Source organism: Citrobacter werkmanii (assembly GCF_008693645.1).
GTDB lineage: Bacteria > Pseudomonadota > Gammaproteobacteria > Enterobacterales > Enterobacteriaceae > Citrobacter > Citrobacter werkmanii.
Map to the genome: position 1 here is coordinate 3,447,827 of NZ_CP044101.1, position 115,343 is coordinate 3,563,169.

General features: G+C 52.8%; 104 protein-coding genes, 1 tRNA gene and 1 pseudogene (2 of these 106 running past the window's edge). 31 read left to right on the forward strand and 75 right to left on the reverse strand.

Annotated elements, in window-relative coordinates; all coding sequences use genetic code 11:
- Together glpQ and glpT are read right to left on the reverse strand one after the other, a co-directional pair.
- A protein-coding gene (gene glpQ, locus FOB24_RS17340; protein WP_038642242.1) for a glycerophosphodiester phosphodiesterase crosses the window boundary here: on the reverse strand, positions 1-189 show its start. It extends 879 nt beyond the left edge of the window; 189 of the gene's 1,068 nt are visible here — the first part of the coding sequence; the start codon lies at positions 187-189; the stop codon falls past the left edge of the window.
- Between the two features lie 3 nt (positions 190-192).
- Positions 193-1,551, reverse strand: a complete 1,359-nt coding sequence (gene glpT / locus FOB24_RS17345; RefSeq protein WP_038642244.1) for a glycerol-3-phosphate transporter — start codon at positions 1,549-1,551, stop codon at positions 193-195.
- Between the two features lie 270 nt (positions 1,552-1,821).
- On the opposite strand from glpT, the gene glpA reads away from it, so the two are divergent.
- The 4 genes from glpA to FOB24_RS17365 all read left to right on the forward strand — a co-directional run bounded on the left by glpA (position 1,822) and on the right by FOB24_RS17365 (position 6,481).
- A complete protein-coding gene (gene glpA, locus FOB24_RS17350; protein WP_150345230.1) occupies positions 1,822-3,450 on the forward strand; it encodes an anaerobic glycerol-3-phosphate dehydrogenase subunit A in 1,629 nt (542 codons plus the stop codon).
- A complete protein-coding gene (gene glpB, locus FOB24_RS17355; RefSeq protein WP_150345231.1) occupies positions 3,440-4,699 on the forward strand; it encodes a glycerol-3-phosphate dehydrogenase subunit GlpB in 1,260 nt (419 codons plus the stop codon). Before glpA ends, glpB begins: the two co-directional genes overlap by 11 nt.
- On the forward strand, positions 4,696-5,886 hold the full coding sequence (gene glpC, locus FOB24_RS17360) for an anaerobic glycerol-3-phosphate dehydrogenase subunit GlpC (RefSeq protein ID WP_038642250.1): 1,191 nt from the start codon (positions 4,696-4,698) through the stop codon (positions 5,884-5,886). The genes glpB and glpC overlap by 4 nt, the downstream gene beginning before the upstream one ends.
- Before the next feature lie 187 nt (positions 5,887-6,073).
- Positions 6,074-6,481 (forward strand): hypothetical protein, encoded by a 408-nt coding sequence (locus FOB24_RS17365; protein ID WP_150345232.1) that lies wholly within the window; start codon positions 6,074-6,076, stop codon positions 6,479-6,481.
- A 38-nt stretch (positions 6,482-6,519) separates the two neighbouring features.
- On the opposite strand, the gene FOB24_RS17370 is transcribed toward FOB24_RS17365, so the two are convergent.
- Together FOB24_RS17370 and FOB24_RS17375 are read right to left on the reverse strand one after the other, a co-directional pair.
- Positions 6,520-7,716 carry a nicotinamide mononucleotide deamidase-related protein YfaY gene (locus tag FOB24_RS17370; RefSeq protein ID WP_150345233.1) on the reverse strand — a complete coding sequence of 399 codons (1,197 nt, stop codon included), beginning with the start codon at positions 7,714-7,716 and terminating at the stop codon, positions 6,520-6,522.
- A gap of 79 nt (positions 7,717-7,795) precedes the next feature.
- On the reverse strand, positions 7,796-8,338 hold the full coding sequence (locus FOB24_RS17375) for a YfaZ family outer membrane protein (protein WP_038642254.1): 543 nt from the start codon (positions 8,336-8,338) through the stop codon (positions 7,796-7,798).
- A gap of 316 nt (positions 8,339-8,654) precedes the next feature.
- Here FOB24_RS17375 and nudI point away from each other — a divergent pair, with 316 nt between their 5' ends.
- The 8 genes from nudI (at position 8,655) to arnF (ending at position 16,746) form a co-directional block, all read left to right on the forward strand.
- On the forward strand, positions 8,655-9,080 hold the full coding sequence (gene nudI, locus FOB24_RS17380; protein WP_038642256.1) for a nucleoside triphosphatase NudI: 426 nt from the start codon (positions 8,655-8,657) through the stop codon (positions 9,078-9,080).
- 292 nt (positions 9,081-9,372) lie between these two features.
- Positions 9,373-10,512, forward strand: a complete 1,140-nt coding sequence (arnB, locus tag FOB24_RS17385) for a UDP-4-amino-4-deoxy-L-arabinose aminotransferase (protein WP_087857372.1) — start codon at positions 9,373-9,375, stop codon at positions 10,510-10,512.
- A gap of 2 nt (positions 10,513-10,514) precedes the next feature.
- On the forward strand, positions 10,515-11,498 hold the full coding sequence (gene arnC / locus FOB24_RS17390; protein WP_087857371.1) for an undecaprenyl-phosphate 4-deoxy-4-formamido-L-arabinose transferase: 984 nt from the start codon (positions 10,515-10,517) through the stop codon (positions 11,496-11,498).
- Positions 11,495-13,477, forward strand: a complete 1,983-nt coding sequence (gene arnA / locus FOB24_RS17395; protein WP_150345234.1) for a bifunctional UDP-4-amino-4-deoxy-L-arabinose formyltransferase/UDP-glucuronic acid oxidase ArnA — start codon at positions 11,495-11,497, stop codon at positions 13,475-13,477. Before arnC ends, arnA begins: the two co-directional genes overlap by 4 nt.
- Positions 13,474-14,376, forward strand: coding sequence for a 4-deoxy-4-formamido-L-arabinose-phosphoundecaprenol deformylase (arnD, locus tag FOB24_RS17400; protein WP_150345235.1), 903 nt, complete (start codon positions 13,474-13,476; stop codon positions 14,374-14,376). Before arnA ends, arnD begins: the two co-directional genes overlap by 4 nt.
- Positions 14,373-16,028: a lipid IV(A) 4-amino-4-deoxy-L-arabinosyltransferase gene (gene arnT / locus FOB24_RS17405; RefSeq protein ID WP_150345236.1), complete on the forward strand. Its 1,656-nt coding sequence runs from the start codon at positions 14,373-14,375 to the stop codon at positions 16,026-16,028. The genes arnD and arnT overlap by 4 nt, the downstream gene beginning before the upstream one ends.
- Positions 16,025-16,360 carry a 4-amino-4-deoxy-L-arabinose-phosphoundecaprenol flippase subunit ArnE gene (gene arnE, locus FOB24_RS17410; protein ID WP_042307126.1) on the forward strand — a complete coding sequence of 112 codons (336 nt, stop codon included), beginning with the start codon at positions 16,025-16,027 and terminating at the stop codon, positions 16,358-16,360. Before arnT ends, arnE begins: the two co-directional genes overlap by 4 nt.
- The gene (gene arnF, locus FOB24_RS17415) at positions 16,360-16,746 is read left to right on the forward strand and encodes a 4-amino-4-deoxy-L-arabinose-phosphoundecaprenol flippase subunit ArnF (RefSeq protein ID WP_150345237.1); all 387 of its coding nucleotides are present in this window, start codon (positions 16,360-16,362) and stop codon (positions 16,744-16,746) included. The genes arnE and arnF overlap by 1 nt, the downstream gene beginning before the upstream one ends.
- A 2-nt stretch (positions 16,747-16,748) precedes the next feature.
- Here the strand turns inward: arnF and pmrD are convergent, their stop codons facing one another.
- The 9 genes from pmrD to FOB24_RS17460 form a co-directional block, all read right to left on the reverse strand.
- Complete coding sequence (pmrD, locus tag FOB24_RS17420; RefSeq protein WP_085047822.1) at positions 16,749-17,012, reverse strand: signal transduction protein PmrD; 264 nt, start codon at positions 17,010-17,012, stop codon at positions 16,749-16,751.
- Positions 17,013-17,107: 95 nt separating this feature from the next.
- On the reverse strand, positions 17,108-18,520 hold the full coding sequence (gene menE, locus FOB24_RS17425; RefSeq protein ID WP_150345238.1) for an o-succinylbenzoate--CoA ligase: 1,413 nt from the start codon (positions 18,518-18,520) through the stop codon (positions 17,108-17,110).
- The gene (gene menC / locus FOB24_RS17430; protein WP_150345239.1) at positions 18,517-19,479 is read right to left on the reverse strand and encodes an o-succinylbenzoate synthase; all 963 of its coding nucleotides are present in this window, start codon (positions 19,477-19,479) and stop codon (positions 18,517-18,519) included. Before menC ends, menE begins: the two co-directional genes overlap by 4 nt.
- Positions 19,479-20,336: a 1,4-dihydroxy-2-naphthoyl-CoA synthase gene (menB, locus tag FOB24_RS17435; protein WP_038642278.1), complete on the reverse strand. Its 858-nt coding sequence runs from the start codon at positions 20,334-20,336 to the stop codon at positions 19,479-19,481. Before menB ends, menC begins: the two co-directional genes overlap by 1 nt.
- Positions 20,337-20,350: 14 nt before the next feature.
- Positions 20,351-21,109: a 2-succinyl-6-hydroxy-2,4-cyclohexadiene-1-carboxylate synthase gene (gene menH / locus FOB24_RS17440; protein WP_150345240.1), complete on the reverse strand. Its 759-nt coding sequence runs from the start codon at positions 21,107-21,109 to the stop codon at positions 20,351-20,353.
- Entirely contained in the window at positions 21,106-22,776 is a 1,671-nt protein-coding gene (menD, locus tag FOB24_RS17445) for a 2-succinyl-5-enolpyruvyl-6-hydroxy-3-cyclohexene-1-carboxylic-acid synthase (RefSeq protein WP_150345241.1), read from the reverse strand. The genes menH and menD overlap by 4 nt, the downstream gene beginning before the upstream one ends.
- Before the next feature lie 87 nt (positions 22,777-22,863).
- Positions 22,864-24,162 (reverse strand): isochorismate synthase MenF, encoded by a 1,299-nt coding sequence (gene menF, locus FOB24_RS17450; protein WP_150345242.1) that lies wholly within the window; start codon positions 24,160-24,162, stop codon positions 22,864-22,866.
- A gap of 104 nt (positions 24,163-24,266) precedes the next feature.
- Positions 24,267-24,572, reverse strand: a complete 306-nt coding sequence (gene elaB, locus FOB24_RS17455) for a stress response protein ElaB (RefSeq protein ID WP_006683669.1) — start codon at positions 24,570-24,572, stop codon at positions 24,267-24,269.
- Between the two features lie 63 nt (positions 24,573-24,635).
- Positions 24,636-25,097: a GNAT family N-acetyltransferase gene (locus FOB24_RS17460; RefSeq protein ID WP_038642287.1), complete on the reverse strand. Its 462-nt coding sequence runs from the start codon at positions 25,095-25,097 to the stop codon at positions 24,636-24,638.
- Between the two features lie 67 nt (positions 25,098-25,164).
- Here FOB24_RS17460 and rbn point away from each other — a divergent pair, with 67 nt between their 5' ends.
- The 3 genes from rbn to FOB24_RS17475 all read left to right on the forward strand — a co-directional run bounded on the left by rbn (position 25,165) and on the right by FOB24_RS17475 (position 28,781).
- Positions 25,165-26,082 carry a ribonuclease BN gene (rbn, locus tag FOB24_RS17465; protein WP_150345243.1) on the forward strand — a complete coding sequence of 306 codons (918 nt, stop codon included), beginning with the start codon at positions 25,165-25,167 and terminating at the stop codon, positions 26,080-26,082.
- A 64-nt stretch (positions 26,083-26,146) separates the two neighbouring features.
- Positions 26,147-27,151: a chemotaxis protein gene (locus tag FOB24_RS17470; RefSeq protein ID WP_038642291.1), complete on the forward strand. Its 1,005-nt coding sequence runs from the start codon at positions 26,147-26,149 to the stop codon at positions 27,149-27,151.
- Between the two features lie 193 nt (positions 27,152-27,344).
- Positions 27,345-28,781 (forward strand): hypothetical protein, encoded by a 1,437-nt coding sequence (locus FOB24_RS17475; RefSeq protein ID WP_150345244.1) that lies wholly within the window; start codon positions 27,345-27,347, stop codon positions 28,779-28,781.
- Between the two features lie 56 nt (positions 28,782-28,837).
- Here the strand turns inward: FOB24_RS17475 and nuoN are convergent, their stop codons facing one another.
- From nuoN to lrhA, 14 genes are all read right to left on the reverse strand, one after another.
- Entirely contained in the window at positions 28,838-30,295 is a 1,458-nt protein-coding gene (gene nuoN, locus FOB24_RS17480; RefSeq protein ID WP_038642295.1) for an NADH-quinone oxidoreductase subunit NuoN, read from the reverse strand.
- Between the two features lie 6 nt (positions 30,296-30,301).
- Positions 30,302-31,831 (reverse strand): NADH-quinone oxidoreductase subunit M, encoded by a 1,530-nt coding sequence (gene nuoM, locus FOB24_RS17485; RefSeq protein ID WP_003027692.1) that lies wholly within the window; start codon positions 31,829-31,831, stop codon positions 30,302-30,304.
- Between the two features lie 228 nt (positions 31,832-32,059).
- Positions 32,060-33,901: an NADH-quinone oxidoreductase subunit L gene (gene nuoL, locus FOB24_RS17490; RefSeq protein ID WP_150345245.1), complete on the reverse strand. Its 1,842-nt coding sequence runs from the start codon at positions 33,899-33,901 to the stop codon at positions 32,060-32,062.
- Positions 33,898-34,200 carry an NADH-quinone oxidoreductase subunit NuoK gene (gene nuoK, locus FOB24_RS17495; protein ID WP_006683663.1) on the reverse strand — a complete coding sequence of 101 codons (303 nt, stop codon included), beginning with the start codon at positions 34,198-34,200 and terminating at the stop codon, positions 33,898-33,900. The genes nuoL and nuoK overlap by 4 nt, the downstream gene beginning before the upstream one ends.
- Positions 34,197-34,751, reverse strand: a complete 555-nt coding sequence (gene nuoJ / locus FOB24_RS17500; RefSeq protein WP_003028059.1) for an NADH-quinone oxidoreductase subunit J — start codon at positions 34,749-34,751, stop codon at positions 34,197-34,199. The genes nuoK and nuoJ overlap by 4 nt, the downstream gene beginning before the upstream one ends.
- An 11-nt stretch (positions 34,752-34,762) precedes the next feature.
- Positions 34,763-35,305: an NADH-quinone oxidoreductase subunit NuoI gene (nuoI, locus tag FOB24_RS17505; protein ID WP_003028062.1), complete on the reverse strand. Its 543-nt coding sequence runs from the start codon at positions 35,303-35,305 to the stop codon at positions 34,763-34,765.
- Between the two features lie 14 nt (positions 35,306-35,319).
- Positions 35,320-36,297, reverse strand: coding sequence for an NADH-quinone oxidoreductase subunit NuoH (gene nuoH, locus FOB24_RS17510; protein ID WP_003028063.1), 978 nt, complete (start codon positions 36,295-36,297; stop codon positions 35,320-35,322).
- Complete coding sequence (gene nuoG, locus FOB24_RS17515; RefSeq protein WP_110498804.1) at positions 36,294-39,020, reverse strand: NADH-quinone oxidoreductase subunit NuoG; 2,727 nt, start codon at positions 39,018-39,020, stop codon at positions 36,294-36,296. The genes nuoH and nuoG overlap by 4 nt, the downstream gene beginning before the upstream one ends.
- An 81-nt stretch (positions 39,021-39,101) precedes the next feature.
- The gene (nuoF, locus tag FOB24_RS17520; protein WP_003839356.1) at positions 39,102-40,439 is read right to left on the reverse strand and encodes an NADH-quinone oxidoreductase subunit NuoF; all 1,338 of its coding nucleotides are present in this window, start codon (positions 40,437-40,439) and stop codon (positions 39,102-39,104) included.
- Entirely contained in the window at positions 40,436-40,936 is a 501-nt protein-coding gene (nuoE, locus tag FOB24_RS17525) for an NADH-quinone oxidoreductase subunit NuoE (protein WP_006683660.1), read from the reverse strand. The genes nuoF and nuoE overlap by 4 nt, the downstream gene beginning before the upstream one ends.
- Positions 40,937-40,938: 2 nt before the next feature.
- Positions 40,939-42,741, reverse strand: coding sequence for an NADH-quinone oxidoreductase subunit C/D (gene nuoC / locus FOB24_RS17530; protein WP_006683659.1), 1,803 nt, complete (start codon positions 42,739-42,741; stop codon positions 40,939-40,941).
- A gap of 85 nt (positions 42,742-42,826) precedes the next feature.
- Positions 42,827-43,489: an NADH-quinone oxidoreductase subunit NuoB gene (gene nuoB / locus FOB24_RS17535; RefSeq protein ID WP_003028075.1), complete on the reverse strand. Its 663-nt coding sequence runs from the start codon at positions 43,487-43,489 to the stop codon at positions 42,827-42,829.
- Positions 43,490-43,504: 15 nt separating this feature from the next.
- Positions 43,505-43,948 carry an NADH-quinone oxidoreductase subunit NuoA gene (gene nuoA, locus FOB24_RS17540; RefSeq protein ID WP_003028077.1) on the reverse strand — a complete coding sequence of 148 codons (444 nt, stop codon included), beginning with the start codon at positions 43,946-43,948 and terminating at the stop codon, positions 43,505-43,507.
- 627 nt (positions 43,949-44,575) lie between these two features.
- The gene (gene lrhA, locus FOB24_RS17545; RefSeq protein WP_038642304.1) at positions 44,576-45,514 is read right to left on the reverse strand and encodes a transcriptional regulator LrhA; all 939 of its coding nucleotides are present in this window, start codon (positions 45,512-45,514) and stop codon (positions 44,576-44,578) included.
- A 927-nt stretch (positions 45,515-46,441) separates the two neighbouring features.
- On the opposite strand from lrhA, the gene alaA reads away from it, so the two are divergent.
- Together alaA and yfbR are read left to right on the forward strand one after the other, a co-directional pair.
- Positions 46,442-47,659: an alanine transaminase AlaA gene (alaA, locus tag FOB24_RS17550; protein ID WP_005129483.1), complete on the forward strand. Its 1,218-nt coding sequence runs from the start codon at positions 46,442-46,444 to the stop codon at positions 47,657-47,659.
- 97 nt (positions 47,660-47,756) lie between these two features.
- Positions 47,757-48,356, forward strand: coding sequence for a 5'-deoxynucleotidase (yfbR, locus tag FOB24_RS17555; RefSeq protein WP_042307093.1), 600 nt, complete (start codon positions 47,757-47,759; stop codon positions 48,354-48,356).
- 48 nt (positions 48,357-48,404) lie between these two features.
- Here the strand turns inward: yfbR and FOB24_RS17560 are convergent, their stop codons facing one another.
- From FOB24_RS17560 to yfbV, 4 genes are all read right to left on the reverse strand, one after another.
- Positions 48,405-50,237 (reverse strand): SLC13 family permease, encoded by a 1,833-nt coding sequence (locus FOB24_RS17560; RefSeq protein WP_150345246.1) that lies wholly within the window; start codon positions 50,235-50,237, stop codon positions 48,405-48,407.
- A gap of 77 nt (positions 50,238-50,314) precedes the next feature.
- Complete coding sequence (locus tag FOB24_RS17565) at positions 50,315-50,992, reverse strand: sugar phosphatase (RefSeq protein ID WP_087051296.1); 678 nt, start codon at positions 50,990-50,992, stop codon at positions 50,315-50,317.
- A complete protein-coding gene (locus FOB24_RS17570; RefSeq protein ID WP_038642310.1) occupies positions 50,985-51,479 on the reverse strand; it encodes a YfbU family protein in 495 nt (164 codons plus the stop codon). Before FOB24_RS17570 ends, FOB24_RS17565 begins: the two co-directional genes overlap by 8 nt.
- An 84-nt stretch (positions 51,480-51,563) precedes the next feature.
- Positions 51,564-52,019 carry a terminus macrodomain insulation protein YfbV gene (gene yfbV / locus FOB24_RS17575; protein WP_038642312.1) on the reverse strand — a complete coding sequence of 152 codons (456 nt, stop codon included), beginning with the start codon at positions 52,017-52,019 and terminating at the stop codon, positions 51,564-51,566.
- Between the two features lie 339 nt (positions 52,020-52,358).
- Between yfbV and ackA the strand changes: the two genes are divergently transcribed.
- From ackA to yfcC, 3 genes are all read left to right on the forward strand, one after another.
- Positions 52,359-53,561: an acetate kinase gene (gene ackA / locus FOB24_RS17580; protein ID WP_006683648.1), complete on the forward strand. Its 1,203-nt coding sequence runs from the start codon at positions 52,359-52,361 to the stop codon at positions 53,559-53,561.
- A gap of 76 nt (positions 53,562-53,637) precedes the next feature.
- A complete protein-coding gene (gene pta / locus FOB24_RS17585; protein ID WP_038642314.1) occupies positions 53,638-55,782 on the forward strand; it encodes a phosphate acetyltransferase in 2,145 nt (714 codons plus the stop codon).
- Positions 55,783-55,982: 200 nt separating this feature from the next.
- Positions 55,983-57,503 carry a putative basic amino acid antiporter YfcC gene (gene yfcC / locus FOB24_RS17590; RefSeq protein WP_087857358.1) on the forward strand — a complete coding sequence of 507 codons (1,521 nt, stop codon included), beginning with the start codon at positions 55,983-55,985 and terminating at the stop codon, positions 57,501-57,503.
- 56 nt (positions 57,504-57,559) lie between these two features.
- Here yfcC and yfcD read toward each other — a convergent pair whose 3' ends face one another.
- From yfcD to yfcF, 3 genes are read right to left on the reverse strand one after another with little or no spacing between them, the layout of a single operon-like run.
- The gene (yfcD, locus tag FOB24_RS17595; RefSeq protein WP_006683645.1) at positions 57,560-58,114 is read right to left on the reverse strand and encodes an NUDIX hydrolase YfcD; all 555 of its coding nucleotides are present in this window, start codon (positions 58,112-58,114) and stop codon (positions 57,560-57,562) included.
- A 56-nt stretch (positions 58,115-58,170) separates the two neighbouring features.
- Entirely contained in the window at positions 58,171-58,722 is a 552-nt protein-coding gene (gene yfcE / locus FOB24_RS17600) for a phosphodiesterase (RefSeq protein ID WP_085047812.1), read from the reverse strand.
- Positions 58,723-58,777: 55 nt separating this feature from the next.
- Positions 58,778-59,422, reverse strand: a complete 645-nt coding sequence (gene yfcF / locus FOB24_RS17605) for a glutathione transferase (protein WP_085047811.1) — start codon at positions 59,420-59,422, stop codon at positions 58,778-58,780.
- A 134-nt stretch (positions 59,423-59,556) separates the two neighbouring features.
- Here yfcF and yfcG point away from each other — a divergent pair, with 134 nt between their 5' ends.
- The 4 genes from yfcG to FOB24_RS17625 all read left to right on the forward strand — a co-directional run bounded on the left by yfcG (position 59,557) and on the right by FOB24_RS17625 (position 62,109).
- Entirely contained in the window at positions 59,557-60,192 is a 636-nt protein-coding gene (yfcG, locus tag FOB24_RS17610) for a GSH-dependent disulfide bond oxidoreductase (protein WP_038643278.1), read from the forward strand.
- 54 nt (positions 60,193-60,246) lie between these two features.
- A complete protein-coding gene (folX, locus tag FOB24_RS17615; RefSeq protein WP_038642324.1) occupies positions 60,247-60,609 on the forward strand; it encodes a dihydroneopterin triphosphate 2'-epimerase in 363 nt (120 codons plus the stop codon).
- Positions 60,610-60,628: 19 nt separating this feature from the next.
- A complete protein-coding gene (locus tag FOB24_RS17620; RefSeq protein ID WP_150345247.1) occupies positions 60,629-61,522 on the forward strand; it encodes a TIGR01777 family oxidoreductase in 894 nt (297 codons plus the stop codon).
- Positions 61,523-61,593: 71 nt separating this feature from the next.
- On the forward strand, positions 61,594-62,109 hold the full coding sequence (locus FOB24_RS17625; RefSeq protein ID WP_074458484.1) for a GNAT family N-acetyltransferase: 516 nt from the start codon (positions 61,594-61,596) through the stop codon (positions 62,107-62,109).
- A 33-nt stretch (positions 62,110-62,142) separates the two neighbouring features.
- Here FOB24_RS17625 and hisP read toward each other — a convergent pair whose 3' ends face one another.
- The 15 genes from hisP to pdxB form a co-directional block, all read right to left on the reverse strand.
- Positions 62,143-62,916, reverse strand: coding sequence for a histidine ABC transporter ATP-binding protein HisP (hisP, locus tag FOB24_RS17630; RefSeq protein WP_038642330.1), 774 nt, complete (start codon positions 62,914-62,916; stop codon positions 62,143-62,145).
- A 13-nt stretch (positions 62,917-62,929) separates the two neighbouring features.
- Positions 62,930-63,637, reverse strand: a complete 708-nt coding sequence (gene hisM / locus FOB24_RS17635) for a histidine ABC transporter permease HisM (RefSeq protein WP_038642332.1) — start codon at positions 63,635-63,637, stop codon at positions 62,930-62,932.
- Positions 63,634-64,320, reverse strand: coding sequence for a histidine ABC transporter permease HisQ (locus FOB24_RS17640; protein ID WP_038642334.1), 687 nt, complete (start codon positions 64,318-64,320; stop codon positions 63,634-63,636). Before FOB24_RS17640 ends, hisM begins: the two co-directional genes overlap by 4 nt.
- Positions 64,321-64,506: 186 nt before the next feature.
- On the reverse strand, positions 64,507-65,289 hold the full coding sequence (gene hisJ, locus FOB24_RS17645; RefSeq protein WP_003028120.1) for a histidine ABC transporter substrate-binding protein HisJ: 783 nt from the start codon (positions 65,287-65,289) through the stop codon (positions 64,507-64,509).
- 247 nt (positions 65,290-65,536) lie between these two features.
- Entirely contained in the window at positions 65,537-66,319 is a 783-nt protein-coding gene (gene argT / locus FOB24_RS17650) for a lysine/arginine/ornithine ABC transporter substrate-binding protein ArgT (RefSeq protein ID WP_006683634.1), read from the reverse strand.
- 285 nt (positions 66,320-66,604) lie between these two features.
- Complete coding sequence (locus FOB24_RS17655) at positions 66,605-67,174, reverse strand: UbiX family flavin prenyltransferase (protein WP_038642336.1); 570 nt, start codon at positions 67,172-67,174, stop codon at positions 66,605-66,607.
- Between the two features lie 97 nt (positions 67,175-67,271).
- Positions 67,272-68,789: an amidophosphoribosyltransferase gene (gene purF / locus FOB24_RS17660; protein WP_005129677.1), complete on the reverse strand. Its 1,518-nt coding sequence runs from the start codon at positions 68,787-68,789 to the stop codon at positions 67,272-67,274.
- Positions 68,790-68,822: 33 nt separating this feature from the next.
- Positions 68,823-69,311, reverse strand: a complete 489-nt coding sequence (gene cvpA / locus FOB24_RS17665; RefSeq protein ID WP_005129678.1) for a colicin V production protein — start codon at positions 69,309-69,311, stop codon at positions 68,823-68,825.
- 202 nt (positions 69,312-69,513) lie between these two features.
- Complete coding sequence (gene dedD / locus FOB24_RS17670; RefSeq protein WP_150345248.1) at positions 69,514-70,158, reverse strand: cell division protein DedD; 645 nt, start codon at positions 70,156-70,158, stop codon at positions 69,514-69,516.
- Positions 70,148-71,416 carry a bifunctional tetrahydrofolate synthase/dihydrofolate synthase gene (gene folC, locus FOB24_RS17675; RefSeq protein WP_085047807.1) on the reverse strand — a complete coding sequence of 423 codons (1,269 nt, stop codon included), beginning with the start codon at positions 71,414-71,416 and terminating at the stop codon, positions 70,148-70,150. The genes dedD and folC overlap by 11 nt, the downstream gene beginning before the upstream one ends.
- 268 nt (positions 71,417-71,684) lie before the next feature.
- The gene (gene accD, locus FOB24_RS17680; RefSeq protein ID WP_038642345.1) at positions 71,685-72,599 is read right to left on the reverse strand and encodes an acetyl-CoA carboxylase, carboxyltransferase subunit beta; all 915 of its coding nucleotides are present in this window, start codon (positions 72,597-72,599) and stop codon (positions 71,685-71,687) included.
- A gap of 149 nt (positions 72,600-72,748) precedes the next feature.
- The gene (locus FOB24_RS17685; RefSeq protein ID WP_003028140.1) at positions 72,749-73,408 is read right to left on the reverse strand and encodes a DedA family protein; all 660 of its coding nucleotides are present in this window, start codon (positions 73,406-73,408) and stop codon (positions 72,749-72,751) included.
- A gap of 24 nt (positions 73,409-73,432) precedes the next feature.
- Positions 73,433-74,245: a tRNA pseudouridine(38-40) synthase TruA gene (truA, locus tag FOB24_RS17690; RefSeq protein WP_038642347.1), complete on the reverse strand. Its 813-nt coding sequence runs from the start codon at positions 74,243-74,245 to the stop codon at positions 73,433-73,435.
- Positions 74,245-75,258: an aspartate-semialdehyde dehydrogenase gene (locus FOB24_RS17695; RefSeq protein ID WP_121529323.1), complete on the reverse strand. Its 1,014-nt coding sequence runs from the start codon at positions 75,256-75,258 to the stop codon at positions 74,245-74,247. Before FOB24_RS17695 ends, truA begins: the two co-directional genes overlap by 1 nt.
- Before the next feature lie 67 nt (positions 75,259-75,325).
- Positions 75,326-76,462 (reverse strand): 4-phosphoerythronate dehydrogenase PdxB, encoded by a 1,137-nt coding sequence (gene pdxB / locus FOB24_RS17700; protein WP_150345249.1) that lies wholly within the window; start codon positions 76,460-76,462, stop codon positions 75,326-75,328.
- A gap of 108 nt (positions 76,463-76,570) precedes the next feature.
- Here pdxB and flk point away from each other — a divergent pair, with 108 nt between their 5' ends.
- Positions 76,571-77,578, forward strand: a complete 1,008-nt coding sequence (gene flk / locus FOB24_RS17705; RefSeq protein WP_069323375.1) for a flagella biosynthesis regulator Flk — start codon at positions 76,571-76,573, stop codon at positions 77,576-77,578.
- On the opposite strand, the gene FOB24_RS17710 is transcribed toward flk, so the two are convergent.
- Positions 77,575-78,753 (reverse strand): MFS transporter, encoded by a 1,179-nt coding sequence (locus tag FOB24_RS17710; protein WP_038642354.1) that lies wholly within the window; start codon positions 78,751-78,753, stop codon positions 77,575-77,577. The genes flk and FOB24_RS17710 overlap by 4 nt on opposite strands.
- Positions 78,754-79,046: 293 nt before the next feature.
- Between FOB24_RS17710 and FOB24_RS17715 the strand changes: the two genes are divergently transcribed.
- The gene (locus tag FOB24_RS17715; protein ID WP_150345250.1) at positions 79,047-79,565 is read left to right on the forward strand and encodes a YbjP/YqhG family protein; all 519 of its coding nucleotides are present in this window, start codon (positions 79,047-79,049) and stop codon (positions 79,563-79,565) included.
- Positions 79,566-79,607: 42 nt separating this feature from the next.
- On the opposite strand, the gene fabB is transcribed toward FOB24_RS17715, so the two are convergent.
- Positions 79,608-80,828, reverse strand: a complete 1,221-nt coding sequence (gene fabB / locus FOB24_RS17720; RefSeq protein WP_121529326.1) for a beta-ketoacyl-ACP synthase I — start codon at positions 80,826-80,828, stop codon at positions 79,608-79,610.
- 159 nt (positions 80,829-80,987) lie between these two features.
- On the opposite strand from fabB, the gene mnmC reads away from it, so the two are divergent.
- Positions 80,988-82,988 carry a bifunctional tRNA (5-methylaminomethyl-2-thiouridine)(34)-methyltransferase MnmD/FAD-dependent 5-carboxymethylaminomethyl-2-thiouridine(34) oxidoreductase MnmC gene (mnmC, locus tag FOB24_RS17725; RefSeq protein WP_190971841.1) on the forward strand — a complete coding sequence of 667 codons (2,001 nt, stop codon included), beginning with the start codon at positions 80,988-80,990 and terminating at the stop codon, positions 82,986-82,988.
- Positions 82,989-83,122: 134 nt separating this feature from the next.
- Here the strand turns inward: mnmC and FOB24_RS17730 are convergent, their stop codons facing one another.
- Genes FOB24_RS17730 through prmB form a run of 6 tightly spaced genes read right to left on the reverse strand, consistent with a single transcriptional unit; the run spans position 83,123 to position 87,673 of the window.
- Positions 83,123-83,398 carry a YfcL family protein gene (locus FOB24_RS17730; RefSeq protein ID WP_038642363.1) on the reverse strand — a complete coding sequence of 92 codons (276 nt, stop codon included), beginning with the start codon at positions 83,396-83,398 and terminating at the stop codon, positions 83,123-83,125.
- A gap of 32 nt (positions 83,399-83,430) precedes the next feature.
- Complete coding sequence (locus FOB24_RS17735) at positions 83,431-83,979, reverse strand: elongation factor P hydroxylase (RefSeq protein WP_038642365.1); 549 nt, start codon at positions 83,977-83,979, stop codon at positions 83,431-83,433.
- Entirely contained in the window at positions 83,979-84,788 is an 810-nt protein-coding gene (locus FOB24_RS17740) for a sulfite exporter TauE/SafE family protein (RefSeq protein WP_038642367.1), read from the reverse strand. The genes FOB24_RS17735 and FOB24_RS17740 overlap by 1 nt, the downstream gene beginning before the upstream one ends.
- Positions 84,788-85,612, reverse strand: a complete 825-nt coding sequence (gene mepA, locus FOB24_RS17745; RefSeq protein ID WP_038642368.1) for a penicillin-insensitive murein endopeptidase — start codon at positions 85,610-85,612, stop codon at positions 84,788-84,790. Before mepA ends, FOB24_RS17740 begins: the two co-directional genes overlap by 1 nt.
- A gap of 3 nt (positions 85,613-85,615) precedes the next feature.
- Entirely contained in the window at positions 85,616-86,701 is a 1,086-nt protein-coding gene (gene aroC / locus FOB24_RS17750) for a chorismate synthase (protein WP_038642369.1), read from the reverse strand.
- Positions 86,702-86,740: 39 nt separating this feature from the next.
- Positions 86,741-87,673: a 50S ribosomal protein L3 N(5)-glutamine methyltransferase gene (prmB, locus tag FOB24_RS17755; protein WP_038642381.1), complete on the reverse strand. Its 933-nt coding sequence runs from the start codon at positions 87,671-87,673 to the stop codon at positions 86,741-86,743.
- 166 nt (positions 87,674-87,839) lie between these two features.
- Here prmB and smrB point away from each other — a divergent pair, with 166 nt between their 5' ends.
- The gene (gene smrB, locus FOB24_RS17760) at positions 87,840-88,391 is read left to right on the forward strand and encodes an endonuclease SmrB (RefSeq protein ID WP_006683613.1); all 552 of its coding nucleotides are present in this window, start codon (positions 87,840-87,842) and stop codon (positions 88,389-88,391) included.
- A gap of 74 nt (positions 88,392-88,465) precedes the next feature.
- Here smrB and sixA read toward each other — a convergent pair whose 3' ends face one another.
- The 4 genes from sixA to FOB24_RS17780 all read right to left on the reverse strand — a co-directional run bounded on the left by sixA (position 88,466) and on the right by FOB24_RS17780 (position 93,079).
- On the reverse strand, positions 88,466-88,951 hold the full coding sequence (gene sixA / locus FOB24_RS17765) for a phosphohistidine phosphatase SixA (protein ID WP_038642383.1): 486 nt from the start codon (positions 88,949-88,951) through the stop codon (positions 88,466-88,468).
- Between the two features lie 209 nt (positions 88,952-89,160).
- The gene (fadJ, locus tag FOB24_RS17770) at positions 89,161-91,308 is read right to left on the reverse strand and encodes a fatty acid oxidation complex subunit alpha FadJ (protein ID WP_150345252.1); all 2,148 of its coding nucleotides are present in this window, start codon (positions 91,306-91,308) and stop codon (positions 89,161-89,163) included.
- On the reverse strand, positions 91,308-92,618 hold the full coding sequence (gene fadI / locus FOB24_RS17775; protein ID WP_085047799.1) for an acetyl-CoA C-acyltransferase FadI: 1,311 nt from the start codon (positions 92,616-92,618) through the stop codon (positions 91,308-91,310). Before fadI ends, fadJ begins: the two co-directional genes overlap by 1 nt.
- A 176-nt stretch (positions 92,619-92,794) precedes the next feature.
- Positions 92,795-93,079: a YfcZ/YiiS family protein gene (locus tag FOB24_RS17780; RefSeq protein ID WP_038642389.1), complete on the reverse strand. Its 285-nt coding sequence runs from the start codon at positions 93,077-93,079 to the stop codon at positions 92,795-92,797.
- Positions 93,080-93,450: 371 nt separating this feature from the next.
- On the opposite strand from FOB24_RS17780, the gene fadL reads away from it, so the two are divergent.
- Entirely contained in the window at positions 93,451-94,731 is a 1,281-nt protein-coding gene (gene fadL / locus FOB24_RS17785; RefSeq protein WP_038642391.1) for a long-chain fatty acid transporter FadL, read from the forward strand.
- A 62-nt stretch (positions 94,732-94,793) separates the two neighbouring features.
- Here the strand turns inward: fadL and mlaA are convergent, their stop codons facing one another.
- Positions 94,794-95,549, reverse strand: a complete 756-nt coding sequence (gene mlaA, locus FOB24_RS17790; protein ID WP_038642393.1) for a phospholipid-binding lipoprotein MlaA — start codon at positions 95,547-95,549, stop codon at positions 94,794-94,796.
- 297 nt (positions 95,550-95,846) lie between these two features.
- Between mlaA and FOB24_RS17795 the strand changes: the two genes are divergently transcribed.
- Together FOB24_RS17795 and FOB24_RS17800 are read left to right on the forward strand one after the other, a co-directional pair.
- Positions 95,847-96,779 (forward strand): formate/nitrite transporter family protein, encoded by a 933-nt coding sequence (locus FOB24_RS17795; RefSeq protein ID WP_137350965.1) that lies wholly within the window; start codon positions 95,847-95,849, stop codon positions 96,777-96,779.
- Between the two features lie 75 nt (positions 96,780-96,854).
- Positions 96,855-96,926 (forward strand) — tRNA-Arg (locus tag FOB24_RS17800).
- A gap of 431 nt (positions 96,927-97,357) precedes the next feature.
- Here the strand turns inward: FOB24_RS17800 and FOB24_RS17810 are convergent.
- The 13 genes and pseudogenes from FOB24_RS17810 to FOB24_RS17870 form a co-directional block, all read right to left on the reverse strand.
- Positions 97,358-97,885 (reverse strand): hypothetical protein, encoded by a 528-nt coding sequence (locus FOB24_RS17810; protein WP_150345253.1) that lies wholly within the window; start codon positions 97,883-97,885, stop codon positions 97,358-97,360.
- A 1,691-nt stretch (positions 97,886-99,576) separates the two neighbouring features.
- Positions 99,577-101,796, reverse strand: a pseudogene (locus tag FOB24_RS17815) (type VI secretion system Vgr family protein); the annotation flags it as partial.
- A gap of 4 nt (positions 101,797-101,800) precedes the next feature.
- The gene (tssJ, locus tag FOB24_RS17820) at positions 101,801-102,325 is read right to left on the reverse strand and encodes a type VI secretion system lipoprotein TssJ (protein ID WP_085047796.1); all 525 of its coding nucleotides are present in this window, start codon (positions 102,323-102,325) and stop codon (positions 101,801-101,803) included.
- A gap of 35 nt (positions 102,326-102,360) precedes the next feature.
- Positions 102,361-103,443: a type VI secretion system baseplate subunit TssG gene (gene tssG / locus FOB24_RS17825; RefSeq protein ID WP_150345254.1), complete on the reverse strand. Its 1,083-nt coding sequence runs from the start codon at positions 103,441-103,443 to the stop codon at positions 102,361-102,363.
- Complete coding sequence (gene tssF, locus FOB24_RS17830; protein ID WP_150345255.1) at positions 103,407-105,176, reverse strand: type VI secretion system baseplate subunit TssF; 1,770 nt, start codon at positions 105,174-105,176, stop codon at positions 103,407-103,409. The genes tssG and tssF overlap by 37 nt, the downstream gene beginning before the upstream one ends.
- 290 nt (positions 105,177-105,466) lie before the next feature.
- Entirely contained in the window at positions 105,467-108,838 is a 3,372-nt protein-coding gene (locus FOB24_RS17835; protein WP_150345256.1) for an ImcF-related family protein, read from the reverse strand.
- Complete coding sequence (locus tag FOB24_RS17840) at positions 108,831-110,039, reverse strand: hypothetical protein (RefSeq protein ID WP_150345257.1); 1,209 nt, start codon at positions 110,037-110,039, stop codon at positions 108,831-108,833. The genes FOB24_RS17835 and FOB24_RS17840 overlap by 8 nt, the downstream gene beginning before the upstream one ends.
- Positions 110,040-110,041: 2 nt before the next feature.
- Positions 110,042-110,305, reverse strand: coding sequence for a PAAR domain-containing protein (locus FOB24_RS17845; RefSeq protein WP_150345258.1), 264 nt, complete (start codon positions 110,303-110,305; stop codon positions 110,042-110,044).
- A gap of 481 nt (positions 110,306-110,786) precedes the next feature.
- A complete protein-coding gene (locus tag FOB24_RS17850; RefSeq protein WP_223851216.1) occupies positions 110,787-111,281 on the reverse strand; it encodes a hypothetical protein in 495 nt (164 codons plus the stop codon).
- Positions 111,260-111,826 carry a hypothetical protein gene (locus FOB24_RS17855; RefSeq protein ID WP_223851217.1) on the reverse strand — a complete coding sequence of 189 codons (567 nt, stop codon included), beginning with the start codon at positions 111,824-111,826 and terminating at the stop codon, positions 111,260-111,262. The genes FOB24_RS17850 and FOB24_RS17855 overlap by 22 nt, the downstream gene beginning before the upstream one ends.
- A gap of 212 nt (positions 111,827-112,038) precedes the next feature.
- On the reverse strand, positions 112,039-112,590 hold the full coding sequence (locus FOB24_RS17860; RefSeq protein WP_150345259.1) for a hypothetical protein: 552 nt from the start codon (positions 112,588-112,590) through the stop codon (positions 112,039-112,041).
- The gene (locus FOB24_RS17865; RefSeq protein ID WP_150345260.1) at positions 112,587-115,298 is read right to left on the reverse strand and encodes a glycoside hydrolase family 19 protein; all 2,712 of its coding nucleotides are present in this window, start codon (positions 115,296-115,298) and stop codon (positions 112,587-112,589) included. The genes FOB24_RS17860 and FOB24_RS17865 overlap by 4 nt, the downstream gene beginning before the upstream one ends.
- Positions 115,299-115,313: 15 nt before the next feature.
- A protein-coding gene (locus tag FOB24_RS17870; protein WP_150345261.1) for a type VI secretion system Vgr family protein crosses the window boundary here: on the reverse strand, positions 115,314-115,343 show its final stretch. Its footprint extends 2,328 nt past the window's final position; 30 of the gene's 2,358 nt are visible here — the last part of the coding sequence; the start codon falls outside the window, past its right edge — the gene reads right to left on this strand; it ends in the stop codon at positions 115,314-115,316.

Here is a 115,343-nt window from a genome sequence, read left to right on the forward strand (position 1 = left end):
CAAATCCTGCTCCAGATAATCCGCGCCCTGAGCATAGGCCATCGCTTTCGCGGGCAGCGTATGCTCCGGTAAATAACCGCTTGCCCCACGATGCGCAATCACGATTTTATCGGCGGCGACCGCCGCGCTGCTAACGACCATACCAGCCAGCATCAGCGCCACGCTGAGACTTTTCAATGTGGTTTTCATTAATTAGCCCCCGTTACGTTTCAGCTGTACTTCTTCGTGGTGACGTTTTTCACCAATCATGACGACCACCAGCAGAATGACCGCCAGCACGCTACCGCCAATCATCACCATAAAGCCGCCGTCCCAGCCGAAGAAGTCAACGGTGTAGCCGACAATGGCGCTCGCCGCCACAGAACCGCCGAGATAACCGAACAGTCCGGTAAAGCCTGCCGCCGTGCCCGCCGCTTTTTTCGGCGCCAGTTCCAGCGCGTGCAGACCGATCAACATGACCGGGCCGTAGATCAGGAAGCCGATGATAATCATACAAGCCATATCAACGTTCGGGTTACCTGCCGGGTTCATCCAGTAAACGATGGTCGCGATAGTCACCAGCGTCATAAAGAACACGCCGGTCGCGCCACGGTTGCCACGGAAGACTTTATCCGACATCCAACCACACAGCAGCGTGCCTGGAATACCCGCGTATTCATACAGGAAGTAGGCCCAGGATGATTTATCGAGTGCGAAATGCTTCACTTCTTTCAGGTAGGTTGGTGACCAGTCCAGGATGCCGTAGCGCAGCAGATAAACGAACACGTTGGCGATAGCGATGTACCACAACAGTTTGTTTGGCAGTACGTACTGCATGAAGATCTGCTTGGCGGTCAGCTCTTCTTCGGCTTTCTCGTTGTAATCATCCGGGTAGTCGTTCTTATACTCTTCGATAGGCGGCAGACCGCAAGACTGCGGCGTATCGCGCATCATCGCAAAGGCGAACAGCGCAACCACAATCGCACCGAAAGCAGGCATATACAGCGCCGCTTTCCAGTCATTGAACCAGGCCATACCGAGCAGGAACAGCAGAGGAGGCAGACCGCCGCCCACGTTGTGCGCGCAGTTCCAGACGGAAACAATGCCGCCACGTTCTTTCTGCGACCACCAGTGCACCATGGTACGGCCACACGGCGGCCACCCCATCCCCTGGAACCATCCGCAGAGGAACAGCAGCACAAACATAATCGCAATGCTAGATGTCGCCCACGGCACAAAGCCCATAAACAACATCACTGCGGCAGCCAGAATCAAACCTGCTGGCAAGAAAACGCGCGGATTCGAGCGATCCGAAACGGACCCCATGATGAATTTCGAAAATCCGTAAGCGATGGAGATACCGGACAAGGCAAAACCCAGATCGCCGCGAGAGAAACCCTGCTCAACCAGATATGGCATCGCCAGGGCAAAGTTCTTACGTACCAGATAGTACGCGGCATAACCAAAGAAAATCCCCAGGAAAATCTGCCAACGCAATCGACGATATGTCGGGTCGATCTCCGTAGCAGGCAAACGCGCCTTATGTGGCGCTGGTTTAAAAATACTCAACATAGCGTAGCCTCCGTGGCCGTCTTTCATTCGAAGTAAACACTGCAGTTCGTCATTACTACCCTACCGCTTCCAGTGTGGCCGCGATGTTAAGGAAAGATACCTAACAAAAATGTGAAACGCAGCACAAATTGTTACAGATTTATGACAAATGTTCATAAAGGCGCACGAAATCACGTTTCATTTTCGAATAATGAGCGATTATGCGCGAAATCAAACAATCCATGTTTTTTATGTGGCTAAATGATAAAAAACGAACTGTGAGGAAAAACAATGAAAACTCGCGACTCGCAAACAAGTGACGTGATTATCATTGGCGGAGGAGCAACAGGTGCAGGGATCGCACGCGACTGTGCGCTGCGCGGGTTGCGCGTCATCTTAGTGGAACGCCACGATATCGCCACGGGCGCGACCGGACGTAACCATGGCCTGCTGCACAGCGGTGCGCGCTACGCCGTCACCGACGCTGAATCTGCCCGTGAGTGCATCAGCGAAAACCAGATTCTGAAACGTATCGCCCGTCATTGCGTTGAGCCGACGGACGGTCTGTTTATTACCCTGCCGGAGGATGAGCTCTCCTTCCAGGCTACCTTCATTCGCGCCTGTGAAGAGGCCGGTATTCGCGCAGAAGCGATTGACCCTCAGCAGGCGCGCATTATCGAACCCTCCGTCAACCCACAGTTGATTGGCGCGGTCAAAGTGCCGGACGGTACGGTCGATCCCTTCCGCTTAACCGCCGCCAACATGCTGGATGCGCGTGAGCATGGCGCAGTTATCTTAACGGCCCATGAAGTGACGGGGCTGATTCGCGAAGGGACAACGGTTTGCGGCGTTAACGTGCGCAATCACCTGACGGGTGAGATGCAGTCCCTGCATGCGCCGGTGGTGGTGAATGCCGCCGGGATCTGGGGCCAGCGCATTGCCGAATATGCCGATCTGAGTATCCGGATGTTCCCGGCCAAAGGATCGCTGCTGATTATGGATCATCGCATAAACCAGCATGTCATTAACCGCTGCCGTAAACCCTCTGACGCCGATATTCTGGTGCCTGGCGATACCATTTCGCTCATTGGCACCACCTCGCAGCACATTGATTACGACGATATCGACAGCAACCGCGTCACCGCAGAAGAGGTCGATATTCTGCTGCGCGAAGGTGAGAAACTGGCGCCGATTATGGCGAAAACACGCATTTTACGCGCCTACTCCGGTGTGCGACCGCTGGTCGCCAGCGACGACGATCCAAGCGGTCGTAACGTCAGCCGCGGTATTGTGCTGTTCGATCACGCTGAACGTGACGGACTGGATGGGTTTATCACCATTACTGGCGGCAAACTGATGACCTACCGTCTGATGGCGGAATGGGCCACCGATGCCGTTTGCCGTAAGCTGGGCAATTCTCAACCTTGCACCACAGCAGACGCGGCGCTGCCCGGCTCGCAGGAATCCACCCAGCACACGCTGAAACGCGTAATTTCTTTGCCCGCGCCGTTGCGCGGTTCGGCGGTCTACCGTCACGGCGATCGCACCCCGGCGTGGCTTAGCGAAGGTCGTCAGCACCGTAGCCTGGTCTGTGAATGTGAAGCGGTCACCGCGGGCGAAGTGCAATACGCCGTCGAGAATTTAACCGTCAACAGTCTGCTGGATTTACGTCGCCGTACCCGCGTTGGTATGGGGACCTGCCAGGGCGAATTGTGCGCCTGCCGCGCCGCAGGTTTGCTGCAACGTTTTAATGTCACCACCGCTGCGCAATCTATTACCCAGCTTTCCGATTTCCTCAACGAGCGCTGGAAAGGCGTGCAGCCTATCGCCTGGGGCGACGCGCTGCGCGAAAGCGAATTCACGCGCTGGGTCTATCAGGGATTGTGCGGTCTGGAAAAGGAGCACCAGGATGAAATTTGATACCGTCATTATCGGCGGCGGCCTGGCAGGACTGCTGTGCGGCCTGCAACTGCAAAAAAGCGGGTTGCGCTGTACGATTGTCACGCGCGGCCAAAGCGCCTTGCATTTTTCCTCCGGCTCACTGGATTTGCTCAGCAACTTGCCCGATGGTCAACCGGTGATGGAGATAGAAGCCGGTCTGAATGCGCTGCGTACTCAGGCGCCCACGCATCCGTATAGCATCATCGGAACACAGAACGTCCTGGATCTTGCCCAGCAGGCGCAGGATCTGCTGGAAGAATGCGGAACGCATTTGCAGGGCAAAGTACACCAGTCACATCAACGCGTAACCCCGTTGGGAACCCTGCGCTCAACCTGGTTAAGTTCCCCAGAAGTTCCGGTGTGGCCACTGTCCGCACAGCGTATCTGCGTTGTCGGTATCAGCGGTTTACTGGATTTTCAGGCGCATCTCGCCGCGGCCTCGCTGCGCCAGCGCAATCTCAGCGTCGAGACGGCGGAAATCGATCTGCCTGAACTGGATGTCCTGCGTGATAATCCAACCGAGTTTCGCGCTGTCAATATTGCGCGCCTGCTGGACAACGAAGATAAATGGTCGCTGCTCTATGATGCTTTACTGCCACTGGCAAAAACCTGCGACATGATTATTATGCCAGCCTGTTTCGGCCTGGCGGATGAGCGCCTTTGGCACTGGCTTAACGAGCGCCTTCCCTGTTCGTTGACGCTGTTACCGACTCTACCGCCTTCGGTACTGGGTATGCGTCTGCACAACAAATTACAGCGCCAGTTTGTGCGCCAGGGCGGTGTCTGGATGCCGGGTGATGAAGTGAAGAAAATCACCTGTCAGGATGGCGTCGTCAGTGAAGTCTGGACCCGTAACCATGCCGATATCCCGTTGCGTCCACGCTTCGCCGTGCTCGCCAGCGGCAGCTTTTTCAGCAGCGGTCTGGTCGCCACGCGCGAGGCCATCCACGAACCGATCCTCGGGCTGGATGTACAGCAAACCGCCACCCGCGCCGAGTGGTATCAGCGTGATGTCTTCGATCCGCAACCGTGGCAACAGTTTGGCGTCACAACCGATGCCACTTTGCGCCCGTCGCTGGCGGGGAAAACGGTAGAGAACATGTATGCCATCGGTTCTGTTCTCGGTGGTTTTGACCCTATTGCCGAGGGTTGCGGAGGCGGCGTATGTGCAGTCAGCGCCTTACACGCCGCACATGACATTGCGAAACGTGCAGGAGGACAGCAATGAGCGACACACGTTTTGAAAGTTGTATCAAGTGCACGGTGTGCACCACCGCCTGCCCGGTAAGCCGCGTCAATCCGGGCTACCCTGGCCCAAAACAGGCCGGACCGGACGGAGAGCGTCTGCGTCTGAAAGATGGCGCGTTATACGACGATGCGCTGAAATACTGCATCAACTGTAAGCGCTGCGAAGTGGCGTGTCCGTCAGATGTGAAAATTGGCGATATCATCCAGCGTGCGCGCGCCAAATATGACACTACGCGTCCATCGCTGCGTAATTTTGTTTTAAGCCATACGGATTTAATGGGAAGTGTATCCACACCGTTCGCGCCGATAGTGAATACCGCCACCTCGCTGAAACCGGTACGCCAGTTGCTGGACTACGCGCTGAAAATCGACCATCGCCGTACGCTGCCGAAATACTCCTTTGGTACGTTCCGTCGCTGGTATCGCAGCGTTGCCGCACAGCAGGCGCAGTATCCGGAGCAGGTCGCCTTTTTCCACGGCTGTTTTGTTAATTACAACCATCCGCAACTCGGCAAAGACCTGATCAAGGTCCTGAACGCCATGGGAACCGGCGTACAGCTGCTGAGCAAAGAGAAATGCTGCGGCGTACCGCTGATCGCCAACGGCTTTACCGATAAAGCGCGCAAGCAGGCGGTCAGCAACGTGGCCTCGCTCAGGGAAGCAATTGACGGGAAAGGTATTCCGGTGATCGCCACCTCATCAACCTGTACCTTTGCACTCCGCGATGAGTACCCGGAAGTGCTGGACGTCGACAACACCGGCCTGCGCGAACATATTGAGCTGGCGACCCGCTGGCTGTGGCGCAAGCTGGATGAAGGCAAAACGTTGCCGCTGAAGACGCTACCGCTGAAAGTGGTCTATCACACGCCTTGCCATATGGAGAAAATGGGCTGGACGCTCTACACGCTGGAGCTGCTGCGCCAAATTCCGGGACTGGAGCTGACGGTGTTAGATTCTCAGTGTTGCGGAATCGCCGGAACATACGGCTTTAAAAAGGAAAACTACCCGACGTCACAATCGATTGGCGCACCGTTATTCCGCCAGATAGAAGAAAGCGGTGCCGATATCGTTGTCACCGACTGTGAAACCTGTAAATGGCAGATAGAGATGTCTACAAGCCTTCGCTGTGAACATCCGATCACCCTGCTTGCCAAAGCATTAGGTTAACTCTGTTGCCCGGTGGCGTTTGTTACCGGGCATTTTTGCGTACTCTGTTCCGCCTATCTGAATACGTTGCAATCGGGCGTATTTATCTCTGATTCACTCACGCAAATAGCCAAATCCCCCAATGCAGCTCTGATTAAAAGTGAGTACCGTCATGCCATCTTCTCCTTCAGGTGACGGACTACCATGGATGAATCAACCACCGCTACACCGCATGATGCAGCGTGATTTGATGGGGCTGGTGGACCGTCTGGTCTCGCTTTTAGTTACAAGCACCGCTAATGACAGCCAACTGCAAACGCTATTAAATTACCTGCTACGATACGGCAATGTTTCTCACGTCAGCGCATTTATCCATGAGGTTGCCGAACGTTCCCCCCATCACAAGGAGAGGTTGATGACGATCGCAGAGAGGCTAAGACAAGAAGGCCACCACCATGGCCTACAAGAAGGGATACAGCAAGGATTAGAACAGGGAGTGCAAAAGGGTACGCAAGAAGAAGCCTTACGTATCGCTCGCATGATGCTGGAAAATGGAATTGATCATAATTTGGTTCAGTTAATTACCGGGCTATTGCCTGGCGATGTTACAGAGTGAGTCAGGTTGGGAAGGTTTGTAGCCTTCCCAATCAATGTTTAAATCGTCAGCGATTCAACCACTTCTATCCAGCCGTGTTCGCTGGCGATATCCTGGCCGTTTAGCCAACGACGCAGCATATTCAGCACCATCATCGCGCAAACTTCCTGACGAATCGGCAAACTGTAGCGATTAGCGCTAAGCCTTACGCGCAAGGCATGTGTCCCATCCGGTGTTGCCAGCGCAAAGTTAATATGTTCGCTTTCGAATGCCGATACTGCCAGCGCCAGCCCGGCATAGTGTTTGCCGCGTCGCTCGGTAATCCAGTGCGCCGTTTGCGCCAGCGTTTCTTCCTGAGACGGAACCACTTCACTCGCTAGCAGAGGAGCATTAGCGCGAGAGAGCTGGAGTGCAACTAAGCCACCGGTGAACTGTTCGCTCAGTGTCAGACTGTATTGTCGCTCCTGCAACGTGCGGGCGATTTGCGCCGGCAAACCTTCCGTACCTTCGAATATCATATTCTGCCCGGCAACCCGCTTCACCTCAGGCCACAGCGCCAGCATGGCGTCTCGTTGGGAATCAGGCCCGGTTAGCTTCAGCTCAATAATCGGCATCGACGAGCGGTAACCCATTGTCACTCCCGGCGGCAAAGGCAGCGGATCCAGACTCTGCGCCAGATCGCTTTCGGAACGGCCAAAGGTGGTTAATCGCAGGCAGAGAGGTGGTTGAGGCAGAGAAAAACGCTCACGCAAACGCGGCAGAATCTCATGCTCAACCATGACTTTAAATTCCGATGGCACGCCAGGCGTAAAGAACATCAGGCAGCGGTTTAGCTTCACGGCGAACCCGCACGCGGTGCCGACAGGATTATTGATAAATTCAGCGCTGGCAGGAAGCTCAGCCTGTTTGCGGTTGCTCGGCGCCATCACGCGGCCACGGTCGCGGAAATAACGCTCCATCTCGGCCAGCCAGGCTTCATGCAATACCAGCCCCTCGCCTTTTGCCGTTGCCGCCGCCTGCGCGCTTAAATCATCGCTGGTTGGCCCCAGACCGCCATTAACGATCAACACATCGGCGTGTTCGCTACGCTCACGTAGAATAGCAACCAAATCGTCAAGATTGTCCCCTACCGTATTGCGGCGGGTTAACGGTAATCCCTGATTAAAGAAAAAATCAGCCAGCCAGGCGGCATTGGTGTCGACGATTTGTCCGTGCAACACTTCATCCCCGGTGGATAGCATCTCCACGTTTAACATCGTGTTCTCCTGCTTTTATGATGAAAACACTATAGCGCATGGAGGGGGGAAGGCGCGACTGAACGCCGCGCCAGAAATGTCAGAAGCTGGCGTTAACCCCAACGTACGGACCATCAGCAATCGCGTTATCGCGGTTGCCATCTTTACCCGCCAGGTTCAGGTAGCGATAACCGGCTTCAATGCTCAGCGGGCGCATAATTGTCAGACGCGCACCGGCATTGGCTTCTTCATAGCTGTCGATACCGCTGGAAAGCGAATCAGGAGAGTAATAGTACTCGCCAAACAGGCGGAAACTATCGCCAATCGGCCACTGCAAACCGCCACCAACTGCCGCCGCGTAGCCTTCATCACCATCATTAGGGTTAGTATAAATACCTTTCCCTCCGACGGTTGCCAGCAACGGACCAAGTGGAATATTCAGACCCAGTCCCAGACCGGCTGCATCGCCGTCGTCATCGTTATGCATCCAGTTACCGCTGACCGCCAGTCCGGTAGATTCAGTCCCCATACCAAACCCAAGGTTGGTGTAATCTTCGCCCGCCTGGCCACTAATGCTAATTGCGCTCGCCGACGCGGAAACAAACAGCATTCCGGCAAAACCCAACATTAAACTTTTTTTCATTTTCTATCCTTTCCAGCAAGAATCAAAACATAGCCCCAAAACCGAGGAATTGTACTGCCAGATGACAAGGAATCAATGAGCTAAAAAAGCGATGCAATGGCATATTGTAACCAAATACTACTTACAAGTTTGAGTTAAGGTTAAATTCCAGGGCTATTTGCAGAATTGACATAGCAGGCCCCCGTTTTCAACAAACATCCCCTTCTCCCCTGATAAAGCAGGGTTAAACGTCACGGAAGCGTTTTTTCTGCCGCCAGCAAAAGGTAAGATGGGTACACAATGGAATTCTCAGCATCCCCCTACAAGGACCCAACCTATGCGCCAAAGAACGATTGTTTGTCCATTAATTCAAAATAATGGCTGTTATTTACTGTGCAAAATGGCTGATGACCGTGGCGTTTTCCCCGGCCAGTGGGCGCTTTCTGGCGGCGGTGTTGAAGCGGGCGAACGCATTGAAGAGGCTTTGCGTCGGGAAGTAAGGGAAGAACTGGGCGAACAGCTCGTGTTGTCAGAAATTACCCCCTGGACCTTCAGTGATGATATTCGCACCAAAACCTATGCCGATGGCAGCCAGGAAGAGATTTACATGATTTACCTCATCTTTGATTGTGTCGCGGCGAATCGTGAAGTGAACATTAACGAAGAGTTTCAGGCATTCGCCTGGGTTAAACCGGAAGATCTCGGCACGTACGACTTAAATGTCGCCACGCGTAAAACGTTAACCCTGAAAGGATTACTGTAAATTATCATTCTAATAGCGGCATAAAATACCTTCCTGAATTGCGGCATTGCATTGACCTGGCTACAGCAACCAGCAATGCCGTTTACGCCACGCCATTTCTGTAAAATTCATTTAATTTCAAAATAATAAATTAAAAACACCGTTATTTTCCTTTATATCTCGAACCTTAAACTCTTAAGGATAAATTAACCTTCAGTCATTAACCTTTGAAGCCTGATAAATAATTAACGACGCCCCTGTTTATCGCGAAAAATAAAACGTCGGTGGCGTTAAATGGCTTGAAGGAATAATGATGTCTGACTTTTTGCCTTTCTCTCGCCCGGCGATGGGAGCTGAAGAACTTGCCGCAGTGAAGGCGGTTCTGGACTCGGGATGGATAACCACCGGCCCGCAAAATCAGCAGTTGGAACAAGCCTTCTGCCAGCTCACGGGAAATCAGCATGCTGTCGCCGTCTGCTCCGCCACCGCTGGAATGCACATCACGCTAATGGCGCTGGGCATTGGTGCGGGCGATGAGGTCATCACGCCATCGATGACGTGGGTTTCTACCCTCAATATGATTGTCCTGCTGGGTGCGACGCCGGTCATGGTCGACGTTGATCGTGATACGCTCATGGTCACGCCAGAGCAGATTGAAGCGGCCATCACGCCGCGAACCAAAGCGATTGTTCCGGTACATTACGCAGGCGCCCCGGCCGATCTTGACGCGATTTATGCCATTGGCGAGCGCTATGGCATTCCGATCATCGAAGATGCGGCGCACGCCGTAGGGACGTTATATAAAAATCGTCATGTCGGCGCGCACGGCACCGCTATTTTCTCGTTTCACGCCATCAAAAATATTACCTGTGCGGAAGGTGGGCTGATTGTTACCGACGACGGCCAGCTTGCCCAGCGGCTTCGCAGTCTGAAGTTTCACGGCCTGGGCGTTGATGCTTTTGATCGACAAACCTACGGCCGCGCGCCGCAGGCTGAAGTGTTGGCGCCAGGATACAAATACAACCTCACGGATATCAATGCCGCCATCGCGCTGGTCCAGCTGAAGAAACTGGAGCAACTGAACTCACGCCGCGCACAAATTGCCCGGGAGTATCAACAGGCGCTGGCCGATACGCCATTTCAACCGTTGAGCCTGCCCCAGTGGTCTCACGTTCACGCCTGGCATCTGTTTATCATTCGTGTTGACGAAGCGCGCTGTGGCCTGAACAGAGATGCCTTAATGGAAGCGCTGAAGGCCAGAAATATCGGCACCGGTCTGCATTTTCGTGCGGCCCATACGCAAAAATATTATCGCGAACGCTTCACCACGCTTTCGCTGCCCAATACAGAGTGGAATAGCGCACGCATCTGCTCGCTGCCGTTGTTCCCCGATATGACCGCCACTGACACCCAGCGAGTTATTACGGCACTTCGCGAGATTGCAGGACAATAACCATGTTTGAAGCAACACCGATCAAAAAAGTCTCGGTGGTCATTCCCGTTTTTAATGAACAGGAAAGCCTGCCAGAGCTAATCAGACGTACCAGCGCCGCCTGCGAAAAATTGGGCAAAGAGTATGAAATCTTGCTGATCGATGACGGCAGCAGCGACCATTCCGCGCAACTGATGATGGACGCGTCTCAGGCGCCGAACAGCCATATTGTTTCTATTCTGCTGAACCGCAATTACGGCCAGCACTCGGCGATCATGGCCGGTTTCAGCCATGTCAGCGGTGACTTGATCATCACGCTGGATGCCGATTTACAAAACCCGCCGGAGGAGATCCCACGACTGGTCGCCACCGCAGATGAAGGCTTCGATGTGGTCGGAACGGTACGCCAGAACCGACAGGACAGTGTATTTCGTAAGACCGCTTCGCGCATGATCAACCACCTGATTCAGCGTACTACCGGTAAAGCAATGGGCGACTACGGCTGCATGCTACGCGCCTATCGTCGCCATATTGTCGATGCCATGCTGCATTGTCAGGAGCGCAGCACCTTTATTCCGATTCTGGCCAACATTTTTGCCCGTCGCGCCACGGAGATCCCGGTACACCATGCAGAGCGTGAATTTGGTGATTCTAAATACAGCTTCATGCGTCTTATCAACCTGATGTATGACCTGGTGACCTGTCTGACCACCACACCGTTACGTATGTTGAGCCTGCTCGGCAGCGTGATTGCCGCCACGGGCTTTACGTTGTCCGTTCTGCTTGTTGTGTTGCGCCTGACGCTCGGCCCGCAGTGGGCCGCGGAAGGGGTATTCATGCTGTTTGCCGTCCTGTTTACCTTTATCGGCGCACAGTTCATCGGCATGGGTTTACTCGGCGAATATATCGGTCGCATCTATAACGATGTCCGCGCCCGCCCCCGCTATTTTGTTCAACACGTTATCCGCCCACAAACCACGCAGTCAACCGAGGAAAACCGCGCATGAAAGCCGTCGTATTTGCCTATCACGATATGGGATGTCAGGGTGTCCAGGCCTTGTTGGATGCAGGTTATGAAATCGCCGCAATTTTTACGCACACCGACAACCCGGGTGAAAAAGCGTTTTTTGGCTCTGTTTCCCGCCTCGCCGCCAGCGCCGGTATTCCGGTTTACGCCCCGGACGAGGTTAATCATCCTTTGTGGATCGAGCGCATTAGCCAACTGGCACCCGATGTTATCTTCTCGTTCTACTATCGCCATTTACTGAGTGAGGAGATCCTCAGTCTTGCGCCTAAGGGAGCATTTAATCTGCACGGCTCGCTGCTGCCGAAATACCGCGGCCGCGCGCCGCTGAACTGGGTATTGGTCAATGGCGAAACCGAAACCGGCGTCACGCTTCATCGCATGATCAAACGCGCGGATGCGGGCGCTATTATCGCCCAGCAGTCTGTCGCTATCTCTCCGGATGATGTGGCGTTAACGCTGCACCATAAATTGTGCCAGGCTGCGCGTCACCTGTTGGAACAGGCGCTGCCCGCGATTAAAACGGGGGATTACGCAGAGCACCCTCAACAGGAAGCAGAGGCTACCTGTTTTGGCCGCCGCACGCCGGAAGATAGCTTCCTTGACTGGAACAAACCCGCCGCGGAGCTGCATAACCAGGTCCGCGCTGTCAGCGATCCGTGGCCGGGCGCATTTAGCTATGTCGGCACGCAAAAGTTCACCGTCTGGTCATCGCGTGTTTGCACAAATAACCTTGCAGCCCAACCTGGCACCGTCATCTCCGTGTCGCCTTTGCTGATCGCCTGTGTCGATGGCGCACTGGAGATCATTACCGGGCAAGCTGGCGATGGTATTGCAATGCAGGGCTCACAGCTGGCGCAGGTTCTGGGCCTCGTACCCGGTTCTCGTCTGAACAGCCAGTCAGTTACCACCAGCAAACGTCGTACTCGCGTGCTGATCCTCGGCGTTAATGGCTTCATTGGTAACCATCTGACCGAGCGCCTGCTGCAAGAAGACAATTACGAAGTATATGGACTCGATATTGGCAGCGACGCCATTGGGCGTTTCCTGCAACATCCGCGTTTCCATTTCGTTGAAGGCGACATCAGTATTCACTCCGAATGGATTGAATATCATGTGAAAAAATGCGACGTCGTATTGCCGCTGGTCGCGATCGCCACGCCAATCGAATATACCCGTAACCCACTGCGCGTGTTTGAGCTTGATTTTGAAGAGAACCTGAAAATCATTCGCTACTGCGTGAAGTACCGTAAGCGCATCATTTTCCCGTCAACGTCCGAAGTCTACGGCATGTGTACCGATAAAGTCTTCGATGAGGACAGCTCGAATCTGATCGTCGGTCCGGTGAATAAACCGCGTTGGATCTACTCCGTTTCCAAACAGTTGCTGGACCGCGTGATCTGGGCATACGGCGAAAAAGAGGGATTGCGCTTCACCCTGTTCCGTCCGTTTAACTGGATGGGACCGCGTCTGGACAGTCTGAATGCCGCTCGAATCGGCAGCTCACGCGCCATTACCCAATTGATTCTCAATCTGGTGGAAGGCTCACCGATTAAGCTGATTGAAGGCGGCAAGCAAAAACGCTGCTTTACCGACATTCGCGATGGTATCGAAGCCCTGTACCGCATTATTGAAAATGAAGGCGGACGTTGTGACGGCGAGATTATCAATATCGGTAACCCGGAGAACGAAGCGAGTATTCAGGAACTGGCAGAAATGCTGCTTTCCTGCTTTGAAAAACATCCATTACGTCAGCATTTTCCGCCGTTTGCCGGTTTCCGCGACGTCGAAAGCAGCACCTACTATGGTAAAGGTTATCAGGACGTTGAGCATCGTAAGCCCAATATTCGTAACGCAAAACGTTGCCTGAACTGGGAACCCACCATTGAGATGCAGGAAACCGTAGAAGAGACGCTGGACTTCTTCTTACGCAGTGTGGATATCACGGAACACACATCATGACCAAAGTTGGCTTGCGCATTGATGTCGACACGTTCAGGGGGACGCGCGAAGGCGTGCCCCGCCTGCTGGAGACATTGAACCGACATAACGTTCGGGCAAGTTTTTTCTTTAGCGTGGGACCTGACAACATGGGACGCCATCTCTGGCGTCTTGTGAAGCCACAATTTCTGTGGAAGATGCTGCGCTCAAACGCAGCATCGCTCTACGGATGGGATATTTTGCTGGCGGGTACAGCATGGCCGGGAAAAGAGATCGGCCAGGCCAATGCGGCAATTATTGCGCAAACCGCCCTGCTTCATGAAACCGGTTTGCATGCCTGGGATCACCATGCCTGGCAGGCGCGAAGCGGAAACTGGAATGACAAAGAACTGATTGACGATATTTCACGCGGCATTACCGCCCTTGAAGCTATCATCAATCAGTCCGTTACCTGCTCCGCCGTTGCCGGATGGCGTGCCGACGACCGCGTCGTCCATGCCAAAGAAACATTCCATCTGCGCTATAACAGCGACTGTCGGGGAACGTCGTTATTCCGTCCTGTGCTGGCGTCCGGGAAAGCAGGTACGCCGCAAATTCCTGTCACATTACCCACATGGGATGAAGTGGTGGGTCAGGAGGTTCAGGCGGTGGACTTTAACGCTTATATTCTCTCCCACATCCGGATGAGCAGAGAGACGCCGGTATACACCATTCATGCAGAAGTGGAAGGTATTGCCTTTCAGCAGAATTTTGACGAGCTGCTCACTCGCGCTGCCGACATGGGAATTACGTTTTGCCCGCTCGGGGATCTGCTACCGGACGATATCAGTACGCTGCCAACAGGGCGGATCGTGCGTGGGAAAATTCCCGGCAGAGAGGGATGGCTCGGCTGTCAGCAACCCGTGGATATGACACAATGAAATCGGTACGTAACGCCCTGGCATTTATCGCTTTTATCGCGCTGTATTTTATTTTACCTATTAATAGTCGTCTGCTGTGGCAGCCTGATGAAACGCGCTATGCCGAAATCAGCCGGGAGATGCTGACCTCTGGCGACTGGATCGTTCCGCACTTTTTAGGGCTGCGTTATTTTGAAAAACCGATTGCCGGATACTGGTTGAACAGCATCGGACAATGGCTGTTTGGCGCCAATAATTTTGGCGTCAGAGCGGGCGCTATTTTTGCCACCTTGCTGACTGCGCTACTGGTAGCCTGGCTTACTATGCGAATATGGCAGGATAAGCGTACCGCAGTACTCTCTTCAGTCATCTTTTTAACCTTTTTTTCGGTCTATAGCATCGGTACCTACGCGGTACTTGATCCTATGATCGCACTCTGGCTCATGGCGGGCATGTGCTGCTTTTGGGAGGGGATGCAGGCCACGACCAGAACACGCAAAATCATCGCCTTTCTGCTGTTAGGGCTAACCTGCGGCATGGGCGTGATGACCAAGGGTTTCCTGGCGCTTGCCGTTCCTGTGCTCAGCGTACTGCCGTGGGTTTTCGTGCAAAAACGCTGGAAAGACCTGATCATCTACGGCCTGTTGGCAGTCGTCGGCTGCGTCGTGATTGTGCTGCCGTGGGGAGTTGCGATTGCTCAGCGTGAGCCGGACTTCTGGCATTATTTCTTTTGGGTCGAACACATTCAACGCTTCGCCCAGGATGATGCCCAACATAAAGCCCCTGTCTGGTACTACATTCCCGTGCTTTTGGCTGGCGCGTTACCGTGGCTCGGGCTGCTTCCCGGCGCGCTACGCACGGGCTGGCGGGAACGCGATGTTTCGCGCAGCACACTATACCTGCTAAGCTGGATTATCATGCCGATCCTGTTTTTCAGCATCGCAAAAGGAAAACTGCCGACCTATATTCTTTCCTGCTTCGCGCCGTTGGCGATATTAACGGCGCGGTTCGGCCTGCAGGCCGCGCAAAAAGGTTCAGCCGCGCTGCGTGTGAATGGCTGGATCAACATTCTGTTTGGTGTGGCGGGCATTATCGCCACGTTTATTGTTTCCACGCTGGGACCGTTGAAAACGCCTGTCTGGTCGCATATCGAAACCTATAAGGTTTTTTGTGCATGGGGTATTTTTCTCACCTGGACGCTCTTTGGCTGGTATACGTTAAATAACCGCGAGAAGAACTGGCAATTTGCCGCGTTTTGCCCATTAGGACTGGCACTGTTGTTTGGCTTCTCCATTCCCGATCGGGTCATGGAATCTAAACAACCACAGTTTTTTGTCGAGATGACCAAAGAGTCGCTGGAATCCAGCCGCTATATTCTCACCGACAGCGTTGGCGTCGCCGCGGGGCTGGCCTGGAGCCTGAAGCGTGACGACATCATGCTATACGGACAAACAGGCGAGTTGAAATACGGCCTCAACTATCCGGATGCCCAGGGGCGCTTTGTCAGTCGGACGGACTTTGCCGACTGGTTAGCCCAACACCGTCAGCAAGGAAATATTACCCTCGTGCTCTCGATTGATAAGAATGAAGATATTAATCAACTAGCCATTCCTCCCGCTGATTATATCGATAATCAGGGGCGCCTGGTCCTGATTCAGTATCGACCGAAATGATCTGGATAGTCTTAATTTTCGCCAGCCTGCTCAGCGTATGCGGACAGTTATGCCAGAAGCAGGCAACCCGTCCGGTACCATCAGGCAGGCGAAAACGCCATATTACGCAATGGATTGGGCTGGCCCTGGCAAGCCTCGGCCTGGCTATGCTGCTGTGGCTGGTGGTGTTGCAGAATATCCCTGTTGGCATCGCCTATCCCATGCTGAGCCTGAATTTTGTCTGGGTGACGCTGGCCGCCTGGAAAATCTGGCGCGAACCGGTCGCAACGCGCCACTGGCTGGGTGTGGGGCTGATAATCGCCGGCATATTCATTCTTGGGAGCGCGGTGTAATGGGCATTTTTTGGGGATTATGTAGCGTTATTATCACCTCGGCCGCCCAACTGAGTCTCGGCTTTGCGATGGATAATCTGCCGCCGATGCTGCAACCGTTGAAATTTCTATCCGCCGTATTCGCCCTCAACACTGGCGCATTTGCTCTTTTTAGTGGGCTGGCGGGATATTTACTGTCGGTAATGTGCTGGCATAAGGCCCTGCATCAGCTCGCCCTGAGCAAGGCTTATGCCCTGCTCAGCCTCAGCTATGTTCTGGTTTGGATCGCATCCATGATTCTGCCCGGCTGGCAGGGCACATTTTCAGTGAAAGCGCTGGCTGGGGTACTGTGCATCATGGCGGGTTTAATGGCGATTTTTCTGCCTGCTGACCAGCATCGGCGCTGAGCTCATTTATCTGCCGACAGTCGTACCAGGCGCTCCCATTCGTCACATATGTACTGTCTGGCATCGATTATTTTAATCACGCGAGATGCATCACGATTAACACAATACTGGGCGTCTTTCAGCGGTGAAAGGAGATCGCCGGGCTTAACCCGTTCGGAAGATTGCGCCTCAGCAAGCATCTTAAGTGAACCACCGCTATCGCAAAGTACGATATAGAGCCTCCCTGCTTTCTTGTGACAGCAAGACTTCTTCACATGCCATTCCATAGCGCACCTTTTGTTAATGAATTTCACATCAGGTTACACTTTAGCTGATAAACAAAACGACAATAGCGACGGAATGGCAAAAATGAGAAATGTAATTAATGTTTTCTTAATGTTAATGATGAAGCACTTACCCAATCCGCCAACGCGCGACGAGAGATTTTAATCCCTCCGGCTTTGAGCTCGGGCGGCAACGTCAGCCAACAAACCGGTTGCTGAAAACGGGCCAGCTTATCCTGAACCCACTCCGCAAGATTGGCATCGCCAGCATCGGTGTCATACTCGACGACCGCCACCGGACGATGACCAAACTCTTTATCTTCTAACGGGACAATAAAGGCCTGCAGAACCTGCGGATGCGCTGCAATCACGCGTTCCACTTCCTCTGGCTGTATGCCTTCCCCGCCGCTAAAAAACAGATTGTCCATGCGACCGATAATGGTTAATTTGCCGTCCTTTAACACCCCACGATCGCGGGTGGCAAACCAGCCTTCCGCGTTAACCAGAGGGGTAAGCTGCCCGTTGCGCCAGTAGCCTTGCGCCATGCTGGCCGCACGCAGCCAGACTTCGTCATCCACGATTCTGACTTCTCTGCCCGCTAAGGCTGAACCGACATCTGCCAGACCATCCGCTTCTTTCGCACAGACGGTGGAAGCGAATTCCGTCAGTCCATAACCGCACCAGCAGCGAATCCCCTGATCGCGCGCCTGCTCCGTCAACTCAACAGGAATAGCCGCGCCGCCCAGCAGCACCGCTTTGAGCGTAACCGGCGTTTTATTGACCAACAAGCGCCACAACTGAGTAGGGACCAACGATGCATGGGTGCAGCCGATCAGCATTTGTTCCAGCGGCTGCTTGTCGCGCACGGTCATTCGCGCTCCGGCAAACAACCAGCGCCATAAAATACCCTGGCCGGAGACATGAAACAGCGGCAGTGAAAGCAGCCAGTCATCTTCAGCGCCAAACGGCATTAATGACAGCACCCCCTGCGCGCTTGCCAGATGCGCCTGACAGGTGTGAACCGCCGCTTTCGGCAATCCGGTGGAACCTGAGGTTAACGTCATTGTGCTCAAGCGCTGAGGCAACCACGCGGCGGAATGTGCGCCAGGTAGCGCCTGCATCTGCAACGGATTCAGCCCCGGGAACGCGGTAGCCGCCTCCAGATCCAACGCAAAACGTAGCGTTAAGTCCGGAACCAGCGCGTCAAGCAACGACTGTGGCAACTGCGGGTTCACAGGTAAAACCCGCGCCCCACATTGCAGCAGCGCGAGCCAAGCCAGTAAGGCTCGCGGATGATTCCATGCGCGGAGCAGGACGCCATCGCCCTCTTCCACGCCCTGAGCGGCAAACCCGCAGGCCAGATGATCGACGCGCGTGCAAAGCTCACTCCAGCTTAATACTTCATCGTTGAGGCGCAGGGCTGACGCCTGCGCACGAACCTGTCGCCAGTCGCGCCAGGGCCAGTCAGTGCCCGCTAAGCTCGCGCTAGCAGGCGTTTCCCATGAGGTCATAGCAGGCGTTCCAGCGCATCAACGGCAATACACGGCAACGCGCTACCCGGCCAGGCGCGTACCTGCTGGCACTGCATCAGACTCAGCGTGTCCAGACCCGGAATGGTCTGCGGCGTCAGCCAGGCGGCAATTCTCGCCAGTTGGGTTAAGCCAAGACTCGACTCAATAGATGAACTGATAACGGCGGTGAGACCAAGCGCATGCGCTGCCGCAACCTGTTCACGCACTTTGTCGAGACTACCGGTCAGCGTCGGTTTGATAACCACAGCCTTGACACCCTCTTCGGCTTCAAAGGTGAAATCTGCTTCGCGCAGACTTTCGTCCCAGGCGATAGCGATGCCGGTTTCACGTGCGAATGCGCGTGAGTCATCGCGCGTTTTACATGGTTCTTCAAGGAAGGCGATGCGTCCACGATACTCAGGATTGACGTATTTCGCGAACTGTTGGGCTTTCAACGGCGTCCAGGCACGGTTGGCGTCAAGTCGCAGATGCAGCTCCGGAATCGCCTCCAGCAGCAGATTGGCTACCATCCCGTCGCGAACCGCTTCATACAGCCCAACCTTGATCTTGGCGACTTTTTCGCCCGGCATATCCGCCAGTTGCAGCACCAGATCGTCAGGATCGCCCGTACACAGAGGCGCAGCACGATAGTCTGCAGCCTCCGGCAGAGCGTCTGCCAGTTCGGCCAGCGCACAGCTTGCGCCAAAAGCGACAGAAGGCAGTTGTGGTAAAGAAGCATCCCCTTGCAGCCAGCCTTTCACCCAGGCCAGCAGCTCGGTTTGCGCCTCTTCCCAGCTTTCCTGACTGAAGCCTGGCAGCGGGGAGATCTCTCCCCACCCTCCACGCTCGCCGTCACGCAGACAAACATACAGCCCGTCACGCGTTTTTAACCGCCTGTCGCGCAGAATCACCCCCGCGTCCATGGGGATCTGCCAGCGGTATACCTGCGCGCTACGCATTACGGATTCCGTTTGAATTTGCTGAAGTCAGGCTGACGTTTCTGGTTAAAGGCGTTACGGCCTTCCTGACCTTCTTCCGTCATGTAGAACAGCATGGTGGCGTTACCGGCCAGCTCTTGCAGGCCTGCCTGCCCATCGCAGTCGGCGTTCAGCGCCGCTTTCAGGCAACGCAGCGCCATCGGGCTGTTTTGCAGCATCTCACGGCACCAGCGTACGGTCTCTTTCTCCAGATCTGCCAGCGGAACCACAGTGTTGACCAGGCCCATATCCAGCGCCTGTTGCGCATCGTACTGACGGCACAGGAACCAGATCTCACGCGCTTTTTTCTGACCAACGATACGGGCCATATAAGAGGCCCCCCAACCGCCGTCGAAGGAACCCACTTTCGGGCCGGTCTGACCAAAGATGGCGTTTTCCGCCGCAATGGTCAGGTCACACATCATATGCAGCACATGGCCGCCGCCAATGGAGTACCCTGCCACCATCGCCACGACCGGTTTCGGGCAGGTACGAATCTGACGCTGGAAGTCCAGCACGTTCAGGTGATGCACACCGGAGTCATCCTGATATCCGCCGTAGTCGCCACGCACTTTCTGATCGCCACCTGAGCAGAACGCTTTGTCACCCGCACCGGTCAAAATGATCACGCCGATGTTATCGTCATAGCGGGCATCCGCCAGCGCCTGGATCATCTCTTTTACGGTAACAGGACGGAAAGCATTGCGTACCTGTGGACGGTTAATGGTGATTTTGGCGATACCGTCGGTGGATTTCTCGTAGAGAATGTCGGTATAGCCTGCAGAGCAATCGTGCCATTCTACCGGTGCGTAAAGCATTGTTTCATCAGGATAGATCATAAAATGTCCTATAGTCAGCGACGCAGAATCTGAGCCAGACAGTCCACCACGCCAGCGGGGTTGTCCCGATGCGCGTTGTGTCCGGCATTACGAATCACATGGTTTGGTACTAACATTTCCGTCGCCAGCGCGCGGAATTTATCGTCACGTTCACCACATAAATAATAAAACGGAAATGTGCGCGCAGTGAGTCGCGCACGTAAATCAGGTTGTACGGCAAGCGAGGTGGCCTCCAGCATCGCCGCCAGCGTATGCCCATTATTTTGGCTACGCAGATCGACCAGCGTCTCTCTTTGCGCCGCATTCAGCGAGGAAAATACCGGCTGTTGATACCAGTCATTAAATACCTCACGCAGCGGTTCAGCGCGAAAACGCGCGGCCCAGCGGCCATCTGAAAGGCGACGTTGAACGCGCGCCTCCTCGCTTTGCAAACCAGGATGTCCACCTTCAACGACCAGACCGCAAAGTCCGGGCATCTCCTGACAGGCCGCCATCATCGCGACTCTGCCGCCAAGAGAGTAGCCCACCAGCCAGTAGCTAAGTATGTTGTAACTAAGCAAGGTGCTACGCAATAACGCACAAACATCATTGAACCCGCTCACCTTGATGTCGGCGGAACCGCCGTGTCCCGGCAGGTCGATATACAGCCGCGAATAATCCTGAAACGCTTCGCCGACCGTCTGCCATTCCCGACAGTCGCCGGAGAACCCGTGCAGGAAAACCAGCCAGGGTGATCCACTCTGGCTAACGGTCGCCTGGGCGTGCAGGATCATAGATGGCTTACCTGCGCCAGCAGTTGCTGCAGGGTTTGCGCCCCGTCAGTTTCGTTCACCACCAGCTCAATAACCGTTGCCGCAGGAGTACGCCAGGCATTTGTCAACGCGCTCTCCAGTTGCTCCCAGTTTTCTGGGCGCTGATATTTGAGGTTAAACATGGCCGCGGCATGCTCAAAGTGCACGTTCTGCGGCATCAGATAGAACCGTTCACGTTCACTTGCCGGCGTCGGCAGCAGGGAAAATATCTGCCCACCGTTATTATTGACCACTATCAGGACAAACGGCGCGGAAACCTGACGCAATAACGCCAGCGCATTGAGGTCATACAGTGCAGATAAATCACCGACGATAGCCAACGTTGATTTTGCGCTGGCGCGCTGTACGCCCGCCGCCGTTGACAGCAGACCGTCAATGCCGCTCGCGCCGCGGTTGCTATAAACTGGAAAACCAGCCGGAAGCTGCGACAGCGCATCAATCAGGCGCACGACCAGACTGTTACCCACGAACAGTTGTCCTTGTTCGGGCAGATACTCGTGAATACGATGGGCTAATTGCGCTTCACCAAACACGTCGCGACGGGCTTCCACCGCCTGCCATGCCAGTTGCGCCAGGCGCGGGATTTCCACGCACCAGGGTTGGCGTTTTTCCGCCGGGTGTAGATCCAGCCAGTCACCCACCTTCGCCACCAGCCTGCGCCCACGATGATGCGCCGGATCGAGGCGACCTTCGATATTATCGACAATCCAGTATTCCTGCGGATCGCAGCTGGCCTGCCATTGCAGGAGTCGTTTTCCGGTCAGGCTACTGCCAAGCTGCACCACTATCTGCGCCTGCTGTAACTCAGTCACCGCCTTCGCATTCCCCAACCACAGGTCAGCACATGGCAGGGGTTGTCCGGTTTGCGACAAGACATCGCCAATCAGCGGCCAACCGAGCATCTGCGCCCATTGCGCAACTTTCTTGCCCTCTTCCGCACTCATACGACCCGCGATGACTACGCCGCGCTTTTGTCGCCAGAAAAACCAGTCACGTTGTTTGTCGCTTTCCAGCCGACGCGCTTCACGTAGCCAGGGCTTGTCGTCCTGCCACCAGTCGCCGAGGCGTTGCTGCCAGGCAATCCCCGTTTCGTCCATGTCGCCATACAGCGGTTCCGCAAAGGGGCAATTAATATGAACCGCCCCGCTATGCAGCGCGGCCAGGGCATTATCAATGGTGGACACCAGCCAGCTCGCCGGAATGTCCTGCGTCGGGCGCGGTAAAGAGAGCGTTTGCGACGGATGAGAAGCAAACATGCCGACCTGACGAATCGCCTGATTAGCGCCACAGTCGATAAGTTCTGGCGGCCGGTCAGCCGTAAGTAAAATCAGTTTTTCACCGGTCAGGCCCGCTTCAATCAATGCGGGATACAGGTTCGCCACCGCCGTACCGGACGTGACAATCACGGCGACAGGCTGGCGACTCACTTTTGCCAGACCTAAAGCCAGATGCCCAAGACCACGCTCATCAAAATGGGTATGGTGGATAAAAGCAGGATTTTCCGCTGCTGCCAGCGTCAACGGTGTAGAACGAGAGCCAGGGGCAATGCAGATATGCCTGACGCCGTGGCGAGTGAGTGCTTCCAGTATGACCGCCGCCCAGCGTCGGTTAAATGCGCTTACTGACATGAGATTGTCCGGTATCAATATTGCGACACAGTATAGAGAATCGAATAAATGGATTTTTGATATGAATCGGAAATATACACGAAATCACTATCCTTCCATCTGTAATAAGGTACGTAACCCTGCCGCTTTATTGTCTATTTCTTGCCATTCTTGCTCAGGATCTGAACCACGCACGATCCCCGCGCCGGCATACAGGCGGACCACGTTGGCGTTAATTTTCGCCGAACGTAATGACACGCAGAATTCACTTTGGCGCAGAGAAAGATAACCCGCAGAACCGGCATACCACTCGCGCTCAAAGGGTTCATTTTGCCGGATGAATTCGCGCGCCAGCTCACGCGGAATGCCTGCAACTGCCGCCGTAGGCTGGAGTTGCATCAGGCAGAGCGTATCGTCGGCCTGATTCAGTTCCGTCCAGATACAACGGCGTAGATGCTGCACCTTGCGCAGTCTGAGCACCTGCGGGGGGAGCACATCAAGGGTTTGCGTACAGCCTTGCAGCCGCTGGCAAATATCCTCGACCACCAGCATATTCTCGCGCTGGTTTTTATCATCTTTCATCAACCAGTCGCCTAACTGCCAGGCGCGATGATCCTCGGCGTGATTGGCAACGGTTCCGGCCAGCGCTTCGGTGCGCAGCGCCGTGTCGCGCCGCCGATACAAACGTTCAGGGGAAGAGCCAAGAAAAGCGGAGTCGGCAGAGAATGCCATAAAGAAATGGTAGCAGTTAAGGTTCAGGCGACGGCTGGAAGCCATCACCGCAGCGGCATTCACCGACTGTGAAAACTGTAAATCTGTCGCTCGCGCCAGCACAACTTTGTCGAGTTCGTCCCCATTAATGGTGTGCGTGGCAAGCTTTATCAGATCTATCCAACCGGCTTTATCAGGCCAGTGCTGTTCTCCCGTCAAACTCAAACGCAGCGCGGGCAATGGTTTAACATTGGCCAGCGTGGAAATAAATTCAACCGCGCGTACGGCGTCTTCACGCAGCGAAACATCGCTGTAAAGGTGTAACCGTAAGCTCGCCACCCCGGCGCAGCGTCGCCATTCCAGTCGCGGTAACAACAAATTGCCGTGCCGGGGCTCGAACGCATTGAGGCCCCAGATACGCAGGTCAGGTTGATTGTCATGCTGTCGTAAAAACTGCTGAGCGGATGCCAGCGAGGAAAACGTGGCGACAGCCCCCAGCACAGCGGCTTCTTCGTCGCCGTTACGCTGCTGCCAGTAAAACTGGGGCCAGACGGGTTGACTAGCCAGCCATCCTAAAGCGTCAAACGCATCGTTCAGAGGGAAAGGTATGTCGTAAATACGAATTCCAGGTGCTGCCGGTATCTCTTGCGACAAATGACGCATCAGACCTTCCAGCGCAGTAGTGATTGATTGCACGCGGACCTCTCCCTGTTAAAAACCTCTCATTATACGGGGTACTGAACAGAAAAAGCAGTACCCCGAGTTAGGGAGTACGAACAAATGCGATGACGGAGCGGAATTTATCGCCGCGCTAACAATAATCCCATCACTAAACCGACCGTGGCGCCAACGCCAATTCCGCGCCAGGGTTTTTCATGCACATAGTCATCCGCCCGGCAAACGGCCTTTTTCGCGCGGAAATAATAATTGTCAGAAGCATGGCTGACGCGATTTCTCACCTCTTCTAACGCCCGCTCCGCCCGCGCTTTTAACTCAAGATATTTTTGATCGGCCGGATCGCCGGAAGAACGCAACACCTCTTCCAGCGTTTCGCTCAAGAGTTCCAGATCATCATCGATACGTGATTCATAAGATTGAAAAGACATTGTATTCTCCCTTTCTATTGACGTATCCGCTAACTATAGACAACCTGGACCGTTTGCGCCTGTTTAAGCCTGATGTGCCTCTCGCGCCATTCCGATGTGTGGAATCCCGTCTTCGTCATAAATATCCGTCACCGGCATAAAACCAAAGCGCGCATAAAACGGTTGCAGATGCGCCTGCGCGCCCAGATACAGCGCCTTGTGCGGCCAGTGTTGCGCACAGGACGCCAGCGTCTGGGTCATCAACTGTTGCCCCAGTTTTGCGCCGCGTAGCGCTTCGCTGACTATCACCCGGCCAATGACCACCGGCTCCAGATCGTCATCGCTTTTCAGAATCCTCGCATACGCCACCAGCTCATCATTGTGCCAGCCCAGAATGTGCCGATTTTCGCCAACCAGATCGTCGCCATCTACATCCTGATATGGACACTGTTGTTCAACAACAAACACCGCGCAGCGAAGCTGAAGAATGGCATACAGTTCTTGTGTACTCAGCTTTGCATGGTGGAGATCTTGCCAGTGAATCATTGTCTGCCCCTTTGTTGTGATAACCTGAACACCCTGCCTTAGCGATGGCGAAAAGTGTAACGCAAAGATGGAATTACTATTTTTAGGCACGTCAGCGGGAGTTCCTACCCGCTCACGCAATGTAACGGCAATTTTACTCAATCTGCAACACCCGACTCAGCCGGGGCTGTGGCTTTTCGATTGTGGCGAAGGAACACAGCATCAAATGCTCGCCACACCGTTCAATCCGGGAAAACTCGACCGTATTTTTATCAGCCACCTGCATGGCGACCACCTGTTTGGTTTACCTGGATTGCTGTGCAGTCGTTCGATGGCCGGGAACGTCAAGCCACTGACGCTTTACGGCCCAAAAGGATTACGGGAATTTACCGAAACCGCTTTGCGTCTGAGCGGTTCATGGACTGACTATCCTCTGGATATTGTGGAAATCACCGCGGGTGAAATCGTCGATGACGGCCTGCGTAAGGTAACGGCATATCCACTGGAACATCCGCTGGAATGCTATGGTTTTCGCATTGAAGAACACGACAAACCAGGTGCGCTAAACGCCAGTGCGCTGAAGGCGGCTGGTGTTAAATCCGGTCCGTGGTTCCAGGAGCTGAAAGCCGGGAAAACCATCGTCATGGAAGATGGTCGCGTAATTAACGGTGCCGACTTTCTTGCCCCGGCCACCAGGGGAAAATCCGTGGCGATTTTCGGCGATACAAGCCCTTGCGCAAGTGCCTTCGAACTGGCAAATGGCGTGGATGTGATGGTGCATGAAACTACACTGGACGCGTCAATGGAGGAGAAGGCCAATAGCCGTGGACACAGTTCAACCCGACAAGCCGCGCAACTGGCGCTTAAAGCGGGTGTCGGACGCTTGATCATGACCCACGTTAGCTCACGCTACGATGAAAAAGGCTGTCAGCGATTACTCGAAGAGTGCAGAACGCTATTCCCGGCAACAGAACTGGCTCACGATTTCGCCATTTTCACCGTTTAACGCTCTATTTTTTCGCCTCAGTGCCGATAACAGAGAAAAGGCTGGCTTTCACACTGAGGACAGGATGAACAATTTCCAGAAAGATATTGATGACAGGACCAATCTAACCCTGTCTAACCGTTTTGAACTGCTGCTGTTTCGCCTCGGCAAATCCATCGAGGAGCAGAAATCAGAGCTGTTTGGCATCAACGTATTCAAACTGCGTGAAATCGTGCCGATGCCGACGTTTACGCGTCCGGCGGGAATGAAAGCTCCACTGTTAGGTATGGTGAACATTCGCGATCAAGTGATCCCGGTGATTGACCTGCCGGCGGTGGCGGGCTGTAAACCAGAGACCGGGCTCAACATCCTGCTCATTACGGAATACGCCCGCAGCGTACAGGCGTTTGCGGTGGAGTCAGTGGAAAACATTATGCGTCTGGACTGGCAACAGGTACATACCGCCGAGAAAGCCGTCAACGGTCGCTACATCACCAGTATCGCCTGCCTGGATGACGACAAAGAGACCAACAACCTGGCGCTGGTACTCGATGTTGAACAAATTCTTTACGACATCGTACCGTCCAATCACGATTTACGCGCGACTGACCTGAAAACCAGTAAATTCAACATCACGCCGGGTGCGGTGGCGATTGTGGCAGAAGATTCGAAAGTCGCGCGCGCAATGCTGGAGAAAGGGCTTAACGCCATGGAAATCCCGCATCAGATGCATGTGACAGGTAAGGATGCGTGGGAAAAAATCCAGCAGCTTTCCGCAGAAGCGCAGGCGGAAGGCAAGCCAATCACTGAGAAGATAGCCCTGGTGCTCACCGACCTGGAAATGCCGGAGATGGACGGTTTTACGCTTACCCGGAAGATCAAGACCGACGAACGCCTGAAGAAAATCCCGGTCGTTATCCACTCCTCGCTTTCCGGTAGCGCCAATGAAGATCACGTTCGCCGGGTTAAAGCTGATGGTTATGTGGCAAAATTTGAGGTCAATGAGCTCTCTTCTGTGATTCAGGAAGTCATGGAGCGCGCAGCGAAAGACATTAGCGGTCCACTGGTGAGCCGTCAGCTTTCAGCCTGACGCCCAACCAGCCCCCCTTACTCTGCGGTTCTCCAACGAGTAAGGGAGTCGTTCCCCCACAAAATAATCTCCTTACCGTACCCTCCCTTTAATTATCATTAAAAATTGCCGCTTTTAGATATCAGCCGTTGAGTCAAAAAATAGCCTCAACAATTATCCTACATGATTTTCACATTTCTAAGCAGGCAATGACGTGGATAAACACCGTTTCATAAAAGATCTCCAAAAACATGCAAAATCCCTGGCCAAATACAAACTTAATTTAGACATCGACAATATCAAGAATACTTTAATCGCAGGCCAGCAACATATAGAGGAGAATGAACAATCTGTCACCTTAATCAATAACCTCATACCGCTCACGACAAGAGATATCACTGAAAAAGACGTAGACATTATTCTTCCTATAATTTCAGAATACTGGATGACGCTCCTGCGCTCCGCGCAATATAAGATTTTCTTTTATGGCACCCATAGTCATTATCTCAGTTTTAGTACCATTATCGCGGATTGTTTTCAGTCACAACTTGTACATCTGGACATCACCGCAGACGTTGAACACTGTATCCAGTCCATCAATCATCCGTCACCCGATAATGCAACTAAAATTCTCATCTATGATGATGAAGGAAGCCATATTTTAAGAAGAAAATTCGACTGCGCGAATATCTTCTCTTACATCTACTATAGTCCTCTACGTGTGACTTGTGGGACTAACAAAACATATGCCATGTATCTGGAACATGAATACAAAAAATATAATACACAGATTATTGATAATGTCGTTACCGGGTCGTCATATGCCTGGTGGGGTGTACCAACGCAATTGACTACCTGTACAGCCAATATGTCCGTTAAAAGTGGTGATACTGCCTTTGCCCTGGCTATCACTGAACATCTGTCTCAGAGTGGCAAGTTAAAAAACCATATTCATATCACGAGTTTTTTTGATTTACACCATGAATTGGCCAGAAGTAAAGGCACCTTTAACAGTGGTGTATTTAAGGAGCTTAAATTTTTCGCCAAAAAAAATAATATCCCATACATTCAATATGATGAAGAAATTTTCACCAGCAATCATGATGAGATATATCAACCAGCGTCAATTAGCAGTAGCATTGAAAAAAACCTGTTAAGTTTATTTATATCCGAAGCAAAGTTGATAGCCGCAATAACAGACATTGTTAACCATAAATATCTCAACTTTGACTTTCATATGTTAATTGATGAGCAAAGAAATGAAAGTTCAATGTGCGAAGAAGAAATGGACAAACTCAGCATACAGCGCGGCAGCAATCATTCCAAACTTTTTCGTCATAAGGAATCATTGAGTTCGAATTCTCGTAATATTGAGAAAATGGTCCATAATGCTGAGAAGAATAAATACGCTATATATATAGTATTTCCCCCTCAGCCACAGAAATATATAGAAAACATTAATAAAGAAATGGTCAATGAGGCTTTTTCATTTTACCAACAAATCACATTAAATAAGGAAAATATTGTACTTATCGATATGAGTGGTGACCCGGACTTTACTCGTCACGACTTTCAGGATGGCGACCACTTAAACTTTAAGGGTGCGATTAAATTTATACAGAAACTTCAGGCCTATGGCATCACAATATAGATAAAAAAAAGAGTCTGGACATTGCCCAGACTCTTTTTTGTTTACAGCATGATGTATTACATCAGCGGTGCCGCTAACTGCACAATGCTGATCAGCGGTTGCGGCCAGATACCCAGCACCAGCACCAACAGAGCAGAAATCAGCACCACGATCCCGCCCGCGCTGTACTGCCAGTTAGACGGCGCATCGCGGTTCAGCTGTTGCGGCGCGCTCAGGTACAAGCTCACGGCAACACGCAGGTAGTAGTACAAACCAATCGCGGAACCGACCACCACGGCAGCAACCAGCCACCACAGGTTAGCCTGCACACCGACCGCCAGCACGTAGAACTTACCGATAAAGCCCAGCGTCATCGGGATACCCGCCAGAGACAGCATCATTACCGTCATCACTGCCGCGAGGATCGGGCGATGCCAGAACAGACCACGGTAGGAGAACAGAGAATCGGCATCCGGGCCACGGTACGGGCTGGACATCAGGCTGACCACACCGAACGCGCCGAGGCTGCTGAACAGGTAACCGGCCAGGTAAACGCCAACCGCTTCCATCGACATCTCGCCGCTCTGCAGGGCAATCAACGCCACCAGCAGATAGCCGAGGTGAGAGATGGAGGAGTAACCGAGCAGACGCTTGATGTTGGTCTGGCTCAGCGCCATCAGGTTACCGAAGATGATGGAAGCAAAGGCGATCACGCCCAGCACGGTACGTACCGCTTCGCTGTCGCCAACCGGCGCATACAGGAACAGACGCATCACTACGCCGAAGATAGCGATTTTGCTCGCCGTCGCCAGGAAGGTGGAAACCGGAGCCGGAGCGCCCTGGTATACGTCTGGCGTCCACAGGTGGAACGGAACCAGCGAGAGTTTAAAGCCGAGGCCAACAATCATCAGACCGAAGCCCGCCAGCAGCAGCGGTTCGTGCAGCATGCCGTCGCCAAGGCTCTTACCGAGCGCAACAAACGACAGGTTGCCAGACTGCGCGTACACCAGCGCCATACCGAACAGCAGGAAGGAAGACGCTGCGGCAGACAGAATGGTGTATTTGATACTGGCTTCCAGCGAACGTTTCTGACGGAACGCGTAGCCAACCAGACCAAACAGCGGCAGAGAAATCAGTTCGATACCGAGGAACAGCGCCGCCAGATGGTTAGCATTTGCCAGCAGAATACCGCCGAGTGCAGCAATCAGCACCAGCAGGTAGAACTCTTCCCGGTTGTCGTCGTAACCTTCCAGCCACGGGTAAGCAAAGGTACAGGTGGCAAGACTCGCCAGCAGCACCAGCCCGGTATAGAGCATGGCGAAACCGTCAACCCGCATCAGCGGGGTGACGTCCATGGCGCCCGCCTGGCCAACAAACCAGAGCGAAACCAACGCGGCGTTAAGCCCAATGACCGACAGCGTGGCATTGAGGAAGTGATTGCGTCGCCACGCAATGGAGAGCATCACAACCACCACCGTCAAGCCGACGATCAGCAGCGGTAGCAGCGCAATCAGGTGTTGTGGAGTTATTGTCATGGCGATTTACGGCCTTGTAGTAGTAACGGAATTAACAAACCACTGCTGGATGTTGCTCATCGCAGAATGCGAGGTATCCAGAATCGGCTGCGGATAGAAGCCAAGCAGTACCAGAAGCACGACCAGCAACAGGATGATAAACAGCTCACGCAGCGACATCCCTGGCAGTTCTACACTGGCAATCTGGCTCTTCGCCTTACCAAAGTAAGCGCGATGGAGCATCGCCAGCGAGTATACAGAGGCAAACACCAGACCAAAGGTCGAGATCACGGTAATAACCGGAACCACCTGGTAGCTGCCGAACAGAATCATAAATTCGCCAACGAAGTTACCTGTACCCGGCATACCCAGCGTACAGACTGCGAAGAACATGGACAGCGCAGGCAACCATTTCATTTTGCCCCACAGACCACCCATCATGCGCATGTCACGCGTGTGCAGACGTTCGTACAGCTGACCACACAGGATGAACAGACCGGCTGCGGACAGACCGTGCGCAATCATCTGAATTACCGCGCCCTGGTAGGCCAGTTGGCTGCCGGTGTAGATAGCAATCAGCACGAAGCCCATGTGGGATACGGAGGTATAGGCAATCAGACGTTTGATGTCGTACTGATTAAAGGCCATCCACGCGCCGTAGAAGATACCAATTACGCCAAGCCACATGGCGATAGGCGCAAACTCCGCCGACGCGTTCGGGAACAGCGGCAGAGAGAAACGCAGCAGACCGTAGGCTGCGGTTTTCAGCAAGATCCCCGCCAGGTCAACGGAACCTGCGGTCGGAGCCTGGGAGTGCGCGTCCGGCAACCAGCCATGCAGCGGAACCACTGGCATTTTCACCGCAAAGGCGATGAAGAAGCCCAGCATCAGCAGGTATTCCACGCCATGAGACATCGGGGTATTCAGCAGCTCTTCATAGTTGAAGGTCCACACGCCGGTCGCTTTGTAGTGCACAAACACCAGCGCCAGGATGGCAATCAACATCACCAGACCACTCGCCTGGGTATAAATGAAGAACTTGGTCGCCGCCGTGATACGCGTTTTCCCGTCAGAGGCTTTATGCCCCCACAGCGCGATCAGGAAGTACATCGGCACCAGCATCATTTCCCAGAAGAAGAAGAACAGGAACATGTCGATGGCCAGGAACACGCCGATCACGCCGCCTAAGATCCACATCAGGTTCAGGTGGAAGAAGCCCTGGTATTTTTCGATTTCATTCCAGGAGCAAAGGACCGCCAGAACGCCGAGCAGGCCGGTCAGCACTACCATCAGCAGCGACAAGCCGTCGATTGCTAAATGGATAGAGATGCCAAAACGTGGGATCCACGGCAGGACAAACTCAGACTGCCACTGCGGAATACCCGCAGATTGCGTCAGTGAATAGCCGCCCTGCAACCACAGTTGCAGGCCAAGCGCCAGCGTCAGTCCCATGGTAATCAGCGCGATCCAGCGCGGCACCTTCACGCCAAAGCGTTCGGTCTGCCAGCACAGGAAGCCACCGATGAAAGGGATTAATATCAACCAAGGTAATAACATGGTGATCTTTGTTCCTTGTTTAAGTCCCGTTCAGGCTATCTCACTCGTCATAGCGAACCCCGGCTGTGCTCGCAACCCTCACGTACTTCAGTACACTCCGGTTGCTGTGCGCAGGCGGTGTCCACTCTGACTTCGCCGATAACGCCTGTCCTTTTGGACCTGATTTTCAACGAATTTTAAAAATTCTCTTTGGGTTTGTTGTGTCGGGCACAATACCAACCCTCAAACTCAACGCAGTACCATCAACAGTGCCAGCACAACGACGGCGCCAATGCTCATCGATGCCACATACCAGCGCAGATAACCGTTCTCGCTTAACAGCAGGCCTTTACCTGCAAAGCGGGAAAGGACAGCCGGAATGTTCATCATTGAGTTCAGCGGGTCGCGTTTCAGCAGCCAGGCAATGCCCAGGAACGGCTTAACGAATACTTTGTCGTACAGCCAGTCAAAGCCCCAGGCGTTATACCACCAGGTACCCAGCAGACGGCCTGGCGCACTGTTGGCAATCGACGTCACAAGCGTACGTTTACCCAGCCACAGCCATGCTGCGATCAGGATGCCCGCAATCGCGACGATACCAGAGGTAATTTCCAGCGTCATGACGCGACCATGCTCAAGTTCGGTCGTTGCAGGCAGTACTCCCTGCAGCGGCGGTACGATCAGCGCGCCAACAAAGGTGGACAGGATCATCAGCACAATCAGCGGCAGATGATGGGTAATCCCCTTCCCGGCGTGAGCGTGAATTTGTTCTTTACCGTGGAATACGATGAAAATCATTCGGAAGGTGTACAGCGAGGTCATAAACGCACCGACCAGTCCTGCAACCATCAGATTGATATGACCGTTCGCCATCGCACCGGCCAGAATCTCATCCTTACTGAAGAAGCCCGCGGTAATCAGCGGCAGAGCCGACAGCGCCGCGCCACCAATCAGGAAGCAGAGATACACCAGCGGAATAGATTTACGCAGGCCGCCCATCTTGAAGATGTTCTGTTCGTGATGACAGGCCAGGATAACCGAGCCGGACGCCAGGAACAGCAGCGCTTTAAAGAAGGCGTGAGTCATCAAGTGGAAAATCGCCGCATCCCATGCCTGAACGCCGAGCGCCAGGAACATGTAGCCAATCTGGCTCATGGTGGAGTAAGCGAGAACGCGTTTGATGTCGGTCTGTACCAGCGCGGCAAAACCTGCCAGCACCAGCGTGATCGCACCGATAATCCCCACCAGATGCAGGATTTCCGGGGTCATCAGGAACAGACCATGGGTACGTGCAATCAGGTAGACACCAGCGGTAACCATCGTCGCGGCGTGGATCAGCGCGGAGACAGGCGTCGGGCCGGCCATCGCGTCAGCAAGCCAGGTCTGCAACGGCAGCTGTGCGGATTTACCTACCGCACCACCCAGCAGCATCAGGGTCGCCCACATCAGCATGTTGTTGCCGTCGGCAAAGTGCGCAGGCGCCAGTTCAACCATTTCGCGGAAGTTCAGCGTGCCCAGCTCGTTGTAGAGGATGAACAGCGCGAAGGCGAGGAACACGTCACCGACACGGGTCACCACGAAGGCTTTCATTGCCGCAGCGCCATTCTTCGGATCGCTGTAGTAGAAACCGATCAGCAGATAGGAACACAGGCCCACGCCTTCCCAACCGAGATACATCAGCAGCAGGTTATCCGCCAGTACCAGAACCACCATGCTGGCGATAAACAGGTTGGTGTAAGCGAAGAAACGAGAGTAGCCCTCTTCTCCACGCATATACCAGGAGGCGAACATGTGGATCAGGAAACCGACGCCGGTCACCACGCTGAGCATAGTCAGCGACAGACCATCCAGCACCAGGTTAAAGCCGATGTTGAAGTCACCGACAGACATCCACGTCCACAGCGGCTGACTGTAGGCTTGTTGACCATTAGCAAAGAAGTCAACGCCAACAAACGCCGTCACCAGCGCAGCCAGGCCAATAGAGCCAACGCCCACGGTAGCGGACAGATTTTCTGACCAACGACCGCGAGAGAATGCCAGTAATACGAAGCCAATAAATGGCAGAATAATGGTTAAGGCAAGCATGTTCATCCACGCATCTCACTTACTGAATCGATGTTCAGGTTCTGGCGACGGCGATGAAGTTGCAGCAACAGCGCAAGTCCAATGCTCGCTTCCGCAGCCGCGAGGCTGATGGCGAGAATGTACATCACCTGACCATCGGTCTGGCCCCAGTAGCTTCCAGCGACCACAAAGGCCAGCGCGGAGGCGTTAATCATGATCTCCAGCCCAATCAGCATAAACAGCAGATTGCGGCGGATAACCAGACCGGTTAAGCCCAGCACGAATAAGACAGCCGCGAGGATCAGTCCATGTTGTAAGGGGATCATGCGTGCTCCTCCGTTTTTCTTTTCGCACGGTCATCGGTGCGATTGCTCAGTACTTCACCTGAACGCTCTTCGCGACCCACGTGGAAGGCCACAACCAGGCCCGCCAGCAGCAGCATCGAAGCCAGTTCGACCGCCAGTACATACGGTCCGAACAGGGAAATACCGACCGCTTTCGCACTAATTGGCGTACCGTCGATGCCCTGATCGTTAACGCCCAGAATGGCGTACACAATCACCACCAGCATGATGGCCGACAGAATCGCCGGACCAATCCACACCTGCGGTTTCAGCCATTGGCGTTCCTGTTCAATTTCAGAACCACCGAGGTTGAGCATCATTACCACGAACACGAACAGCACCATGATGGCGCCCGCGTAGACGATAATTTCCAGCGCACCGGCGAAGTAAGCGCCTAACGAGAAGAACACCCCGGAAATCGCCAGCAGCGAAATAATCAGATACAGCAGTGCGTGTACCGGATTGGTATGGGTGATCACCCGCAAGGTTGCGAGAATGGCTATCAGGCCACAGATATAAAAAGCGAACTCCATTGCCCCTCTCCTTACGGTAACAGGCTCTTGACGTCGATAGGCTTGGCTTCGTTCTCTGCTTCGCCCTTATCTTTGCCGTCGATTGCCATACCTGCCATCCGGTAGAAGTTATATTCCGGGTATTTGCCCGGACCGGAGATCAGCAGATCCTCTTTCTCGTAAACCAGGTCCTGGCGCTTGTACTCACCCAGCTCGAAATCTGGAGTCAGCTGAATAGCCGTTGTCGGACAGGCTTCTTCGCACAGACCGCAGAAAATGCAGCGTGAGAAGTTAATGCGGAAAAACTCCGGATACCAGCGGCCGTCTTTGGTCTCTGCTTTTTGCAGAGAGATACAGCCTACCGGACATGCTACCGCGCACAGGTTACAGGCAACGCAGCGCTCTTCACCGTCCGGGTCGCGGGTCAAAACGATACGACCACGAAAACGGGGCGGGAGATAGACCGGCTCTTCCGGGTACATCTGCGTTTCGCGTTTCGCGAACGCATGCAGGCCGATCATCCAGATACTGCGTACCTGGGTGCCGAAACCTACGAACAATTCTTTTAAGGTCATGGTCTTTGTGTCCCTTATTGCGCCTGCCACAGAATGACAGCCGCCGTTACCAACAAGTTGACGAGCGTCAGCGGCAGACAGACTTTCCAGCCGAAGGACATTACCTGGTCATAACGAGGACGCGGTAACGACGCACGAATCAAAATGAACATCATCATGAAGAACGCGGTTTTCAGCGCGAACCAGACGAATGGCGGTAAGAACGGGCCATGCCAGCCACCGAAGAACAGGGTAACCATCAGTGCAGAAATGGTGACGATACCGATGTACTCGCCCACGAAGAACAGACCGAATTTCATACCGGAATATTCAATGTGGTAACCGTCGGCCAGTTCCTGTTCGGCTTCTGGCTGGTCAAACGGGTGACGGTGACATACCGCCACGCCCGCGATGGCAAAGGTGACAAAACCAAAGAACTGCGGAATAACGTTCCAGATATCAGCCTGGTTATTGACGATGTCGGTCATGTTGAATGAACCGGCTTGCGCCACCACGCCCATCAGGGACAGTCCGAGGAACACTTCGTAGCTCAGCGTCTGCGCAGAAGCACGCATCGCCCCCAGCAGCGAGTATTTGTTGTTGCTCGACCAACCAGCGAACAGTACCGCGTATACCGCGAGACCTGCCATCATCAGGAAGAACAGGATGCCGATGTTCAGGTCAGCAACGACCCAGTTTGGGCTCACCGGCACGATGGCGAAAGCCAGCAGCAGCGAGGTAAAGGCGATCATCGGCGCCAGGGTAAAGATGACGCGATCCGAAAATTTCGGGATCCAGTCTTCTTTAAAGAACATCTTGATCATGTCCGCAACCAGCTGGAGCGAACCGCCCCAGCCAACACGGTTCGGCCCGTAACGGTTCTGGAACAGACCCAGCAGACGACGTTCGCCAAAGCTCATGAATGCCCCGCAGGTGACCACCACCAGCAGAATCACCACCGCTTTGAGAATGCTCAGCAGGATCTCAATCAGATCGGGTGTAATCCAACTCATTGCTGTGCCTCCTGCAGATCCTCAAGACGCGCGCCTGCCAGAACCGGCGCGATGCCAGGCATACCCATCGGTAAACCAACCTGCCCTGCCGTTAATCCTTCAGCGATTTCAACCGGCAGCGTGACCGTATTGCCATCGTAGCTGAAAGAAACACGGGTACCAGCATTAACACCCAACTTCGCGGCGTCTGCCGGGTTAAGTTTGATGTACGGCTGCGGCATACGGGTCTGGAAGACCGGCGCACGCTGGGACAATTCGTCGCTACCAAACAGATGGTAGTACGGCGCGATACGCCACTGACCATCCTGAGCTTCGAAGCTCGCCGGAACGGTAGTGAAGTAATCCATACCGCCCGCAGAGGCTTCAATCAGACGCACGCCCGGATCGCCATGACGCAGTTTACCGCCCACTTCATCCTGGAACTTGTTCCACGCCTGTGGGGAGTTCCAGCCCGGAGCCCAGGCAAACGGAATTTGTGAACGCGGCGCAGACGGCTGGTTGTTCCCTTCCATCGAGAAGGCGAACATGGTGTCTTTATCCTGCGGCTGACGAGGTTCATGGACGCTGATGTTAGCCCGCATCGCGGTACGACCGCTGTAGCGGTGCGGCTCACGCGCCAGTTTCTGTCCACGGATACGGAAGCTTGCATCCGGCGCGGCATCTTTGATCCCAGCCAATTGCGGCAGCTTCTCAACAACCGCGTCGATAACATGGTCGAGCTGCGTCCAGTCCACTTCACGGCTCTGCACGGTGCTGTGCAGCGAGTGCAGCCAGCGCCAGCTTTCCAGCATCACGGTGTTGCTGTCGTAGTAGGAAGGATCATAGACCTGGAAGAAGCGCTGCGCGCGGCCTTCGTTGTTAATCACCGTCCCATCGCTTTCGGCAAAGCTCGCGGCGGAAAGCACCAGATGGGCGTTTTCCATAATTGCTGTACGCTGATGGTCAACAACCAGTACCAGCGGCGCTTTCGCCAGCGCGGCATTAACACGCGTTGCTGAAGCATGGCGATGCAGGTCATTTTCCAGCACCACAACGGCGTCAGCACGACCTGTTTCCAGCTCGGTCAGCGCATCGTCAAGAGAACCACCGCCAATCATACCCAGGCCCATGCTGTTAACAGAGCGCGCAATCATGGTAATGCCGACGTCAGCGCCACGACCTTTCAGCGCCTTCGCCACGTTGGCAGCAGCCTGAATTACTTCGGCGCTACCGGCGTTGGTGCCGGAAATAATCAGTGGTTTCTTCGCTCCGGCTAATGCCTGAACGATCACGTCAATTTTGTTCTGCAGGTCACGATCGATACCGTCAACCGCCGGGGCGTTGTTATCCAGCGCGTGGGCGATAGCGAAACCTAAACGCGCCTGATCTTCAACCGGCGCACGGTAGGTCCATGCAGCGATATCATCCAGACGAGTATTATCGACGTTAGTCACAAACAGCGGGTGCTTAGCGCGCTGTCCGATGTTAAGGATTGCCGCAATCTGCCAGTCGGCCACTTTCTGCGCCGCCGCCATTTCGCGTGCTTTACCTTTCACCGCCTGACGCACCGCCAGCGCAACGCGCGCGCCGGTCTGGGTGACGTCTTCGCCCAGCACCAGAACCGCATCGTAAGACTCGATTTCACGCAGCGCCGGAGTGTGAATACCGCCGTCACGCAGCACGCTCAGCGCCAGCTGCAGACGTTCCTGCTCACCCTGGGCGATACCGGTATAGAAGTTATCCGCGCCGACCAGTTCACGCAGCGCGAAGTTGCTTTCAACGCTGGCACGCGGGGAGCCGATACCAATCACTTTCTTCGACTGGCGCAGAATATCTGCCGCGCCCTGCATCGCCTGTTCGGCGTTGAGCGTGATCAGATCATCGCCACGACGCTGTACCGGCTGACGCGGACGGTCTTTCAGGTTCACGTAACCATAGCCAAAACGACCACGGTCGCAGAGGAAGTAGTGGTTAACGGTACCGTTGTAGCGGTTTTCGATACGACGCAATTCACCGTAGCGCTCGCCCGGGCTGGTGTTACAGCCAATGGAACACTGCTGGCAGATGCTCGGCGCAAACTGCATGTCCCACTTACGGTTGTAGCGCTCGGAGTGCGTTTTATCGGTGAATACGCCGGTCGGGCAAATCTCGACCAGGTTACCGGAGAATTCGCTTTCCAGCGTACCGTCTTCCGGGCGACCGAAGTAGACGTTGTCATGCGCGCCATACACGCCCAGATCCGCGCCATCGGCGTAATCTTTGTAGTAACGTACGCAGCGATAGCAGGCGATACAACGGTTCATTTCGTGAGAGATGAACGGCCCCAGATCCTGGTTGCGGTGCGTACGCTTCGTGAAGCGATAGCGACGGAAGCTATGACCAGTCATGACGGTCATATCCTGCAGGTGGCAGTTACCGCCCTCTTCGCAGACCGGACAGTCGTGCGGGTGGTTGGTCATCAACCACTCAACAACGCTTTCGCGGAACTGTTTCGCTTCTTCGTCATCAATAGAAATAAAGGTGCCTTCGGTGGCCGGTGTCATACAAGACATCACCAGGCGACCACGCGTATCTTCCGCGTTTTGATATTGCTTCACCGCACACTGGCGGCAAGCACCGACGCTGCCCAGCGCCGGGTGCCAGCAAAAGTACGGAATATCAAGGCCGAGAGACAGACAAGCTTCCAGCAGGTTGTCCGCTCCGTTGACCTCATATTCTTTGCCGTCTACATGAATCGTAGCCATAGTCAGCATGCTTCCAGTTGGCTTAGTCAGGGACTAAGCGTTAATCGAATTACTTATCGCGATGCAGGGGGTAACCTGCAATTACCAGCGCTCTTTCAGCAGGTTCGGCTGAATACCACCAATAGCGTGGGTATTGCTGAAGGTCTGCTTGATGCCAGCTTCGAATTCTTCGCGGAAATATTTAATGGCGCTCTGCAGCGGCTCCACCGCGCCCGGTGCGTGTGCACAGAAGGTTTTACCCGGGCCGAGGAAACGACACAGTTGCTCAAGTGTCTCGATATCCCCAGGCTGGCCTTCGCCACGCTCCAGCGCACGCAGAATTTTTACGCTCCACGGCAGACCGTCACGGCACGGCGTACACCAGCCGCAGGACTCGCGGGCGAAGAACTCTTCGAGGTTACGCACCAGCGGTACCATGCCAATCTCGTGGTCAACGGCCATTGCCAGCGCAGTACCCAGACGGCTGCCTGCTTTACCGATGCTTTCGAACTCCATCGGCAGGTCAAGATGCGCCTCGGTCAGGAAGTCGGTTCCCGCGCCGCCCGGCTGCCAGGCCTTGAATTTCAGGCCATCACGCATACCGCCCGCGTAGTCTTCGAGGATCTCACGCGCGGTGGTGCCAAACGGCAGTTCCCACAGGCCAGGGTTCTTCACACGACCGGAGAAGCCCATCAGCTTGGTGCCCGCATCTTTGCTCTTCGAGATGTTCTGATACCACTCCACGCCATTGGCGAGGATGGCCGGTACGTTACACAGGGTTTCGACGTTGTTAACGCAGGTCGGCTTACCCCATGCGCCAGAGCTTGCCGGGAACGGCGGCTTGGAACGCGGGTTAGCGCGACGACCTTCGAGGGAGTTGATCAGCGCGGTTTCTTCACCGCAGATGTAACGCCCTGCCCCGGTATGGACAAACAGTTCGAAGTCGAAACCGGTGCCCATGATGTTTTTGCCAAGCAGACCGGCTTCGGTTGCTTCGGCAATCGCGCGGCGCAGATGCACAGCCGCCTCGATATATTCACCGCGCAGGAAGATGTAACCACGGTACGCTTTCAGCGCAAACGCGGAAATCAGCATGCCTTCCACCAGCAGGTGCGGCAGTTGTTCCATCAGCAGGCGGTCTTTATAGGTGCCCGGTTCCATTTCATCGGCGTTACACAGCAGGTAACGGATATTCATGGATTCGTCTTTCGGCATCAGGCTCCACTTCAGACCGGTGGAAAAGCCCGCGCCGCCGCGCCCTTTCAGGCCAGCGTCTTTTACCTGATTGACGATTTCGTCCGGTGACAGGCCGGTCAGGGCCTTACGCGCACCTTCGTAACCGTTTTTGCTACGGTATTCGTCCAGCCAGACTGGTTGTTTGTCATCACGCAGACGCCAGGTCAGCGGATGTGTTTCGGGAGTACGGATAATATCTTTCATTTATACCGCTCCAGCAGTTCAGGAATGCCTTCCGGGGTCAGGTGAGCATGAGTGTCGTCATCGATCATCATGTTCGGCCCTTTATCACAGTTCCCCAGGCAGCAGGTCGGCAGCAGCGTAAAGCGACCATCAAAGGTCGTCTGCCCCGGCTTGATGTTGAGTTTTTTCTCAAGCGCAGCCTGGATCCCCTGATAACCATTGATATGGCACACCACGCTATCGCAATAGCGGATCACGTGGCGACCTACCGGCTGGCGAAAGATCTGGCTATAGAACGTGGCAACACCTTCTACGTCGCTTGCCGGGATACCCAGCACATCCGCGATCGCATAGATCGCCCCGTCCGGCACCCAGCCACGCTGCTTCTGAACGATTTTCAGCGCTTCAATGGACGCCGCACGCGGGTCTTCGTAGTGGTGCTTCTCGTGCTCAATCGCTTCACGCTCAGCCGCACTCAGCTCAAAAGCCTCGGTTTGTGGTTGTTGATTCTCGTGCATAATTAGCGGTCCACATCTGACATAACAAAATCAATACTACCCAGATGGACGATAAGGTCAGACACCAGGCTGCCGCGTACCGCTACCGGGATCTGCTGCAGGTGCGCATAGCTCGGGGTACGGATACGAGTACGGTAACTCATGGTGCTGCCATCGCTGGTCAGGTAGTAACTGTTGATACCCTTGGTCGCTTCCACCATCTGGAAGGACTCGTTTGCCGGCATAACCGGTCCCCACGAAACCTGCAGGAAGTGGGTGATCAGGGTTTCGATATGTTGCAGCGTGCGCTCTTTCGGCGGCGGCGTAGTCAGCGGGTGATCCGCTTTGAACGGGCCTTCCGGCATGTTGTTGAGGCACTGCTCAAGGATGCGCAGACTCTGGCGCAGCTCTTCAACTTTCAGCATTACGCGGGTATAGCAGTCAGACACGCCGCCGCCAACCGGAACTTCAAAGTCAAAGTTTTCGTAGCCAGAGTATGGACGGGCTTTACGCACGTCGAAATCAATACCGGTCGCACGCAGCGCAGCACCGGTACAACCCCAGTCCAGCGCTTCTTTCTTGCCATAGGCGGCAACGCCCTGGGAACGACCTTTCAGGATGGTGTTACGTAGTGCAGCTTTCTCGTAGGAATCCAGACGTTTTGGCATCCAGTCGAGGAAGTCACGCAGCAGCTTGTCCCAACCGCGCGGCAGATCGTGTGCGACACCGCCGATACGGAACCAGGCCGGGTGCATACGGTAACCGGTGATCGCTTCCACCACGTCATAAATTTTCTGACGATCGGTAAAGGCGAAGAAAACCGGCGTCATCGCGCCGACGTCCTGAATGAACGTGGAGATGTACAGCAGGTGGCTGTTGATACGGAACAGTTCAGACAACATAACGCGAATCACGTTGACGCGATCCGGCGTGGTGATGCCCGCCAGTTTCTCAACCGCCAGTACGTAAGGCATTTCGTTGACGCAGCCGCCGAGGTATTCGATACGGTCGGTGTACGGAATGTAGCTGTGCCAGGACTGACGTTCACCCATCTTTTCAGCGCCACGGTGGTGGTAGCCGATGTCAGGCACGCAGTCGACGATTTCTTCGCCATCAAGCTGCAGCACAATACGGAACGCGCCGTGAGAAGACGGGTGGTTAGGGCCGAGGTTGAGGAACATGAAGTCCTCGTTTTCGGTACCACGCTTCATGCCCCAGTCTTCGGGTTTGAAGGTTAGCGCTTCCATTTCCAGATCCTGTTTGGCTTTGGTCAGCTCAAACGGATCGAATTCGGTCGCACGCGCCGGGTAATCTTTACGCAGCGGGTGGCCTTGCCAGGTATGCGGCATCAGCAGACGCGTCAGATGCGGGTGGCCTTCGATATCGATACCAAACATTTCCCAGGTTTCACGCTCATACCAGTTGGCGTTGGGGAACAGTTTGGTAAAAGTCGGTACACGCAGATCGTTTTCAGACAACGCCACCTTGAGCATGATATCGCGATTGCGTTCAATAGAAATCAGGTGATAGAAAACGGAAAAATCCGCGGCAGGTAACCCTTCGCGGTGCGTACGCAGACGTTCGTCCATGCCATGTAAGTCAAACAGCATGACGTAAGGTTTCGGCAGTCTCTTTAAGAAATCGCCAACTTCCAGTAATTGTTCACGCTTGACCCAAACAACGGGTACCCCGGTGCGAGTCGCCTGAACGGTAAAGGCATCCGGCCCAAAACGGTTGCGCAGTTCGCCAATGACCGGGTCATCAAGGTGATCCCGTGTTTGCCATACAGCATCTTGCGCGGTTAAGTCGGTCATATTGTTCACCATTGTAAATGGTCCGTGGTAGTCGGCAGTGCTTCGCGCTATTTATGTAGTGATAAGCGAAGGAAGTGCGGCTGCCGACAGGCGCAAATTAAATCTCGTCTGGTGTACGAAGATTCGTTACAGCAATACGTTCACCGCGTTTACGCTCGCGTTCTGACTGCATATTGGCGCGATAAACGCCCTGATCGCCAACCACCCAGGAGAGCGGACGGCGTTCTTTGCCAATGGAATCCTGCAGCAGCATCAGAGCCTGCATATACGCTTCTGGACGCGGCGGGCATCCCGGGATGTACACATCGACCGGAATAAATTTATCAACGCCCTGCACCACAGAATAGATGTCGTACATACCGCCGGAGTTGGCGCATGCGCCCATGGAAATAACCCATTTTGGTTCCAGCATCTGATCGTAGAGGCGCTGAATAACCGGTGCCATTTTGGTAAAGCAGGTTCCAGCCACGACCATCAGGTCAGCCTGACGCGGCGATGCACGCAGTACTTCCGCACCAAAACGGGCCACATCATGCACAGCGGTAAACGAGGTCACCATCTCAACGTAGCAGCAGGAAAGGCCAAAGTTATATGGCCAAATTGAGTTTTTACGGCCCCAGTTAACCATGTCATGGAGCTTGCCCATGAACACGTTTTTATTAACTTCTTGCTCCAGGGGGTCGGTTACGATCTCCTGTTTTTGCAGGGGGTAACGGTCGTTCTCACCGTTAGGATCTATGCGGGTGAGCGTATAATCCATCTTAATGCCTCGCGGTTAGCGTTGACGATTAGCGATACTGTTCGTTTCCGGGTTCATACGCTCGCGGCGTGAACGCGCGGGCGTCCAGTCCAGCGCGCCAATACGCACCAGATAAACCAGACCAGCCAGTAACACAAAAATAAAAATTGCAGCTTCCACAAAGCCAATCCAACCGCTTTCACGGATAGATGTTGACCATGCGAACAGATACAGCGCTTCAACGTCGAAGATAACGAAGAACATGGCTACCAGATAAAACTTGGCAGACAGGCGCAAGCGGGCGGTGCCGACCGAGTCGATACCTGATTCAAACGGCACGTTTTTAGATCTCGCGCGCGCGCGACCACCTAAAAACCAGCCGCCGACGAGCATCAGGCAGCACAGGCCAATGGCGACAATAAGAAAGATAGCGAATGCCCAGTGATGAGCGATGATTTCAGTGGATGTTGACATACTCATTGCTTACTCATCAAAAGTAGCGCCAAATTCTCTGCTCTTTTCGGCAGATGAACGCCACATCGATTCATGGGGAGGAATAAAAAAAACCTTACAATCACTGTAGAAAACCATTTTATACAGCCAATTGATGGGGTTTTTTACTCCTTTCTATAACCTTTTGTCAACTTTAACAAAAGTTTCCTCACATTATTTTACACTACTCCAACCTCATTAACATAAAGTGCTGTTTACACCCATTTCGGTTGCATCATCGGTCTTTTTTAATGTTGTTGAATCGTGTCCGTAGTGAAGTAAAAAAGATAATACTCGTCTATTTTGACAGGAATTCACACTAATGCCTCCCCCTAAATGGGAGTATTTTCTTGATCTGTGACACGCTTTTGTTAATTCACCATAAAAAACAGCAACAATTTCTCTAGTTTTTTAACATGGAAACAATTAACACTTCTGCTGATTATTTTTCACCCTATTTGCTGGCTGTTTTTTTACCCGCTGATTTTGTTAAGTTTTAGTATAGCAAATGACATAAACCAATGTTGTTTGCATAAAAAAAGAGCCGCTGGATGTTTTTTCATCATTAGCGGCTCTTTTTTTACACTTACATTTTAAAACGTTTTTTGTGACGCGTTACTCGAAGTCGCCTTCAATAAGGAGCGAATCATCTCCCCCTTCGGGGGTAAACTGATTGTATTGCCAAGGGTTTTGATATGTCTGCATCGAGTTAAAGATCACCTGAGCTAAATCATTTTGCGTAGCCGGATCGCAGCACAACAGATACTCGGTATCAGGCAATGGCGGTAATCCGTCCGCCGCGCCCAGTACGCGTAAATCAGGGCTCATCATTTCAACGGGACGCGCAGTAACGCCCAGACCGGCTTTGACCGCAGCACGAACCGCAGGCAATGTTGAAGCAACATACGCTAAGCGCCACGGGATCTGCGCAGCATTCAGCGTTGCCAACACCATATCGCGGAACGGGCTCGGATCGTCCAACAGCACCAACGGGACCGGCTCACCTTTTTGCAGGATATATTCGGCCGCACAATACCAGTGCGTCGGCGAAGTGCGCAGATTCAGGCATTCAAAATCGCCCGGACGGTTAGTCGTTACCACCAAATCCACTTCTTGCGACTTCAGCATATCCACCATATAGGCGTTGCGCTTGACCCTTACATCCAATGCAAGCTTCGGATAAACCGAGCTTATACGGTTGAGCAGGAAAGGCAGTATCGTATCGGCGGATTCATCAGAAGCGCCAATAGTTAACACTCCCTGAAGATTGTTAAACATTAATGATGAGCATGCCTCATCATTAAAACGCAATATTTTTCTGGCGTAACCCAACAGCTGTATACCATGTTCGGTCAGCAGTTTGTTGCGTCCATGACGCGCGAACAACTCTTTCCCCACGAGTTGCTCAAGACGCTGCATTTGCTGACTCACCGCAGACTGAGTGCGACATACCGCAGCTGCCGCAGCCGCGAAGGTATTCAGGTCGGCAACAGCAACGAAGGTTCTCAGCAGATCGAGGTCGAGGTTAATTATCGGACGATTTGCATTTATCATAGTTTTTCACTTACTCGCGGGTCATACCGGGTTAATGCTGTGCATTCAGAATCAAACCACTCCATTTGTTATCTGCCTTCCTTGCAGTTTCGCTTAGTGTAACCAAGTGAAAATAAGGATGTATTTGGTTTAACAAACGAAACAATTCTCTTTCTACGCTATATAATAACCGTGACACTCATCGGAATATAGCAACGAGAAAGGGCCATATTTTTAGCTGCTGGATGATTCTGACTAATGGAAAACATGTAAATTTTGTAAATTTAAAAAAAACTTAACGAACAATAATTTACACATTAAAAACTAACTTTTCAGTACGTTAGGAACAACCAACAAACATTTGAATTATCGTAAAATTCGTACTACGCACCATTTCATGAGACTTATCTTAACCTAAAACCACTATATTTATAAGTGTTATCGCGAATAATTCGAGTCTACCTGAGGTTATGTCTGACCTGCGGTTTTCGTATTATTAGGCCATTCAATTTAATGCGATTTAAATATTAAATAATAATTAATTAAGAATCCTTCAATTCATTAATTATACTTAACAATGAATTCACACCGTACCACGCACGGATCAGGCCGATAACAGCCCTCGCAGATAAAACCTCAGTATTTTCGAATGACGTCATACCGCTTATGTGTCGGCGATCTTTTGCTTTACAGAGTTAAGTTTTTTTGACCAGACAAACCACCACACCCAAACCAACACTACAAAATATATCACCAATATAATACAATCCACCGGATTATTATTCCATGATAATTGCGTTATTTAGTTATTAACAGTTAATTATAACTTCATGGATTTTCAAAATCTTCTACTAAAGACCCTTCAAAACTTACCGTCGTGGGAGTACATTGTGCTGGGCTGACTTCCACGGCAGGGAGTGGCATTCACAGCTAAAAAGGTCAACGTTCATGTCCCCCATTGAAAAATCCAGCAAATTAGAAAACGTCTGTTATGACATTCGCGGCCCGGTTCTGAAGGAAGCAAAGCGCCTGGAAGAAGAAGGCAATAAAGTTCTGAAACTTAACATCGGCAACCCGGCACCATTCGGGTTTGAAGCGCCAGACGAAATTCTGGTTGATGTGATCCGCAATTTGCCAACAGCGCAAGGATATTGCGACTCCAAAGGTCTTTATTCAGCCCGTAAAGCGATCATGCAGCATTACCAGGCCCGCGGGATGCGCGATGTGACCGTGGAAGATATCTATATCGGTAACGGCGTTTCCGAATTGATTGTGCAGGCCATGCAGGCATTGCTGAACAGTGGGGACGAAATGCTCGTTCCGGCACCTGATTATCCACTGTGGACGGCAGCGGTATCGCTCTCCGGCGGTAACGCCGTGCATTACCTGTGTGACGAATCATCTGACTGGTTCCCGGACCTTGACGACATTCGCGCCAAAATTACCCCGCGTACGCGTGGGATCGTCATCATTAACCCCAACAACCCAACCGGCGCTGTGTATTCCAAAGAGCTGCTAATGGAGATTGTTGAAATTGCTCGCCAGAACAACCTCATCATTTTTGCGGATGAGATTTACGACAAAATTCTCTACGATGATGCTGAACACCACTCGATCGCCGCGATGGCGCCGGACCTGCTGACTATTACCTTCAACGGCCTGTCAAAAACCTATCGCGTTGCCGGTTTCCGTCAGGGCTGGATGGTGCTGAACGGGCCGAAGAAACATGCCAAGGGGTACATCGAAGGTCTTGAGATGCTGGCCTCTATGCGCTTATGTGCTAACGTTCCGGCGCAACATGCGATTCAGACCGCGCTGGGCGGATACCAGAGCATCAGTGAATTTATCATGCCTGGCGGGCGCCTGTATGAACAACGCAACCGCGCCTGGGAGTTACTCAATGATATTCCCGGCGTCTCCTGCGTGAAACCGCGCGGCGCGCTGTATATGTTCCCGAAAATCGACGCTAAACGCTTCAACATTCATGACGACCAGAAAATGGTGCTCGACTTCCTGTTGCAGGAAAAAGTGCTGCTGGTTCAGGGAACGGCGTTCAACTGGCCGTGGCCGGATCATTTCCGCATCGTCACGCTCCCGCGCATTGACGATATCGAAATGTCGCTGAGTAAATTTGAGCGCTTCCTGTCAGGGTATCACCAGTTGTAATAAAACACGGGCTGTTGGATCAGTATGACGAGTATTTGCATCTGACAGCCTTCTCTGCGCACAATGACTCTTAGGTTGCCATCATATAAGGGTCGTTATGAAGCAGAGCCATTTTTTTGCCCACCTCTCCCGCCTGAAGCTCATTAACCGCTGGCCGCTGATGCGCAACGTGCGCACCGAAAATGTGTCCGAGCATAGTTTGCAAGTCGCCATGGTCGCTCATGCGCTGGCGGCGATCAAAAACCGTAAATTTGGTGGTCAGCTTAATGCAGAGCGCATTGCCCTGTTGGCAATGTACCATGACGCTTCAGAGGTGCTGACCGGTGATCTCCCTACCCCTGTAAAATACTTCAACTCACAAATCGCCCAGGAATATAAAGCGATAGAGAAAATTGCCCAGCAAAAGCTGGTCGATATGGTGCCCGACGAACTACGAGATATATTTGCTCCGCTGATTGATGAACATGCTTACAGCGAAGAAGAGAAATCTATCGTCAAACAGGCCGATGCGCTGTGCGCTTATCTGAAGTGTCTGGAAGAACTTTCGGCGGGCAATAATGAGTTCTTGTTGGCGAAAACGCGGCTGGAAAAAACGCTGGAGTCGCGGCGCAGCGAAGAGATGGACTATTTTATGGAGGTGTTTGTCCCGAGCTTTCACCTCTCATTAGATGAGATCAGCCAGGATTCACCGCTTTAAACGATGTTGCCGGATGGCGACGTCAACGTCCTATCCGGCACATAAAAATCAAAACGGGAACAGCATCGGGATCATCACCACACACACCACCATCACGATCACCGTAAACGGCACGCCAATTTTCACGAAATCGCTAAAGCTGTAGTTACCCGGCCCCAGCACCAGCGTGTTCACCGGCGAAGAGACCGGTGTCATAAAGGCTGCGGATGCTGCCATTGCAATCACCATTGCAAAAGGATACGGCGAAACCCCCATCGACTTTGCCGCTGCCAGAGCAATTGGCGCCATGAGTACCGCCGTCGCAGTATTTGAGATAAATAACCCGATGCTCGCGCACAGGACGAACAGGCAACCCAACATCATGTACGGGCCATACCCGCCGCCGACGTCCATCAGTCCTTTTACTACCAGATCGACACCGCCGGTTTTTTGTAGCGCCAGTGCAAAGGGCATCATCCCGACGATCAAAATAATGCTCGGCCAGTGAATCGCTTTATAGGCGCTTTCGGCATCGATACAGCGGAATTTCCCCATCAGCAGGCAGGCGATAATTGCGGCAACCGTATTAGGAATTTCATCGGTAAGCATCAGGGCCACCATCAGCACCAGGCAGAAAATGGCATGTGGCGCCTGACTGTGCGCCGGGGAGGCTTCACTGACCTCAGCTGGCATGTTCAACACCACGAAGTCGCGCCCTTTTTGTCCCAGCAGTGTGATGAGCTTCCAGTTACCCACCACCAGAATGATATCCCCCATCAGCAACGGTTCATCCACCACCGCGCCTGCCAGCGCCGTACCATCGCGTTTCAGGCCGACCACATTCAGACCGTAACGCGTACGAAAGGCTATCTCCCGTACCGTTTTGCCAATCAGTTCCGATTCAGGGATCAGTGAGATCTCAGCCATGCCCACATCAAGCGCCTGCTCGGAGAAGTATTCCCCGCGCAGCACCATCGGCTCCAGCAGTTGCTCACTGCAAAATTCTCGCAGATCGACATCCGCTGCAGACATATCAATCAGCAGCACGTCACGGGCGCGAAATTCAGAAACCCCGTTAACATCAACAATCACGCGACGAAAGCGCCGCCAGCGCTCCACGCCAATCACGTTTGCTCCGTAACGCTCACGCAGCTTCAGGTCATCCAGACGCTGGCCAATCATCGGTGAACCAGGACGAATCGCCAGACGGCGGGCACGCCCCGTGAGGCGATACTCTTTGATTAAATCGCGAAAAGTCCGGCGTTTCCAACCGTCTCCCGGCTGCCCGGAGTCTTCACCCTTCAGCATAAAGCGCATCAGCAGCATATAAATTATGCCAAGCACCAGAACCACCAGCCCCAGCGGAGTGACGCTAAAAAAGCTGAAGCCGTTAAGTCCTTCGCGTAACAACTCACTGTTGACGACCAGGTTTGGCGGTGTCGCCACCAGCGTCATCATACCGCTTATCAATCCGGCAAAGCTCAGCGGCATCATCAGACGTGAGGGAGAAATTTGCATGCGCATGGAAACGCTTAAGACAACCGGTATAAAGATAGCAACCACGCCGGTAGAACTCATAAACGCACCGAGCCCGGCCACGGTTATCATCAGCAACACCAGCATTTTGACTTCACTGCTGCCGGCGACCTTCACCAGCCAGGCCCCCATCACCGTCGCCACCCCGGTACGCACCAGACCGTCGCCGATAATAAATAAAGCCGCGATCAAAATAACGTTAGGATCGCTGAACCCGGAAAAAGCTTCTGTGATGCTCAATGTTCCACTCAGAACAAAGGCAATAATGACCAGCAAAGCGATCGCGTCCATACGCACTCTGCCAGTTGCAAACAAGACGACGGCAATCGCCAGCAATGAGAGAACCCATATCAATTCACCGTTCACAACATATCCTTGTTAAATGAGGGGGATGGAGCGATTCTGCCATAAAAAAGCCCCAACAATCTGGGGCTAAATCATGATCAGGTATTTCTTACAACGACCACATTTCCGTTGGGCTGCTTGGTCACAGAAATATGTTCCAGACTGGTCAGCGAAAAATCGACCTCATCCAGACGCGGCGTGTCCGCTGGCGCATTTACCGCTATCACATGGCACCCTGCCGCCAGTCCCGAGAGCACCCCTGCGGGCGCATCCTCGACTACCGCGCATTCCTGTGGCGCCAGGCCCAGTAGCTGAGCGCCTAACAGATAGGCGTCTGGCTCTGGTTTACCTCTTTTTACCCGTTCGGCAGTGACAAACACTTCAGGGGCCGGAAGTCCTGCGACACGATGGCGCGCCCGTGCGACCGGCATTGAACCGGAAGTCACAATCGCCCATGGAATGCCCGCTTTGTTGAGATGGTTGAGCAAGTCAACCGCCCCTGGCAGCGCGGTGATCCCCGCGGTTTCCGTCGCTTCGATCTGCTCCAGGCGGGTGAACTCCGCAGCGATCTCCGCCTCGGACTTGCCCACCATAAAGTGTCGCAGGGAGGTAATGGCCTGCTTACCATGAATAAAGCCGAGCACCTCGGCGTGATCGAGGCCAAAACGATCGGCCCAGTTGCACCACGCGCGCTCTACTGCGGGTAAGGAATCGACCAGCGTTCCATCCAGATCAAACAGAAAACCTTTGCACTGCACGCTCGCCCCCTCAGGCATTAATGATTTGGTTAATTTCATTCGCGCTCAGGTGATACTGGCGCGGGCAAGAGTGCCAGACATTCAGCATACGTTGATATTTTTCCCACATCGGGGTCTGGGCGTTGAAGCCATGCGTACCCGCATCAAAGTGGGTATAACGCCCTTCCACATTGACCATAAACCGTACATACCCGAGGAAACGGGCTTCCGTTGCAGCGTCAAAGCCGAGGAAGGTCACGCGGCGCTCATCAATAGACTGCGCGTCTTTTAGATTAGTCCAGGACACATGTAATGCGTGATACATCTCCATAATATCGATAACCGTACGACAGGTTTCTTCCGTCAGCTCACCAAACTCACGATCCAGCTCGCGCATCTGCAAGCCGTAACCGCGTTCAATAATCGTCTGCAAACGACGATAACGCTCGGCGTTAGTGGGATCGAGCATAGTCATCATTTTGTACTGGTTAGACAAAATCAGACGTTGAGCGTTGGTCATTTCCATTTGGGACTCCTGTATCACTACTACTACGATGAAAAAAAAGAAGGCATCTTGATGCCTTCTTTTATATGCGTAATCAGGGGTCAATTACAAATCATCAAGGAAAGTTTTATCCAGTTGTTTGAAGGCGCGCTTAAGCGTGTCAGCCAGCGCCTGATAATCAGGCTTTCCTTCTACCGGAGCGAGCGCCTGCCCGGCCTCTTGCAATTTACCCCGAACTTCGTAGAACCAGTTGAGTATTGAAGGCGGCAGCGGCGTGACAGAACGCTTACCCAGCCACCACATGCCCTGCATCGGCAGACTGAGCGCAAACAGCGCCGTCGCCACGGCGGGTCCCAACTGCCCGCCTAAAGCAATTTGCCAGCATAAGGTGAAAACAGCGATGGGCGGCATAAAACGGATTGCGTAACGCGTCATACGGATGACGCGGTTCTCAACAAATACGGGCGCGAGGCGCTTTTCCATTGGCCACGTCTTCGCATAGTGCTGCCCCCGGCGAAACAAACTAAAAAAATTGACGGAACGATTATCCGGTGTCGACATGGCGGTTACCTCAACTTCACATATAAAAATTAAAAAATTTGTGCAAAACAACAACTATAAAGGACATCGTTCAAAACATTTTGTCTTTGATACCCACATTCAGGTATCCTGTGCCGGCCTGTAAGGCCTTTAGTCCAAAATCATTGAGTCGTCAAATTGGCATACAGTATGCCACTGGCTGAAAAATACGCAAAATGACATAGACTCAAAGGTATTTATTCCATCGTGCCCAAAAAGACTCTGGCGCATGATGTTAATCATAAACGTCGGTGTCATCATGCGCTACGCTCTATGACTCCCTGACGTTTTTTTAGCCACGTATCATAAATAGGTACTTCCATGTCGAGTAAGTTAGTACTGGTTCTGAACTGCGGTAGCTCCTCACTGAAATTTGCCATCATCGATGCAGTAAACGGTGAAGAATACCTCTCTGGTTTAGCCGAATGTTTCCATCTCCCAGAAGCACGCATCAAGTGGAAAATGGACGGCGGTAAACAAGAAGCGGCTTTAGGTGCAGGCGCCGCTCACAGTGAAGCGCTGAACTTTATCGTTAACACTATTCTGGCACAAAAACCAGAATTGTCTGCGCAATTGACCGCTATCGGTCACCGTATCGTACACGGCGGCGAGAAGTATACCAGCTCTGTGGTTATCGATGATTCCGTTATCCAGGGCATCAAAGATTCTGCCTCTTTCGCACCGCTGCATAACCCGGCTCACCTGATCGGTATCGCAGAAGCGCTGAAATCCTTCCCAAGCCTGAAAGACAAAAACGTCGCTGTGTTCGACACCGCGTTCCATCAGACTATGCCGGAAGAGTCTTACCTCTATGCTCTGCCGTACAGCCTGTACAAAGAACACGGCGTTCGTCGTTACGGCGCGCACGGCACCAGCCACTTCTTTGTTACTCAGGAAGCGGCAAAAATGCTGAACAAACCGGTTGATGAATTGAACATCATCACTTGCCACCTGGGCAACGGCGGTTCTGTATCTGCTATCCGTAACGGTAAATGTGTTGATACCTCCATGGGTCTGACCCCGCTGGAAGGTCTGGTGATGGGTACACGTTCCGGTGACATCGACCCGGCGATCATCTTCCACCTGCACGACACCCTGGGCATGAGCGTTGACCAGATCAACAAAATGCTGACCAAAGAATCCGGTCTGCTGGGTCTGACCGAAGTCACCAGCGACTGCCGTTATGTTGAAGATAACTACACAACCAAAGAAGACGCTAAACGTGCAATGGACGTTTACTGCCACCGTCTGGCGAAGTACATCGGTTCTTACACTGCGCTGATGGATGGTCGTCTGGATGCGGTTGTCTTCACCGGTGGAATTGGTGAGAACGCAGCGATGGTTCGTGAACTGTCTCTGGGCAAACTGGGCGTTCTGGGCTTTGAAGTTGACCACGAGCGTAACCTGGCCGCACGTTTCGGCAAATCTGGTTTCATCAACAAAGAAGGTACCCGTCCTGCGGTGGTTATCCCAACCAACGAAGAACTGGTTATCGCGCAAGACGCGAGCCGTCTGACTGCCTGATTTCACACCGCCAGCCTAGCTGGCGGTGCTGTTTTGTAACCCGCCTGAAATGGGCGGTAACGAAAGAGGATAAACCGTGTCCCGTATTATTATGCTGATCCCTACCGGAACCAGCGTCGGCCTGACCAGCGTCAGCCTCGGCGTGATCCGTGCTATGGAACGCAAAGGCGTTCGTCTGAGCGTCTTTAAACCCATCGCTCAGCCTCGTGCCGGTGGCGATGCGCCAGACCAGACTACCACTATCGTTCGTGCGAACTCTAACCTGCCAGCTGCTGAGCCGCTGAAGATGAGCCACGTTGAATCTCTGCTGTCCAGCAATCAGAAAGATGTGCTGATGGAAGAGATCATCGCGAATTATCACGCGAACACCAAAGATGCTGAAGTTGTACTGGTTGAAGGCCTGGTCCCAACACGTAAGCATCAGTTCGCGCAGTCTCTGAACTACGAAATCGCGAAAACGCTGAATGCGGAAATCGTCTTCGTGATGTCTCAGGGTACCGATACCCCGGAACAGCTGAACGAGCGTATTGAACTGACTCGCAGCAGCTTCGGCGGCGCGAAAAACACCAACATCACTGGCGTTATCGTTAACAAACTGAACGCGCCGGTTGATGACCAGGGCCGTACTCGCCCGGATCTGTCCGAGATTTTCGACGACTCTTCCAAAGCGCAGGTGATCAAAGTTGATCCGGCTAAACTGCAAGAATCCAGCCCGCTGCCGGTTCTGGGCGCGGTGCCATGGAGCTTCGATCTGATCGCTACCCGTGCAATCGATATGGCGCGTCACCTGAACGCTACCATCGTTAACGAAGGCGATATCAACACCCGTCGCGTGAAGTCTGTGACTTTCTGCGCACGTAGCATTCCGCACATGCTGGAGCACTTCCGCGCAGGTTCTCTGCTGGTGACGTCTGCCGACCGTCCTGACGTGCTGGTTGCAGCATGTCTGGCTGCTATGAACGGCGTAGAAATCGGTGCTCTGCTGCTGACTGGCGGCTACGAAATGGACGCGCGCATCAACAAACTGTGCGAACGTGCATTCGCTACCGGCCTGCCGGTATTCATGGTGAACACCAATACCTGGCAGACCTCTCTGAGCCTGCAGAGCTTCAACCTGGAAGTTCCGGTTGACGATCACGAGCGCATCGAAAAAGTTCAGGAATACGTTGCTAACTACATCAACGCTGACTGGATTGAATCTCTGACCGCGACTTCTGAACGCAGCCGTCGTCTGTCTCCACCGGCGTTCCGTTATCAGCTGACCGAGCTGGCGCGTAAAGCGGGCAAACGTGTTGTTCTGCCGGAAGGCGACGAACCGCGTACCGTTAAAGCGGCTGCTATCTGTGCTGAACGCGGTATTGCTACCTGCGTTCTGTTGGGTAACCCGGATGAGATCACCCGCGTTGCGGCCTCTCAGGGCGTTGAGCTGGGCGCTGGCGTAGAAATCGTTGATCCCGATGTGGTTCGCGAAAGCTACGTTGCTCGCCTGGTTGAGCTGCGTAAGAACAAAGGCATGACCGAAACCGTTGCCCGCGAACAGCTGGAAGACAACGTGGTTCTCGGTACCCTGATGCTGGAGCAGGACGACGTTGACGGTCTGGTTTCTGGTGCCGTTCACACTACCGCAAACACCATTCGTCCACCGCTGCAGTTGATCAAAACTGCGCCGGGTAGCTCGCTGGTGTCTTCCGTGTTCTTCATGCTGCTGCCGGAACAGGTTTACGTTTACGGTGACTGCGCGATCAACCCGGATCCGACTGCTGAACAACTGGCAGAAATCGCCATTCAGTCCGCTGAATCCGCCATCGCCTTCGGTATCGAACCGCGCGTTGCGATGCTTTCCTACTCCACCGGTACCTCTGGTGCAGGTAGCGATGTAGAGAAAGTTCGCGAAGCGACTCGTCTGGCGCAGGAAAAACGTCCTGACCTGATGATCGATGGTCCGCTGCAGTACGACGCCGCGGTTATGGCTGACGTAGCGAAATCCAAAGCGCCGAACTCGCCGGTTGCAGGTCGCGCTACCGTGTTCATCTTCCCGGATCTGAACACCGGTAACACCACCTACAAAGCGGTACAGCGTTCTGCCGACCTGATCTCCATCGGGCCAATGCTGCAGGGTATGCGCAAGCCGGTGAACGACCTGTCCCGTGGTGCGCTGGTAGACGATATCGTCTATACCATCGCCCTGACCGCGATCCAGTCATCCCAGCAGCAGAAGTAATTTGCTGCGGTGTGCCGGATCTCTTATCCGGCAACACCTCTGCTTATCAAACCGGAAATAGCTGATATTTCCGGTTTTTTTATATCTGTTCTTTCTTTGGTACATTCTGAAATATTTGCCAGGATGCGCTGCATCAATGAATAACTATTCTTCTGTTTGCATACTTACTCTCTTTTGCATTGCAACAGGGATAGTCTTTCATGTCAGCAGTCACAGAATCACAGCCAGCCAAAAAATGGGCGATGCCCGATACGCTGGTGATTATTTTTTTCGTCGCCATTTTAACCAGCCTGGCGACATGGGTTGTTCCGGTCGGGATGTTCGACAGCCAGGAAGTGCAGTATCAGGTTGATGGGCAAACCAAAACCCGTAAAGTTGTCGACCCCCACTCTTTTCGTATTCTGACCAACGATGCGGGTGAAGAGCAGTATCACCGGGTGCAGTTTTTCACCACCGGAGATGAACGCCCTGGCCTGATGAATTTTCCGTTTGAAGGATTAACCTCCGGCTCTAAATTCGGCACCGCCGTCGGCATTATTATGTTTATGCTGGTGATTGGCGGCGCATTCGGCATCGTTATGCGTACCGGAACCATTGATAACGGTATCCTGGCGCTCATTCGCCATACGCGAGGTAACGAGGTCCTGTTTATCCCGGTGCTGTTTGTTCTCTTCTCATTAGGCGGCGCGGTGTTTGGCATGGGCGAAGAGGCGGTCGCCTTTGCCATTATTATCGCGCCTTTGATGGTACGCTTAGGTTACGACAGTATCACCACCGTTCTGGTCACTTATATCGCCACCCAGATTGGTTTTGCCAGTTCATGGATGAACCCGTTCTGCGTGGTGGTCGCACAGGGTATTGCAGGCGTCCCGGTGCTCTCTGGTTCCGGTCTGCGTATCGTCGTGTGGGTCGTTGCGACCCTGATAGGGCTGACCTTCACCCTGGCCTACGCAGCGCGCATCAAAAAAAATCCGCTTCTCTCCCGGGTACATGAGTCAGACCGTTTTTTTCGCGAGCAGCAGGACGAGGTTGTAGAACGCCGCTTCACGCTGGGCGACTGGTTGGTGCTGCTGGTACTGACGGCGGTGATGATTTGGGTCGTCTGGGGCGTTATCGTCAACGCGTGGTTTATTCCTGAGATCGCCAGCCAGTTCTTCACGATGGGACTGGTGATTGGCATCATCGGCGTCGTGTTCCGTCTCAACGGTATGACGGTCAACGTTATGGCATCTTCATTCACTGAAGGCGCGCGAATGATGATTGCTCCCGCTCTGCTGGTCGGTTTCGCCAAGGGCATATTATTGCTGGTCGGTAACGGAGAGGCGGGCGAAGCCAGCGTATTAAATACCCTGCTGCACAGCATTGCCAACGGTATCAGCGGGCTGGATAACGCTATCGCTGCATGGTTTATGCTGCTGTTCCAGGCGGTATTTAATTTCTTCGTCACGTCCGGTTCTGGCCAGGCTGCATTGACCATGCCGCTATTAGCGCCGCTGGGCGATCTGGTTGGCGTAAACCGTCAGGTCACCGTACTGGCCTTCCAGTTTGGCGACGGATTCAGTCACATTATCTATCCGACGTCGGCATCATTGATGGCAACGTTAGGCGTTTGTCGGGTGGATTTTCGTAACTGGCTGAAAGTAGGCGCCACGCTGTTGGGCCTGCTGTTTATTATGTCCAGCGTGGTGGTGATTGGGGCGCAGATAATGGGTTACCATTAAAAAATAATTGCCCGGCCTACATGATTTCTCGACGCTGTAGGCCGGATGAGCAGACGTTACTCGGCTTCTTCCTGCTTTTCGGCTTTCGCCCCTTCATTCTTGGCGTTGCGGGTCATCCACAGCGCCAGCGCTTTCAGTGAGTCCGGCGTAAATTCGTCGCAGCGTGCGGTGATTTCTTCCGGCGTCAGCCAGCAAACTTCACTGACCTCTTCTTCCTGAAGCGCAAACGGCCCGTGGGAAACGCAGCTAAACAGCCCGCCCCAGACGCGACAGTTCTGGTCTTCAAAATAAAACTGACCGTGCTCGGCAAACGGCACGCCCGCAATCCCCAACTCCTCTTCCGCTTCACGGCGCGCTGAGTCCAGTAGCTGCTCGTCAGCCTGAACAACACCGCCAGCGGTGGCATCCAGCATGCCGGGCAAAAAATCTTTTGTCTCAGTCCTACGCTGAACCAGAATTTTGCCCATACCATCGTGCACCACGATATACGTCGCACGATGGCGTAAGCGCTGCGCCCGCATTTGTTCCCGGCTGGACTGTGCGATGACTTCGTTGTCTTCATTCACAATATCCACCCATTCCGTACTTGCCAAACGACGCTGTTCCACCATCAGGAAACCTTCTTTTTTCTGGCGCTCTTACGGCGCGTTTATGTTTGTGGGGTAAATTACGGATTAATCTCGATCTGCGCAATAACACTTTGATCATTGAGTGCCATTACGCTGAGAACATTATCATCCAGAATCCCGTAGCTTGCCGCAAAGCCTCCTTTCGGGATGCTTACCGAGCCAGGGTTAAAGTGATAGACATCCCCTTGCAACTCGGCAACCGGCAGATGAGTATGGCCATAAACCAGTACATCTCCCGCGCTGAGCGCTGGCATATTTTGCGGGCCAAAAAGATGCCCGTGCGTCAAAAAGAGTCGCTGGTTTTCTGTCAGAATTTGCTGCCACGGCGCGGTTATCGGAAAATGCAGGAGCATCTGATCCACTTCGCTGTCGCAATTGCCACGCACCGCAATAATCCGCGCTGCCAGTTCATTCAACCGCTCTGCAACCTGCGCGGGCGCATAGCCTTCCGGCAACGCATTACGCGGTCCGTGATTTAAAACATCACCCAATATCACCAGCCATTGCGCACCGCTTGTGCTAAACAGTTCGAGTACGCGTTCCGTGGCTGGCAACGAACCATGAATGTCCGATGCGAACATCAGTTTCATCACTCACTCCTCGTTGAAAATTACCTTGTAATGATACTGGATTACGCTCCGATGGTCAGCAGGAACGCTTCGCTGAAAGCGCGATAAAACGCTGAACTGAAGCGCGCTGCCACTGGAAGGTGGCGTATTCCGCAAGCGCTTCTGGCACCTCATCGCCGTTAAGGACCAGACGATTAAGCATTAGCGCTAAATCGCAATCAGCGATACACCATTCGCCAAATAAATTCTGTTTACCATGGCTCAGTAAACTGCTCGCAGTGGCGAACAGTTTTTCCGCACTGGCTTTTCCGGCGTCGCTCAGCGGCGCTTTTTTCACGCCAGCAAAAACCACATCCGTTGAGCGCTCTTCACGAATAGGCATCAGATCGCTGCGGATCCACGCCTGCACCTGGCGAGCCCGCGCGCGCTTTTGCACATCATGTGGGTAGATGCGCTCCCACTGCGGCGGGGCAAAGCTCTCTTCCAGAAACTCAGTAATTGCTGATGATTCGCTCAGCTCGAAATCGTCAATCTCCAGGACCGGCACGCGGCGCGTCAACGCATAACCTTGCCATGAAGGTTGCAAGTGTTCACCGCTGTTGAGATCAACAGTTTTCAGCGTAAAAGGTAGCCCTTTCTCTTGCAGAGCGACATAAACAGACAGCACGTAAGGGGAGAAAAAATTGGCATCTGACCACAGCGTAATTGCAGGTTTGCTCATAACGTCCTCTGAAGTGTATTGGCTTGCCTTCAAAATATAGAGTCTTTCTCTCGCTGTCACTTGATGAAAACTCACGCACGCCAACAGGCTCTATACTTGTAATGACCCGGTTCATGACAAAACGGACGCTGAAAATGATCGATCTCTATTACACGCCATCGCCAAACGGTCACAAAATCACGCTGTTTCTTGAAGAAGCGCAGCTGCAATACCGTCTGATTCATGTCGATATCAGCAAAGGTAGCCAGTTTCGTCCTGATTTTCTGCAGATCTCGCCGAACAATAAAATCCCGGCCATTATCGACAATGCGCCGCAGGATGGTGGAAGCCCGATCAGCCTGTTTGAGTCCGGAGAAATTTTACTCTATCTGGCGGAAAAGAGCGGCAAGCTGCTGAGCGGTGAGTTGCGTGAGCGCCACACCACGCTGCAATGGCTGTTCTGGCAGGTCAGCGGCCTGGGCCCCATGCTCGGTCAGAATCACCATTTCAGTCATTACGCCCCGCAGACTATTCCCTACGCCATTGAAAGATACCAGGTTGAAACCCAGCGCCTGTACAACGTAATGAATAAACGTCTGGAAACCTCCCCCTGGCTGGGGGGCGATCACTACAGCATTGCGGACATAGCCTGCTGGCCATGGATTCATGCCCACCAGCGTCAGCGTATCGACCTCGACAATTACCCGGCGGTTAATAACTGGCATGAACGCATCCGTACGCGTCCCGCCACAGAACGCGCCATGCTGCAAGCGCAGAGTGAGAAGCGGTAACATGGTTCGATTCTCGTGTATCATGAATAGGTTCATACATGGAGGAAACCTGCAATGTCACAACCTGACGCGATTATTCGTATAAAAAACCTTCGTCTGCGCACCTTTATCGGCATCAAAGAAGAGGAGATCCTTAACCGCCAGGATATCGTCATCAACATTGCCATTCATTATCCGGCAGACAAAGCCCGTATCAGCGAAGATATCAACGACGCGCTGAATTATCGCACTATCACCAAAAGCATCATTGCGCACGTGGAGAGTAACCGCTTCTCACTATTAGAAAAATTAACTCAAGATGTGCTCGATATCGCACGCGAACATCACTGGGTCACTTATGCTGAAGTGGAGATCGATAAACTTCACGCATTGCGTTACGCCGACTCAGTATCCATGACGCTGAGCTGGCAGCGCTAAACGTAACCCGGGAGGCGACATGCAGATTCTGATTACCGGCGGTACTGGCCTGATTGGACGTCATCTGATCCCCCGCCTGCTCGAACTGGGGCATCAGATAACCGTAGTGACACGTACCCCTGATAAGGCGCGTCAGATTCTCGACTCTCGGGTCACGTTATGGAAGGGGCTGGCAGAGCAGCAAAATCTCGATGACATTGATGCCGTGATTAACCTTGCCGGAGAGCCTATTGCAGATAAGCGCTGGAGCGCTGAGCAAAAAGAGTGCCTGTGCCAGAGTCGTTGGGGCATCACGCAGAAACTGGTCGATTTAATCAACGCCAGCGAGACGCCGCCCGCGGTGTTAATATCCGGTTCCGCTACCGGTTACTACGGCGATCTGGGCGAAGTTGTCGTCACGGAAGAAGAGCCGCCGCATAACGAATTTACCCACAAGCTGTGCGCCCGCTGGGAGCAAATTGCCAGCACCGCGCAAAGTGACAAAACCCGCGTGTGTATGTTGCGTACCGGTGTGGTATTGGCCTCTGCTGGCGGGATTCTGGGGAAAATGGTCCCGCCATTCCGTCTTGGTTTAGGCGGCCCGATTGGTAACGGACGCCAGTATCTGGCCTGGATCCATATTGATGATATGGTCAACGGTATTATCTGGCTGCTGGATAACGATCTGCGTGGCCCCTTCAATATGGTTTCACCGTACCCGGTACACAATGAGCAGTTTGCCCACGCACTGGGTCATGCATTAAACCGCCCAGCCATTCTGCGCGTTCCCGCTGGCGTAATACGTCTACTGATGGGCGAGTCTTCCGTGCTGGTTCTCGGCGGACAGCGGGCGTTACCCAAACGCCTGGAAGCGTCCGGTTTCGCGTTTCGCTGGTACGATTTAGAAGAGGCGCTAGCGGATGTTATCCGATAGTTGCTAAGCGCTATTCACATTCGCCGTTGCGATGGTAAGGTTATAGATCTGACTTCCGCAATGGCGACATTATGGCAAAAATATCGACTCCCCGTCTTACCCTCTCTTTGTTTCAATTTTCTGACTGGTCATTTTTCCAGAGACTGCGTGAAAGCCCTGAAGTCATGCGCTATATGGGCGACATCGCCCCAGCAAAGGATACGCGTCTGTTATTCGCCAGACGCCTTGCCGCACAGCACACATTTGTTATTCGCGAGCATAACAACCCGACGCCGCTCGGCGATATTGGTCTGCAAATCAGTCATCTTTATCCGCATGAGGCCGACCTCGGTTACGCCCTCATGCCGCATGCGCAGGGGAAAGGTATTGCCAGCGAAGCCGTGCGCGCGGTGTGTCAGTATGCCCTGGAGCAGGCTGGCGTCACGGCGATAAATGCTTACGTGCTGGCAGAGAATAAGGGGTCGATACGTGTTCTGGAAAAGACGGGCTTTGTACGAACGCAGGTGCTGGAAAAAGCGTATGAAATTAATGGGGTAGCGCACGACGACTGGGTTTATCGCCTGGAGTGCGATGCGTTAAAGCGGTAGGCCCGGAAAGCATAGCGCCTCCGGGCAACTGAATTACTTCAGCGATCCTTTGAGGAACTGCTGCAAGCGTGGGCTTTGCGGGTTGCCGAATACCTGCTCCGGGTCGCCCTCTTCTTCAATTTTCCCCTGATGCAGAAAGATCACATGCGTGGAGACATTTCGGGCAAACCCCATTTCATGGGTCACGACCACCATGGTTTTCCCCTCTTCGGCCAGTTGCTGCATAATGCGCAGCACTTCGCCGACCAGCTCTGGGTCAAGCGCCGAGGTGGGTTCATCAAACAGCAACACCTCCGGTTCCATCGCCAGCGCTCGCGCAATAGAAACGCGCTGCTGCTGACCACCAGACAAATGCACCGGATATTTACCCTGCGCTCGCTCATCAATGCCCACTTTAGCCAGATACTTCACCGCGCGTGCGCGGGCTTCCTGCTTGCTCAATCCCAATACCTGAATCGGCGCTTCCATGACGTTTTCCAGCACCGTCATGTGGCTCCACAGATTAAAGTGCTGAAAGACCATGGTTAGTCTTGTGCGCAGCAAACGCAGTTGATTTTTGTCCGCAACCTTGAGCTGGCCGTCTTTGTCACGCACCAGTCCAATGTTCTGCCCACTGACGACAATAGAACCAGCGCTCGGTTTTTCAAGAAAGTTAATGCAGCGCAGAAAGGTACTTTTACCGGAACCTGACGAACCGATAATACTGATAACATCACCCGCATTAGCTTGCAGCGATACCCCTTTCAGCACTTCATGTTCGCCGTAGTGCTTATGTAAATCGATAACGTTTAATTTATTCTCAGACATCGTGTTACTCGAATTATTTAGAGGATACATGCTGCAACCAGCGTTTTTCCGCTTTACGGAACAGACTGATCAGGACATACGAAATAATCAAATACAGCACCGCGGCAATACCGAAAGCGGTAAACGGTTGATACGTTGCCGAGTTGATATCGCGGGCGATTTTCAACAAATCAGGCACCGTGGCGGTAAACGCCAGCGCCGTGGAGTGCAGCATTAAAATCACTTCATTGCTGTATGCCGGCAGCGCAATACGCAGCGCGGAAGGCAAAATTATGCAGCGATACAGTTTGAATGACGAGAAACCGTAAGCGCGCGCGGCTTCAATCTCACCGTGTGGCACAGAACGAATCGCCCCGGCGAAAATCTCCGTCGTATAGGCGCAGGTATTCAGCGTCAACGCCAGTACGGTGCAATTCAATCCACTGCGGAAAAACGCGTTGAGGAAGTCCGTTCCTTTGACTATCTCCAGCGTATACATCCCGGAATAAAACACCAGCAGCTGTACATACAGCGGCGTGCCACGAAAAACATAGGTAAATAACCAGATCGGGAACTGGATAAATTTATTGCTGGAAACGCGACCAATCGCCAAAAACAGCGCCAGTATGCCGCCCATCACCACCGACGAGATCAACAACCACAAAGTAATTGCCACACCGGTAAAGCGGTAACCGTCCGTCCACAGCAGGGATTTCCAGTACTCCTGAATTATCTCAATCACAGGTCAGCCCTCTTCACACCCACGGAGTAACGGCGCTCAAGGTACAGCAGCACACCATTAGAAACTGTGGTAAACACCAGATAGATGACCCCGCACACCACGGCAAAATAGAACGGCTCCCAGGTGCTCTTCCCGGCAAGCTGAGTGGCTTTCACCACATCTTCCAGACCGAGCAGCGATACCAACGCCGTGGCTTTGAGAATAACCTGCCAGTTATTACCAATTCCCGGTAAGGCATAGCGCATCATCGCCGGGAACATAATGCGGCGAAATATTTGTGAACTGGTAAAGCCGAATGCCGTCGCGGCTTCAATATGGCCTTTGGGCACAGCCATAAACGCGCCGCGGAACGTTTCGGTAAAGTAAGCCCCGTAGATAAATCCGAGCGTGATTATCCCTGCTACCATCGGATCGATATCAATCTGGCTGACCCCCATTGCATCGGTAATGGTATTCAGCGCGATTTGTAATCCATAGAAGATGAGCAACATTAAGACCAGATCGGGCACGCCGCGGATAAGCGTGGTGTACGCTTCGAAAATAAGCCCCAACGCCCGGCTTTGCGACAGTTTTGCTGCCGCGCCGACAAGGCCTATCAGAACCGCCAGCACCACTGAGCTGAGAGCCAGCTCAAGCGTAACAATTGCGCCCTGTAAAATAACACCTGAAAAGCCATACAACATGCTGCCTGTCCTGTCGTGTGTGGTGGAGTAATAAGCCTCTTTTGATTTCAGACTCACCGTTAAATGCCGGATGGCGGCGTTGCCTTATCCGGCCTACAAAATCAACGTAGGCCGGATGAGCACAGCGCCATCAGACATAAATTCAACGCGTCAAAAATCTACGGGCTTTATCAGCACCTGCGGTGATTAACCGCCATAAACATCAAAATCGAAGTACTTTTTAGCCAGCTTCTCGTAAGTGCCGTCAGCGCGCATCTCCGCAAAGGCTTTATTCAGTGCTTCGCGCAGCTCGTTATCATCTTTACGCAGCCCCATACCGGTACCCACGCCAAACAATTTCTCGTCTTTCACAGACGGGCCGCCGAATTTGTAATCTTTACCAACTGGCTGTTTCAGGAAGCCTTCGCTGGCAGCGACTTCATCCTGGAATGCGGCGTCAATACGCCCGGCAGTCAGGTCAGAATAGATGTTGTCTTGTCCCTGATAGGAGACAATTTCAATACCTTTTGGCGCCCAGTGTTCGTTGCCGAACGTTTCCTGAGTGGTGCCCTGCAGCACGCCGACACGTTTGCCTTTCAGCGACTCAATGGTCGGCTGAATAGCAGAATCCTTAGCGACAACCAGACGCGAGTCGGCTGCATAAAGTTTGTCGGTAAACGCGATTTCTTGCTGACGTTTTTCAGTAATGGAAAGCGAAGACATAATCGCATCGATTTTCTTCGCTTTTAGCGAAGGGATCAGCGCGTCCAGCGGGTTTTCCACGAAGGTACATTGTGTATTAATACGTTTGCATAGCTCTTTAGCCAGATCGATATCAAAACCGACTAATTCACCCTGCGCATTTTTCGATTCGAACGGCGCATAAGTAGGATCGGTGCCGATACGAATTTTTTGCGGAATGGCTGCAAATGCTGCGGTAGCACTGGAGAAAGCCAGGACCAGAGAAAGAGACAACACCAGTTTTTTCATAACTATCCTCAACAGACTGTCTTTTATAGGGGATCTTTACAGGACCAGGTGCAGTTATCGTGCCATTAATCAGGCCGACAAGGCAAAGCATTCTACCTTGTCGGCGGTATTTATTTGCATGAAAAGCGCTTAAGTATGCACTCATGCTTATTAAGTCAGCGATAAAGGCACCAAAACAGTGCACTGAATTTATGATGCACCATAATGGTTACCCGCCATGGTGCAGCCAACTCCCCACGTCGATGAATTAATCGCCGTAGACATTAAAGTTAAAATACTTACTCGCCATCTTGTCGTAGGTGCCGTCTTTGCGCAGTTCGCCCAGCGCTTTATCGAAAGCCGCTTTCAGCTCCGCATCATCTTTGCGCAAGCCAATCCCGGTTCCGTCGCCAAAGTATTTTTTATCTTTAACTGAAGGACCGGCAAAAGCGTAGTCTTTGCCTGCCGGCTGTTTAAGGAAACCTTCACTGGCCGCGACTTCATCCTGCAATGCCGCATCCAGACGGCCCGCCGTCAGGTCAGAATAGATCAGGTCCTGGTTCGCATAGGCCACCACATCCACGCCTTTGCTGCGCCAGTTATCATTGGCATAGGCTTCCTGAGTTGAGCCTTGTAGTACGCCTACATGTTTACCTTTGAGGGAGTCCAGAGTCGGTTGAATCGGAGAACCTTTCGCAGCGATCAAACGAGAATCTGCGGCGTAAAGTTTGTCTGAGAAGGCAATCTCTTGCTGACGCTTCTCGGTGATAGAAAGCGAGGAGATGATGGCATCAATTTTTTTCGCTTTCAGCGACGGGATCAGCGCATCAAAATCGCTTGCAACCCAGGTGCATTTGATCTGCATGCGTTTACACATCTCATTTCCTAAATCGATATCAAAGCCGACAAAGTCGCCCTTGGCATCTTTAGAGGAAAAAGGCGCGTAGGTGGTATCTGTACCAATACGAACTGTCTGCGGAAGTGCTGCGTAACTGGCCGCGGTTGCGGAAAGTCCTACCAGCAAAGACAAAGCAAGAACCGTCTTCTTCATACATAACCCTCAAGTGGCGTAATTTTATTATGTTTTACGTTGTGTTGTGTTTGCAGACTTTTTCATGCAGGTCTTATGCCATTTTCGCGTCGTTGAGGATATTCGACGTTAAATATGTTAATAAAACGTTGCAATATTGTCCTGATTTTGAAGATAGCAGGTCTGACGGTTGAAACGCAGCGTTTCGTTGAGTTTTGACGAATTAAATGTTGAGGATATGATCGCGGTTACAAAATTGCCCTGAAACAGGGCAACGGATGTTTCTTTGCACGCTAATGGAACGGCTTACGCCCCTTGCCAGCGGGTGAAGAGGTCCTGAGGAAGGGAAATATCAAACTGGTCAAGGACACGATTAACCGTTTGATTAATCACATCATCTAACGTTTGCGGGCGATGATAAAACGCCGGGACAGGCGGCATAATCACCGCTCCAATTTCTGCCGCCTGCGTCATCAGCCGCAAATGCCCCAGATGCAATGGCGTTTCGCGCACGCACAGCACCAGCGGGCGACGTTCTTTCAATACCACGTCAGCCGCACGGGTGAGCAGCCCATCGGTATAGCTATGCACGATGCCAGAAAGGGTTTTAATTGAACAGGGCAGGATAACCATCCCGGCGGTCTGAAAAGAGCCAGACGAAATGCTGGCGGCGATATCGCGCGTATCGTGAGTCACATTCGCCAGAGCCTGCACGTCGCGCACAGAGAGATCCGTTTCCAGCGCCAGCGTCTGCCGGGCAGCGGCGCTCATCACCAGATGGGTTTCCACATCAGTAACGTCACGCAAAACCTGCAGCAGGCGCACGCCGTAAATCGCTCCACTTGCGCCAGAAATACCAATGATGAGTCGTTTCATGTTTAATCGCCCTTGCTTGCTTCAGGGCCGACTTTGCAGGAATTTACGGGGAGTTGCAAGCAAGGGTGCGGGTTGCGCCCTTGCTTGCGAGCAAACATTAACCTTCGTTGTGCATCTCAAGGTTTTCCGCTTCATTCTGACGCAATATCGCTTTGGCATCGTCATTACGCAGGGAGTCAAGGAAATCGAGATACTGCTGGTCAACGTCTTTGGTGACATAGACGCCATTAAACACTGAACATTCAAACTGCTGAATATCCGGGTTCTCAGCGCGGACCGCTTCAATCAGATCGTTGAGATCCTGGAAGATAAGCCCGTCTGCGCCGATTATCTGGCGGATCTCGTCCACTTCGCGACCGTGGGCAATCAGCTCCGTCGCCGTCGGCATATCGATACCATAAACGTTCGGGAAGCGGATTTCCGGTGCGGCAGAGGCCAGATACACTTTCTTCGCTCCGGCTTCACGCGCCATCTCGATAATCTGTTCTGAGGTGGTGCCACGTACAATAGAGTCATCCACCAGCAGCACGTTCTTATCACGGAACTCCGCACGGTTGGCGTTCAGTTTACGGCGCACGGATTTACGACGCAGCTGCTGGCCCGGCATAATAAAGGTACGCCCTACGTAGCGGTTTTTCACAAACCCCTGACGATACGGCTTGCCGAGAATACGGGCGATTTCCAGCGCGATATCGCATGAGGTTTCCGGAATCGGGATCACCACGTCGATATCCAGATCTTCCCACTCGCGGGCAATTTTTTCGCCGAGCTTAGTTCCCATATTCACACGGGCGCTGTAGACGGAAATCTTGTCGATAAAGGAGTCAGGACGCGCAAAGTAAACGTATTCGAACAGGCACGGATTGCTGACCGGGTTATCGGCGCACTGGCGGGTAAACAGCTGGCCTTTTTCGGTGATGTACACCGCTTCGCCAGGTGCTACGTCGCGCAGGAATTCAAAGCCCAGCGTATCCAGCGCCACGCTCTCGGAAGCCACCATATACTCGGTGCGACCATCGCCGATATCACGTTTCCCCAGCACCAGCGGACGAATGCCGTTGGGATCGCGGAAGGCGACCATGCCGTGACCGATAATCATCGCCACGCAGGCATAGGCCCCGCGGATCTGGCGGTTAGTTGCCGCAATAGCAGCAAAAATATTGTCTGCCTCCAGCGGGTAATGGCGGAAGTTATCCAGCTCGCTGGCGAAAATATTCAGCAGGATTTCAGAATCGGAAGTGGTGTTGATGTGACGGCGCTTTTCTTCAAACAGCTTTTTCCGCAGCTCATGCGCGTTAGTCAGATTGCCATTGTGGGCAAGCGTGATGCCATACGGTGAGTTGACGTAAAAAGGTTGAGCTTCGGAGGCGCTGGAGCTGCCAGCCGTTGGGTAACGCACATGACCGATGCCCATATTGCCCTGCAAACGCTGCATATGGCGCGCTTCAAAAATATCGCTCACCATTCCGTTTGCTTTACGCAAGCGGAAGCAGTTGTTGGCATCAATAGTGATGATGCCCGCAGCATCCTGACCACGATGCTGGAGCACCGTTAACGCGTCATAAATCGACTGGTTTACCGGCATAACACCGGCGATACCGACAATACCGCACATACGTCTTTTCCTCGTTCAGCAACGACCCAAAGTTTATACTTTGGGCAAGAAACTTGACGAGCTTTGCAGATAGTCAAAGAACCATCTGATGATGAAACTGAACTGCGGGATCAGCTGCGACTTACTCCAGTCTTCACTTTTCGACAGACCGGTAAACGTATCGAGAAAGAACAGTATGGCGGCGACGATCAGCGCTCCTCGCAGAGCACCGAAGCAAATCCCCAACACCCTGTCGGTACCCGACAGACCTGTTTTCTCTACCAGTTGGCCTATCACAAAGTTAACGATAGCGCCGACGATAAGTGTCGCGATAAACAGTATCGCGATAGCAATCCCATTTCGAACCAGTTCGTCTTCAAAGCCCGTAAACCAGACAGACAGGTAAGTGTAGTAATGGCTGGCGACAAAGAAAGCACAACCCCAAGTCACCAACGATAATGCTTCACGAACAAAGCCACGGATCAGGCTAACCAGACAGGAAAAACCAATCACCGCGATAATGGCGTAATCAATCCAGACCATAAGTGTCCCACGATTTTACGCCCTGTCGTCCTGTTCGGGGCGCATTCTAACAGAAAAAGAAAACGTTTGCGTAGGGATTTCCTTTCCACGCGTAAATAAAAATGGCGCTGAAAAAATCTTCAACGCCATACGGTTTTATGCCTCTTCGGGCACTGGCCGGAGACGGTGAAAACACCGTCTCCGGCCTGCATGAAACAGCCCCTTAATTAGGGGTATATCCCATCACAACCCCACTCAGACCGGAGATCTTCTGTAGCTCGCCCAGCGAATTCTTCAGCTTATCTCTGGAGGCGTCAGGGCCGACGAGAATGCGGGTTATTTTACCCTGTACCGGCGTTGACGGGGAAGTATATACCCGGAAGCCCGCGCCACGAAGTTTACCCACGATCTCATTGACCTTATCCGCATTTTTCAGCGCGCCGAGCTGCACAACATACGCTTTGCCGGTCGGGGCTGGCGCTTCTTCAGCGACCGGTTTCGGCGCCGGTGTGGCGACAACGGGTTGCGGCTTCGGTTTAGGTTTCGGCGGTTCAACAGGTACGGGGACAGGATCTAACTCCGCGCTACTTGCCGTTGTCATACGCGACGGATCCAACGATGGCGCGGCGGCATCGCCCGCGCGCACCTCTTCTGCCGCCCCTTCAGGCGGTTGCGTTGGCAGCGCCTGCGTTGCCGCAGGCATCATGTCCGGCTCGTCGCGATCGCCCGGTTTGGGCACCAGAGGGATCGCAGCAAACTCATCCTGATAATGTTTTTTTTGCCCGTCAAGCAGCCCGGGGAGCACAATCACCCCAAGCGCGACCAGCACAATTGTGCCAACTAATCGATTCTGAAACTTACTCGCCACCGCTTCTCCCCACGTCTATCACTTCCATGACATGTGCGACAGTGTGAAACGATCCACACACCAACACGGTATCTTCTGGCTTCGCCTCGGCCAGTGCCGCAGACCATGCCTGCGCCACGCTGTCATAGGCTTCACCTTTGCCCAGATGTTCTAACAGCTGTTCTGCCGTTGCGCCACGCGGCCCTTCCAGTGGCGCGCAGTACCAGGCATCGACCACGCTTTTTAACCAGGCCAACGTACCGGCAATATCTTTATCATGTAGCATACCGATAACTGCAAGTACACGCCCGCTTTTCACTAACTTTTTCAGACGTCCGGTCAGATATTCCGCCGCATGCGGGTTATGGGCAACATCAAAAATCACCCGCGGCGACTCGCTCACAATCTGGAAGCGCCCCGGTAAAATCGCCTGTTTGATTCCGTCACGAATTGCCTGCTCGCTGACGTCAAGACCACTGGCACGCAGCGCAGCCAGTGCGGTCGCGGCGTTCGGTTGTGGAACCTGTGGCAATGGCAGATGCGCCAACGTGCCGTGAGTGTCCGTAAAGGACCAGTCGTTATCCGTTACCGTATAGCGCCAGTCCACACCACAGCGTTGCAAAATCGCCCCGCACTCTTGCGCCACATCCGCAATAGTGTATGGCATTTCAGGTTCACCAACGATGGCCGGTTTCTCTGCGCGGAAAATCCCCGCTTTCTCACGACCAATGCTCTCGCGATCCGGGCCCAGCCAGTCGGTATGATCAAGCGCAATACTGGTGACGACCGCAACATCGGCATCGACGATATTCGTCGCGTCAAGGCGACCGCCTAACCCCACTTCCAGAATGACTACGTCCAACTGAGCCTGTTTAAACAACCAGAGCGCCGATAGCGTACCGTATTCAAAATAGGTCAATGAAATATCGCCACGTGCGTCTTCAATCTCAGCAAACGAGGCAGTATGCGCGGATTCCGGCAGTTCCCCCCCCTGCACGCGCACGCGTTCCGTGTAACGCACCAGATGCGGCGAACTGTATACTCCGACTTTATAACCTGCTGCGGTCAGCACCGATTCCAGCGTACGGCAGGTCGTGCCTTTTCCGTTGGTGCCCGCCACCGTAAAGACAAATGGCGCGGGTTTCAACACGCCCAATTTACGCGCCACCTGGCTGACGCGCTCAAGGCCCAGATCGATGGTTTTACTGTGCAGGTTTTCCAGATAAGAAAGCCACGACGCCAGAGGCGACGCGGCTTGAGGAATACGTTTATTGTCCATGATGCCTGTAGATTCTTTACGTTGAGAAAAGCAAAAGGCAGCGCCAACTGGCCCTGCCCTTTTGTACTCGTCGTCTTTCAAGCTGCAGGCTTGTTGGCTGCGGATTACTCGGCCCATCCCTGGGCCTCCCCCTTCGGGGCCGCCGCATGCGGCGTTCAAATCTGCTCCCGGCAGATTTGTCGTTCACCCGAATCACTTGCCTGTGCAAGCTCATCGGGATGAACTCTCTTGCCGCCTACCTGCAACTCGAAATCCATAGAGTATATTATCAGGACTCTGATTCCTGATCGGGTACCGGAGGTACCACTTCGCCTTCACGCGGCTCATCCGGATTCGGCGCCGGAAGATTCATCAGCTTCGCCAGAATGCTTGCCAGTTTCAGGCGCATTTCCGGACGGCGGACGATCATATCGATAGCGCCTTTTTCAATCAGGAACTCGCTGCGCTGGAATCCCGGCGGCAGTTTCTCACGTACGGTTTGCTCAATAACACGCGGACCCGCAAAGCCAATCAGCGCTTTCGGTTCGGCAATGTTGAGATCGCCCAGCATCGCGAAGCTTGCGGAAACACCGCCCATCGTTGGGTCGGTCAGTACAGAAATGTACGGTAAACCGCGTTCCTGCATTTTCGCCAGCGCAGCAGACGTTTTTGCCATTTGCATCAGAGACATCAGCGCTTCCTGCATACGCGCCCCGCCAGAAGCGGAGAAGCAGATCAGCGGGCAGTTGTCTTCCAGCGCCTGCTCAACGGCACGGACGAAACGCGCACCGACGACAGAACCCATGGAGCCGCCCATAAACGCGAACTCGAATGCAGCCGCAACGACCGGCATGCCATGAAGCGTGCCTTTCATCACCACCAGCGCATCTTTCTCGCCGGTTTCTTTCTGTGCTGAGGCCAGTCTGTCTTTGTACTTTTTGGAGTCACGAAACTTCAGCACGTCTTTCGGCTCAAGTTCGCTACCCAGTTCCACAAGAGTACCTTCATCTAACAGGCTATGCAGGCGATTGCGCGCCGACATGCGCATATGATGGTCACACTTCGGACAGACCTCAAGATTACGTTCCAGCTCAGCACGGTATAAAACCTGACCGCAGCTATCACACTTGGTCCACACCCCTTCAGGAATGCTTGCCTTGCGGGTGGGAGTAATGTTGCTTTTAATTCGTTCAATCCAGCTCATTGGTGACCTTTCTGCCTGAACCCTAGTCAGCTTTGTTATAAGGGGCGCATAATGCCATTTTTGCCCCTAACAGACCATGAATGTTGCACATTAAAACATAACAGCCCGAAACTTTGGATAAAAAAGTGGTCGAACCGCTGAGTTACTTTCTATTTTGCAGCCCGTGACGCAGCCCGTTTATGACGAATCACTTCTATCACGCCCGGCAATACGGAAAGGACGATAATCGCCACAATCAATAATTTCAGGTTTTCCTGAACTATTGGCAGATCGCCAAACAGATAGCCTGCGTAGGTGAACAGCAATACCCACAGCAGCGCGCCTACAACGTTATACATCGCAAAGTGGCGGTAGGACATGTGTCCCATACCGGCAACAAATGGCGCAAATGTACGCACGATAGGCACGAAACGCGCCAGGATAATCGTTTTCCCGCCATGACGCTCGTAGAACGCATGGGTTTTATCCAGGTAGCTGCGACGAAAAATTTTGGAGTTCGGGTTACTAAAGAGTTTCTCACCGAACAACCGGCCAATCGTGTAGTTCACCGCATCGCCGACAATCGCAGCCACAATCATCAACGCCACCATCAGATGAACATTGAGATCGTTAGTTGGCAGCGCAGAAAGCGCGCCGGCAACAAACAGTAGCGAGTCCCCCGGCAGGAACGGCGTCACTACCAGCCCGGTTTCACAGAACAGGATCAGAAACAGAATCGCGTATACCCAGATACCGTATTCCGCGACCAGCTCCGCCAGGTGCACATCAATGTGCAGAATAAAATCGATAAGAAAGTAAATCAGATCCATAGTTTTGCCTTTATACGACTCAAATTAGTCCGCCAGAAATAGCGGGCCCATTGGCGGTTTTGGCAGGTCGAACCGGTCCGGGTAATCTACCGCGACCAAATACAGTCCTTCCGCTTTCGCCGTTGCCGCTGCCAGCGTTCTGTCCTTCGCCGCTAACAGTTCTGCTATCCAGCTCTCCGGCTGGTTGTTGGCGCCTACTTCCATCAGGCTACCGACAATATTCCTGACCATATGATGTACAAAGGCATTCGCTTTAATATCCACCACCACATATGCGCCAAAACGTTCAACGTTAATGTGCATCACGTTACGCCACGGCGTGCGCGACTGGCACTGCACCGCACGAAACGAGGTAAAATCATTTTCGCCTATCAGACATTGGGCTGCACGATGCATACGTTCAGCATCCAGCGGCTCATAGTAATGGGTTACCCCTTTGCCCAAAACCGCAGGGCGCAACCGATGATTGTAGATGATGTAGCGATAACGGCGAGCCGTGGCGCTGAATCGGGCATGAAAATCATCAGGTACAGCTTTCACCCAGCGCACGGCGATGTCACCAGGTAAATTCGCATTTACGCCCAACGTCCAGGCGGCATCTTTACGCACAGCGTGCGTTTCAAAATGTACGACCTGGCCTGTGCCATGAACGCCCGCATCCGTGCGCCCCGCACAAAAGACATTGATACGCTCATTCGCGACCTGAGAAAGCGCTTTTTCCAGCTTTTCCTGAACGCTACGCACTTCGTTCTGGCGCTGCCAGCCATAATATTTGCTGCCGTCATACTCAATGCCCAGCGCAATTTTATGGGGTAGCGGCTGTTGCAGGTCCGACATTAGTACAGATACTCCTGCACCAGTTTTTCCGCAATTTTCACCGCCATCAACGCGCCGCCAAAGCGTACGTTATCTGCCACGGACCAGAACTGAACCTGCTCCGGCATACCGTAATCGTTATGTACACAGCCGATGGAAAGATGTGGGGTACCAGACGCATCGCCAACCTGAGTCGGGAAATCGGTCTCTTCCGACAACACCACGTCTTCAGCGCGAGAAAACGCATCGCGCGCTTCTTCCGCCGCCAACGGACGCAGGGCTTCAAAATTCACCATCTGCGCGTGACCGTAGAATACCGGTGACTGTACGATGCTAGCGGAGATAAGCAGACCGTCATCCTGCATAATTTTGCGCACTTCATCGACGATACGACGCTCTTCGCGCACGCTACCTTCGCGATCTGGCAGCAGCGGCAGCATATTGAATGCCAACTGGCGACCAAAGAAATCGTCTTCGTCAATCGGGATACCATTGAGCAGTTTCGCACTTTGCCCTGCCAACGCATCCACCGCTTTTTTACCGTGCGCGGAGGCCGACAGAATATTGGTCACCGTAATACGTGAAAGACCACCGTCATCAATCAGCGGTTTCAACGCAGACAACAGTTGACTGGTCAGGCTAGTAGGGACTGCAATCACATTGCGGTTGCGATAATCTGCCAACACGAACGGGTTAACGTCCGGAACCACCAGCGGAACGTCAGGCTCAAGTGCGAACAGACCACTGCTATCGATAACCAGGCAACCGGCATTGGTTGCTTCTTCCACCCATGCAGCGGTGGCCTCAGCGCCCGCAACAAAAAATGCCAGTTGTGCCTGCGTCCAGTCAAAGTCTGCAACATCCTGAACAATGACCGATTTACCGTTAAAACGCAGGTGCTCACCAGCGCTTTCGTTACGCGCCAGCGCATAAATTTCACCGACCGGGAACTGGCGTTCAGCCAGCGTATCGAGCAGGGCTTCGCCTACGGCGCCCGTTGCGCCCAGAATGGCAATGTTCCAGCCTTCAGACATGGTGATTTACTCCAGAAATACATAAGCGTCCCTGTCGCATTATTCGACAGGGAGCATTAAGAAGACATTAATGTGCCGGGTGATGAACCGCGTTAAAACCCAGCTTACACAGCAAGGCGGCAGCCGTTGCGTCGTCACACATCACGTATAAAGACGACCATTCACGGCGCTCAAGATAATTTTTACGCAGTTTATCAAACTCACCCGGAATTCCAGCGACTTTACGCAGCGGCGCATCATCGCGGCGCACATCATACACTAAATGCGCCAGCCTTTTCAGCGTTGGCTGATCTAACGGGCCATGCAACGTGATACGCCCAAATTCCGGCGCAGGTAACAGGGTGTTCAGCGCAACGTGCTGTTCGCGACCAATAAACTTACTATAGGCCTCAAAGACCTGCGTGGTCCCACGCGCTTTTCCTTCCAGGGTATACCCGGCAATGTGCGCCGTGCCGATATCGGCTTTCTCCAGCAACGCCACATTGAGATCCGGCTCGCCTTCCCAGACATCCAACACCACGCTCAGCGCCTGCCCGGCGTTAAGCCGATTCAGTAATGCCGTATTGTCGATAACCGGCCCCCGGCAGGCGTTGATCAGAATGGTGCCCGGCTTCAGCCGACTAATCAGCGCGTCATCCGCCAGGTGCAGCGTTTTGTACGGGCCGTCTTTAAATAACGGCGTATGGAAAGTCAGCACATCGGCCTGCTGTACCAGTTCGTCCAGCGAGCGGAAATCGCCCTCGTCACCGCGATCGGCCCGCGGCGGATCGCACAGCAAGGTACGGATCCCCAGCGCTTCCAGTCGCGCCTGCAAACGTCCGCCCACGTTGCCAACACCGACGATGCCCACGGTACGATCGCGTAACACAAAACCGTCGCGCTCCGCCAGCATCAGCAACGCTGAAAAAACATATTCTACGACCGCAATCGCATTACATCCGGGCGCTGCGGAAAAACCGATTCCCGACTGCGTAAGCCAGGCTTCATCCACATGGTCCGTGCCTGCGGTTGCCGTACCGACAAATTTAACCGGTTTTCCGCTGAGCAGTGATTCATTGACTTTCGTCACCGAGCGCACCATTAAGGCATCCGCATCATCCAGTTCGGCAACGGGAATCGGACGACCAGGAACCGCTTTGACCTCCCCCAAACGACTGAACAGTTCGCGGGCATAGGGCATATTTTCATCAACGAGGATTTTCACGTCTTTCGCACCTGTTTGAGAACGAGAGTTAACCGGGCAAGTGTGCCATAATCTCGCCGCCAGGCATACTGCGAGACCTGGTCAGCACAGATTTAAGGAACAGAGACGATGCAGCCCATTTCAGGTACGCCCGCTCGCCCTCCCGGCGAAGGCCAAAATGCCCCCTCCGTTGCAGGTGAGCAACCGTTATCCACGATACAACGTACCGTGCTGGAACGACTGATTACCCGTTTGATTTCGCTCACTCAGCAGCAAAGCGCTGAGGTATGGGCCGGAATGAAACACGATCTGGGCGTCAAAAGTGATACACCGTTGCAGTCACGTCACTTTCCTGCCGCCGAACAAAATTTGAACCAGCGGCTGGAAGTCGCACAACAGAACCATGCTAATCGTCAGGTGCTGTCGCAGCTCACGGAGCTATTGAGTCAGGGAAATAACCGTCAGGCGGTGAGTGATTTTATCCGCCAGCAGTACGGGCAGACGGCGCTTAGCCAACTCACGCCTGAGCAATTGAAGAACGTGCTGACCCTGTTGCAACAGGGTCAGCTTTCGATACCGCAGCCGCAGCAGCGTCCGGCTACCGATCGTCCGTTACTCCCCGCAGAGCACAATACGCTGAACCAGTTGGTGACCAAACTGGCGGCGGCCACGGGCGAATCCGGTAAGATGATCTGGCAGTCTATGCTGGAGCTGTCTGGGGTAAAAAGCGGAGAGTTAATCCCCGCCAAACAATTTTCGCATCTGGTCACCTGGCTGCAGGCGCGCCAGACGCTCAGTCTGCAAACTGCCCCGACCTTACAAACACTGCAGGCGGCGCTGAAGCTGCCGTTAGAGCCGAATGAGCTGACGGCAATCAAAGAGTACGCGCAGCAGACGTATCAGATCCAGCCACAATCGATTCTGACCACGGTTCAGGTGCTGGACTTGCTGAATCAAATCTTCCTGCGCCGCGTGGAACGTGACCGGGAGCAGGAATTAAACGATCCGCGCCATCCTCAGCCCATTTACAGCCCGTTCGCGCCGATGATTGAAACGGTTAAATCATTGTCGACACGACCGGGGCTGATATTTATTGCCTTGATGATTGCGTTAGCCATTTTCTGGCTGGTCGCTTAGCCTTTTCGCAGAGTCAGCAACGTCACAACAATTCCCACCACGGCGGATATCGCCCCGGCAAGGAATACCGAGGGATAGCCGTACGCGGTGGCCAGAACACCGGCGACAGGGCCGCTTACGCCGTAGGAAATATCCTGAAATGCGGCGTAACCTCCCAGTGCCGTACCGCGAACCTGCGCGGGCACTCGCTTCACAACCTCAACGCCCAATGCCGGGAAGATAAGCGAACATCCGGCCCCGGTTAATGCCGCCCCGAGCAGAGCAACCCAGGCAGAGGGAGCCTGCCACAGCAGGATCAGACCCGCAGTTTCAACCAGCAATGAAACAACAGCGACCTGCACGCCGCCGAACCGGTCCGGCATCCAGCCAAACAGAATGCGCATCAGCACAAATGCCCCGCCAAACGCGGTCAGGGTGAATCCCGCCATCGTCCAGCCATTGCTGACAAAATAAAGCGAAATAAACGTACCGATGACGGCAAAACCCACGCCCTGCAATGCCAGACCCAGGCCCGGTTTCCAGATAAGCCCGACCACGCTCCACAGTGAAGGTCGCTCCCCGGCATGCGCAGGCACTTTACGAACGGTGCCGTTGAATGCCCAGGCCAGCAGCGGTAATACCATCGTGGTTCCCGCCAGCGCCGCGAAGCCGAAGTGGCTATGGATCAGCAAGCCCAACGGCGCACCGGCAGCCAGCGCACCGTAAATCGCCATCCCGTTCCACGACATCACCTTACCGGAACGCGTTGGGCCAACAAGCCCCAGCCCCCAGGTCAGCGTTCCGGTGAGCAGTTGGCTTTCGCCAAAGCCGAGGATCAGACGTCCGACAATCAACAACGCAAATTTCACCGGGACAGAGACAGGTAATAGCGCGGCTAAAAGCCACGCCGCGCCCGCCAGCGCACAGGCAAACATCCCCTGTAGCGCCGAACGTTTAGCGCCATATTGATCGGCTAAGCGCCCGGCATAACCACGCGTTAAGACCGTTGCCAGAAACTGTACGCCTACGGCGATACCGACCATGGTATTGCCATAGCCCAGCTCGTGGTGCACAAACAGAGGAATGACGGGTAAAGGCAGACCGACCGTCATGTAGGTCAGGAAAACCGCAAAAGCGATACGAAACAGCGAAAAGTTCGCCGACGGTGTTTTTTCTTGTTGGGTTACTGCTGTCATGCGTTACTCCAAAATGCAGAGTAAGGCGAGGAATGCCCACGCCCCCTCTACCTGACTTTCAGGATTAAGGTGCGTTGGATAACGTTAAACGCTTACGCATTATCAAGAGGATAATGTTGAAGCTGGAGTCTGCCTGTGAGGGGCTAAACTTGTCAACATCGAAATCACCGAAGGCATCTACAAAACAGAGGGTTATATTATCGAAGAAAAGCACTAACAATGAGGAAATAGTTTTCAATCAGGGGGACACTCAACGATCTTTTTTGCCGGAATATATTTTTAGGGACACGGTAATGAAAGCATTTTCGCTTATTGCTCTCATCCTGATGCTTTGCGGCTGCTATGCGCCTCATCAAGACAGCACACAGGCTGTAAAACAATTCTATCTCGCGTGGATGTCCGCCTACACACATGATCGAGATACGTCCGCGCTCATGCAACGTTATGTGGCGAAAGACGTTATCGACCGTTTGGCGCTGATTGACAGCCTTTACGAGCAGGAAATAATAAATTCTGACTACTTTATGTACGTGCAGGATTACGACCCCAAATGGATCCCGCTGTTACGGGTTGAAGCGGCTCAGCCCTTTCTCGGTGGTGAAAAGGTGGAAGTACAATTAGGTGGGCCGGCAGGCGAAGCGCCCATGCAACTGGAAGTGTATATGCGTTGGGAAGAAGGTCGCTGGAAAATTTATCGCGTGCGGGATCTGGATAATCAATTTGAACAGCCAATCTACAGCACTGGTGATATCACACGAGCCAAAGCCTGGTCGGCAGAAATCGCGCCGGAGTACGAAAAAATGAATAAATAAAAAAGGGAGCCATCAGGCTCCCCTTTACATCATCTTGCAGACTTACGCTTTCAGCTTACGCATGACCAGCGTCGCGTTAGTGCCGCCAAAGCCGAAGCTGTTGGACATCACGGTGGTCAGCGCCTGCTCGGTCGGTTTGGTCACGATGTTCAGACCTTCCGCCTGCTCGTCCAGCTCTTCAATGTTGATGCTCGGCGCGATAAAGCCGTGTTCCAGCATCAGCAGAGAGTAGATAGCTTCCTGTACGCCAGCCGCGCCCAGAGAGTGACCGGTCATGGCTTTGGTTGCCGAGATTGCCGGGCTCTTATCGCCAAACACTTCACGGATTGCGCCCAGCTCTTTCACGTCGCCTACCGGAGTAGAAGTACCGTGGGAGTTCAGGTAGTCGATAGGCGTGTCTACGCCGTGCATCGCCATCTGCATGCAACGTACTGCGCCTTCACCTGACGGTGCAACCATGTCTGCGCCATCAGAGGTCGCGCCGTAACCGACGATTTCCGCGTAGATGTGCGCGCCACGGGCCAGAGCGTGTTCCAGCTCTTCGACCACAACCATACCGCCGCCGCCCGCGATAACAAAACCGTCACGGTTTGCGTCATAGGTACGGGAAGCTTTCGACGGGTCATCGTTATATTTGGTAGACAGCGCGCCCATGGCGTCGAATTCACACGCCATTTCCCAGCACAGTTCTTCGCCGCCGCCAGCAAACACGATGTCTTGTTTGCCCAGTTGAATTTGTTCCACTGCGTTGCCGATACAGTGCGCAGAAGTCGCACAGGCAGAGCTGATGGAGTAGTTTACGCCGTGAATTTTAAACGGCGTTGCGAGGCAGGCAGAAACGCCGGACGCCATCGCTTTGGTGACCACATACGGGCCAACCGCTTTCAGACCACGCGGGCTACGCATTGCGTCAGCGCCGAACACCTGAAAACGCGGGGAGCCGCCGCCGGAACCTGCAATCAGGCCAACGCGCGGGTTATTCTGGTAATCTTCTGCAGCAAGACCGGCATCCGCCACAGCCTGCTCCATGGAAAGGAATGCATAGATGGATGCGTCGCTCATGAAGCGCACTACTTTGCGGTCAATGAGGCCAGTGGTATCCAGTTTTACGTTGCCCCATACGTGGCTACGCATGCCGGAGTCCTTCAGCTCCTGAGAGAAAGTGATCCCTGAACGTCCTTCACGCAGAGATGCCAGGACTTCCTGCTGGTTATTACCGATGCTGGAAACGATGCCCAAGCCAGTAATCACTGCACGTTTCATTCAATACCTCTGTAAGTCGCACTATTTTAAAGTTTCGAGTGGCACAATAGCGTACACTTGTACGCCGAACAAGTCCGATCAGCCATTTAATGTGGAAATTTGCGCAGCCAGGCACTCATCGCTAAGATCGGGGCACAGCCTGCCAGACGAGTAACTTACGTGAAACAATACGCTATACAACCTGCCAACCTTGAATTCAACGCTGAGGGTACACCTGTTTCCCGAGATTTTGATGATGTCTATTTTTCCAATGATAACGGGCTGGAAGAGACACGTTACGTCTTCCTCGGCGGGAATCATCTCGCACAGCGATTTCCTGCGCATTCACGTCCCCTTTTCGTGGTGGCTGAAAGCGGGTTTGGCACCGGGCTTAACTTCCTGACGCTCTGGCAGGCATTTGCCGATTTTCGCGATACCCACCCTGACGCTACCCTGGAAAGATTACATTTCATCAGTTTCGAAAAATATCCGCTGACGCGTGAAGATCTGACCCTGGCCCATCAGCACTGGCCGGAGCTTGCTCCGTGGGCCACGGCACTGCAAGAGCAGTGGCCGCTGCCGCTGGCGGGATGCCATCGTCTGCTTCTTGATAATGGGCGCGTCACGCTGGATCTGTGGTTTGGCGATATTAATGAACTGACCAGTAAACTGGATGACTCTTTGAATCAAAAAGTGGACGCCTGGTTCCTGGACGGTTTCGCACCGGCGAAAAATCCGGACATGTGGACGCCAACGCTGTTTAACGCGATGGCCCGACTGGCTCGCCCCGGCGGCACGCTGGCCACCTTCACATCGGCAGGCTTTGTGCGACGGGGGTTGCAGGAAGCCGGGTTTACAATGCAAAAACGCAAAGGCTTTGGCCGCAAACGCGAAATGCTTTGTGGCGTCATGGAACAAACTCTGGCGCTCCCTTCATCGGCTCCGTGGTTCACGCGCACGGGCACAGATAAGCGCGACGCCGCTATTATTGGCGGTGGCATCGCCAGCGCATTGCTGTCGCTGGCGCTACTGCGCCGCGGCTGGCAGGTCACGCTCTATTGCGCGGACGCAAAACCTGCCGCAGGCGCATCAGGTAATCGTCAGGGCGCGCTCTATCCGTTACTCAGCAAGCATGATGCGGCCATTAATCTCTTTTTCCCCACCGCGTTTACCTTCGCCCGCCGACTGTATGACGCCCTTCCGGTTGAGTTCGCACATGACTGGTGCGGCGTGACGCAGCTCGCCTGGGATGAAAAAAGCCAGCAGAAAATCACTCAAATGCTGTCTCTTGAACTGCCCGATGCACTCGCCGTCGGCGTAGACGCACAGCAGGTGTTGCAAACGACAGGCGTGGAAACCGGATGCGGCGGGATTCAGTATCCAGCAGGTGGATGGTTGTGCCCGGCGCAGTTAACCACCGCCGTACTGGACTATGCCACAACGCTGGGATTACGTACCCGCTACCAACACACGTTGGTCTCACTGACGCGCCAGACAGCAAGCTGGCAATTGCAGTTTGCCTGTGGAGAAACCGCCACTCACGAAGCGGTGGTTCTGGCTAACGGCCATCGCATTAACCGCTTTGAGCAGACGCAGTCGTTACCGGTCTATTCCGTTGGCGGTCAGGTGAGTCATATCCCCACCACGCCTACGCTATCAGCGCTGCGCCAGGTGTTGTGCTACGACGGTTACCTCACGCCGTATGACCCGCAAAACCAGCAACACTGCATTGGCGCCAGCTATCATCGTGGGTGTGAGGAGACTGAGTATCGCGAGGACGACCAGCAGCAAAATCGTCAGCGTTTAATCGACTGCTTCCCGCACGCCGCATGGGCAAAAGAGGTGGACGTCAGTGCGCATGCCGCCCGCTGCGGGGTCCGCTGCGCTACGCGCGATCACATCCCGATGGTGGGCAATATCGCGGACTATGACGCCACGCTCAGCCAGTACGCCACGCTTGCCGAAGACAAAGCGCACGCGGTAAGCGCCCCGGTGTATGTCGATCTATTTATGCTGGGCGCGCTGGGGTCACGCGGGTTGTGCTCAGCCCCGCTGTGTGCAGAAATTCTGGCAGCGCAAATGAGCGATGAACCCATTCCTATGGATGCCAGTACGCTGGCGGCACTGAACCCGAATCGGTTGTGGGTCAGGAAGTTATTGAAGGGTAAAGCGGTGAAATAAAATACTCTCTCATCATTGCCTGATGCGCTGCGGCGCTGCGCTTATCAGGCCTACAAACTGAACCCGAATCGTCAGTCCACGTAGGCCGGATAAGACGCCTTAGCGTCGCCATCCGGCACAATCCACTGCAATTATTATTGCGTTGCCTTTTGAAATAAAGCGTCCCACATCTCTTTCACTAACGCCTGGTCACGCGGCGAAAGTTCGCCTGCGCTAATCGCTTTTTCCAGGCTGCTGGTCACATTGGTGTACAATGCCTCAGCGGAATGGTCCTCGCCAGCGTCCAGCTCTGCTACGGCCAGCGTCAGGTGCCCACGCAAATAGCCACTGGCAAACAACTCATCATCGCTGGCGTGCTCTACCATATCGTCGATTAATGCCAGAATGCGTGATTCAAACTCCGCGATCATCTTCTTTCCTCATTGTAAACGTGGCGGCGGCTTCAGTTGAGCGCTTCGGGCCACGGGAATTGTTCCGCCTTAAGTTCAGGCGTGTGATAATAATTCTGTAACGCGTTAATAAAGCGCGCTGGCCGCTCCGGGATCCCCTTTTCCAGATATTCCATCACCTGGGCATGAACACGACGCTGGAATACCACGCGATCCGGTTCAAAGTCGCCGTTCAGATTGTCGCAACTGACGTTAAACGGGTAGCCCGCCGCCATGCAGAACAGCCAGTCAAACGCCTGCGGCTTCACTTCTACATCTTCAAACTGGCATTGCGTGTTCGCGTCGCGTCCGTCCGGGCAGTACCAGTAACCAAAGTCAACCAGTTCACGACGCGCTTTACCCGCAATACACCAGTGTGAAATTTCATGTAACGCGCTGGCGTAATAACCATGCGCAAAAACGATACGGTGATACGGTACTTCCGCATCAGCAGGAAGATAGATCGGTTCGTCATCGCCTTTAATCAGACGGGTATTAAATTCATCGGCAAAGCAGCCGTTAAAAATCTCAATTAACTGTTCGTAGTGATGGGTGTTATTCATTAGTTCATCCCCAGCCAGTGGAGAATCTCCTGTCCATGATTATCGTAAAGTAGCTTGGCGCTCATTACGGCGGAGACAATAACGATCATTGGCCGAATGAGTTTTTGTCCTTTGCTGAGCACCAGTCGCGATCCCATCCGTGCGCCAATGAACTGGCCAATGAGCATCACAAACCCGGTCGCCCAAATCACTTTGCCGCCGAGGGCAAACAGCAACAGTCCACCGATATTCGAGGTGGCATTTAATACTTTGGCGTGGGCCGTCGATTTTGCCAGGTTATAGCCGCACAGCATGACAAAAGCCAGCGCGTAGAACGATCCCGCCGCCGGGCCAAAAAAGCCATCGTAAAACCCAACGCAGCCCCCGGCCACCAGCGCGAAAGGCAAACCGTGCAGCCGACGCTGCCGGTCTTCTTCGCCCACTCTGGGCATCAACAGAAAGTAGAGGCCAATACAGATAACCAGCACCGGCAGGATCTGGCGTAATATGTCGGACTGCACATGCTGGACCAACAACGCGCCGCTCATGGAACCGACAAAAGTCATGAAGATGTTGAGCTTCTGATCCGCCAGATTAACCACGCCCCGGCGAATAAAATAGATCGAGGAAGAGATGGATCCCCCGCAGGCCTGTAGCTTATTGGTGGCCAACGCTTGCGCGGGCGGCATTCCGGCCGCCATCAATGCCGGGATGGTGAGTAAACCGCCGCCTCCGGCCAGAGAGTCAATAAAACCTGCCAGCATTGCCACAAAAAAAAGCACACCTAACAGCAGTGGCGACACCATAAACAGAGAGACAAAATGATCCATTAGAGTACATGCTCATCCAGTAGCGCCTGGCAGGAAGGCGGCAACGGCGGCGGTGTCTTCTTCTCAGGCTTAGTGGTTCCAGGTTTGGGAGGTTCGAACCAGCTTTGCAGCTCCGCGCCACAGCCGTCACCCGGTGGAGGCAACGGTTGATCTTCGCACTCAAGGCTGTCAGCAGGACAACGTAATCGTACGTGCATATGCGCACGATGCTGGAACCACGGTCGCACTTTACGCAACCAGTCCCTGTCAGTCCCTGCATCCAGACACAGCTGCTGCTTAATCGCCGGATTCACAAAAATGCGCGTGACTTCATTATCTTTTGCCGCCAGCCTAATCAGGCTGAAAATCTCCGGCTTCCACAGCGACGGCACGACATGTTTGCCATCCCGTGAGACCAGATCTAACGCCTGAGGACGCAGCAGTTGTGACTGGGTCCAGCGCGTTTTCGGCAACTGCAGGAAAATATCGACATCCAGTCCCGTCTGGTGGCTGGCATGACCGCCATTGAACCGCCCACCGGCCGGCATACCCATATCGCCGATTAACACCGTGCCCAGCCCCAGATTATTCGCCTGATTACTCAGACGCTGGATAAACATCACCAGATCCGGATGACCAAAATAACGTCGCTGATCGGTGCGCATCACCTGATAGTGTTCAGACTGTACAGGCAGCGTCTCGGCGCCAACAATACAGCCATTGGCGAATGCGCCGATAGACTGCGGGCTGCCCGCCACCGGATGGGTAATTTTCTGCCAGGGCGTCGCCGCCAGGCAGGCGGTGCTGGCAAAAAGAGCCAGCGCCGCAAGTGCCGTTTTTTTCATGTATTACCAGCGTGGAATGTCAGTCTTCACGTCCGCGTTTTGCGCCCGCTGACGCAGCAGGTGATCCATTAATACGATCGCCAGCATTGCTTCAGCGATCGGCACGGCGCGGATCCCAACGCACGGATCGTGGCGTCCTTTGGTGATCATGTCGACTTCTTCGCCAAAGCGGTTAATCGTGCGGCCAGGAACGGTAATACTGGACGTCGGTTTCAGCGCCATATGTGCAACAATTTGCTGCCCGCTGCTGATCCCGCCCAGAATGCCGCCCGCATGGTTACTCTGGAAACCGTCTTTGGTGATTTCATCACGGTTTTGGCTGCCGCGCAGCGCGACAACGTCAAACCCGTCGCCAATCTCTACGCCCTTAACGGCGTTAATGCTCATCAGCGCATGGGCAATGTCGGCATCCAGGCGGTCAAATACAGGTTCACCGAGACCCGCAGGTACGCCGCTTGCCACCACGCTGACCTTTGCTCCGATGGAGTCGCCCTCTTTTTTCAGGCCGCGCATCAGTTCATCGAGCGCCTCGATTTTATCCGGGTCCGGGCAAAAGAACGGGTTAAGCTCTACCTGAGACCAGTCTTTAATCTCCAGCGGGATATCGCCCATCTGCGTCAGACAGCCGCGAATTTCAACGCCGAATTTTTCCGCCAGATATTTTTTGGCAATCGCCCCGGCCGCCACGCGCATTGCTGTTTCACGTGCGGATGAGCGTCCACCGCCACGATAGTCGCGCAGACCGTATTTTTGCTCATAGGTATAGTCGGCGTGGCCAGGACGAAAAACATCCTTAATCGCGCTGTAATCCTGTGAACGCTGATCGGTATTTTCGATCAACAGACCAATGCTGGTACCGGTGGTCACGCCTTCGAACACACCAGAGAGGATTTTCACCTGATCCGGTTCACGGCGCTGCGTAGTGTAACGCGACGTACCTGGGCGACGTCTGTCGAGATCGTGCTGCAGGTCAGCTTCTGTCAGAGAAATGCCCGGCGGAACACCATCGACAATACAACCGAGCGCCAGCCCGTGTGATTCGCCGAATGTAGTTACGCGAAAGAGTTGCCCAATTGTGTTTCCTGCCATCACGGCTCCGTTATGAGTGTTGTGTTTGTGCGCGTGTATTTAGTCTTTATAAATGCTGAAGTGCTCGCGAGCAGCAACTAACTGTTCTTTGGTCAGCATGAATACACCGTCACCGCCGTTGTCAAACTCCAGCCAGGTAAACGGTACATCCGGGTATTGCTCTATCAGATGTACCATGCTGTTTCCGACTTCACAAATCAGAATACCGTTATCTGCCAGGTAATCTGGAGCGTTCCCCAGAATGCGGCGAGTCAGTTTCAGCCCATCGCTACCGGACGCCAGACCCAGCTCAGGTTCATGACGATATTCGTTTGGCAGATCGGACATATCTTCCGCATCGACATACGGCGGGTTGGTCACAATCAGGTCATACTGCACTTTCAGCAGATCGCGGAACAGATCGGAGCGGATCGGCGTCACGTGATGGATCAGACCATGTTCTTCAATATTGTGCTCGGTCACCGCCAGCGCGTCAGTGGAAATATCCACCGCATCCACTTCGGCTTCCGGGAAAGCATACGCGCAGGCAATAGCGATGCAGCCGCTGCCGGTACACATATCGAGGATATGCTGCGGCTGCTCATTGATGAGGCCCGCAAAACGATTATTGATCAGTTCGCCAATCGGTGAGCGTGGAACCAGCACGCGTTCATCAACATAAAACTCATGCCCGCAGAACCAGGCTTTATTGGTCAGATAAGCAACCGGGATACGCTCGTTGACGCGGCGAATCACGCGTTCAACAATACGATGGCGCTCGCTGGAGGTCAGACGCGCGGTGCGCATATCTTCAGGTATATCCAGCGGCAAATAGAGCGACGGCAGCACCAGTTGTACGGCCTCGTCCCATGGGTTATCCGTGCCATGGCCATACCAGATATTCGCCGCGCTAAAACGGCTGACCGCCCAACGCAACATGTCCTGAATGGTATGCAGTTCACTCACTGCTTCATCGACGAAAATTTTATCCACGTATTCCTCCAGGGCATGCTCGTATTAATTTCGGCGGCTAGTTTGCCACGAAGACGGCGATAAATCAGCATCCACACCGGGCCTGAACGCGAAAATTGCGTTTTAAGCGATCGGATGCCCGTCGAGTCGGGTTAAACTAACGGAAAATAAAAGATGAGACTCTCGAATGAAAAAGAAAACATCGCTCAGCGAGGAGGATCAGACGCTGTTTCGCCAGCTGATGACCGGCACGCGTAAAATTAAGCAAGACACTATAGTTCACCGACCGCTACGTAAAAAAATCACCGAGGTCCCGGTTAAAAGGCTGTTGCAGGAACAGGCTGATGCCAGCCACTATTTTTCTGACGAATTTCAGCCGTTGCTGAACACAGACGGCCCGGTAAGATATCTACGTGCCGACGTCAGCCATTTCGAACTCAAGAAAATGCGCCGTGGCGACTACTCCCCGGAGCTGTTTCTTGATTTGCATGGACTGACCCAGCAACAGGCCAAACAGGAATTAGGCGCGCTGATCGCCGCCTGTCGTCGTGAGCATGTGTTTTGCGCCTGCGTTATGCATGGCCACGGAAAGCATATTCTTAAACAGCAAACGCCTCTCTGGCTGGCACAGCATCCGCACGTGATGGCTTTTCATCAGGCACCGAAAGAGTATGGTGGCGACGCCGCACTGCTGGTGCTGATTGAAGTGGAAGAGTGGCTGCCGCCAGAACTTCCCTGATGCAGAAAAACAGAAAGAGCCGCGTTTGCGGCTCTTTTATTTTCCGGATGGCGGTTGTGCCTTATCCGGCCTACTTATATCGCTTTCGCCATTTTGAGATTACACGGGCTCATCTGCCAGTTGAAAACCCCTTTTCCGCTTTCATCAAGCGTAACGCTGGCAATCGCTGACGTGGTAAACATCGGCGGAGTTTCGCCTGGGCAAAGCTCAGACACCAGATACCCCACTAAAGGTAAGTGAGAAATCACCAGCGCCGTGGTGATACCTTCATTGGCCAGAGCCTGTAAATAGGCGCTGACCAGACCAACATCGCCGCAGGGAGTCAGCTCCGGCAAAACATCCACGCCGCTTGGCAGGTTCATGCATTCCCCCACCACATCCAGCGTTTGTTCGGCTCGCAGGAACGGGCTCACCAGAACACGTTCGATATCCACTTTTTGACCTTTCAGCCAGTTCGCCATCAGGCGAGATTCGTCACAACCACAAGAGGTTAAAGGACGAACCGAATCACTGGCGGCATCGAGGGCCGCGTCGCCGTGACGCATGATAAAAACTTGCATATTGCACCGCTTTTGTTAACCAGAATCACCAACACCAGTTAATCACGGCCCCTATTGACCGTGGTAACGATATGGTGGCCGGCATTGTGCCTTATCCATTCACCGAATGAAACGCTGTTTTTTACCTCAACGGCGTAAGTATAGTCAATCTCTGTTTACATTTTGAGCATGAGCCATACATTCAGTGCGGATTCATCCTACCTTTGACCTCATGAATTCAGGTCAGTTTCCCTACTATTCCAGAATCTTTCACCGCGTTCCGCCATCAGCAATAACTGCTCACACGGCGTAAACCGCGAGCCATATTGTGTTGATAGCCGTTGCAGAGCCGCAACTACTTCACCCGCGCCGAGGGAATCCATATACCGGAACGGGCCGCCGAGGAATGGCGGAAAACCAATACCAAATACAGCACCGATATCGCCATCACGGGCGCTGCGGACGACCTTCTCGTCGAAACAGCGAGCTGCTTCATTGAGCATTAACATGACACACCGCTCAGCAATTTGCGTGGCGGTGAGTCGAGCCTGGCCCTGAGCGCCAATAAGCGTATAAATTGCAGGGTCGACCTGTTTTTTGCTTTTACGCCCTTTCGCCCCATAAAGATAGAAACCACGACCATTTTTTCTACCTTTGCGATCGTCATTCAAAATTGAAGCAACAACATTTGCAGGCGCGCTAAAACGTTCTCCATACGCCGCTTCAAGCACAGGTATAATTTTAGTGCCCGTATCAATTCCGACCTCATCCAAAAGTTGGATTGGCCCAACCGGAAAACCAAACTTAACCAGCGCGGCGTCAATGGCTTCAACCCGCTCGCCTTCGGTTAACAGGCGTATAGCTTCATTGATGTAAGGCGCTAAAATGCGGTTAACGTAAAATCCGGCCTTATCTCTGACGACTATCGGTGTTTTACCCTGTTTTTTCGCCAACTTGACGGTTGTGGCAATAGTTTGCTCAGAGGTCGTTGCATGCGGAATGACCTCAACCAGCGGCATTTTTTCCACCGGGCTAAAAAAGTGCAAACCAATCACTTGTTCAGGTCTGGCAGCCTTAGCCGCAATATCACTAATTGGTAAAGATGAGGTGTTGGAAGCAAAAATAGTGTGAGGTGCGCAATTTTGTTCAACTTCTGCCACCATCTGTTGTTTTAACGCCAGATCTTCGAACACGGCTTCAATAACCAGATCGCGATGCGCAAAACCGCGATAATCGGTAGATCCAGAAATTAACGCCAGCTGTTTATCGCGCTCGCTGGCTTTGATATGACGGCGACGAACTTTCGTTTCAAGCTGATCCCAACTGTACTTCAGCGCGTGGTTGATTCCCTTAGCAGTAATATCCTTGATACGTACTGGCAAGCCACCTTTACAGGCCGTCACATAGGCGATACCTCCGCCCATCAGACCGCCACCCAGAATGCCGACACTGTTTAGCGGACCGGGCTTTGCATCACTACCTGGATCCTTTTTCACGTCGGTATTGGCAAAAAAGATGTGCCGCAGCGCCTGAGACTGGGGTGTCATCGCCAATTCCCCAAATGCGCGGGCTTCTGCGTCATAACCGCTACTGCTTCCCTGGGCAAGGCCGGTTTCAATGACCTCAAGGATACGTTCCGTCGCGGGATAATTTCCCTGCGTTTTTTGCGCCGTCTTTTTACTGGCCATACGGAATAGCAGCGCTCGCCCCAGCGGCCCCGCTAATACCCGCTCACGTACGGGCAGACTCCGATGTGAGGAACTGTCTTTTTTAGCCAGTTCAACGGCAGCTTCCAGCAATATGGACTGTGGCACGACTTCATCCACCAGCCCCACTTTAAGCGCCTGTTTTGCGCGCAATTGTTTCCCTGTGAGGATCATATCCAGCGCAGTACTGACGCCAATAAGGCGTGGCAAGCGTTGCGTGCCGCCGGAGCCGGGCAACAGGCCAAGCTGGACTTCCGGCAAACCCAGTACGGTTTTAGCATCATCGGTACAAATACGGTTATGGCAGGCCAGCGCCATCTCCAGGCCACCGCCCAGACATGCGCCATGAATCGCGGCGATAACCGGGATCGGCAACGCATGGATTTCCGCCATAATCTGCTGCCCCTGGCGGGCCAGCGTTTCGGCTTCCTGCGCGCTGCGGCAGCTACCAATCATGTTGATATCTGCTCCGGCGATAAAATTATCGGGTTTCGCTGAAATGAACACCACACCGCGCAGCGCTTTGTTGTCGCGAATTTGTTTCAGGATGGCCCGAACCTGAGAAGCAAACTCCGCTTTCAGGGTATTCATTTTCTCTCCGGGCACATCAATAGTGACAACAGCAATGTTATCCAGACGCACGTTTAGCGTAAAAGCCGATGTCATTTCCATTATTCCGCCTCCAGAACCATTGCCGCCCCCAAACCACCTGCCGCACAGGCGGTGACTAAACCAAAGCCGCCGCCACGCCGGCGTAATTCATTGAGGGTTTGCGTGATCATTCGCGCACCGGTAGCAGCAAAAGGATGTCCATAGGCAATAGACCCACCCAGCACGTTAAATTTACTGTCATCAACCTCGCCAGTGGCATGTGCCCTACCCAACACTTCGCGGGCAAAACGTTCGCTGCCCAGCAACTGAAGATTCGCCAGCGTTTGTGCGGCAAAGGCTTCATGCATATCGATCAAGGTTAAATCCGTCATCGTCAGTCCAGCTCGATCCAGCGCAAGCGGTGTTGACCACGCCGGTCCCAGCAGCATGTCCTGCCAGACATCAATTGCGGTGAAAGCATAGCTGCGTAAATACCCCAGCGGCACCAGTCCCAGCTCTTTCGCACGCGACTCCGTCATCAATATCACGGCGGCTGCGCCGTCCGTCAGCGGGGTACTGTTCGCCGCAGTGACGGTGCCGTGCTTTCGGTCAAACGCCGGACGCAGTTTGGCGTAATCGGCCAGCGTAGAGTTGCCGCGAATATTGTTATCTTCGGAAAGAGGATCTTTAAACGGTGGCGCGTAGGTGGTCATCACCTCATCGGCGAGCTTTCCTTCAGCCCATGCCTGAGCGGCACGTTGGTGAGAACGATGCGCCAGGGCGTCCTGCTGCTCGCGCGTAATGCCATAGGTTTTCGCCATTTGCTCGGCCGTATCCCCCATGCGCAAGCCGGTGGAATATTCAGCGACAGCGGGGGGTACAGGCATCAGGTCACGTAAACGCAGCCGGGAAAACAGTTTCAGGCGTTGCCCTGTTGTGCGGGCTTTATTGACATCCACCAGCACGCGCGCCAGCTTTTTGCTGACGCCAATCGGCAGGACAGACGACGAGTCCGCCCCGCCGGCAATTCCGGCGCGAATTGTCCCCGCCATCAGGCTTTCCGCGACATTCGCTACTGCCTGGAAACTGGTAGCGCAGGCTCGGCTTACGCTGTAGGCATCCGTGTGCACATTCATACCGGTTCCCAGTACGATTTCACGAGCAATATTGGGGGCTTCAGGCATTTGTACCACCTGGCCAAAGACCAGTTGCTCGATCACATCAGCGGGTATTTCGCTACGCGCCAGCAGTTCACCAACAACCATTTTCCCCAAATCTACGGCGGGAATGCCATGAAATGCGGTTGCCTGACGGGCAAATGGCGTACGCAATCCGCTTACAATGGCGATGCGATCGCCCTGGCGGGTAACCAGCGGTAAAGCCTGACTCATAACACTCCCCTGTAAAAAATAAAAATAAGTGGTCTGACCTGATCACAGTCTTAACCAATTTTTTACATTTAGCCAAGCGGAGAGAAAAGAAAGTGGGAGCTAAGACACAGTGAATAATCACTGACTGTTACGAAAATACCCTTGCTACCAGGCAGCAAGGGTATAAAGAGAAGGGATTAACGCAGGCCCAACTGGAAAATCAGCGTTTCAGCTTCACAAGCAAAAACAAAGTCAATATCCAGACGCACACCATCTGATTCTTCGGTAAAGGTAGAGGTGATTTGGCAAGGCTCAGATTCCACGCCACGCGCCTTTTCAGTCAGAGCGGCCAGCGTTTCTTCTGCCTCTGCGCGATTCGCGAACACACGGCTGTATGACGCGGTGCAATCGGAGTTGTCCATGATGGTGCCAACATCCATACAGCAGCAAACCGGGGTTTCATCAGCACTGCATTTACTCATTGTAGATTTCCTCTGTATTCGCACCTGAGGTGCCAGATAAACGATAGGGATATTTTACGCTCCCCTCTTTCGCCTCTCCAGTCGTTAATTGTATGAAATGCGATAAGTGACCGAAATCACACTTAAAAATGATCTAAAACAAAAATCACCCAAACAGGTGAGTGCGCATACCCGCAATTTTGCCAGCTGGATCGCGTTTCCGAGATCAGAATTGAAAATATTTATAAACATACTTGCAACATTTCAGCTGGTCAGACCTATACTCTCGGCACTGGTCTGATTTCTATGTCGTACCTCAGACCCTACACTTCGCGCTCCTGTTACGGTATGTAACATTGTTTGTATAAAAATAAATCTATGAGGTTATGGTCATGAGCCAGAAAACCCTGTTTACAAAGTCTGCTCTCGCAGTCGCAGTGGCAATTATCTCCACACAGGCCTGGTCTGCAGGCTTTCAGTTAAACGAATTTTCTTCCTCTGGCCTTGGCCGGGCATATTCGGGTGAAGGCGCTATTGCAGATGATGCAGGTAACGCCAGTCGTAACCCGGCACTGATTATGATGTTCGATCGCCCCACTTTTTCTGCGGGCGCGGTGTATATCGATCCAGACGTTAATATTTCCGGTAAATCGCCATTCACCGGACGTAGCACCGACGCAGATAACATCGCCCCTACAGCGTGGGTTCCCAACGCTCACTTCGTGATGCCTATCAACGAGCAGTTTGGTTGGGGGGCTTCTGTCACCTCAAACTATGGTCTGGCAACCGAGTTTAATGACAGCTATATCGTCGGTGAGTACGGTGGGAAGACTGATCTTAAAACGGTCAACCTTAACCTGAGCGGTGCCTACCGTCTGAATGACAGCTGGAGCTTTGGTGTTGGTTTTAATGCCGTTTACGCCGATGCAAAAATTGAGCGTTATTCCGGTGAGCAAACCGCCGCACTGCCGAAAGTAAGCCAGAAGATCGCCAGCCTGAAGGGTGACGAATGGGGCTACGGCTGGAACGCCGGTATTTTGTACGAGCTGGATAAAAATAACCGTTACGGCTTGACCTACCGCTCTGAAGTTAAAATCGACTTCGATGGTGATTACAAAAGCGGCATTCGTTCCCAGGCCAATGCGTTACCTGGCGCAGGCACCGCGTTCCCATGGGGCACAACCAATGCCACCGTCCCGGGTTCTTTGACGCTGAACCTGCCGGAAATGTGGGAACTGTCGGGCTATAACCGCATCGCTCCGCAATGGGCTATTCACTACAGCATGGCTTATACCAGTTGGAGCCAGTTCCAGGAGCTGAAAGCAACCGGCACCAACGGCCAGACACTGTTCTATAAAGAAGAAGGCTTTAAGGATTCTTACCGCATCGCGCTGGGCACAACCTACTATATGGATAAAAGCTGGACCTTCCGTACCGGTATCGCCTATGACGACAGCCCGGTTCCTGCAAGCAAGCGTTCCATCTCCATTCCAGACCAGGACCGCCTGTGGCTGAGCGCGGGTACGACTTACGCATTCAATGATGACGCATCTATTGATGTTGGTGTTTCTTATATGCACGGTCAGAAAGTGACCGTCAAAGAAGGCCCGTATACTTTCGATTCTGAAGGTAAAGCCTGGCTGTTCGGTACCAACTTCAACTACGCATTCTGATTTTCTGCAGACATTAAAAAAGGTGAGCTTTTTTAGCTCACCTTTTTATTTGCCTCAATTCCTTACTCGGAATCAATATCTTTTAAATCATCCTGAATGGCTTTCGCGTTCGGGTTTTCTTCTGGTTTAAGTTTCCCGCCGTTCGCGATGAAGTCATGACGCTGGAAGTAGGCTTCACGTACCATGATGTAAGGGTCGGAAGACTGACGCAGCAGACCGTCGGAATCAAGCAGCTGTGCGCGGGTTTCAATCCCTTCGACTGTCCATTTACCTATCGACAACGGCCAGGTCAGCCAGGACAGTACCGGATACAGCGTATCCACCATATCGCCACCATCATCGCGCAGCGTGAAGCTACCGTAGAACGGAAGCTGCATATATGGTCCGTAACCCACGTCATAGTGGCCTAACGTACTGCCAAAGCGGTGTGGTTCAACGCGCTGTAGCTTCGGATTCGCCATACCCGCCACATCGATAAAGCCGCCCATACCCAACAAGGTGTTCAGGAAGAAACGGGTAAAATGCACCATCCCCTGATAAGGATCGCCTTGCAGGAAATAGTTGACCATGACGGCCGGCTCTTCAAGGTTGCCCGTAAAGTTGCTCAAACCATTACGCGCCGGCTGCGGGACATAATCACGCCAGGCTACTGCTACCGGTCGAACAACATAGGGATCTAGAACATTAAAGTTAAAGTTGTACATTGTGCGGTTGAACCCTTCAAATGGATCCGAACGCCCCTGCTGTTCAGTACCGGAGCTCGCACACCCCACCAAAAGTGTGGTTCCCAGCGCAAGCGCCGACAGGCGAAGCTTCATAAGTGTCTCCCTGTGTAATATGGCTATCGCTGATTGCCATCCATGACGGAACGATGACGTATCCGCCTGTTAAGATGTGAGCGATTGTAACAGCACGTCAAACGATGTCTATATACCCGGTCTTACTGATTTGATCATAGCCTGGTTATGCACACTACGCGGCGGTTCTATTTTAGCTAACCCGATAAAAACAAACGTTACCATTTTTGCTATCTCAGACTTTCTCCCGCTGATTTTCGGATAAAAACCGCTACGCTTTAGCAATACGTGCTTATGCAGGATTCGGCTATGAATGATATTGAGAAAGAAAAAATTGATCGGCACAGCGACGAAATCCAGGTCGAAAGTGATGAAAAGTTAGAAGGTAAAAAGATAGAGGTCGATGAGGACAGACTCCCCTCGCGCGCCATGGCGATTCATGAACATATCCGCCAGGATGGGGAGAAAGAGATGGAACGCGATGCGATGGCGCTGCTGTGGTCGGCCATCGCTGCCGGGCTGTCGATGGGCGCTTCGTTACTGGCAAAAGGGATTTTTCACGTGCAATTAGAAGGCGTGCCAGGTGGATTTCTACTCGAGAACCTTGGTTATACCTTCGGGTTTATCATCGTCATCATGGCCCGCCAACAGCTTTTTACCGAAAATACCGTCACTGCCGTACTACCGGTTATGCAAAACCCTACCCTCGGCAATTTTGGTCTGCTAATGCGCCTGTGGGGTGTAGTTTTACTGGGTAATATTATCGGTACCGGCATTGCGGCGTGGGCCTTTGAATATATGCCGATTTTTGATGAAGAGACCCGCGACGCCTTTGTCAAAATCGGTATGGACGTGATGAAAAACAGCCCAACAGAGATGTTTTCTAACGCGATTATTTCTGGCTGGCTGATTGCTACAATGGTCTGGATGTTCCCTGCGGCCGGTGCGGCGAAGATTGTGGTCATTATTCTGATGACCTGGTTGATTGCGCTGGGCGATACCACACATATCGTCGTCGGCTCGGTGGAAATTCTCTATCTGGTCTTTAATGGTACGCTGCACTGGAGTGATTTCTTCTGGCCCTTTGCGTTACCGACACTCGCCGGAAATATCTGCGGCGGTACGTTTATCTTTGCGCTGATGAGCCACGCGCAGATCCGCAATGATATGAGCAACAAACGCAAGGAAGAAGCCAGGCAGCAAGCAAAACGCGAAGAATCGAAACAGAAAAACCAGAAAAAACAGGCTTGAATGGTGACTGTTTGAGCAGTCAGGCGGCTTGAGACTTACCGTTGAGGGTAAAAAACGCTATACTCGTGCCGCTTCGTCCCCTTAGTTAAATGGATATAACGAGCCCCTCCTAAGGGCTAGTTGCAGGTTCGATTCCTGCAGGGGACATTCCGAACGCTTACATCCCCTGCTAAATAACCCTACGAACCCCGTACCACGCAAGGCTTAGAGCCGAAATCAGTATCCAACCATTTCCAGCCGATAGCTTTCGCAGCCACGAACAAAAGTATCTCTTTTCGTTACTCTCACACAGTCAGAACGTCGGGAGAGATATCTATGGCCTTAACTAATATTCAGATTAAAAATGCAGCTCCCGACGAGACGGACTACACCCTTTCAGATGGGTCAGGATTATTCATTATCATAAAACCTCAAGGTTCCAGGCTCTGACGCTTTCGTTACCGACAGGATCAACTGTTCTTTTTTGCTGACGATATAGCTCGGTAACTCCCCATGAAAACTGCTGGTAAGCAGTTCATAAAGAGAAGGTGAATTTCTGCGCGTGTAGACTTCGTTTTTCTGTTATGGATATGATAAATTCATTTCATCCCATCAGCCGCAGAAGTAATGTGCACCTCCTGTTCAAGACTTGCGATTAAAGAGGCCCATATTGCTGTAATATATTCATTTAGCATCGCATCATTTAATGGCTCTTCCGCACACTGGTTCTGAGCACAGAGATTCTCAATATAAAAGTCCAGTGAACGATAAAAATCTCCGACATTATATTCCAACGCAAATGCCAGCAGGTAACAGGCGCTAATCATTGCATATTGAGCAAATGTTCCTTCTTTAGCAGGGAAAGTGTCCGTATCAGGAACTCTCCTTATACAGGCATCCCGTAAATGGCATAAGGATGAAGCAGGCAATCCTGAAGCCGAAGTTAATTTCAACGCATTAATCATATTTTCATAAAACGGGAGAAGCTTCTCATTATAAATACCATCAAAGTGCGCGACACAACTACTTAGATCACGCAAAACTAAAACACCCAGCATTAACTTTCGGTGAAAATCGAGTTTCTCGATATCTTCAGCATACTTACCAAAATAGTGATTGCTATACATTTAAACTTCCTGACTATGTGATGATTCGTTAAGAGTAAGTTACCGTGTCGGCTTACAATAATAGCACTGAGAGACATAGCCTCTTTCTATTCTGGTAACGGGCGCCCTGTCGCGCTCCATGCACTGATAAAATCGTTAATATTAAAATCGATTTCTTCCTCTTCCAGCACATCCAGTATGTCATGGTAAGAATGTTGACTCATACCGGGTTCCTGAAGCCAGCGAAGTAATCCTTGCTGATTAAGGCCCTCCGATGCTACGCGAATTTCACTTCGCAATGAAGACTGCATGTGCGCACGCGTGGTGTGACTGAGCCCCTGCCGCAAAGCTGCTCGTTTACCTGAGGTCGCAGGCATGGCGTAGTCAGTATTCTTTTGTTTAGACTCTTTTATCCACTGACTTATCTTGGTTTTTGAAGTTTTGAGTTTGTTTGCAATTTCATTCTGGCTAATCCCCTCCAGGGACATTGCTAATGCCTTAGCTTTCCTTGGATCACCTGCTTTACGTTTTTTCTGTTTCTCCACCCAGATTTTATGTTCTGGCCATGAAACCATAGTGCTTTTATTAACTCCGGTCTGCCTCCCAATATCGGTGAGAGATAAATCACCTTCGACTAAAAGGCGTCTTGCTTTGGCTACATTATTTGCTTTTATCGAAGATTCTGCCTTCAGGGTTTTAGCGAACTGGCGTTCTTCCTCGGTATAAGACTTTCCGGTACGTTGGCCTTTGCTAAGTTTATGTGAAAAAGGCCGACTGGTGGTGACATGATGCTTCAGCATCTTATGCTCGCATTCAAGACAAACATCCCGGGAGGGTTCAATATGTTTTATTTTGCTGACCTTATTAACCAAAACGGCCTCGGCATGCCCGGCATCTTCCACAACAGTGATACGATGGCTACGTGCCCAGATTTTTAATTTCTGACAAACAGGATAGCTACTTGATGAAAGGTAATATTGATTGTTGTTATCCACCCCAATTGCTGTTGTTGTGCAGTCCCGAACAAAGGGATCCAATTCATCAATAGCTGAACTCAATAAGGCTTTCATTTTTATCTGAACAGATTGAACAGCATTACACTCCTTGCCGACTACCTGTTTTATTGTCGCAATTTGCTTCATCAGTACATTTTCTCTTTCAGAGACTGAGGCAGCAACATCATTTGTTTTTAAATTCTTAAGATCATGCTTCCAGTTATGCAATGTTCTTTCGGCAACCTGAGTCTCTTTTGCAATGGCTCTCACTGACCGCTTTTCAAGCAAGAGTTTCTTCGCTTTTTCTTTATCCTGTATCCTGGTTTCTTTTTGTTTCTCAGGCCTCCGGGCGCGATATTCGTCCATACGCCGCAAAGTGCCCGTTGGAATACCGGTTTTCCTTGATATCACGACAAGATCTTTATGGGTAACGATATCTTTATTACACATAAGTTGAGCGGCTTGTTGTCTCCCCTGGGTTTTCTCTGCTTTGGCCTGATTTTGTTCTTCTATAATTTTTCGGTAGATGGGCCATTTAGCGATACGGGAGCGAGGAATCCCGGTTTTCTGCTCAATAAGTCGGGCAGCTACCTTTAGTTTCACCAGACGTTCAGCCCACTGAGTATCGGTTTCTTCTGGTTTGCGTAATAACATGTCGCTGCTGATTTTTTCGTCCGATACTGCTGCTGGCAACGCTACTGGATGTTGCTCCAGAGTCGCGCTGCCAGCCGCCATCGTTTTTTTTACCTTACGCTGATAGGTTGCAGTCGTACCGTATTCAACCTTTCCAGCATCAAGCCGCAGGTAGCTGCCGCCGCCAATTAATGTAATTCGCTTCTTCCCGGTAATCGAAATATCACTTGCCGAACCCAGAGTCAGCTTCTTCTCTGCAAACAAGCTCATGCTGGCATTTTGCGCCTGTACTTCTACTGGCCCCTCGCCGGATTTCAGGCTCAGTTGTCCGCTCCGGGTAAACACCCCCAGCTTATCCCCGGCAAGCGCTGTCATATTGCCCATCGCTCCGACACTGATATCACCTCCTGCGTTGACAGCAACATTCTTCGCGGCTGTCATTTGCAGATGCTCCCCGCTGGTCAGGGCCACTCCTTCAGGCGCCGAGAAAAGCACGGCTTCATTGAGCGGTTTCAGTCGTTGCTCAAACATCTGTATCTGGTTGTCGATATCCGCCTTCAGGGACTGCGCCTGCTCTGCCGCCATTCCCAGCTGTTGCAGATGCTGATTAAGCAGACCGATTTCCTTCAGCGCGGCGTCCCTGTCCAGCGCGTCACCCTGCGCCTTTGCCTGTGCATCCGCACTGACAAACAGCCCCTTCCCGGCGCGTATGGTTCCCCACTCATCGGTACGCAGCTCAGCTCCTGTGCCGCGAAGTTGCCGCTGGCTGTCCACCAGGTGCCCGCTGTTGAGCTGCGTCCTGCCATACTCCGTGGCGAGCTTGATGTGCTCCTCACCGCGCTTGTCTTCCATGCGTAATTTTGAGTTGGCCGGTGTCCGGAGGATGTTCCGGGTGTGATTGTCCCGGTTCACGAGGTCGGGATGTTCGGAGTCGTGCAGCGCATATGCTATGTACGGCAGGTCAATATCACCGTTGCTGTACGCTATCGCCACTTCTGTCCCGTCAGTGAGCGGCGTATGCCAGCCCAGCGTTTCACCGGCAGTCGGCTTCGCCATTCGCAGCCACAAATAGCCGTAACCTGGCTCCGTATTTTCACGGTCGAAGTCCAGCTTCACCCGATAGCGCCCCTGATCATCCATATGGGCGTAAATGTCATTTTTTTCCCGGCTTTCAATCCGGGCCGGAAGCGTGCCGTGAATTTCCGGACGCGGGATTTCCGCCGGACGGAAACAGTAACGCTCAGTGTAAGGCATTCCCCAGACAGACACGTGCAGACGGGAATCACGAGCCCCCTCGAAGGTCACCAGGGTGAGGATCATGCCTTCTTTCAGGTCGGCTATCACATTCCCCTGCGGCTCGAGTACCTGCCCGGGGGTGAGTTGGGCAGCGTTGCTGTACAGGTGGATGCGGGCTGATTTGTTGAGCTCCCGCTCGTGGTGGATGCGGGCATAAAAGGCGCCGGATTCGGTCTCCGGCTCCGGGCTGGTGTCATCACCCGCGTCACGGTAAGGCGCTGCGTAGCGGTAATGTTCCCCGGTGGTGACAGCATCACTGCGCACGCTGACCGCCGCATCCATCGGCGTGGAAGCCTTGCTGTAGTTGTAGTCACGTGTCTTGACCTTACCGGTGACCACTTTATGCGTAGTACGAAAATCCCATACCGACTCTTCGGCGCTGTCATTCAAACCGGACGGTTCGCTATACGGCAGGCGCACACCAAACCGGTAGCCAAGCTGGCTGTCAGCAAAAACGTACGTATCCAATGCACGGGCGTTATCCATCTCCGTGCGCCAGTATATCCCTACCTCAGAAAGAATACGCTGGATGAACTGCAAATCGCTTTCCCGCCATTGAGTTATCAGACGCCTATCCGGGTAGCCTCGTTCCAGCTGAAACTCGAAATCGGCCCCTTCCAGCCCATGTTCGCGAAGCACCTGTTCTACCACCTCCGGTACCGACTGGAACCGAAACAGGCGACACTGCCGGGTTTCCGACAGCAACGCCAGGCGGGAACTGAGTGTGAGACTGTAGTGAGACTGGTCTTCTGAGGTGGAGAGCCATTCCAGGTGGGTCACTATTCCATGGACATTTTTACCGCCACGCATCAGCAACGTCGCATATTTCATCAGTACCTGTTCCGGGGGAATGTTCTCCTGCGGTGTGGTGAATGCAATCTCCCACGAAAACGGCTCGCTCAGAGCTTCCCTGCCGCGAAAACGCAGAACATCCGGCTTTACCGGGCTGTCATTGATCATCAGGATATAGCGGTTTTGTCCGTCAAATAGCGCTGGCCAGTTATCCATCACGTCACTCCTTTACCGGCACGAGGCTGAGCCAGCCATCACCCAGTTCAATCGTACGGGGTGTGTCCGGGTCGAGCTCGTCACAGGTCAGCACCAGGCGCCAGCGGTTCTCCTTCTGATCCGGTCGATTAAACAGCCCTACCACCGCCACGAAGTGAGCGTCTTCATCCATAGGCATATTGATCGTCACGCTGCCTTTGGGCATTACCAGCAGCTCTTTCGCCGCCAGCACATCCTCTTTAAGTACCGTATCGGCCTGGCGCAGCAACGTCTGGTAATCGGCGGCTTCAACCGCTTTACGATCCCTGAGTTGATAGACTCGCACCATTGTCGCCAGCGGCGTCTGTGCGCCATCGGCGTTTACGGCCGTGCGCGGAGTAAAATCCAGATGCAGCGTTTTAATTTTCTTGTAGAAGATGGAATTCGTGATGCTGACCGTACCGTCCGTGACGGTCTGCGTCAGACCGCAGCCAGCGAGCAGGCTACAGGCAATAAGTGTCAGCGCCCGCCAGCGGGTTACTGTTGTCATTCAAAAGTTCCTTTTGTGAGAGAGGGAGTACGTAATTATTCGAAGCGGTAATGTCCGTCTTCAGCGGGCGGGAGCGCAGAACATTGCAACCCTTCATAGCAGCCCAGACTGACGGTGAGACTCTCCCGGCTATTGCTGAATTTGCCTGCTTTCAGGCCCAGCAAACCGGTACGGCCCAACTGGATACGCCTGCCTTTGCCAAGTCGCGGCTCAGGCAACAACCGCACGGGTACGGTGAGGCTCAGTCGGGCGTCGCTACGGTAGCCGAGATAGACACGCAGCAGGACCAGCAAATCGGTATGGAGGACACCTCCGGGTAACCAACCTTCCGCCTCATCCGGGTCCGCTGTCTCCAGCGTCACCAGCACACGACTACATGATTCCTTTGCCGTTTTACCCAGCGTGGCCCGCTGCGAAAGACGGACGCAGTTTTCGGTGCCCAGCCCACTGCGATTTTCGATATGGACCTTAACCGGATCGGGTTCGGTGATGAATGCCCGGGTATTCGGTGCCAGCAGGCTTACCAGGGCCCGGATACCTTCGGCATTGCGTGTGGGCAAACGCATGGTGCCCAGAAGGGCCAGGAAACGGGAAACCGGTGTCGCCACCTGTTCCGCCGTGCCTGGTATACCGAGTCCCACCAGCCCCAGCAGACACTGTGATGTGGCATCGCGGCCACCCGCCTCGAACGTCGCCGGATACGCGTATTTTCGCCAAATCCGGTAATACTGCGTGGTGATGCGGTGGCTGAAAATATCCAGAAATGAGGTGACCGCCTCGTGTCCTTCGCGGCGCTGCGCAATATCATCCAGCCAGGACGTCGGCAGAGGGGAGTCCACCCCATACATCCCGAGAAATGTCGTGCGGACCGTTGGGGGTAATGTCGGATGGTCTTCGTCGGTCTCCACCGCTTTGAGGGTACTGACCGGGAAACCCATACCAGGCCAGGGTCTGAATCGTACCGGATCATCGCCCGGATGGCTGGTGGCGCCCAGTTTTGGCGCGTCCGGATTTTCCTGTTCCAGCAACTGGCAGAAACGATAGAAATTGGCCCGCCAGATGTCTTTGTTAAGGGCCAGCGTCAGCCCGGTACGTGCTGGCTGTGATTCTCGTGCCATCTCAGTCGTTTCCCTGTCGGCTGCAGTACCAGCGTGAGCTGGTTAAAAAGGTGAATATCGGCATAGAGCGCGAAGAACCGGTGCAGCATCTCGCCGAAGAGATTTACATCGCCCTCGCCTGCAAAATTATCCATGTTCAGCGTGACCTCTATGTCCACGCCCCGAAGCATAAAGCCCTTCTCAAAACGGCGGATCAGGGTGTGCTTCACGGCAACAATTGCTTCAAGCCGACGTCGGTTCATTTCATCGTCGGTCCAGTCATAGAGCGCCAGCGTGCCCCGCAGAACCTCCGGATTGTCCATCATGCTGAGGAAGTTTGAACCAAGGTGGCTCATCACCCGCCAGTGAAAACGGTCGTTTGCCGGGGGATATAGCGGCATCGTCGGTGCTGTGACGTTCAGTACCCTGACGGGCACTTTGCCGGTTTTGACCACTCTGTCCAGGAGCGTACTTTCCAGCGCTTTGCGCGGAAGCTGGCCGTTGGTGCCAGTTATTCGCATCGAGAGGGATTCTGGTTTTTCGGACAGTTGCTCCAGCTCGAATGAACGTCCCCCGAGAATTAGCCAGGTGTCATACAGGCCAGAGGGGCCGCGTTTCACGCGGGTGTGGTAATAACGTTCAGGGGCATCGTGGCGCATCATACCGCCCCGGTGCCGGAAACTGGTGAACGGTACATAGGGGTGTTTACCATTCTTCACCGCACCGTGGATGTTATCGACGCTGTAAATCTCGGTGTGACCATCCTGAAGACGCAGCGGCCTGAGCAGGTATTCGTTATCCAGCGGATCAAGTGTCAGCGGATCGGCTTCGAGGGTAAAAAGATTGATGACCGGGGCACAGTGCAGCCGGAAGTTTTCTGTCTCAAAAGGCAGATCGGATGACCAGGCTTCACTGAGCACAATGTCGATTTCAAACCAGGTGCTGGCCGCAGTGAGCCCGATGGCGTCGAGGCCGCGCAGCTCAACGAACATAAACTTTGGACGGAAGCTGAAATATTCAAGCAGCAGTTGGTAACCACTGAAGGCAGTATCGGCTTTCTTCCACAGGCCATCATTGTCATCAAAACCCATGGGTTTGCACCAGCCATCAAACTGATAACGTTCAGTATGCATCCCGGCATGACGGGCATACATTGCATGTACACGCCGGGTCATTGCCAGATGCAGCGCAGAGCTAACCGGACTCTCTGCGTTAAGAAAAATGGCGACTTTGTCTACCCCGGCTTTACTCCAGTCCACTTTTTCAGGGCATTCGAAGCGCAGACGGATAGCAGAGCGGCCATCGGTTTCAGTATGGAGGCGAGCATCTGCAAGGTGCAGTGGTTGTAGCGGCACATCGCGGGTCGTCCGGTACTGACAGGCGGTTCTATGCGGCCCGACAGGACGTGACAAAACGGAGAAGCCTTCCGCCAGCATTTCAACCTGACGCAGACTACGCCAGTCAGGAGAGAACTCGACGATGGCCAGCGACGGGATAGTCCGCATATAATGCGGCCACAGCAGACTTACCAGCCCTTCGGTCATTTCCGGCAGATCATCATCCAGCTTTTCACGCAGACGGCCTATCAGGAAGGCAAAGCCTTCAAACAGACGTTCCACATAGGGATCGCGGGCGCCGGGTTTATCCAGATTAAGCATTGCTGCCCGATCCGGATGGGCTCGGGCAAACTCTTTACCCGCCTCACGCAGGTAACGCATCTCTGCTTCGTAATAGCGCAGGGTCAAATCATCCATGCACGGCATTCCTGAAAATTTTTAAATAGAAAATTAGCCACAGAGCACCATGGCACGGGTCGGGCGGTTCAGTTAACGCGAGATACTCTATCCTCATCGGAGTGAGCTTGCGGGAAAGCGGATCCTGAGCGAGCGTCATACAAACGATATGCGGTGGGAAACGTTACATAATCATGGGACAAAGGAATCCTTCCTTTGGCGCGAGATTATGCTTCAGCCAGTCACAGAGCCATGCCTGCCACTGCCGAAAGGTCATAAACTACCACGGGGATAAGTTTGCCCGCCCATCGTTACTGGCGCTCTTCTGCGCCAGTAACGACACTGAAGATAGTATCGGGCAGCGTGAATCCCTGTAGCTTCAGTAATGCAAGAGGGCCATTGCCGAGCTCGCTGCGCATCACAAACTTCAGAGGATTGCCATCGGCAGTGATCCACACCAGTTGCGTACGGCTGGCATCAAGAGGTGTGATCCGGGCTTTGTTCAACAGGCGAATGAAGCCCCAGTTACCCTGATTACTGGCGTAGAGTTGCATGCCACTGTTTACACTACGCCAGCTGAGCGAGACACCTGGATAGTCAGTATTCCCCGGCCAGATAAAACTCTGCCAACTTTCCATCTGATTGAAGTAATCCAGATGCTGCTCATCAAGGGTCAGTTGCACCCTGGCAACATCCCGTGAAGGACGCGCCATCAGTTCGAAGTTAACACCGGCATCGCCCTGAGAAAACACGATATCAGACAGCTCAGCCAGCTGATTAATCGCCCGGAGAAAATCCGGACTGATAACCATCCCCTGACTTGCGGAAGGGTCAATAACCCAGCGATTCCCCTCCTGGTGGAGGATCCCGCCAAGATTCGTTTTCAGAAAGGCAGTGATTCGACCCGAGTCGCTACGCAGGAACTGAGCCAGTAATGGCAGGGAGGCATCGCTGCCAGTGGCTTTAAACGGGTACCGTCCCGCAAAGGCCTTATTCCACTGTTCGACAATGGTTGCCTGCCAACGGGCATTGAGGCTACCCGCAGCCGGGACAAGTACCTGCCGCCAGGCCAGATCAAGCGGTTGTACAAACAACGACTGGCCAAATCCATTCCACTCCTGCCCCAGACTCGCCGCAACCAGACTGCCGTAGTCGCGGGTATCGGTCAGATCGATGGCTTTGCCCTGGAATATGGTCTGAGCCAGCATCTGAGACATGGCCTGCGGATCCGGGGCGCTGGTGACCTGCTGAAGCTTGAGCCGCACCTGAGTTACGCGGGCCAGCCAGGACTGGAAACTGAGATTACCGTTTCTACCGGTACCTTCTTTACCTTCCATCACCCCCATAAGTGGCCCAAACACCCCATCGAGCGGTCCTTTAGGACCCTGAGCTTGCTCTATAAACTGTTTTGCATTTTTTTTCTGACCGATCAGCTTCTTCGCTGAGTCCACTATCGAGTCGGCAAGTAGCTCCCCCTTCTGCCCCGTTTTCCCCTGGAAGTTTAGCGTGTTCATCAGGGCAACCAGCGGGGACTGACGGACATCACCAATGAGACTGAGCTGGGCAATCGCCTCAGACAGTGACGCAGCTTCCTGCCACTGAATGCTGTTGACCATGTTCAGCCAGGCATTACCAAAATCGGTAAAGTAGCGTTCAGTCAGGCGGGCCTTCAATGCCTCCGGGGAGATATCACTCCCTGTCTGATGTGTCTTCTCCGTCAGCACCCAGTCAATTTCATCGCGGCGGGCTTTGACGACTTCGTTAATCGCATCCTGTACCTGCTCTTCCCAGGCCTGACGCGTAAACATTCCCGGGACGACTTCGTCAGTGCGGAATACCGTTGAGGCATCAGTATCGCCGGTCATATCGGCAAGCGTTAAATCAGGCCAGTTGCTGGCCACGCGCTTAAGCATCTCCTGATATAACCCGGACTCAGCGTTCCGCTGGCCTATTTGCTTGAGCAGGATCTGACGGACCGTGCTGATTAGTTCAGCATCAGGCTTAATTTTCCATTCCGGGTGTGCCGGGAGGTTCTGCGCATAGAAGCTCAGCAGTTTCGGGGCCAGCGCCTGCCACGTGCCATCCGGCACATTCTGGCGTTTCGGTAAGGCTTTCAGCACGTTTTTTGCCAGCCATTCTGCGTCCGCTTTGTCCGGACGAGCCATCATCAGATAACTTTTGAGCACGTCGTAGGTTTGCTGTGTGCCCTGCGTACGGGCATCACTGGCAGGAGGAAGTTGCACAAAGGCATTCAACTGCTGCCTGAGACTATCTGCTGTGGCATCCCTCATCAGCTGTGCGTTATTTTTCGCATACAGCGGCCAGAGTGCGGCCAGCGTGTCGCCGTCCTGATTAAGACCAAATCGTGTGTACCATGGAGCGCCGGTCGCCTCTCGATGTTGCAGACGGGCAATGGCTTGCTGTAGTACGAGCTGGTTGTGCAGGCGTACAGCCAGTGGTTTTGCGGTATCTGCTGCCTGCCTCGCGGTTTCCTGCGCCTGATAAATTTGGGTACGGTTAACGATCAGGGACAGCAGTGTACCGGCCCCCCACAGAACAATCAGGGAAAGCAGAATTAACCGCAGCATCTTCAGCCAGTCGAAGCCCAGCTTTCTGCCGCTGGAGGCATCACAGTCATCAATGACGGCTTTCCAGGTCGGTGTGTCGAGGCGTGTGTTTGGTATCGTTCCGGTAACAGCCAGTTCTGGGCTGAACATGGCACCGCGTAAACGCCAGGCTGTGGATCCCTGCATCAGCCCGCTGAGCAAAACAGCCAGACTGGCTTTCAGCTCCTGCCGTAGTCGGAGGGACAACTGAAGCAGACCGAAATCAGCCGGATTATTCAGTATCTTTGCCATACCCACTTTTTGCAGGTGTAGCGCCAGTGTAGAAAACCCTTCACCCGCGCTTTTTACGGTGCATTCCGGCCCGAAGATAACCCCTGTCGCCGCCGTTTCCTCGCCCTGCAGAGCACCGGTAGTGTTGTCAGTCAGCCACAGCCAGACAGGCGCCTGCCAGCCAAGCTGATGGTCGGCTTTCTGGCGGCAACGCAATAAGGCATCCCGTTCACTATCCGTAGGGAGGGCTGAGGTACTTATTACCTGAATGATGCCATCAATCGGTTGTCCGGATCGCAGGCGCTTCAGTTTTGAAAGGAAGATCTCATCCGGAAGTGACTGCGCGTCACCACCATAAATCAGCACGTTGCCGTCGCCTTCCTGCCATAGGTCATGACACAGGCCCGGGGCCGCTTTTTGGACGTCGTCCGGATTACCCATCACCAGCAGGAGTCGCACCTTATGTTGCCAGCGACGTCCATAGCGAAACCGCAGATGCTCAGACACCGCGTCTTCGCTGAAGACAGGTTCTTCGTCGTCGTCTTCGCTGGCAATGGCATTCATCACCGGAGAGACACACTCCGCTTTTTTCTGCCCCCACTGGAAATACAACCCGGATTTACCCGCGTGGTCGAAAGCCTTCTCAGTCAGCCAGCCGAGTAAAAACAACGCAGCAACCAGTATGGCGCATAATGTGAGTATGCGTTGGCGGTCATAGGGTCCGAAGCCGGTGGCCGAAGCCACGCGTTCCGGAAAGGCATAAAACAGAAATGCCACGATGACCGTCAGAAAAAAGGCGACAGTTACAACAGAACCAATGAGAGTTTTTACTTTTACCTTAGACATTCCTGGGCGATTCCTTGCGAACTTCTTCTTTGGTGATGACGGCGATCCAGATGTCATCTTTGTCAGCGGCGGGTTGTGCGGCGATAACCTGCGGGCCATTATCGCTACATGCAACTGAGGCAAGAATAATAGCAAGCCAGGGGGCGGCGAGTCTGGCATATCCCAGAGCGGGATCAATACCATGATTGTCTTTTGACAAACTGAATGTCACCCCGTTATCTTCACAAGCCATATTCCATCCACTTCCGCTTGAAAGGACTGGACCTGTATACCAGGCCGTTTTTAGTGCTTCAGGGGCTGTTGCGGCCCATAACAGTGCCCTGTCCAGCGTTTTTACAAGCCGGGTTTCCTGGCCCTTTTCAGGGCGATGGAGACATACCGCATCAGGATAACCAACAGCCTTACGGTTGCTGAGCACCACAAGGGTAATGGCATCGGCGTCACCTTCATCAGGCTGAGCAGGCAATGAAAACGTTACTCCTGTAAGGATGCCTGGAGTATCCCAGCGCTGGTCCAGCCAGGCATCAAGCCCCGCCAGACCTTTGCCCGCAAGGAGCCTGAAAACCCGCCCGGTTTTGGTAGTGAGTTCATTTCTGAAGCGCTCCTCCAGTTTGGGTCGGATATCCTCGTCACAGTCCAGCATCAGGCAGCAAGGAATATCCTTCGACAGAGTGTCGGTAATTTTTTGTACATGGGAAACGAGTGTTGACGTGGCGGAGATAAGTTCTGTATCCAGATCTGTCTGAAAACTGGCTAAAGCTGCATACCTGACAGCAGATTTGGAACCCCGTGGCGTTGAGGCCTCTGAAGCTGGAACAGTATGATTAACTGCTTTCACCAGAGCACCCGGACTATTTCCTGAAAAGTGTTGAACGCATGTATCGAGTATCCAAGCACAGCGCTGGCCCCGACGAGTTTCGCGATCAATAAGCGCTTCGCGTTCCACATTCCGGGACTCAGCCCCCACCTGCTCTGCTTTGTATGCAAACCGGCGCAGGGAGAAAAGCAGTCCCCAGAGACAGAAAGGCAATCCCAGGGCAGTAAACCAGAAAATAAAGCCAGTGCGTTCTGTCGTCCAGTTCCAGAGCGTTAGAGCAATCCCTCCTGACATGACAAATGCCAGGAACAGCAGCCATCGGCGGGTATCAGGTCGTGGAACCTTCGCCGCCTTTTCAGGGATGGTATCCAGCAGGACTGGCATACTCAGGCAACCTTGGCAGGAGCAAAAGAACTGATCAATGTGCAGCCACAGCCACATCTATGACTGTGAAAGGCAACCGGGATCCCGTTATCAAGATAATCAGGGTTACCTTCGATGATAGTTGTCGGACCATGTCCAGGTATCGGGCAGGAAACCATATCTCCTTTACGCGCCACGCCAATCCCACCAAATATCATGGAGCCAGAACAGGTCATGACTGAGCCACCGTGAGTGGTTTTGTCGCCTTTTCGAATAATTTGCAACATTTGTATCTCCATCAGTCTATTGTATATAGTAAAGAATAAATTAATATTTATTACTCAAGTGTCTCACCCTAGACCCAAGAAATAAGAGGCAAACCTTCTGCATTGATATATCCAATATTCACCCATTTATTATCTGGAGTTGTTTGAATAATCTTTACCTTATCTCCGGGAACAAGATAAGCACTGGTTTTGTTATTGTCATTTGGCAAAGCGAATAATTTTGACTTGGTTTTTACAGTGGATTTTTCGGTAATGTCGCTCAGATATCCAGAAATATATTATAATACAACCCCTTTCACTTTTTTGGCTTCCAGATACGTTTTCCATAACAGCGCATCTCTGGTTAACATATCCAAGTATGTCTTCCAGAGCGGAGCATCCTTGCCGTAGTGCCATTCACTGGCGTGTTTTGCAATTACACGGTATAAGCGGTCACGGAAAGAGATATCATGGATCGCCGGAAGATAATTGTGAAATAAGCCTATGGAAAATTAAATCCTTCCTCATTTACATAAGGAATGTCAACTATATAATCACTTACAACACTATCACTTCTATATGAGTTCGGCAAACAATCACTAGATTGAATAATCTTTCCATTTTTTTTGATATCAAACGACATTGTGTATTCATTTTTTTCAGAACCTTCGATTACATCAATGACATAACTATATTTGCCGCGTTTGAAGCTATAATAAGTAACACCCATCTTGCTATCTTTGGTGCGTCTCAGTTTATTCCCTTCGTTAAAAACAACTTTTAACTCTGTTTTACCATCCCTTTTAAAACCATAATTAATTTCTTTTGTAATATTATCAATGAAGAATGAAGCTTCTTTACCTCCCTCTCCAGGTAATGAGCAAGTAATGATTTTAGTCATATTCTGTTCAACTGCCAAAGCGCCTGCCGACAAAAAAAAACAAAGCACCCCCGCTAAAAACATCTTATATTTTCTCATTGAAATACCGTTTCGCATAATGAATAAGCCTCTTGTCGCTCTGCCAATCCCATGTCCCCACCGTTTACTCTTTTTGTAACAGCAACAACATCACTATAGCCGTTGCCTTGATCTAATGAATAGACCTCGTAATGCAACCAAAACCATATATTCCCCTCAGCATCAACGCCTGGTACTTTTGCAAGCGTCAGGATCCCCGGAGCCTTTGTTTTTCGACCGCCTGCTGTTACTCCGGTATCACTCTTGTCAAACAACGGTGCATCGGCTTTCCAGGTCAGATACACCGGCGCATCCTCTCCTGCTCTTCCGGGATTAGTGATGAACTTCTCCATATCATCCATGCTCAGGCACTCTATATGTACCTGGTAGCGCGAGCGTTTGCCGTTTTCTTCCGGTAGCTGATAAAAACCCATATGCCCAAGACTGTCTCCGGCATTGACCGGTACAGGCTCTGAAGGTACATACACATCATTAAAAACGGGTTCACTACCGGATGCTGCCGCTGCAACCGGCGTCAGACTGTCGCCGTCTGATACTACCCATACCCGATCGCCCTTTTTCAACTTATCCTTATCCCGGCCCAGAGTAACCAGACTGAATGTTCTTGCTGCATCGCCTGGATTCTTACCTGGACGGATGACCTGCTGCGCGGTATTACCGGGCTCGTATGAAAGCGGGAAATCTGCCGCCAGTCTGTCTGCATTTTTATACTGCAGTACACCCTCACTGCTCAGATAACTGACATGATATCATTGAAAGTCTTTTATTTAATATCTCAGAACTTTGGTTTGTTTTTCAAATAAGCCAAAACCTCCCCTGCTGTTTTAAACTTATACTTAACAGGTTTCCCATTAGCAACCCCATCCTGTCCCCCCTCAAAAAAATTCGATATTTCAACGCTTTTGACTATGCTATTTTTATAGTAATCATAAGCGAATACTTCATAATATTTCCCAACAGTATTAATCCCATCCAGATCATAAATCCAACTAACTATTATGAATAAATTTTGTTTATATTGACCTTTCCCCCAGAATACCGATTCGATGTTTGCAATGCTACCGTCATATGAATAGGAATCGAACGTAATGCTATTCTTTGGAATACACCGATTAGGTACGAAAGATGCTTTAACATCAGGGTGTTCATCGTTTCCTGAAAAATAATGAAAAAAAATGGAACTACCTGAATACATATGGTCAGACTTTAACACCTGAATGACGTGCTCATGATTTGCATTTAAAAATGCACTAACTTTATCATTTTCACATGCGTAAACATTTTCTGTAAAGAAAACAACCAAGAATACTAGCCATTTAAATTTCATTTAATACACCCTGTGTTATTTTGCTTTATGTAATTAAATGCAAGATTTTTAATTTCACCTCGGATCACCATATCCAACCTAGCTGTATTAACTTTATACGTAAGGTCACTGAGGTTATCTGCATCCGCCAAAGAATTTATATTCGCAAACTTCGACCAAAACCAGCACGCTGAGTCAACCGCCATAGCAGGATCTTCCTCTAACAACTTCGGATTCGATATGACATCGTTTCCACTGAAACTTTTATAGCTATTATAAGTCTCTTTATGAGTTAAGTGGATTAGCCCTCGCCCTCTATAATCCATCCCTTCAAAATCACTAGGGAATAGCGTTTTTGCCAGCTCATCCTCATTTTTTACAAGATGATCTTTAGTATATTGTTTTCTTTGTGCTTCGGTATAGCTTGGGAAACGTCTTGATAGTCCTATATTTAACTGGGTGTAATATATGTTCCAAAGCCTATCACCATTAGTATAGTAAAAACCTTCTCTAAACCTGGTAAGCCTTTGAGTTTCCACGCCTATTTGGCCTAAGAAGTGAGAAATCCTTAAACAGTTATTAATTTCATATTTTATAAACGCGTTTGTTAATAATGGAGCATATAAACCAGCCTTTTCAAGGCTAATACCGAAACAATGAACAAGCAACTCAGGTTTTATTTCTATTCCATTCCGGCAGAACGAACACGGTATCATATGACCAAACCGCTGCCTTAAATTATACAAAAACACCACCGGATGCATATGCCAGACTTCCGGCCCCAGTGCCACACCTTTTTCACACACAGCCTTCATCCATGTCATCTTATCCAGAAACGCTTCCAGATACGTTTTCCACAATGGTGCATCCGTGGTTAATTTATCCAGGTATATCTTCCAGAGCGAGTCATCCTTACTGTAATACCATTCACTGGCGTGCTTCGCTATCACACGGTATAGATGGTCACGATAGGAGACATTATGCACCGCCTGAAGATACTCCTGCTCCGGGTAATACCCGTCATGGTTACTGTCTATCAATGCCAGCAATCGCTGGTAGTTATATTTGTTCAGGGTATGAGTAGTGCGCGTTTCATCCTGTGCCGCTTTATACAACTGCTCCAGAATACCCTTCACCACGTTATTCGGTTGTTTTATTCCATCAATCAGGTCAAAACTTTCCGGAGCCTTATTCAGCGTGACAAAGCCGAGCTCACCAAGCGCATACTGCGACACTTTCTGAACACTGGCAGCGGCCAGCCAGCCACCTTCTGGTCTTATCTGATAGTATGCCGCATCCTTGTTACTGGTCAGCGTATTCCCCTCAGCATCAACGCCTGGTACTTTTGCAAGCGTCAGGATCCCCGGAGCCTTTGTTTTTCGACCGCCTGCTGTTACTCCGGTATCACTCTTGTCAAACAACGGTGCATCGGCTTTCCAGGTCAGATACACCGGCGCATCCTCTCCTGCTCTTCCGGGATTAGTGATGAACTTCTCCATATCATCCATGCTCAGGCACTCTATATGTACCTGGTAGCGCGAGCGTTTGCCGTTTTCTTCCGGTAGCTGATAAAAACCCATATGCCCAAGACTGTCTCCGGCATTGACCGGTACAGGCTCTGAAGGTACATACACATCATTAAAAACGGGTTCACTACCGGATGCTGCCGCTGCAACCGGCGTCAGACTGTCGCCGTCTGATACTACCCATACCCGATCGCCCTTTTTCAACTTATCCTTATCCCGGCCCAGAGTAACCAGACTGAATGTTCTTGCTGCATCGCCTGGATTCTTACCTGGACGGATGACCTGCTGTACGGTATTACCGGGCTCGTATGAAAGCGGGAAATCGGCTACCAGGGTGCCTGCATTTTTATATTGCAGAACATCGTCACTGCTCAGATAGTACGCCCAGTTTGTACGCGAAGTGCAGTTCACAACGCCTTCTGACTCATTAGTGTAAGCCGGAGTACATTTTTCCCACCAGGACGGAACAGGCACCGATTCTGTTGCTTTCAGATTCCCCTGGTCTGATACCGTCCAGACTTTAGTCCCCGCTGCAAGTGTGCCTGCTGCTGCATTTTTCGTCTCACGGGTAATGGTCACTTCAGTAAACTGACGCCTGTCACTGCTACGGGTGACTATAGTGTCACTCAGCGTGACTACCGTGTCTTTCTCCAGTTTTCCGGCTGTGCGCCCTGCCTGCAAATCTTCCGCACTGGAGTAATAGCGCTGGACGCCTGCCACTTTTCTGTCCGCCAGGCTTCCCTGTTGTTTATAAGCAGCATAAGGCGCCAGATTCATATACAGCGTGAAAAATGTCAGTCCGCTCTCTTCTGTATCACCCGGCTGGATATAATGTTTCACCAGCACAAAAGAGGTCGAAAGGAACAGTTTTTCACCGCGCCATTCAATCGCAGCACTCTCATAGTCCTTACTGACGCGCCAGGCAACTATCTCACCATCCGCCATACAACGAATAAATTGTTCCCCTTTATAGAGCTCGCGACAATATTCATTCTCAGCTTCGCTGTCAGTACTCAGGGCACACCAAGGGATTGTTGCATCAGTAATATGGATACCGCCATGCCACATTCCCTGACTTCCCACCAGAAACAGTCCTGAGCTTTCTCCACCGAGCGTCGATAACAACTCTTCCGCAGAGGAAAAGGCATGACCATTTTTGTTTGACGGTACGGGGTAACTGATTTTGGGTAACTTTGCTGTCATAAATCACCTTCCATGCTATTCACTGCTCCATTTGGCGGAGTTTTT

What these genes read in the sequence shown, in the direction of transcription:
- glpT (WP_038642244.1), bottom strand. Translation starts at nt 1,551, where the DNA reads ATGTTGAGTATTTTTAAACCAGCGCCACATAAGGCGCGTTTGCCTGCT.
- glpA (WP_150345230.1), top strand. Translation starts at nt 1,822, where the DNA reads ATGAAAACTCGCGACTCGCAAACAAGTGACGTGATTATCATTGGCGGA.
- glpB (WP_150345231.1), top strand. Translation starts at nt 3,440, where the DNA reads ATGAAATTTGATACCGTCATTATCGGCGGCGGCCTGGCAGGACTGCTG.
- glpC (WP_038642250.1), top strand. Translation starts at nt 4,696, where the DNA reads ATGAGCGACACACGTTTTGAAAGTTGTATCAAGTGCACGGTGTGCACC.
- FOB24_RS17365 (WP_150345232.1), top strand. Translation starts at nt 6,074, where the DNA reads ATGAATCAACCACCGCTACACCGCATGATGCAGCGTGATTTGATGGGG.
- FOB24_RS17370 (WP_150345233.1), bottom strand. Translation starts at nt 7,716, where the DNA reads ATGTTAAACGTGGAGATGCTATCCACCGGGGATGAAGTGTTGCACGGA.
- FOB24_RS17375 (WP_038642254.1), bottom strand. Translation starts at nt 8,338, where the DNA reads ATGAAAAAAAGTTTAATGTTGGGTTTTGCCGGAATGCTGTTTGTTTCC.
- nudI (WP_038642256.1), top strand. Translation starts at nt 8,655, where the DNA reads ATGCGCCAAAGAACGATTGTTTGTCCATTAATTCAAAATAATGGCTGT.
- arnB (WP_087857372.1), top strand. Translation starts at nt 9,373, where the DNA reads ATGTCTGACTTTTTGCCTTTCTCTCGCCCGGCGATGGGAGCTGAAGAA.
- arnC (WP_087857371.1), top strand. Translation starts at nt 10,515, where the DNA reads ATGTTTGAAGCAACACCGATCAAAAAAGTCTCGGTGGTCATTCCCGTT.
- arnA (WP_150345234.1), top strand. Translation starts at nt 11,495, where the DNA reads ATGAAAGCCGTCGTATTTGCCTATCACGATATGGGATGTCAGGGTGTC.
- arnD (WP_150345235.1), top strand. Translation starts at nt 13,474, where the DNA reads ATGACCAAAGTTGGCTTGCGCATTGATGTCGACACGTTCAGGGGGACG.
- arnT (WP_150345236.1), top strand. Translation starts at nt 14,373, where the DNA reads ATGAAATCGGTACGTAACGCCCTGGCATTTATCGCTTTTATCGCGCTG.
- arnE (WP_042307126.1), top strand. Translation starts at nt 16,025, where the DNA reads ATGATCTGGATAGTCTTAATTTTCGCCAGCCTGCTCAGCGTATGCGGA.
- arnF (WP_150345237.1), top strand. Translation starts at nt 16,360, where the DNA reads ATGGGCATTTTTTGGGGATTATGTAGCGTTATTATCACCTCGGCCGCC.
- pmrD (WP_085047822.1), bottom strand. Translation starts at nt 17,012, where the DNA reads ATGGAATGGCATGTGAAGAAGTCTTGCTGTCACAAGAAAGCAGGGAGG.
- menE (WP_150345238.1), bottom strand. Translation starts at nt 18,520, where the DNA reads ATGACCTCATGGGAAACGCCTGCTAGCGCGAGCTTAGCGGGCACTGAC.
- menC (WP_150345239.1), bottom strand. Translation starts at nt 19,479, where the DNA reads ATGCGTAGCGCGCAGGTATACCGCTGGCAGATCCCCATGGACGCGGGG.
- menB (WP_038642278.1), bottom strand. Translation starts at nt 20,336, where the DNA reads ATGATCTATCCTGATGAAACAATGCTTTACGCACCGGTAGAATGGCAC.
- menH (WP_150345240.1), bottom strand. Translation starts at nt 21,109, where the DNA reads ATGATCCTGCACGCCCAGGCGACCGTTAGCCAGAGTGGATCACCCTGG.
- menD (WP_150345241.1), bottom strand. Translation starts at nt 22,776, where the DNA reads ATGTCAGTAAGCGCATTTAACCGACGCTGGGCGGCGGTCATACTGGAA.
- elaB (WP_006683669.1), bottom strand. Translation starts at nt 24,572, where the DNA reads ATGTCTTTTCAATCTTATGAATCACGTATCGATGATGATCTGGAACTC.
- FOB24_RS17460 (WP_038642287.1), bottom strand. Translation starts at nt 25,097, where the DNA reads ATGATTCACTGGCAAGATCTCCACCATGCAAAGCTGAGTACACAAGAA.
- rbn (WP_150345243.1), top strand. Translation starts at nt 25,165, where the DNA reads ATGGAATTACTATTTTTAGGCACGTCAGCGGGAGTTCCTACCCGCTCA.
- FOB24_RS17470 (WP_038642291.1), top strand. Translation starts at nt 26,147, where the DNA reads ATGAACAATTTCCAGAAAGATATTGATGACAGGACCAATCTAACCCTG.
- nuoN (WP_038642295.1), bottom strand. Translation starts at nt 30,295, where the DNA reads ATGACAATAACTCCACAACACCTGATTGCGCTGCTACCGCTGCTGATC.
- nuoM (WP_003027692.1), bottom strand. Translation starts at nt 31,831, where the DNA reads ATGTTATTACCTTGGTTGATATTAATCCCTTTCATCGGTGGCTTCCTG.
- nuoL (WP_150345245.1), bottom strand. Translation starts at nt 33,901, where the DNA reads ATGAACATGCTTGCCTTAACCATTATTCTGCCATTTATTGGCTTCGTA.
- nuoK (WP_006683663.1), bottom strand. Translation starts at nt 34,200, where the DNA reads ATGATCCCCTTACAACATGGACTGATCCTCGCGGCTGTCTTATTCGTG.
- nuoJ (WP_003028059.1), bottom strand. Translation starts at nt 34,751, where the DNA reads ATGGAGTTCGCTTTTTATATCTGTGGCCTGATAGCCATTCTCGCAACC.
- nuoI (WP_003028062.1), bottom strand. Translation starts at nt 35,305, where the DNA reads ATGACCTTAAAAGAATTGTTCGTAGGTTTCGGCACCCAGGTACGCAGT.
- nuoH (WP_003028063.1), bottom strand. Translation starts at nt 36,297, where the DNA reads ATGAGTTGGATTACACCCGATCTGATTGAGATCCTGCTGAGCATTCTC.
- nuoG (WP_110498804.1), bottom strand. Translation starts at nt 39,020, where the DNA reads ATGGCTACGATTCATGTAGACGGCAAAGAATATGAGGTCAACGGAGCG.
- nuoF (WP_003839356.1), bottom strand. Translation starts at nt 40,439, where the DNA reads ATGAAAGATATTATCCGTACTCCCGAAACACATCCGCTGACCTGGCGT.
- nuoE (WP_006683660.1), bottom strand. Translation starts at nt 40,936, where the DNA reads ATGCACGAGAATCAACAACCACAAACCGAGGCTTTTGAGCTGAGTGCG.
- nuoC (WP_006683659.1), bottom strand. Translation starts at nt 42,741, where the DNA reads ATGGTGAACAATATGACCGACTTAACCGCGCAAGATGCTGTATGGCAA.
- nuoB (WP_003028075.1), bottom strand. Translation starts at nt 43,489, where the DNA reads ATGGATTATACGCTCACCCGCATAGATCCTAACGGTGAGAACGACCGT.
- nuoA (WP_003028077.1), bottom strand. Translation starts at nt 43,948, where the DNA reads ATGAGTATGTCAACATCCACTGAAATCATCGCTCATCACTGGGCATTC.
- lrhA (WP_038642304.1), bottom strand. Translation starts at nt 45,514, where the DNA reads ATGATAAATGCAAATCGTCCGATAATTAACCTCGACCTCGATCTGCTG.
- alaA (WP_005129483.1), top strand. Translation starts at nt 46,442, where the DNA reads ATGTCCCCCATTGAAAAATCCAGCAAATTAGAAAACGTCTGTTATGAC.
- yfbR (WP_042307093.1), top strand. Translation starts at nt 47,757, where the DNA reads ATGAAGCAGAGCCATTTTTTTGCCCACCTCTCCCGCCTGAAGCTCATT.
- FOB24_RS17565 (WP_087051296.1), bottom strand. Translation starts at nt 50,992, where the DNA reads ATGCCTGAGGGGGCGAGCGTGCAGTGCAAAGGTTTTCTGTTTGATCTG.
- FOB24_RS17570 (WP_038642310.1), bottom strand. Translation starts at nt 51,479, where the DNA reads ATGGAAATGACCAACGCTCAACGTCTGATTTTGTCTAACCAGTACAAA.
- yfbV (WP_038642312.1), bottom strand. Translation starts at nt 52,019, where the DNA reads ATGTCGACACCGGATAATCGTTCCGTCAATTTTTTTAGTTTGTTTCGC.
- ackA (WP_006683648.1), top strand. Translation starts at nt 52,359, where the DNA reads ATGTCGAGTAAGTTAGTACTGGTTCTGAACTGCGGTAGCTCCTCACTG.
- yfcC (WP_087857358.1), top strand. Translation starts at nt 55,983, where the DNA reads ATGTCAGCAGTCACAGAATCACAGCCAGCCAAAAAATGGGCGATGCCC.
- yfcD (WP_006683645.1), bottom strand. Translation starts at nt 58,114, where the DNA reads ATGGTGGAACAGCGTCGTTTGGCAAGTACGGAATGGGTGGATATTGTG.
- yfcE (WP_085047812.1), bottom strand. Translation starts at nt 58,722, where the DNA reads ATGAAACTGATGTTCGCATCGGACATTCATGGTTCGTTGCCAGCCACG.
- yfcF (WP_085047811.1), bottom strand. Translation starts at nt 59,422, where the DNA reads ATGAGCAAACCTGCAATTACGCTGTGGTCAGATGCCAATTTTTTCTCC.
- yfcG (WP_038643278.1), top strand. Translation starts at nt 59,557, where the DNA reads ATGATCGATCTCTATTACACGCCATCGCCAAACGGTCACAAAATCACG.
- folX (WP_038642324.1), top strand. Translation starts at nt 60,247, where the DNA reads ATGTCACAACCTGACGCGATTATTCGTATAAAAAACCTTCGTCTGCGC.
- FOB24_RS17620 (WP_150345247.1), top strand. Translation starts at nt 60,629, where the DNA reads ATGCAGATTCTGATTACCGGCGGTACTGGCCTGATTGGACGTCATCTG.
- FOB24_RS17625 (WP_074458484.1), top strand. Translation starts at nt 61,594, where the DNA reads ATGGCAAAAATATCGACTCCCCGTCTTACCCTCTCTTTGTTTCAATTT.
- hisP (WP_038642330.1), bottom strand. Translation starts at nt 62,916, where the DNA reads ATGTCTGAGAATAAATTAAACGTTATCGATTTACATAAGCACTACGGC.
- FOB24_RS17640 (WP_038642334.1), bottom strand. Translation starts at nt 64,320, where the DNA reads ATGTTGTATGGCTTTTCAGGTGTTATTTTACAGGGCGCAATTGTTACG.
- hisJ (WP_003028120.1), bottom strand. Translation starts at nt 65,289, where the DNA reads ATGAAAAAACTGGTGTTGTCTCTTTCTCTGGTCCTGGCTTTCTCCAGT.
- argT (WP_006683634.1), bottom strand. Translation starts at nt 66,319, where the DNA reads ATGAAGAAGACGGTTCTTGCTTTGTCTTTGCTGGTAGGACTTTCCGCA.
- FOB24_RS17655 (WP_038642336.1), bottom strand. Translation starts at nt 67,174, where the DNA reads ATGAAACGACTCATCATTGGTATTTCTGGCGCAAGTGGAGCGATTTAC.
- purF (WP_005129677.1), bottom strand. Translation starts at nt 68,789, where the DNA reads ATGTGCGGTATTGTCGGTATCGCCGGTGTTATGCCGGTAAACCAGTCG.
- cvpA (WP_005129678.1), bottom strand. Translation starts at nt 69,311, where the DNA reads ATGGTCTGGATTGATTACGCCATTATCGCGGTGATTGGTTTTTCCTGT.
- folC (WP_085047807.1), bottom strand. Translation starts at nt 71,416, where the DNA reads ATGGACAATAAACGTATTCCTCAAGCCGCGTCGCCTCTGGCGTCGTGG.
- accD (WP_038642345.1), bottom strand. Translation starts at nt 72,599, where the DNA reads ATGAGCTGGATTGAACGAATTAAAAGCAACATTACTCCCACCCGCAAG.
- FOB24_RS17685 (WP_003028140.1), bottom strand. Translation starts at nt 73,408, where the DNA reads ATGGATCTGATTTACTTTCTTATCGATTTTATTCTGCACATTGATGTG.
- truA (WP_038642347.1), bottom strand. Translation starts at nt 74,245, where the DNA reads ATGTCGGACCTGCAACAGCCGCTACCCCATAAAATTGCGCTGGGCATT.
- FOB24_RS17695 (WP_121529323.1), bottom strand. Translation starts at nt 75,258, where the DNA reads ATGTCTGAAGGCTGGAACATTGCCATTCTGGGCGCAACGGGCGCCGTA.
- flk (WP_069323375.1), top strand. Translation starts at nt 76,571, where the DNA reads ATGCAGCCCATTTCAGGTACGCCCGCTCGCCCTCCCGGCGAAGGCCAA.
- FOB24_RS17710 (WP_038642354.1), bottom strand. Translation starts at nt 78,753, where the DNA reads ATGACAGCAGTAACCCAACAAGAAAAAACACCGTCGGCGAACTTTTCG.
- FOB24_RS17715 (WP_150345250.1), top strand. Translation starts at nt 79,047, where the DNA reads ATGAAAGCATTTTCGCTTATTGCTCTCATCCTGATGCTTTGCGGCTGC.
- fabB (WP_121529326.1), bottom strand. Translation starts at nt 80,828, where the DNA reads ATGAAACGTGCAGTGATTACTGGCTTGGGCATCGTTTCCAGCATCGGT.
- FOB24_RS17730 (WP_038642363.1), bottom strand. Translation starts at nt 83,398, where the DNA reads ATGATCGCGGAGTTTGAATCACGCATTCTGGCATTAATCGACGATATG.
- FOB24_RS17735 (WP_038642365.1), bottom strand. Translation starts at nt 83,979, where the DNA reads ATGAATAACACCCATCACTACGAACAGTTAATTGAGATTTTTAACGGC.
- FOB24_RS17740 (WP_038642367.1), bottom strand. Translation starts at nt 84,788, where the DNA reads ATGGATCATTTTGTCTCTCTGTTTATGGTGTCGCCACTGCTGTTAGGT.
- mepA (WP_038642368.1), bottom strand. Translation starts at nt 85,612, where the DNA reads ATGAAAAAAACGGCACTTGCGGCGCTGGCTCTTTTTGCCAGCACCGCC.
- aroC (WP_038642369.1), bottom strand. Translation starts at nt 86,701, where the DNA reads ATGGCAGGAAACACAATTGGGCAACTCTTTCGCGTAACTACATTCGGC.
- smrB (WP_006683613.1), top strand. Translation starts at nt 87,840, where the DNA reads ATGAAAAAGAAAACATCGCTCAGCGAGGAGGATCAGACGCTGTTTCGC.
- sixA (WP_038642383.1), bottom strand. Translation starts at nt 88,951, where the DNA reads ATGCAAGTTTTTATCATGCGTCACGGCGACGCGGCCCTCGATGCCGCC.
- fadJ (WP_150345252.1), bottom strand. Translation starts at nt 91,308, where the DNA reads ATGGAAATGACATCGGCTTTTACGCTAAACGTGCGTCTGGATAACATT.
- fadI (WP_085047799.1), bottom strand. Translation starts at nt 92,618, where the DNA reads ATGAGTCAGGCTTTACCGCTGGTTACCCGCCAGGGCGATCGCATCGCC.
- FOB24_RS17780 (WP_038642389.1), bottom strand. Translation starts at nt 93,079, where the DNA reads ATGAGTAAATGCAGTGCTGATGAAACCCCGGTTTGCTGCTGTATGGAT.
- fadL (WP_038642391.1), top strand. Translation starts at nt 93,451, where the DNA reads ATGAGCCAGAAAACCCTGTTTACAAAGTCTGCTCTCGCAGTCGCAGTG.
- mlaA (WP_038642393.1), bottom strand. Translation starts at nt 95,549, where the DNA reads ATGAAGCTTCGCCTGTCGGCGCTTGCGCTGGGAACCACACTTTTGGTG.
- FOB24_RS17810 (WP_150345253.1), bottom strand. Translation starts at nt 97,885, where the DNA reads ATGTATAGCAATCACTATTTTGGTAAGTATGCTGAAGATATCGAGAAA.
- tssJ (WP_085047796.1), bottom strand. Translation starts at nt 102,325, where the DNA reads ATGACAACAGTAACCCGCTGGCGGGCGCTGACACTTATTGCCTGTAGC.
- tssG (WP_150345254.1), bottom strand. Translation starts at nt 103,443, where the DNA reads ATGGCACGAGAATCACAGCCAGCACGTACCGGGCTGACGCTGGCCCTT.
- tssF (WP_150345255.1), bottom strand. Translation starts at nt 105,176, where the DNA reads ATGGATGATTTGACCCTGCGCTATTACGAAGCAGAGATGCGTTACCTG.
- FOB24_RS17835 (WP_150345256.1), bottom strand. Translation starts at nt 108,838, where the DNA reads ATGTCTAAGGTAAAAGTAAAAACTCTCATTGGTTCTGTTGTAACTGTC.
- FOB24_RS17840 (WP_150345257.1), bottom strand. Translation starts at nt 110,039, where the DNA reads ATGCCAGTCCTGCTGGATACCATCCCTGAAAAGGCGGCGAAGGTTCCA.
- FOB24_RS17845 (WP_150345258.1), bottom strand. Translation starts at nt 110,305, where the DNA reads ATGTTGCAAATTATTCGAAAAGGCGACAAAACCACTCACGGTGGCTCA.
- FOB24_RS17850 (WP_223851216.1), bottom strand. Translation starts at nt 111,281, where the DNA reads ATGCGAAACGGTATTTCAATGAGAAAATATAAGATGTTTTTAGCGGGG.
- FOB24_RS17860 (WP_150345259.1), bottom strand. Translation starts at nt 112,590, where the DNA reads ATGAAATTTAAATGGCTAGTATTCTTGGTTGTTTTCTTTACAGAAAAT.
- FOB24_RS17865 (WP_150345260.1), bottom strand. Translation starts at nt 115,298, where the DNA reads ATGACAGCAAAGTTACCCAAAATCAGTTACCCCGTACCGTCAAACAAA.